111 protein-coding genes (2 of these 111 running past the window's edge) are annotated in these 113,880 nt (G+C 55.9%); 61 read left to right on the forward strand and 50 right to left on the reverse strand.

From position 1 onward, the window contains the following. On the reverse strand, nt 1-1,033 hold the 5' portion of the coding sequence (locus tag ACQYWX_RS28855) for an EAL domain-containing protein (RefSeq protein WP_431687201.1). The gene continues 65 nt to the left of window position 1, outside the view; the window shows 1,033 of its 1,098 coding nt (coding positions 1-1,033); it begins with the start codon at nt 1,031-1,033; its stop codon lies beyond the left edge, outside the window. 186 nt (nt 1,034-1,219) lie between these two features. Further along, complete coding sequence (locus ACQYWX_RS28860; protein ID WP_431687202.1) at nt 1,220-1,798, reverse strand: class I SAM-dependent methyltransferase; 579 nt, start codon at nt 1,796-1,798, stop codon at nt 1,220-1,222. Nucleotides 1,799-1,948: 150 nt separating this feature from the next. On the opposite strand from ACQYWX_RS28860, the gene ACQYWX_RS28865 reads away from it, so the two are divergent. Continuing rightward, nucleotides 1,949-2,782, forward strand: a complete 834-nt coding sequence (locus tag ACQYWX_RS28865) for a helix-turn-helix domain-containing protein (protein ID WP_431687203.1) — start codon at nt 1,949-1,951, stop codon at nt 2,780-2,782. Between the two features lie 20 nt (nt 2,783-2,802). On the opposite strand, the gene ACQYWX_RS28870 is transcribed toward ACQYWX_RS28865, so the two are convergent. Then, nucleotides 2,803-3,093, reverse strand: a complete 291-nt coding sequence (locus ACQYWX_RS28870) for a DUF6471 domain-containing protein (RefSeq protein ID WP_253938221.1) — start codon at nt 3,091-3,093, stop codon at nt 2,803-2,805. Nucleotides 3,094-3,241: 148 nt separating this feature from the next. Here ACQYWX_RS28870 and ACQYWX_RS28875 point away from each other — a divergent pair, with 148 nt between their 5' ends. The 12 genes from ACQYWX_RS28875 to ACQYWX_RS28930 all read left to right on the forward strand — a co-directional run bounded on the left by ACQYWX_RS28875 (nt 3,242) and on the right by ACQYWX_RS28930 (nt 13,480). Continuing rightward, nucleotides 3,242-3,646 carry a YjfI family protein gene (locus ACQYWX_RS28875; RefSeq protein ID WP_127974014.1) on the forward strand — a complete coding sequence of 135 codons (405 nt, stop codon included), beginning with the start codon at nt 3,242-3,244 and terminating at the stop codon, nt 3,644-3,646. Beyond that, nucleotides 3,643-4,326: a PspA/IM30 family protein gene (locus tag ACQYWX_RS28880; RefSeq protein WP_216736123.1), complete on the forward strand. Its 684-nt coding sequence runs from the start codon at nt 3,643-3,645 to the stop codon at nt 4,324-4,326. The genes ACQYWX_RS28875 and ACQYWX_RS28880 overlap by 4 nt, the downstream gene beginning before the upstream one ends. A 17-nt stretch (nt 4,327-4,343) precedes the next feature. After that, nucleotides 4,344-5,390, forward strand: a complete 1,047-nt coding sequence (locus ACQYWX_RS28885; RefSeq protein ID WP_431687204.1) for a potassium channel family protein — start codon at nt 4,344-4,346, stop codon at nt 5,388-5,390. Next, nucleotides 5,383-6,027, forward strand: coding sequence for a YjfK family protein (locus ACQYWX_RS28890; protein ID WP_279501294.1), 645 nt, complete (start codon nt 5,383-5,385; stop codon nt 6,025-6,027). Before ACQYWX_RS28885 ends, ACQYWX_RS28890 begins: the two co-directional genes overlap by 8 nt. Nucleotides 6,028-6,094: 67 nt before the next feature. After that, entirely contained in the window at nt 6,095-6,511 is a 417-nt protein-coding gene (locus tag ACQYWX_RS28895; protein ID WP_216736120.1) for a DUF350 domain-containing protein, read from the forward strand. Nucleotides 6,512-6,522: 11 nt separating this feature from the next. Beyond that, nucleotides 6,523-7,152, forward strand: coding sequence for a DUF1190 family protein (locus ACQYWX_RS28900; protein ID WP_127974019.1), 630 nt, complete (start codon nt 6,523-6,525; stop codon nt 7,150-7,152). A gap of 3 nt (nt 7,153-7,155) precedes the next feature. Further along, a complete protein-coding gene (locus ACQYWX_RS28905) occupies nt 7,156-8,319 on the forward strand; it encodes a glutathionylspermidine synthase family protein (protein WP_431687205.1) in 1,164 nt (387 codons plus the stop codon). A gap of 369 nt (nt 8,320-8,688) precedes the next feature. Beyond that, complete coding sequence (locus ACQYWX_RS28910; RefSeq protein ID WP_431687206.1) at nt 8,689-9,669, forward strand: TRAP transporter substrate-binding protein; 981 nt, start codon at nt 8,689-8,691, stop codon at nt 9,667-9,669. Between the two features lie 103 nt (nt 9,670-9,772). After that, on the forward strand, nt 9,773-10,333 hold the full coding sequence (locus ACQYWX_RS28915; RefSeq protein ID WP_431687207.1) for a TRAP transporter small permease: 561 nt from the start codon (nt 9,773-9,775) through the stop codon (nt 10,331-10,333). After that, on the forward strand, nt 10,330-11,733 hold the full coding sequence (locus ACQYWX_RS28920; protein WP_431687209.1) for a TRAP transporter large permease: 1,404 nt from the start codon (nt 10,330-10,332) through the stop codon (nt 11,731-11,733). Before ACQYWX_RS28915 ends, ACQYWX_RS28920 begins: the two co-directional genes overlap by 4 nt. Before the next feature lie 217 nt (nt 11,734-11,950). Then, the gene (locus ACQYWX_RS28925) at nt 11,951-12,700 is read left to right on the forward strand and encodes a substrate-binding periplasmic protein (RefSeq protein ID WP_216736117.1); all 750 of its coding nucleotides are present in this window, start codon (nt 11,951-11,953) and stop codon (nt 12,698-12,700) included. Between the two features lie 297 nt (nt 12,701-12,997). After that, nucleotides 12,998-13,480 (forward strand): FKBP-type peptidyl-prolyl cis-trans isomerase, encoded by a 483-nt coding sequence (locus ACQYWX_RS28930; protein WP_127974026.1) that lies wholly within the window; start codon nt 12,998-13,000, stop codon nt 13,478-13,480. 59 nt (nt 13,481-13,539) lie between these two features. Here ACQYWX_RS28930 and ACQYWX_RS28935 read toward each other — a convergent pair whose 3' ends face one another. The 3 genes from ACQYWX_RS28935 to bufA2 form a co-directional block, all read right to left on the reverse strand. After that, nucleotides 13,540-14,322: an HvfC/BufC family peptide modification chaperone gene (locus ACQYWX_RS28935; protein WP_431687210.1), complete on the reverse strand. Its 783-nt coding sequence runs from the start codon at nt 14,320-14,322 to the stop codon at nt 13,540-13,542. Continuing rightward, complete coding sequence (gene bufB, locus ACQYWX_RS28940; RefSeq protein ID WP_431687212.1) at nt 14,315-15,178, reverse strand: MNIO family bufferin maturase; 864 nt, start codon at nt 15,176-15,178, stop codon at nt 14,315-14,317. Before bufB ends, ACQYWX_RS28935 begins: the two co-directional genes overlap by 8 nt. Nucleotides 15,179-15,298: 120 nt before the next feature. Beyond that, complete coding sequence (gene bufA2 / locus ACQYWX_RS28945) at nt 15,299-15,559, reverse strand: BufA2 family periplasmic bufferin-type metallophore (RefSeq protein ID WP_279501281.1); 261 nt, start codon at nt 15,557-15,559, stop codon at nt 15,299-15,301. Between the two features lie 190 nt (nt 15,560-15,749). Between bufA2 and ACQYWX_RS28950 the strand changes: the two genes are divergently transcribed. The 11 genes from ACQYWX_RS28950 to ACQYWX_RS29000 all read left to right on the forward strand — a co-directional run bounded on the left by ACQYWX_RS28950 (nt 15,750) and on the right by ACQYWX_RS29000 (nt 25,503). Further along, entirely contained in the window at nt 15,750-16,406 is a 657-nt protein-coding gene (locus tag ACQYWX_RS28950) for a thermostable hemolysin (protein WP_431687214.1), read from the forward strand. A gap of 20 nt (nt 16,407-16,426) precedes the next feature. Next, nucleotides 16,427-17,926, forward strand: a complete 1,500-nt coding sequence (locus tag ACQYWX_RS28955; protein WP_431687215.1) for an AMP-binding protein — start codon at nt 16,427-16,429, stop codon at nt 17,924-17,926. Next, nucleotides 17,923-18,615, forward strand: coding sequence for a TenA family transcriptional regulator (locus ACQYWX_RS28960; protein WP_216736112.1), 693 nt, complete (start codon nt 17,923-17,925; stop codon nt 18,613-18,615). The genes ACQYWX_RS28955 and ACQYWX_RS28960 overlap by 4 nt, the downstream gene beginning before the upstream one ends. Beyond that, the gene (locus ACQYWX_RS28965; protein ID WP_216736111.1) at nt 18,605-19,405 is read left to right on the forward strand and encodes an SDR family oxidoreductase; all 801 of its coding nucleotides are present in this window, start codon (nt 18,605-18,607) and stop codon (nt 19,403-19,405) included. The genes ACQYWX_RS28960 and ACQYWX_RS28965 overlap by 11 nt, the downstream gene beginning before the upstream one ends. Nucleotides 19,406-19,454: 49 nt before the next feature. Then, complete coding sequence (locus tag ACQYWX_RS28970; protein ID WP_431687218.1) at nt 19,455-20,099, forward strand: tetratricopeptide repeat protein; 645 nt, start codon at nt 19,455-19,457, stop codon at nt 20,097-20,099. Nucleotides 20,100-20,121: 22 nt separating this feature from the next. Continuing rightward, a complete protein-coding gene (locus ACQYWX_RS28975) occupies nt 20,122-20,781 on the forward strand; it encodes a response regulator (protein ID WP_127974035.1) in 660 nt (219 codons plus the stop codon). Next, entirely contained in the window at nt 20,781-22,169 is a 1,389-nt protein-coding gene (locus tag ACQYWX_RS28980; protein WP_279501271.1) for an ATP-binding protein, read from the forward strand. Before ACQYWX_RS28975 ends, ACQYWX_RS28980 begins: the two co-directional genes overlap by 1 nt. 118 nt (nt 22,170-22,287) lie before the next feature. Beyond that, nucleotides 22,288-23,220, forward strand: a complete 933-nt coding sequence (locus tag ACQYWX_RS28985; protein ID WP_431687219.1) for an MBL fold metallo-hydrolase — start codon at nt 22,288-22,290, stop codon at nt 23,218-23,220. Between the two features lie 38 nt (nt 23,221-23,258). Next, complete coding sequence (locus tag ACQYWX_RS28990; RefSeq protein WP_431687220.1) at nt 23,259-24,095, forward strand: LysR family transcriptional regulator; 837 nt, start codon at nt 23,259-23,261, stop codon at nt 24,093-24,095. Between the two features lie 92 nt (nt 24,096-24,187). After that, nucleotides 24,188-24,841, forward strand: a complete 654-nt coding sequence (locus tag ACQYWX_RS28995) for a sigma-70 family RNA polymerase sigma factor (RefSeq protein WP_210408475.1) — start codon at nt 24,188-24,190, stop codon at nt 24,839-24,841. After that, nucleotides 24,838-25,503: a ChrR family anti-sigma-E factor gene (locus ACQYWX_RS29000; protein WP_216736105.1), complete on the forward strand. Its 666-nt coding sequence runs from the start codon at nt 24,838-24,840 to the stop codon at nt 25,501-25,503. Before ACQYWX_RS28995 ends, ACQYWX_RS29000 begins: the two co-directional genes overlap by 4 nt. A 25-nt stretch (nt 25,504-25,528) precedes the next feature. Here the strand turns inward: ACQYWX_RS29000 and ACQYWX_RS29005 are convergent, their stop codons facing one another. From ACQYWX_RS29005 to ACQYWX_RS29015, 3 genes are all read right to left on the reverse strand, one after another. Beyond that, the gene (locus ACQYWX_RS29005) at nt 25,529-27,073 is read right to left on the reverse strand and encodes an amidase (RefSeq protein WP_431687221.1); all 1,545 of its coding nucleotides are present in this window, start codon (nt 27,071-27,073) and stop codon (nt 25,529-25,531) included. Continuing rightward, complete coding sequence (locus ACQYWX_RS29010; protein WP_431687222.1) at nt 27,070-28,572, reverse strand: AMP-binding protein; 1,503 nt, start codon at nt 28,570-28,572, stop codon at nt 27,070-27,072. The genes ACQYWX_RS29005 and ACQYWX_RS29010 overlap by 4 nt, the downstream gene beginning before the upstream one ends. A 348-nt stretch (nt 28,573-28,920) precedes the next feature. Next, on the reverse strand, nt 28,921-29,835 hold the full coding sequence (locus ACQYWX_RS29015; RefSeq protein WP_431687223.1) for a LysR family transcriptional regulator: 915 nt from the start codon (nt 29,833-29,835) through the stop codon (nt 28,921-28,923). Between the two features lie 206 nt (nt 29,836-30,041). On the opposite strand from ACQYWX_RS29015, the gene ACQYWX_RS29020 reads away from it, so the two are divergent. Both ACQYWX_RS29020 and ACQYWX_RS29025 read left to right on the forward strand, forming a co-directional pair. Then, the gene (locus tag ACQYWX_RS29020) at nt 30,042-30,404 is read left to right on the forward strand and encodes a helix-turn-helix transcriptional regulator (protein WP_127974043.1); all 363 of its coding nucleotides are present in this window, start codon (nt 30,042-30,044) and stop codon (nt 30,402-30,404) included. Nucleotides 30,405-30,923: 519 nt separating this feature from the next. Next, nucleotides 30,924-32,225: an NAD(P)/FAD-dependent oxidoreductase gene (locus ACQYWX_RS29025; RefSeq protein ID WP_431687224.1), complete on the forward strand. Its 1,302-nt coding sequence runs from the start codon at nt 30,924-30,926 to the stop codon at nt 32,223-32,225. 98 nt (nt 32,226-32,323) lie between these two features. Here the strand turns inward: ACQYWX_RS29025 and ACQYWX_RS29030 are convergent, their stop codons facing one another. Next, nucleotides 32,324-32,818: a TIGR00645 family protein gene (locus ACQYWX_RS29030; RefSeq protein WP_127974045.1), complete on the reverse strand. Its 495-nt coding sequence runs from the start codon at nt 32,816-32,818 to the stop codon at nt 32,324-32,326. A 352-nt stretch (nt 32,819-33,170) separates the two neighbouring features. Here ACQYWX_RS29030 and ACQYWX_RS29035 point away from each other — a divergent pair, with 352 nt between their 5' ends. Further along, nucleotides 33,171-33,881, forward strand: a complete 711-nt coding sequence (locus ACQYWX_RS29035) for a choice-of-anchor N protein (RefSeq protein ID WP_216736100.1) — start codon at nt 33,171-33,173, stop codon at nt 33,879-33,881. A 160-nt stretch (nt 33,882-34,041) separates the two neighbouring features. Beyond that, complete coding sequence (locus ACQYWX_RS29040) at nt 34,042-34,653, forward strand: glutathione S-transferase (RefSeq protein WP_431687226.1); 612 nt, start codon at nt 34,042-34,044, stop codon at nt 34,651-34,653. 48 nt (nt 34,654-34,701) lie between these two features. Here ACQYWX_RS29040 and ACQYWX_RS29045 read toward each other — a convergent pair whose 3' ends face one another. The 5 genes from ACQYWX_RS29045 to ACQYWX_RS29065 are packed head-to-tail and all read right to left on the reverse strand — an operon-like array spanning nt 34,702 to nt 39,416. Beyond that, nucleotides 34,702-35,469, reverse strand: coding sequence for an SDR family oxidoreductase (locus ACQYWX_RS29045; protein ID WP_431687227.1), 768 nt, complete (start codon nt 35,467-35,469; stop codon nt 34,702-34,704). Between the two features lie 27 nt (nt 35,470-35,496). Then, the gene (locus ACQYWX_RS29050) at nt 35,497-36,195 is read right to left on the reverse strand and encodes a histidine phosphatase family protein (RefSeq protein ID WP_431687228.1); all 699 of its coding nucleotides are present in this window, start codon (nt 36,193-36,195) and stop codon (nt 35,497-35,499) included. Between the two features lie 57 nt (nt 36,196-36,252). Beyond that, the gene (locus ACQYWX_RS29055) at nt 36,253-37,329 is read right to left on the reverse strand and encodes a phosphotransferase (RefSeq protein ID WP_431687229.1); all 1,077 of its coding nucleotides are present in this window, start codon (nt 37,327-37,329) and stop codon (nt 36,253-36,255) included. Further along, nucleotides 37,326-38,192, reverse strand: a complete 867-nt coding sequence (locus ACQYWX_RS29060; protein ID WP_431687230.1) for an SDR family oxidoreductase — start codon at nt 38,190-38,192, stop codon at nt 37,326-37,328. The genes ACQYWX_RS29055 and ACQYWX_RS29060 overlap by 4 nt, the downstream gene beginning before the upstream one ends. A gap of 15 nt (nt 38,193-38,207) precedes the next feature. Further along, nucleotides 38,208-39,416 carry an acyl-CoA dehydrogenase family protein gene (locus ACQYWX_RS29065; protein ID WP_431687231.1) on the reverse strand — a complete coding sequence of 403 codons (1,209 nt, stop codon included), beginning with the start codon at nt 39,414-39,416 and terminating at the stop codon, nt 38,208-38,210. 152 nt (nt 39,417-39,568) lie between these two features. On the opposite strand from ACQYWX_RS29065, the gene ACQYWX_RS29070 reads away from it, so the two are divergent. Then, nucleotides 39,569-40,501 carry a LysR family transcriptional regulator gene (locus ACQYWX_RS29070; protein ID WP_431687232.1) on the forward strand — a complete coding sequence of 311 codons (933 nt, stop codon included), beginning with the start codon at nt 39,569-39,571 and terminating at the stop codon, nt 40,499-40,501. A gap of 230 nt (nt 40,502-40,731) precedes the next feature. Here the strand turns inward: ACQYWX_RS29070 and ACQYWX_RS29075 are convergent, their stop codons facing one another. Both ACQYWX_RS29075 and ACQYWX_RS29080 read right to left on the reverse strand, forming a co-directional pair. Continuing rightward, entirely contained in the window at nt 40,732-41,262 is a 531-nt protein-coding gene (locus ACQYWX_RS29075; RefSeq protein ID WP_241566918.1) for a hypothetical protein, read from the reverse strand. 165 nt (nt 41,263-41,427) lie between these two features. Next, nucleotides 41,428-42,132: a hypothetical protein gene (locus ACQYWX_RS29080; RefSeq protein WP_431687233.1), complete on the reverse strand. Its 705-nt coding sequence runs from the start codon at nt 42,130-42,132 to the stop codon at nt 41,428-41,430. A gap of 216 nt (nt 42,133-42,348) precedes the next feature. On the opposite strand from ACQYWX_RS29080, the gene queC reads away from it, so the two are divergent. From queC to ACQYWX_RS29095, 3 genes are all read left to right on the forward strand, one after another. Beyond that, nucleotides 42,349-43,044 (forward strand): 7-cyano-7-deazaguanine synthase QueC, encoded by a 696-nt coding sequence (queC, locus tag ACQYWX_RS29085; RefSeq protein ID WP_216736091.1) that lies wholly within the window; start codon nt 42,349-42,351, stop codon nt 43,042-43,044. Further along, the gene (queE, locus tag ACQYWX_RS29090; RefSeq protein WP_216736090.1) at nt 43,032-43,685 is read left to right on the forward strand and encodes a 7-carboxy-7-deazaguanine synthase; all 654 of its coding nucleotides are present in this window, start codon (nt 43,032-43,034) and stop codon (nt 43,683-43,685) included. The genes queC and queE overlap by 13 nt, the downstream gene beginning before the upstream one ends. A gap of 89 nt (nt 43,686-43,774) precedes the next feature. Beyond that, nucleotides 43,775-44,698 (forward strand): AEC family transporter, encoded by a 924-nt coding sequence (locus ACQYWX_RS29095; RefSeq protein WP_216736089.1) that lies wholly within the window; start codon nt 43,775-43,777, stop codon nt 44,696-44,698. 10 nt (nt 44,699-44,708) lie between these two features. Here ACQYWX_RS29095 and ACQYWX_RS29100 read toward each other — a convergent pair whose 3' ends face one another. Then, on the reverse strand, nt 44,709-47,057 hold the full coding sequence (locus tag ACQYWX_RS29100) for a molybdopterin oxidoreductase family protein (protein WP_431687234.1): 2,349 nt from the start codon (nt 47,055-47,057) through the stop codon (nt 44,709-44,711). 435 nt (nt 47,058-47,492) lie between these two features. On the opposite strand from ACQYWX_RS29100, the gene ACQYWX_RS29105 reads away from it, so the two are divergent. The 4 genes from ACQYWX_RS29105 (at nt 47,493) to ACQYWX_RS29120 (ending at nt 50,702) form a co-directional block, all read left to right on the forward strand. Next, nucleotides 47,493-48,170, forward strand: a complete 678-nt coding sequence (locus ACQYWX_RS29105; RefSeq protein ID WP_164887409.1) for a DUF1722 domain-containing protein — start codon at nt 47,493-47,495, stop codon at nt 48,168-48,170. After that, a complete protein-coding gene (locus ACQYWX_RS29110) occupies nt 48,170-48,970 on the forward strand; it encodes an alpha/beta fold hydrolase (protein WP_431687235.1) in 801 nt (266 codons plus the stop codon). The genes ACQYWX_RS29105 and ACQYWX_RS29110 overlap by 1 nt, the downstream gene beginning before the upstream one ends. Further along, nucleotides 48,967-49,992: an asparaginase gene (gene ansA, locus ACQYWX_RS29115; protein ID WP_431687236.1), complete on the forward strand. Its 1,026-nt coding sequence runs from the start codon at nt 48,967-48,969 to the stop codon at nt 49,990-49,992. Before ACQYWX_RS29110 ends, ansA begins: the two co-directional genes overlap by 4 nt. Nucleotides 49,993-50,156: 164 nt before the next feature. After that, nucleotides 50,157-50,702: a 3'-5' exonuclease gene (locus tag ACQYWX_RS29120; protein WP_216736086.1), complete on the forward strand. Its 546-nt coding sequence runs from the start codon at nt 50,157-50,159 to the stop codon at nt 50,700-50,702. 130 nt (nt 50,703-50,832) lie between these two features. Here the strand turns inward: ACQYWX_RS29120 and ACQYWX_RS29125 are convergent, their stop codons facing one another. From ACQYWX_RS29125 to ACQYWX_RS29140, 4 genes are all read right to left on the reverse strand, one after another. After that, nucleotides 50,833-51,573, reverse strand: a complete 741-nt coding sequence (locus tag ACQYWX_RS29125) for a hypothetical protein (protein WP_431687237.1) — start codon at nt 51,571-51,573, stop codon at nt 50,833-50,835. Next, on the reverse strand, nt 51,573-52,733 hold the full coding sequence (locus ACQYWX_RS29130; protein ID WP_431687238.1) for a hypothetical protein: 1,161 nt from the start codon (nt 52,731-52,733) through the stop codon (nt 51,573-51,575). The genes ACQYWX_RS29125 and ACQYWX_RS29130 overlap by 1 nt, the downstream gene beginning before the upstream one ends. A 142-nt stretch (nt 52,734-52,875) precedes the next feature. Beyond that, nucleotides 52,876-53,268 (reverse strand): very short patch repair endonuclease, encoded by a 393-nt coding sequence (locus tag ACQYWX_RS29135; RefSeq protein WP_431687239.1) that lies wholly within the window; start codon nt 53,266-53,268, stop codon nt 52,876-52,878. A gap of 43 nt (nt 53,269-53,311) precedes the next feature. After that, nucleotides 53,312-54,526, reverse strand: coding sequence for a DNA cytosine methyltransferase (locus ACQYWX_RS29140; RefSeq protein ID WP_279501222.1), 1,215 nt, complete (start codon nt 54,524-54,526; stop codon nt 53,312-53,314). A gap of 292 nt (nt 54,527-54,818) precedes the next feature. Between ACQYWX_RS29140 and ACQYWX_RS29145 the strand changes: the two genes are divergently transcribed. Beyond that, nucleotides 54,819-55,700, forward strand: a complete 882-nt coding sequence (locus ACQYWX_RS29145) for an ATP adenylyltransferase family protein (protein ID WP_431687240.1) — start codon at nt 54,819-54,821, stop codon at nt 55,698-55,700. Nucleotides 55,701-55,723: 23 nt separating this feature from the next. Continuing rightward, nucleotides 55,724-56,470, forward strand: a complete 747-nt coding sequence (locus ACQYWX_RS29150) for a TerC family protein (protein WP_431687241.1) — start codon at nt 55,724-55,726, stop codon at nt 56,468-56,470. Nucleotides 56,471-56,483: 13 nt separating this feature from the next. Here the strand turns inward: ACQYWX_RS29150 and ACQYWX_RS29155 are convergent, their stop codons facing one another. Beyond that, the gene (locus ACQYWX_RS29155) at nt 56,484-56,816 is read right to left on the reverse strand and encodes a hypothetical protein (RefSeq protein ID WP_216736080.1); all 333 of its coding nucleotides are present in this window, start codon (nt 56,814-56,816) and stop codon (nt 56,484-56,486) included. A 369-nt stretch (nt 56,817-57,185) separates the two neighbouring features. Here ACQYWX_RS29155 and ACQYWX_RS29160 point away from each other — a divergent pair, with 369 nt between their 5' ends. From ACQYWX_RS29160 to ACQYWX_RS29175, 4 genes are all read left to right on the forward strand, one after another. Next, complete coding sequence (locus ACQYWX_RS29160) at nt 57,186-57,944, forward strand: TSUP family transporter (RefSeq protein ID WP_431687242.1); 759 nt, start codon at nt 57,186-57,188, stop codon at nt 57,942-57,944. A gap of 115 nt (nt 57,945-58,059) precedes the next feature. Then, entirely contained in the window at nt 58,060-59,499 is a 1,440-nt protein-coding gene (locus tag ACQYWX_RS29165) for an ATP-binding protein (RefSeq protein WP_431687243.1), read from the forward strand. A gap of 15 nt (nt 59,500-59,514) precedes the next feature. Further along, complete coding sequence (locus ACQYWX_RS29170) at nt 59,515-60,132, forward strand: hypothetical protein (RefSeq protein ID WP_431687244.1); 618 nt, start codon at nt 59,515-59,517, stop codon at nt 60,130-60,132. Nucleotides 60,133-60,156: 24 nt separating this feature from the next. Next, complete coding sequence (locus tag ACQYWX_RS29175; RefSeq protein ID WP_127974072.1) at nt 60,157-61,497, forward strand: sigma 54-interacting transcriptional regulator; 1,341 nt, start codon at nt 60,157-60,159, stop codon at nt 61,495-61,497. Between the two features lie 134 nt (nt 61,498-61,631). Here the strand turns inward: ACQYWX_RS29175 and ACQYWX_RS29180 are convergent, their stop codons facing one another. From ACQYWX_RS29180 to ACQYWX_RS29190, 3 genes are all read right to left on the reverse strand, one after another. Further along, on the reverse strand, nt 61,632-61,898 hold the full coding sequence (locus ACQYWX_RS29180) for a hypothetical protein (RefSeq protein ID WP_011400347.1): 267 nt from the start codon (nt 61,896-61,898) through the stop codon (nt 61,632-61,634). Between the two features lie 364 nt (nt 61,899-62,262). Further along, nucleotides 62,263-63,372: a PQQ-dependent sugar dehydrogenase gene (locus ACQYWX_RS29185; RefSeq protein WP_431687245.1), complete on the reverse strand. Its 1,110-nt coding sequence runs from the start codon at nt 63,370-63,372 to the stop codon at nt 62,263-62,265. Between the two features lie 103 nt (nt 63,373-63,475). Beyond that, the gene (locus tag ACQYWX_RS29190) at nt 63,476-64,021 is read right to left on the reverse strand and encodes a hypothetical protein (RefSeq protein ID WP_431687246.1); all 546 of its coding nucleotides are present in this window, start codon (nt 64,019-64,021) and stop codon (nt 63,476-63,478) included. Between the two features lie 150 nt (nt 64,022-64,171). Between ACQYWX_RS29190 and ACQYWX_RS29195 the strand changes: the two genes are divergently transcribed. Next, the gene (locus tag ACQYWX_RS29195; RefSeq protein ID WP_279501209.1) at nt 64,172-64,759 is read left to right on the forward strand and encodes a GNAT family N-acetyltransferase; all 588 of its coding nucleotides are present in this window, start codon (nt 64,172-64,174) and stop codon (nt 64,757-64,759) included. A 7-nt stretch (nt 64,760-64,766) separates the two neighbouring features. Here the strand turns inward: ACQYWX_RS29195 and ACQYWX_RS29200 are convergent, their stop codons facing one another. Then, a complete protein-coding gene (locus tag ACQYWX_RS29200) occupies nt 64,767-65,633 on the reverse strand; it encodes a DMT family transporter (protein WP_216736074.1) in 867 nt (288 codons plus the stop codon). A gap of 98 nt (nt 65,634-65,731) precedes the next feature. On the opposite strand from ACQYWX_RS29200, the gene ACQYWX_RS29205 reads away from it, so the two are divergent. Further along, a complete protein-coding gene (locus tag ACQYWX_RS29205) occupies nt 65,732-66,250 on the forward strand; it encodes a MarR family winged helix-turn-helix transcriptional regulator (protein ID WP_216736073.1) in 519 nt (172 codons plus the stop codon). Nucleotides 66,251-66,460: 210 nt separating this feature from the next. Next, entirely contained in the window at nt 66,461-67,336 is an 876-nt protein-coding gene (locus ACQYWX_RS29210) for a substrate-binding periplasmic protein (RefSeq protein ID WP_431687247.1), read from the forward strand. A 24-nt stretch (nt 67,337-67,360) separates the two neighbouring features. Here the strand turns inward: ACQYWX_RS29210 and ACQYWX_RS29215 are convergent, their stop codons facing one another. The 4 genes from ACQYWX_RS29215 to ACQYWX_RS29230 all read right to left on the reverse strand — a co-directional run bounded on the left by ACQYWX_RS29215 (nt 67,361) and on the right by ACQYWX_RS29230 (nt 71,201). Continuing rightward, on the reverse strand, nt 67,361-68,119 hold the full coding sequence (locus tag ACQYWX_RS29215; RefSeq protein WP_431687248.1) for an AraC family transcriptional regulator: 759 nt from the start codon (nt 68,117-68,119) through the stop codon (nt 67,361-67,363). A gap of 167 nt (nt 68,120-68,286) precedes the next feature. Continuing rightward, entirely contained in the window at nt 68,287-69,144 is an 858-nt protein-coding gene (locus ACQYWX_RS29220; RefSeq protein WP_431687249.1) for a hypothetical protein, read from the reverse strand. A 156-nt stretch (nt 69,145-69,300) separates the two neighbouring features. Further along, a complete protein-coding gene (locus ACQYWX_RS29225; protein WP_431687250.1) occupies nt 69,301-70,386 on the reverse strand; it encodes a hypothetical protein in 1,086 nt (361 codons plus the stop codon). Nucleotides 70,387-70,712: 326 nt separating this feature from the next. Further along, entirely contained in the window at nt 70,713-71,201 is a 489-nt protein-coding gene (locus tag ACQYWX_RS29230; protein ID WP_431687251.1) for a GNAT family N-acetyltransferase, read from the reverse strand. A 225-nt stretch (nt 71,202-71,426) separates the two neighbouring features. Here ACQYWX_RS29230 and ACQYWX_RS29235 point away from each other — a divergent pair, with 225 nt between their 5' ends. The 4 genes from ACQYWX_RS29235 to ACQYWX_RS29250 all read left to right on the forward strand — a co-directional run bounded on the left by ACQYWX_RS29235 (nt 71,427) and on the right by ACQYWX_RS29250 (nt 74,368). Next, complete coding sequence (locus ACQYWX_RS29235) at nt 71,427-72,416, forward strand: hypothetical protein (protein WP_431687252.1); 990 nt, start codon at nt 71,427-71,429, stop codon at nt 72,414-72,416. Between the two features lie 19 nt (nt 72,417-72,435). After that, nucleotides 72,436-73,260, forward strand: coding sequence for a formylglycine-generating enzyme family protein (locus tag ACQYWX_RS29240; protein ID WP_216736066.1), 825 nt, complete (start codon nt 72,436-72,438; stop codon nt 73,258-73,260). Between the two features lie 34 nt (nt 73,261-73,294). Beyond that, nucleotides 73,295-73,606: a hypothetical protein gene (locus ACQYWX_RS29245; RefSeq protein WP_216736065.1), complete on the forward strand. Its 312-nt coding sequence runs from the start codon at nt 73,295-73,297 to the stop codon at nt 73,604-73,606. Between the two features lie 138 nt (nt 73,607-73,744). Further along, entirely contained in the window at nt 73,745-74,368 is a 624-nt protein-coding gene (locus ACQYWX_RS29250; RefSeq protein WP_216736064.1) for a DUF2799 domain-containing protein, read from the forward strand. A 108-nt stretch (nt 74,369-74,476) separates the two neighbouring features. Here ACQYWX_RS29250 and ACQYWX_RS29255 read toward each other — a convergent pair whose 3' ends face one another. From ACQYWX_RS29255 to ACQYWX_RS29270, 4 genes are all read right to left on the reverse strand, one after another. Then, nucleotides 74,477-75,658, reverse strand: a complete 1,182-nt coding sequence (locus ACQYWX_RS29255) for a HupE/UreJ family protein (RefSeq protein WP_431687253.1) — start codon at nt 75,656-75,658, stop codon at nt 74,477-74,479. Between the two features lie 81 nt (nt 75,659-75,739). Beyond that, complete coding sequence (locus ACQYWX_RS29260; RefSeq protein ID WP_279501185.1) at nt 75,740-76,303, reverse strand: cohesin domain-containing protein; 564 nt, start codon at nt 76,301-76,303, stop codon at nt 75,740-75,742. A 56-nt stretch (nt 76,304-76,359) separates the two neighbouring features. Beyond that, nucleotides 76,360-79,017: a fibronectin type III domain-containing protein gene (locus tag ACQYWX_RS29265; protein ID WP_431687254.1), complete on the reverse strand. Its 2,658-nt coding sequence runs from the start codon at nt 79,015-79,017 to the stop codon at nt 76,360-76,362. A gap of 193 nt (nt 79,018-79,210) precedes the next feature. Then, complete coding sequence (locus ACQYWX_RS29270) at nt 79,211-81,445, reverse strand: winged helix-turn-helix domain-containing protein (RefSeq protein ID WP_431687255.1); 2,235 nt, start codon at nt 81,443-81,445, stop codon at nt 79,211-79,213. Between the two features lie 355 nt (nt 81,446-81,800). Between ACQYWX_RS29270 and ACQYWX_RS29275 the strand changes: the two genes are divergently transcribed. Together ACQYWX_RS29275 and ACQYWX_RS29280 are read left to right on the forward strand one after the other, a co-directional pair. After that, a complete protein-coding gene (locus tag ACQYWX_RS29275) occupies nt 81,801-82,607 on the forward strand; it encodes a hypothetical protein (RefSeq protein ID WP_431687256.1) in 807 nt (268 codons plus the stop codon). 92 nt (nt 82,608-82,699) lie between these two features. Beyond that, complete coding sequence (locus tag ACQYWX_RS29280) at nt 82,700-84,325, forward strand: PKD domain-containing protein (protein ID WP_431687257.1); 1,626 nt, start codon at nt 82,700-82,702, stop codon at nt 84,323-84,325. 161 nt (nt 84,326-84,486) lie between these two features. On the opposite strand, the gene ACQYWX_RS29285 is transcribed toward ACQYWX_RS29280, so the two are convergent. From ACQYWX_RS29285 to ACQYWX_RS29295, 3 genes are all read right to left on the reverse strand, one after another. Then, nucleotides 84,487-85,242 carry a tRNA(His) guanylyltransferase Thg1 family protein gene (locus ACQYWX_RS29285; protein ID WP_431687258.1) on the reverse strand — a complete coding sequence of 252 codons (756 nt, stop codon included), beginning with the start codon at nt 85,240-85,242 and terminating at the stop codon, nt 84,487-84,489. Then, nucleotides 85,232-85,678 (reverse strand): AAA family ATPase, encoded by a 447-nt coding sequence (locus ACQYWX_RS29290; RefSeq protein ID WP_216736055.1) that lies wholly within the window; start codon nt 85,676-85,678, stop codon nt 85,232-85,234. Before ACQYWX_RS29290 ends, ACQYWX_RS29285 begins: the two co-directional genes overlap by 11 nt. 65 nt (nt 85,679-85,743) lie before the next feature. Next, a complete protein-coding gene (locus ACQYWX_RS29295) occupies nt 85,744-86,145 on the reverse strand; it encodes an NUDIX hydrolase (protein ID WP_431687259.1) in 402 nt (133 codons plus the stop codon). 188 nt (nt 86,146-86,333) lie between these two features. On the opposite strand from ACQYWX_RS29295, the gene ACQYWX_RS29300 reads away from it, so the two are divergent. The 3 genes from ACQYWX_RS29300 (at nt 86,334) to ACQYWX_RS29310 (ending at nt 90,963) form a co-directional block, all read left to right on the forward strand. Continuing rightward, complete coding sequence (locus ACQYWX_RS29300) at nt 86,334-87,404, forward strand: polyamine ABC transporter substrate-binding protein (protein WP_431687260.1); 1,071 nt, start codon at nt 86,334-86,336, stop codon at nt 87,402-87,404. A 3-nt stretch (nt 87,405-87,407) separates the two neighbouring features. Then, complete coding sequence (locus ACQYWX_RS29305; protein WP_431687261.1) at nt 87,408-89,906, forward strand: bifunctional diguanylate cyclase/phosphodiesterase; 2,499 nt, start codon at nt 87,408-87,410, stop codon at nt 89,904-89,906. A 73-nt stretch (nt 89,907-89,979) separates the two neighbouring features. Next, the gene (locus tag ACQYWX_RS29310; protein WP_216736051.1) at nt 89,980-90,963 is read left to right on the forward strand and encodes a calcium/sodium antiporter; all 984 of its coding nucleotides are present in this window, start codon (nt 89,980-89,982) and stop codon (nt 90,961-90,963) included. Here ACQYWX_RS29310 and ACQYWX_RS29315 read toward each other — a convergent pair. After that, nucleotides 90,912-91,814: a metallophosphoesterase family protein gene (locus ACQYWX_RS29315; protein ID WP_431687262.1), complete on the reverse strand. Its 903-nt coding sequence runs from the start codon at nt 91,812-91,814 to the stop codon at nt 90,912-90,914. The two genes, ACQYWX_RS29310 and ACQYWX_RS29315, sit on opposite strands and share 52 nt — an antisense overlap. Nucleotides 91,815-91,825: 11 nt before the next feature. Beyond that, entirely contained in the window at nt 91,826-93,229 is a 1,404-nt protein-coding gene (locus ACQYWX_RS29320; RefSeq protein WP_431687263.1) for a sodium:solute symporter family transporter, read from the reverse strand. A gap of 494 nt (nt 93,230-93,723) precedes the next feature. Between ACQYWX_RS29320 and ACQYWX_RS29325 the strand changes: the two genes are divergently transcribed. After that, entirely contained in the window at nt 93,724-94,326 is a 603-nt protein-coding gene (locus ACQYWX_RS29325) for a hypothetical protein (RefSeq protein ID WP_011400375.1), read from the forward strand. Between the two features lie 225 nt (nt 94,327-94,551). On the opposite strand, the gene ACQYWX_RS29330 is transcribed toward ACQYWX_RS29325, so the two are convergent. The 3 genes from ACQYWX_RS29330 to ACQYWX_RS29340 are packed head-to-tail and all read right to left on the reverse strand — an operon-like array spanning nt 94,552 to nt 99,076. After that, on the reverse strand, nt 94,552-95,448 hold the full coding sequence (locus ACQYWX_RS29330; protein ID WP_431687264.1) for a mechanosensitive ion channel family protein: 897 nt from the start codon (nt 95,446-95,448) through the stop codon (nt 94,552-94,554). Beyond that, complete coding sequence (locus tag ACQYWX_RS29335) at nt 95,441-98,389, reverse strand: hypothetical protein (RefSeq protein ID WP_431687265.1); 2,949 nt, start codon at nt 98,387-98,389, stop codon at nt 95,441-95,443. The genes ACQYWX_RS29330 and ACQYWX_RS29335 overlap by 8 nt, the downstream gene beginning before the upstream one ends. A 33-nt stretch (nt 98,390-98,422) precedes the next feature. Further along, nucleotides 98,423-99,076, reverse strand: coding sequence for a glutathione S-transferase family protein (locus ACQYWX_RS29340; RefSeq protein ID WP_431687266.1), 654 nt, complete (start codon nt 99,074-99,076; stop codon nt 98,423-98,425). A gap of 368 nt (nt 99,077-99,444) precedes the next feature. Here ACQYWX_RS29340 and ACQYWX_RS29345 point away from each other — a divergent pair, with 368 nt between their 5' ends. The 3 genes from ACQYWX_RS29345 to ACQYWX_RS29355 all read left to right on the forward strand — a co-directional run bounded on the left by ACQYWX_RS29345 (nt 99,445) and on the right by ACQYWX_RS29355 (nt 102,867). Continuing rightward, entirely contained in the window at nt 99,445-99,951 is a 507-nt protein-coding gene (locus ACQYWX_RS29345; protein ID WP_127974103.1) for a hypothetical protein, read from the forward strand. A gap of 34 nt (nt 99,952-99,985) precedes the next feature. Beyond that, on the forward strand, nt 99,986-101,785 hold the full coding sequence (locus ACQYWX_RS29350) for an ATP-binding response regulator (RefSeq protein WP_216736044.1): 1,800 nt from the start codon (nt 99,986-99,988) through the stop codon (nt 101,783-101,785). A 281-nt stretch (nt 101,786-102,066) separates the two neighbouring features. After that, the gene (locus ACQYWX_RS29355) at nt 102,067-102,867 is read left to right on the forward strand and encodes a class I SAM-dependent methyltransferase (RefSeq protein ID WP_253938215.1); all 801 of its coding nucleotides are present in this window, start codon (nt 102,067-102,069) and stop codon (nt 102,865-102,867) included. A 41-nt stretch (nt 102,868-102,908) separates the two neighbouring features. Here the strand turns inward: ACQYWX_RS29355 and ACQYWX_RS29360 are convergent, their stop codons facing one another. After that, nucleotides 102,909-103,961, reverse strand: coding sequence for a PLP-dependent cysteine synthase family protein (locus ACQYWX_RS29360; protein WP_431687267.1), 1,053 nt, complete (start codon nt 103,959-103,961; stop codon nt 102,909-102,911). 188 nt (nt 103,962-104,149) lie between these two features. On the opposite strand from ACQYWX_RS29360, the gene ACQYWX_RS29365 reads away from it, so the two are divergent. Both ACQYWX_RS29365 and ACQYWX_RS29370 read left to right on the forward strand, forming a co-directional pair. After that, nucleotides 104,150-104,464, forward strand: coding sequence for a hypothetical protein (locus tag ACQYWX_RS29365; protein ID WP_216736041.1), 315 nt, complete (start codon nt 104,150-104,152; stop codon nt 104,462-104,464). Nucleotides 104,465-104,483: 19 nt separating this feature from the next. Next, the gene (locus tag ACQYWX_RS29370; RefSeq protein ID WP_431687268.1) at nt 104,484-105,545 is read left to right on the forward strand and encodes a patatin-like phospholipase family protein; all 1,062 of its coding nucleotides are present in this window, start codon (nt 104,484-104,486) and stop codon (nt 105,543-105,545) included. A gap of 109 nt (nt 105,546-105,654) precedes the next feature. Here ACQYWX_RS29370 and oadA read toward each other — a convergent pair whose 3' ends face one another. The 5 genes from oadA to ACQYWX_RS29395 form a co-directional block, all read right to left on the reverse strand. Then, nucleotides 105,655-107,451, reverse strand: a complete 1,797-nt coding sequence (oadA, locus tag ACQYWX_RS29375; RefSeq protein ID WP_431687269.1) for a sodium-extruding oxaloacetate decarboxylase subunit alpha — start codon at nt 107,449-107,451, stop codon at nt 105,655-105,657. Between the two features lie 15 nt (nt 107,452-107,466). Beyond that, nucleotides 107,467-108,939 carry an acetyl-CoA carboxylase biotin carboxylase subunit gene (locus ACQYWX_RS29380; RefSeq protein WP_279501148.1) on the reverse strand — a complete coding sequence of 491 codons (1,473 nt, stop codon included), beginning with the start codon at nt 108,937-108,939 and terminating at the stop codon, nt 107,467-107,469. A 145-nt stretch (nt 108,940-109,084) separates the two neighbouring features. Next, entirely contained in the window at nt 109,085-109,966 is an 882-nt protein-coding gene (locus ACQYWX_RS29385; protein WP_431687270.1) for an ABC transporter ATP-binding protein, read from the reverse strand. 40 nt (nt 109,967-110,006) lie between these two features. Then, nucleotides 110,007-111,023, reverse strand: coding sequence for an ABC transporter permease (locus ACQYWX_RS29390; protein WP_431687271.1), 1,017 nt, complete (start codon nt 111,021-111,023; stop codon nt 110,007-110,009). 48 nt (nt 111,024-111,071) lie between these two features. Next, nucleotides 111,072-112,433: a CmpA/NrtA family ABC transporter substrate-binding protein gene (locus ACQYWX_RS29395; protein ID WP_431687272.1), complete on the reverse strand. Its 1,362-nt coding sequence runs from the start codon at nt 112,431-112,433 to the stop codon at nt 111,072-111,074. A gap of 256 nt (nt 112,434-112,689) precedes the next feature. Between ACQYWX_RS29395 and ACQYWX_RS29400 the strand changes: the two genes are divergently transcribed. Next, nucleotides 112,690-113,871 (forward strand): ABC transporter substrate-binding protein, encoded by a 1,182-nt coding sequence (locus ACQYWX_RS29400; protein WP_431687273.1) that lies wholly within the window; start codon nt 112,690-112,692, stop codon nt 113,869-113,871. Here the strand turns inward: ACQYWX_RS29400 and ACQYWX_RS29405 are convergent. After that, a protein-coding gene (locus ACQYWX_RS29405; RefSeq protein ID WP_431687274.1) for a hypothetical protein crosses the window boundary here: on the reverse strand, nt 113,868-113,880 show its final stretch. 1,166 nt of this gene lie beyond the right edge of the window; 13 of the gene's 1,179 nt are visible here — the last part of the coding sequence; its start codon lies off the right edge, out of view; the stop codon is at nt 113,868-113,870. The two genes, ACQYWX_RS29400 and ACQYWX_RS29405, sit on opposite strands and share 4 nt — an antisense overlap.

The raw sequence follows: 113,880 nt of genomic DNA on the forward strand, positions 1-113,880 counted from the left end.
AATTCATGCGCTGGCATACCACAGCCTCTTCTTTGGAGCCGACGCCTTCCGCCAGCGCCTTCACTCCCATCTTGTGCACCATGGATACCAGTAATTCCAACAACTCCTGACGCTGCGGCGATTTGTGAATATTGCGAATCAGCGCGATATCAAACTTCACGACATCCGGCGGGGCTTCCGCCAATTCCACCAGACGCGCCTGCCCGGCGCCGAAATCATCATAGGCCAAGCCAATTCCCATCGTGCGTATTTCTTTGGCGAGGGCCTGAATCACCATAAAATTAGTCACCGCCTGCTCATGAATCTCTAGCACCAGCTCCACATTGGGATGGGTCTTGCGCACGTGCTCCAACGTGGCCAGCAAACGCGGGCCATCCAACAACTCTTGTGGGTGGGTATTCACAAACAACGGCAACTTCAGTTTATGTTCGGCGGCGTCTTTAATGCCGATCACACGGAACAACTCGCTGAGTTCCACCGCCATATCAACACTCTCCGCAATGTTGAACAACGGCCCCGGACTGGGCAACAGATTCGGATGCGCGCCTCTTCCCAGCAGCTCGTAGGCGACCGCTTTGCCTTTGATGTCGACAATGGGTTGAAAGACCGCGTTCACCAGCGTTTGAGCGATCAGCTCTTTCAGGTCTCTAGCGCCCAAGGGGATGCGCTGCGACAGATCGCCTTGCATCACCATAGTGGAATAGGTGGACTCCGTGGGCGTGGGCGGACGATCTTCTTCATCCACCACACGCGCCTCGATGTGGGCGAAATGGATAACGTCCCCGCTACAAACCGGGGTAACTTGATTGATACGACAGTGATTGACGAAAGTGCCGTTGGTGGAGGACAAATCGCGGACGAAAAGCTGCCCTTCCTCTTGATGGAACTCTGCGTGCTGCCGGGATACGTCGGTGGCGTCTATGGTGAAACTGACGTTGTCACTGCGACCGACAACAAACGGAAACTCCCTAACCGGTAGACGCTTTAATTGATTACCCTGGCCTGAATAACATTCCAGATACCAACGTGTCACCGGTGTTTACCTCACAAACAACAGGCTTCCGAGCGGATTCACGTACACGCCCTCCCCGGGCGAAATGCTTGAACGCGATTATCATAATTGTGGCCCATAATCCCTATTAGTAAAGGAGATAATGGTGAAACAGTGTAAACCGCCCGACAGACGCCATTATCGCCAGAGGCCCAGCCTGAAAGGCGTTCAGCCCTGTTCCCTGCGGCATTGGTAGAGGTAACAAAGCACGTCACCTCGCTGAGTGGGGACAGTTCGAAAGTCTGTAAATCCCGCCTGCTTCAGGGCGCTTTGCAGCGCTTCCTCACTCAATGCGGAGCGGTCCGTCACGTCTGCATCCTCGGCAAGGATCAACTGCCCGCCTGGGCGGATGACACGCGCAGCCTCAGTCAGCCCCGCCGGTATATCGCGCCAATGATGCAATGTATTCACCGCCCAGGCGATATCTATGGAGGCGTTCGCCAACGGAAGGGATTCCGCCGCGCCCGCCAGATACTCAATCGATGCGGCGTTATCCTTATGCTCTTTGGCGAATTGCAGCATAACCGGAGTGGGTTCCACGCCCACCAGACGCCCCTTCGTCACCACCGCGTAGGCCAGCCGCAAAGCCTGTCCGCCGCCGCACCCAATATCCAGCACGCAGCTATCCGGCTTTAAGTCCGCCGCCTCCACCACAAACTCGTTGCTTGGCCACTCACTGTAGTTTTCACAATACCAACGAGTGACCGCCTCATCCCATTCAGGTTGATGATGATTGCTCTCCGACATATTCGCTTATCTCTTGGTTGAACACTCGAATGATGTTAAACCCCGCAAGCGCCTGGACGCAGAGCGGAATATGGGAATAAATCGGCTGATATTTAGATTTGTTGCTGAATGAACTACGCTGGAAAAACATAAATCGGCTATATTCATCCCATGCACGCAACACAACCCATCGCCGTCGAGCACGGCGTCATGAGCTTTAACGAACACAGCGAAGAGGCGTCCCACGCCGAACACGTGTTATCCCTGATTCTGGATGGCAGCGCGCGCATCAGGCACGGCGATGACATCACGCTGGGCGCGGGAGTCGTCACCCTGGTTCCTGCCGGCATGCCTCACCGCTTACTGTCCGCGAACAACCTGGAAGCCTGGTGGCTGGGTTTCTGCGCCGGTTGCCTGGATATCGATGAAACCCATCCTTTAATGTCCTCTTTCAAACGGGTCCGCTCGGGCATGCCTCCGATGATCACCGTAGACCCCGCGCGGCGGGAACGTTTGCTGTCACTGTTTGCAGATCTGCGCGAGGAGTGTCAGCGCAACACGCCTGAAACCAGCATTGTCACGCGTTGCCTGTTGCTGCTGATCTTATCGGAAGTTAACCGCGCCATGCGGACGGATGCGCCAAGCGCGGCGCCACTTACGGACAATCTGACAACGCGGGCGCTGGAGTATATTCAAAGCCACTGTCTGGAGAAGATATCGCTGCAGGATGTCGCCGCGGCAGTGCATCGCACGCCGGCTCATGTCGCCGCGGCGGTTAAGAAGTCTACGGGCTTTTCTGTCGGAGAGTGGATTACCCGCAACAAATTGCAGGCGGCCAGCCTGAAGCTGGCGCACACGGGGGAATCAGTGGAGAAAATCGCCGTCAGCGTGGGTTGGGGCGACGTCACCCACTTCATAAGGCAGTTTAAAAAGCACTATGGCTCCACACCCGCCGCCTGGCGCAAGCAGGTCAGAGCCAATCATCGTACGGAGGCGGCGGTTTAGTGGAGCCAAGGCCGTGGAGTTCATTCCAGATCAGAGTGGTTCACGCCAAGGTCATGCAGGATGTCCATTAATTCTTCTCGCGCAAGTTTCCTCACATTCAGCACCAGAATGATCTGCAGAAATAAATCTGCGCCGAGAATCCCTTTATTTATCTTGTTGCGGAGATTATCCGCACTCTGCTGTGTGCCGATTCGGGCCAGTCTGTCGCTAAGGTCGCTATACTTAACGCCACGTTTGGCCATTTCGAATTTAATGATGCGCGAAGCCAGTTCTCTCCAGGAGTTCATTGACGGTTTGGTTTCGTTTGCCATGGCGTCCATTTCTTCTTTATGTAAAAAATAATTTACGTTTATGAGTTAAAATTTACTATAGAGCAAAAAAAAGTTTGTGCAAATAAAAATCTTCGTGTACATTTTTCTACAAGCCTTCAATCGGGGTAAAAATTAATAGGAGAACAAAATGAGCTGGGATCTCTTAAAGCTGGAAAGCCTTTTGAGTCAACGCGATGACTACGCAGTCACCAGAGAAGCGACCTGCCTGTGCATTACTAATAGTGACGGCATCGACGCCTATCTCGCGATCAGCGGCGAACAAATTATTGTCGAGTCTCTGCTGTTTGCAAAAGGCCAAGTCAAAGATTGCGCCCTTCTTAATGAAGACATTTTGAAGACGCATCAAATATTCCCTCTCACCACCATTGGCATCACCAATGTGGAAGGCGAGGACTACTACATGGCTTTCGGCGCCCTGTCGGCCCAATCCAAAGAAGAAAGCATCCTGATCGAGGTTGATATGTTGTTCCAAAACGTTGAGGCGTTTTTGGACGCGTACCAGAACCATCTTGTTAACGGAGTTGAATTATGAGCGTTTGGAAAAAATTAGTGACCGCCATCAAAGGCGGAGCCAACGAAGCGGCGGAAGCGGTTGTAGACAGTCAGGCGCTGCGCATTCTGGACCAGGAAATCCGTGAAGCCAAAGAAGAGTTGCGTAAGTCCGATCACGCACTGACCCAGATCATGGCGAAAAGAAAGCTGGCCGACCAGAAAGTGGCGAGCCTGAAAGCGTCTATCGCTGAATACGAAAGCCATGCCCGCAAAGCAGCGGACAGCGACCGCAACCTGGCGCTGGAATGCGCGCAGAAAGTGGTTGAGCTACGCGACCAAATGGACGCTGAGCAGAAATACGTAGATCAGTTCAATCAGTCTGAACAGACGCTGCGTCGCAATATTTCGCAAGCCAAGTCCAACCTGCGTCGCATGGAGCAGCAAATCGACATGGTGAAGGCGACTGAGTCCGTACAAAAAGCGCAAGTCGCTGTGTCTTCCCGTCACATGGGCGCCAACAGCAAAATGAAGACGGCTGCGGAATCGCTGCAACGCATTCAAAGCCGCCAGAACCAACGTTCGGCCGAGCTGGATGCAGCGGAAGAGCTGGCTTCAGAAGAAAGCGGCGACTCTCTGGACGCAAAACTGAAGGCGGCTGGCATTAACGGCTCCAACGCTAACGCAGACGACGAACTGGCGCGTATACTCGGAGGAAACTGAGTTTAAGAGTTCGTCCGATGCTAATAATAAATAAGATTAAGAGAATCTTTATCCGACACTTTATGGAGCTGCGATGGCAAGGAGTCGCCATCGCATTGCTTTCCTACGTGGGACTAAGTTATTTCTTTCTTTATTTGTCCGGCGAGACGGATTTACTGTCTCTGCCGGATTTTGCTTATTGGCTCGTCGTCACCGCATCCACTGTCGGATATGGAGACTTCTCTCCACAAACCTCCGGCGGCAAGATCGCCGTCTCCATATTCATCATTCCATTCGGTCTGAGTTTATTTGCGTTATTCGTAGGCAGAGTCGCTGTATTCGCCTCCTACCACTGGAAAAAGGGAGTGAAAGGTTTGAAACAACTTGATTGCGACAATCATATTCTCGTCATCGGCTGGAACGAAAGACGCACGCTTCACTTGATCCGGCTCCTGTTGCGCGAGCAATTGGGCAGTGAGGAGACCCGTCCGGTAGTGCTCTGCGCCAAAGCCGATATCGAAAACCCGATGCCGGAAGAGATCGGCTTCGTCAAAGTTGAAAGCTATAACAACGACGAGCAAATGAGCATGGCCTGCCTGGAGCGCGCGTCCACCATCATCATCGACGCCCCGGAAGACGACGTCACCATGACCGCCGCCCTCTATTGCTCCAGTCGCAACAAAGACGCTCACATGATCGCCTATTTCAACGACGACAATTTGAGCCGCCTGTTGAAAGTTCATTGCCCCAACATAGAATGCACGCCGTCAGTGGACGTTGAGTTGCTGGCGAAGTCCGCCATGCATCCCGGCTCCAGCGCGCTGCATCAGGACCTGCTGAACGTGCAGGATGGCATGACGCAGTACTCCATAAAATATCCGGCTGAAGCCAATAGCGTCCCGCTGCGGGATTTGTTTCTGCCGCTAAAAGAACGTTATGATGCGATCCTGATTGCCGTCGGCGACGGCAAAGGGGCCGTTACTTTGAATCCACCTATGAGCCATACGGTTGCGCCGGGAACCACGATTTACTACATCGCGGACGAACGCATCGATGGACTTGATTGGGAGAAACTCTGTGTTTAGCAAGTTTTTCAAAAAAGATGAACCTAAGTCCCCTTCCGCACCGGAAATCATGGGCTTACGTCTCGGCGGCGCATTTGAACTCGACCAACTCAGACTACGACTGATAGAGCCTTCCGTGATTTTCGAAGGCGCAGCCAAAACCCAGTTAATTCAGGCGGTAGGTCAAGTGCAGTTGGACGCCAGCAGCACCCTGCTGCGCTTCTACACCGACGACGACGGCTTCATTCAGGTGGTGTTGAACGGCGGCATGACGGAAAACCATATTGAAGACGTCAAGCTCTGGTACTACTACGAAACCCGCGCCGTTGGCAGTCAGGCGGACTGGGATATGTTGATCAACTCCCAGATCAGCCAGCCTGAATACAGTATTGAAGGCCATCGTTTTCAACGTGTTTGGGAAAGTGTGGGAGAAGCGTCGCCTCCCGTGGCCATGACGGAAAAAACCACGACCGAAGCTGGCGAAGTCACTGAAACAGATCAGTTCGCCATGCTGTATGAAAGATCCGTGAATGAGGACCTGGACGAGTTTCTTATGGTCTGCGGCGAAGAAAAAATCATCGATAACCGCGCCGACCGCTGTCTGGTGCTGTCTACTGGCATTAATCTGCGGCCAGCGGACATCGTTATCATCGGATAAATGCGGGCTCCCGCATTTATCCTCCTCAACCCACAATACCTCATAATTATTAAAGAAGGAGCTGTCCATGGACGCTATCGCACATTCGCTGTTAGGCCTAACGAATTTTGCGATTTACTTTTCTTCCTCATTAGTCCTGCTGTTGGTGTTCAAATTCCTGTATACCCTGATTACGCCTCACGACGAGTGGAAGCTGGTCAAAGAAGATAAAAGCGTCGCCGCCGCGACAGGCCTTATCGGCGCTGTGATTGGTTTTTCCGTCGCACTCGCCGGAGCCGCCTCCAACTCCGTATCCCTGTTGGATTTCTGGGTCTGGGCGGCCGTGGCGTTGATTGCCCAGGTCGTCGCTTTCGCCATCATCCGCTTTATCTTCATGCCTAAAATCGTGCAGCGCATCACCGACGGCGAAGTGTCCGCAGGCGTCGTACTGGGCGGATTTTCCGTGGCGGTCGGCATCCTGAACGCGGCTTGCATGACCTATTAAGGAGCAGTGGAATGAAGCGTACGAAAGAAATTAATCTGGACAGGATGAAGAAGAACGGCCAGAGCTTTCTGCTGCGGCCCATCACTGTCGCTGTCGCCGGCGTCACGCTCACCGCCTGCTCGGATACTCGCGAAGCTCAGGTTTATAAAGACATGAGCGAGTGCATCAATGAAAACCCAAGCTATGCCTCCGAATGTGAAGCGGCGTACCAGCAAGCGCTGAAACGGGCGAATGAGACCGCGCCCAAATATATGTCCATGCGGGACTGTGAAGCGGAGTTCGGCGCCAACGCCTGCACCAGCTACCAGGGCAGCTCAGGTCAGAGCTGGTTCATGCCCGCCATGGCTGGTTTCATGTTCGCCAAGATTCTGGACTCGAACCGCCGTTATGATTACCAGCCGGTGTTCACCTCCTATTATCGCGGCTCGCCGTTTTACGGCAGTTGGGTGACTTCCGACGGCTATCGCTACGGCAGCACCTACAACCGCAAAGTCACGGTGGACAACAAAGCGTTTCAACCCAAGCCAGCGGTGACGCGGACCATTTCCCGCGGCGGCTTCGGCTCGACAGTGAACGCCAAGTCTTCCTGGAGCAGCTCTTCCAAGTCCAGCTCCAGTTCAAGAAGCAGCTGGGGCGGTTAAGTTATGCTGCGCATTCCGATCCAGGAGCGGGCCCATTGGCGTGATCTCGCCCATGAATACGGCTTCCAGTTTCACACCATGCATGGCGAGGCCTATTGGGACGAGAGCGCTTACTATCAGTTCTCTCTGGAGCAGATAGAAACCGGGCTCGAGGATCCCACGGCGGACATCCACCAGATGTGTCTGGAAGTGGTCGACCGTGTGGTGGAGGACGAGCGCCTGTTGCGGAAGTTCAGTATCCCTGAAGTGTTCTGGGAAGCCGTGCGCGCTTCCTGGCGCGACCAACAGCCCAGTCTGTATTCGCGCCTCGATTTTGCTTACGACGGCCGCACCCCCGCCAAGTTGTATGAAAACAACGCCGATACGCCCACCAGTCTGTATGAGTCCGGCTTCTGGCAATGGTTGTGGCTGGAGGAAAGCGTGCGTAATGGACGCTTACCCCGCGCTTGCGACCAGTTCAATTCCCTACAGGAAAAGCTGGTGCGCAGGCTCGCGGAAATCTATGCGCAAACCGACGGGCCGGATTTCTACTTCAGTTGCTGCAAAGACACTGAAGAAGATCGCGGGACGATTCAGTACCTGCAGGACTGCGCCGCGGAAGCCGGCATTCCCAACCGCTTTATCTATATTGACGATATCGGACAGGGCGAGAACGGAGAATTCACTGACTTGGATGACCGGGTGATTGAGCTGATGTTCAAGCTGTATCCCTGGGAGTTCATGCAGCGGGAAGAGTTCGCGCCGTTGATTCTGCAGAATCCAACGCGCTGGATTGAGCCCTTGTGGAAGTCTGTGCTGTCCAATAAAGCGCTACTGCCAATGTTGTGGAAAATGTTCCCGAATCACCCTAATTTGCTGCCGGCTTATTTCGAAGATGAAGTCGAGCATGCGCCAGGGGTGGATTTGGTGAAAAAACCGATATTCTCCCGCGAAGGCGCCAATGTGGCTCTGTATCGCGACGGCGAAGTGCTCTTCGATACGGACGGCCCTTATGGCGAGGAAGGTTTTATCTTTCAGGCCTACCATCCTCTCCCCAAGTTCGGTGAGAACTACACGCTGATCGGCTCCTGGCTGGTGAACGATCAACCGGCGGGGATCTCAGTCAGAGAGGATAAAGCTCTGGTGACGCAAGACCTTTCCCGCTATCTGCCCCATGTGATTCTGTGAGGCGTTACTCACAGAATCACATGGGGATAGGATGATTATTACCTGACCGTCCATTGATTACGCTGCAGAACTTCAGCCGTTCTCCCTCTTCCATAGTTTGTTGCGCCAGGATTTAAGCATTCAAACTCGCTCTCCGACACTGTCTCCGCAATTCCACCGGAGAAAAATATGCGGATTCCCGCCCACCGCCGACTAGTTAAATGGGTGGATTTCCACCCATTTAAAAATCCCGCTTTTTCGACAAATCCCGGTAACACACTGTTATTACTAAAATTTCACATTAACGTAGAAATTGGCCCGGAGGTTGCTCTTATGTAATCGACTATGGCTTTCGCCTAAACCCAACAAAAACAACATACGAGGTATAACATGCGTTTCAAAAAACTCCTGACCGCCCTTGTTGGCGCTACGCTGTCTTTCTCTGTTTTCGCTGCTCCCATCCAGATCAAGTTTTCCCACGTTGTGGCGGAAAACACGCCAAAAGGACAGATGGCTATTAAGTTCAAGCAATTGGTGGAAGAACGGCTGCCCGGCAAAGTTGAAGTAAAAGTATTCCCCAACTCCCAGTTGTTCGGCGACGACAACGTATTGGAAGCTATGCTGCTGGGCGACGTGCAATTGGCCGCGCCTTCCCTGTCCAAGTTCGACAACTACACCAAGAAACTGCAAGTGTTCGATCTGCCTTTCCTGTTTCAGGATATGGCGGCGGTAGAGCGCTTCCAGAATGGCCCCGCCGGTCAGGAACTGCTGTCCGCGCTGGAGCGTAAAGGTCTGGTTGGTCTGGGCTACCTGCATAACGGTATGAAGCAACTGTCCGCGAACGCCTCTATTCGCGTTCCTGCTGACATCGCTGGTAAGAAATTCCGTATCCAGACTTCCGACGTACTGGCTGCGCAATTCGAGGCCGTTAAAGCGGTTCCGGTGAAAAAGCCGTTCTCTGAAGTGTTCACCTTGCTGCAAACCAACGCTATCGATGGTCAGGAAAACACCTGGTCCAATATCTACTCCAAGAAGTTCTACGAAGTTCAGGACAACATCACTGAATCCAACCATGGTCTGCTGGACTACCTGGTGGTGACCTCTAAAGAGTTCTGGATGGATCTGCCTGACGACATGCGCGACACCATCAAGAAGAGCCTGGATGAGTCCATCGCCTACGGCAACAGCATCGCCGCTGAGAAAGACAACAGCGATAAAGAAGCCATCATTGCTTCCCGTCGCACCAAGGTATCGTCTCTGACTCCTGAAGAACGCAAGCAGTGGGTTGACGCCATGAAACCCGTCTGGAAGAAGTTCGAGAAGGAAATCGGCGCAGACCTGATCAAAGCCGCTGAAGCTTCCAACCAATAACCCTCTCGTAGAAAAGGAGCAACCGCCAGGTTGCTCCTATACTTTTGTTATTCGAGCTGTAGAACCGTTTTAAGCCGTACAATAACCAGAATTAGGTCCCATCATGTTTGGTCGAATCGTCCATCGCTTTGAAGAAAGCGTTCTGTGTCTGTTGTTGGTGTCCATGACCCTGCTGGTGTTCTCGGAAACCATGCTTCGTTTCTTTTTCAATACCGGCCTGTTGTGGGCGGAAGAGGCCACCCTGTATTTGGGCGCCTGGATGGTGTTGTTTGGCGCTTCCTACGGCGTCAGGGTGAATGCGCACATTGGCGTGGACGCTTTCGTAAAACTGCTGCCCAGCGGTCCACGCCGCGCAGTGGCCGCCCTCACGGTGGTGATGTGTCTGGTCTATTGCGGACTGTTCCTGTACGGCGGCTGGATCTATCTCGCCAAGATGTACAAGATCGGCATTGAGCTGAGCGATATTCCTGTGCCTCGCTGGGTCGCACAGAGCATTCTGTTTATTGGATTCATCCTGCTGGCTATTCGTTTTCTGCAGTTGCTGTGGGGAATCATCACTGTCAAATCCAACGGCTTTGAGTTCGTGGACGAAGCCAAAGAAAGCATGCATCTCGCCGATGAGACGGCGGACTCCTCCTCTCCAGCGCAAGGTAACCGCTCATGACCGCCGCCGTATTATTCATCCTGCTGTTCACCTGCATGCTGATGGGCATGCCGATCGCCGTGGCGTTGGGCCTGTCCAGTATTGTCACGATTTTGTTTTTCGCCCCGGACACGTCGCTCGCCTCCATTGCATTGAAGATGTTTGAGGCGACTTCAAGCCACTATACGTTGTTGGCGATTCCATTTTTTATTCTGTCTTCGGCGTTTCTCTCCACCGGCGGCGTGGCGCGTCGTCTGATTGATTTCGCCGTCAGCAGCGTGGGCCACATTCGCGGCGGCCTGGGTATGGCGTCCGTCATGGCCTGTATGCTGTTCGCAGCGGTATCCGGGTCTTCACCCGCCACCGTGGCGGCGATCGGATCTATCGTCATCGCAGGCATGGTGCGTGCGGGCTATCCGCAAAGTTTCGGCGCTGGTCTTATCGCCAACGCCGGCACACTGGGGATTCTGATCCCGCCTTCCATCGTCATGCTGGTATACGCTGCGGCGACGGAAGTCTCCGCCGCGCGCATGTTCATGGCGGGCCTGATTCCCGGTCTGATGATGGGCGGCATTCTGATGATCGCCATCTATATCGCCGCCCGTATCAAGAAGTTGCCCTCGCAGCCGTTCCCAGGCGTTAAAACGCTGGTGAAAACAGGCGTTGTCGCAATGGGCGGACTCATGCTGATCGTGATCGTCCTGGGCTCTATTTATGGCGGCGTCGCCAGCCCGACGGAAGCGGCGGCAGTAGCGGCAGTATACGCGTACCTGATCGCCGTCATCGGCTATCGCGATATCGGCCCTCTGAAAAACGTCGCTTGGCGCAACCAAGGCGAAGCGATTCCCAGCGCAGTGATTCGCAACACCCTGCAGTGCGCATTGGCGCTGCCTAAGTCAGTAGTGAATCAAGAAGTGCGTCACGTGGTGCTGGATGCCGCCAAGGTCAGTCTGATGCTGTTGTTCATCATCGCCAACGCCATGCTGTTCGCCCATGTGCTGACCTCCGAAGGCATTCCACAGGCCATCGCCGCGACCATCGTAGATTGGGGCTTGCCGGCTTGGGGCTTCTTGATTGTGGTGAATATTCTGCTGCTGATGGCGGGCAACTTCATGGAGCCTTCCGCCATTCTGCTGATCATGGCGCCGATTCTGTTCCCCATCGCCACCCAGTTGGGCATCGACCCGATACACCTTGGCATTATTATGGTGGTGAACATGGAAATAGGCATGCTAACGCCGCCAGTAGGACTAAACTTATTTGTGACGGCGGGCATCACCAATCGCTCCATCGGTTGGGTTATTCGCGCCGCCCTGCCCTGGCTGGGCCTCCTCCTGGGCTTCCTGATTTTGATTACGTACGTGCCGCAGATCTCTTTGTTCCTGCCGGAATATATCGACAAGCTGCAGGGATACAACTAAACGGCGCATCAATAACGGAGGCGTTAGAGAGAGCGTAACGAAATTCGCAAACATCCGCAGACTCTCGCGGATATTCAGGGGTAGGTCCCACTACCCCCTTTTTTGCTGACTGACGAGACAGAAAAACATAACAAATAATTATATAAAACAAGGAAATACAACCGTCGGGAATAACATGAAATAATAACAAGCAATATTCACATACCCGGAGGCAATAATGAAAATCCTAACTGCGGCCCTAACCGCTCTGTGCATGGGGGCGGCGACGCTGGCTTCCGCTGAAGACAAGCTGATCTTCAACACGCAGGATTTCAGACCTTTCACCTATCTAGAAAAAGGCGAAGTCGCCGGCCCAGGCACAGAGCTGGTAAAACTCATCTGCAAATCCTCCGAGATCCAATGCGAGTTCAACCTGTTGGACTGGACAATCGCCCAGCAGCAGGCCAAGGAAAAGCAGGTGGACGGCCTCTATGTCATCGGATGGAATGATCAGCGCAGCGAATGGCTGCATTATTCCCTGCCCATCCTGAAAACCAGTTACGGCTTCTTTGTTAACGAAAGCGACACCCGGCAGTACTCGACGCTATATAACTTTTCCGAACATCAGGTTGGCGTCTTCGGCCCGTCCAACACGTCCAAAACGCTGGAGACCATTGGCACCGCCATGCCCACGATGAAAATCGTGCTGGCGAAAGACGATCTGGTGTCTTTCCGTATGCTGAGCGATAAAAAAGTGGATTCGGTTTATTCCAACCGCGATGTCGGCTTTGAAATTCTGCGTCAATTGGGCCTCAAGAATATTCGCTTCGCCTGGAACCATAAGTCGATCAACTACTATGTCGGCTTCGTGAAAGGCCATACGTCGCGCAAAGTGATCAACAAGTTCAACAAGACTCTGCGGCAGCTATATAAAGACGGCGAAGCACAGAAGGTCCTGGATAAATATCAGTTGGAATCATCTATGTAAGCGGCGCTGCTGCAAACGCCTCCGCGCCTGTCGCAATCTATCCTCCGCGGATTGTCCGGCGGCCCTTGAGAACTGGGCATAACCTCACTAGACTGGCGGGTACGGCAGGCGGTCCCCTTTTGACAATGGGACCGCTCCAACTTAACTCTGAATATCGTTCCCTTGTTTTAACGCCAGTTGCCTATCTGCGCTTTTAAACCCGGTCCGATTGAGTTTTACGATAACGAGGCGGAAACACACGAGGGAACGCCCACGGCGGCGTGCTCAACCACCTCACCAAACCTTAAAGGTGCTTTTATGTCTGATATCAAACCCCGGGTTGTGAGCATTCACTACACTTTGACTAACGACGACGGCGAAGTGATCGACAGCTCCGTCGGCGGCGAGCCATTGGCCTATCTGGAAGGCGCGCAGAACATTATCCCGGGACTGGAAAACGCCCTGCGTGAACTGTCCGCTGGCGACAAGAAAAAAGTATCGGTCGACCCTGCCGACGCTTACGGCGAATACTCAGCTGAACTGGTTCAGGTCGTTCCGTTGGAAGCTTTCGAAGGCGTAGAGAAAGTTGAGCCAGGTATGCAGTTCCATGCACAGACTGCAGGCGGCGCGCGCGTCATCGTGGTAATGGAAGTGTCCGACGACACCGCCACTATCGACGCCAACCACCCTCTGGCGGGCCAAACTCTGCATTTTGACGTAGAAGTGATGGAAATGCGTGAACCGACTGAAGAAGAAATGTCTCACGGCCACGTTCACGGCGAAGGCGGACACCACCACTAAGTGGTTGATCCCTCACCCGCAAAGGCGACCTCGGTCGCCTTTTGCATTTCCGGGACCTGTCACGTCTCTTGCGTGAGTCCCTGCAGCAACCCGGCCTGAGTCCAGCTCTGTAGCAACTGCGCCGCTCGTTGCGCCGCCGCGTCGCCATGCCACTCCCATAACAGCTCACACAAATCAGCGAAATTAGCGCCTTCGCTTACCGCTGTGATGGCGGCGGCTTCATCCACCGCCAGGGAACGAAACAAGGTCACCCACTCCGAGCGCCACAATAGCCAGGTTTCCTCTTGCTCCAAAACCTGAGGTTCCGGCGGCGTCAGCTCTTCTTTCAACGCTTTCCAGATCGGCGCGGTATTGAAGCGATGGCGATGCAGCGTCAGCGCAGGGATGAAATCAAAGCGCAAAGTCGGCCAGGCCTCCGGCGCAATCGACTGAAACGCCGTCATGTCTATGGGCTGCGCGTCGCCGGAGTCAAACATAAGGCGCAACAGGCGCTCCCATTCCGCCAGTTCAGCCAGTACGCTGTGACGGCTATAGGGTTCTGTGTGCGCCAGATAATCCGGCAACGCCTCGCCGAACCAGCGCACCGAGGTGTTGGAGGATGGATGCAGAATAATAAAGTCGCGACTCATCTGCTTGAAGGCGTCATCGCCCAGCAGTCCGCGCACGGTAGGATAATCTTCCGACAACACACCAATCAGCCGGGTGAAATAGGCGTTGCGATAAATTTCGATGCGTTGCGCCGCGCTTAATGGCCCCGCGCTCAGCGCAGAATCCACCGAGCAGCCCTCCTGCGCACTGATCGCTGTCAGGAAATCGTGTTGCAGCCGGGATAAATCAGACATAGGCCGCCTCGCTCCGCACCGTTTCCAGTTGCGGGAACTCCGCTTCCGCAATACGGCGTAATGTCGCCAGCTCGCTCATCAGCTCTGAAAACTCGGGCATATTGTCATCCCGCTCGATCATCGCCGAGACTTTGCCGAAACGGCGCACCGCCAATCGATAAAGCTCCCATACCGGGTCCGCCACCGGAGCGTCATGGGTATCGACGATATAGTCGCCATAATCAGAATGGCCGGCGATATGAAACTGAATCACCCGATCCTGGGGAATGCCGTTCATATAAGTCAGTGCGTCAAACTGATGATTGCGCGCGCTCACGTATATGTTATTGATGTCCAGCAACAGCCAGCAGTCCGCTTCCTCGGCGACGGCGGCGACAAACTCCCACTCCGTCATGTCGGACTCACTGAAATTCACATAGCTGGATAAGTTTTCCAGGACGATGCGACGCCCTAAAAACGATTGCACCTGCTTTATTCGCTCCGCCACATGACGCACGCTCTCAGCGTTATAAGGCAGCGGCAAAAGATCATGGGAATTATGGGCGCTAAGACCGGTCCAACAGAGATGGTCGGACACCCACAACGGATTCACCCGCTCGATTAAGGTTTTCAGGCGAGTTAAATAACCCATATCCAACGCGGCGGTTGAGCCGATGGACAGAGACACGCCATGCATCGCCAGGGGATAGTGTTCACGAATACGGTCAAGAAAATACAGCGGTTTGCCGCCCTCAACCATGTAGTTCTCGCTGATGATCTCAAACCAGTCCACCTGCGGTCTGGTTTCCAGAATATGGGTGTAGTAATCGGGCCTGAGCCCTAGACCAAAACCGGAAAATGGGGGACGGGTATTCATAGAGATTCAATGCGTCGTGATGAAATAAGAAGTCGAAAACAATATAGACCGTTTTCCTGAAAAGGCGCGTCCGGCGTCACCGCCGGACCAGCGCATATCAACGGTCAACAGGCCCCGCGATTACTTAACTGTGCCGCCTTTCGCTTTGCACTCGTCCGCAGTCATGCTCAGGAAACCTTGGCCCTGACAGCTGGCCATGCCTTTGCAATCGTTGTTAGCGGTTTTACAGTCATTGTGACCGGCGCAGCTGTTAACGCCCCAGCAATGAACCTGAGCTTCCGCAGCGACTGCAGTAGTGGAAGTCAGCGCAGCAGTACCAAAAAATCCAGCAGCAGCGATAGCCAGAGCAGCGCCAGTCAGTTTCTTTTGTGATTGGTTCATAAGAGTATCCTTAAGCAGAAAATAGTGATTGAGAATTTTTTGTCGTCCCAGTTTTGCGACAACGATTGATTTGACCGGGCTGTTTCTGAAAAGTTCACGGGTTCTCATACTCAAAGAAAAATATTTTTCACTTAAGGGTTCCTTAAGCTTGCCAAATTAACCTGCATAGAGACATCCACGAGGAGGCTTTATGCAGCAACCGGACACACTTCCCGCCCCTGAGGCGACAACGGCTATCGACAATCGTTATATCCATGTCGGACCAGGACATCGTTCGCGCGCTGTCGCCGAATCATTCATCCGTCAACGTTTTGATCAGGAGTACGGCGCTAACATCCGTTACTTCATGGAAAACTTTGTTCTCTGCTACGAGCAGGACAGGCTGATCTCCGTCCTGGGCTATCAAAGCGCTCAGTTCCGGCGGCTGTTTCTGGAGCAATATCTGGATGCGCCTATCGAACAGGTTCTGGCGCGGATTCAGGGCGCGCCCTGTTCACGCAGCGGGATTATTGAAGTCGGCAATCTGGCGTCCACGACCCAGGGAGCGCTGCGCCGCCTGATTCTGGTGCTGGGCCGCTACTTTTCCGAACGCAAATATCAGTGGCTGACCCTGACCGTTATTCCAGAACTGTTGAACAGCTTCCGTCGCTTTGACCTGCCCATGATCGAACTCGCCAAAGCGAAGCCGGAAGCCTTAAGCCAGGACGCCGCCGATTGGGGCAGCTACTACGACAAATCCCCTACGGTTATGGCCATTTCCATTCCACACGGCATCCACCACCTGATCAGCAACCCGGTGATGGCGAAGGTTCTGGAGCGCTGTCCACAACCGGAACATGAAGACTGACTAACGCAGGGAGAGCTTGCATGACTGCAAACGCCTTAATACAACGCCTGCGCGAACACGCGCAGACCACACCCACCCAAGTCGCGCTGGAGAATGAAAAAGGGGCGCTGACTTATGAGACGCTATGGCGCGCGGTAGAAAATCTGTCCCGCAAACTGAATGAGCTGGGCGTTCGCCGCCTGGCGCTGGAGGCGGACAATGGGCCTGCCTGGATCTGCGCCGATCTAGCTTGTTTACACGCTGGCGTCACATTGATACCCGTGCCTCTGTTTTTCTCCGCAACCCAGCGGGAACACTTGCTCAACGACGCCGCCATTGAAACGGTGATCGTGCAGGCCGCGCAGTCGCCAACCGCGGATGCGGTAGTCCTGGATGCGGACCTGGGCCTGTACGCGGTAGCGACCCAGGCTACATCGCCTGCTCAAGAGACCGCCGAAGATATCATCAAAGTCACTTACACCTCCGGCTCCACTGGTCAGCCCAAAGGCGCCCGTTTGAGCGCCGCCGCATTGGAGTCAGTGATGCTGAGTCTGGCGGAAGCCGTTGAAATCGATGAGCCCATCGGCCACTTGTGTACGCTGCCGTTGGCCACCTTGCTGGAAAACATCGCGGGAGTATATGTCGCGCTATATAAAGGCGGCAGGGTTATCGCCCCCGGGCTCGCCAGTCTGGGACTGAGCGGCTCCAGCGGCCTGGATCTGACGCAGTGGGCGCAGACACTGCAACGCTGGAATCCGCAAACGCTGATCCTCACGCCGGAGTTGCTGAAGGCGATGTTGTTTCTCATTGCGGGCGGCCAACTGCGTTTGGAAAAGCTGCGATTCGTCGCTGTCGGCGGCGCCAAAGTATCGCCCGTCCTGCACGCTCAGGCGACGCAACTGGGCGTCCCTGTGTACGAGGGCTACGGTTTGTCCGAATGCGCGTCCGTGGTCAGCCTCAACCGTCCGTCGGCGTCACGTCCCGGCAGCGTAGGCAAACCCTTGTCTCACGTCAGTCTGTCCTTCGCCGATGACGGAGAAATCATTGTCGCCGGCGCCGCCTATTGCGGCTACCTGGGAGAGCCTCTCCAGGCCTCGGAAGCGGTGCACACAGGGGATATCGGCAGACTGGACGAGGAAGGATACCTTTATCTCGAAGGCAGAAAGAAAAACCTGATCGTCACCGCATTTGGCCGCAATCTGTCGCCGGAATGGGTGGAAAGCGAGCTATTGTCCGCACCCTGTATCGCCCAGGCCGCGTTATTCGGCGATGGCGAGCCTTTCAATGTCGCCGTGGTGACGCCCGCCAGACCTGACATCGGCCATGACCTGTTGATGCAGGCGGTGGCGCAGGTTAATCAGCGCCTGCCGGATTACGCCCAGGTGCGCAGCATCATTATCAGCGACGCTCCCTTCAGCGCCGCCAATGGTCAACTTACCGCCAACGGCCGGGTGCGCAGATGCGCCATCGCCGCCAGGCACAAGGACCGTCTCAACGACTTATTTCAATCTTCCCAGCCTTTCACCAGGAGCATGCCATGAGCTTTTACCAACGTCTGCAGGCGGAAACCCAACAGGAACGCAACCGACTGCTGTCCAGCCCAATTATCCAGGATGCGCTGCGCGGCGAAATTACACTGAGTCAGTATGTCGCGTTCCTGACTCAGGCCTACCACCACGTCAAACACACCGTGCCCCTGTTGATGAGTTGCGGCGGGCGTCTGCCGGAGCACTATGAATGGCTGCGGGAAGCGGTGGCGGAATACATTGAGGAAGAATGCGGCCATCAAGAGTGGATTCTGAACGACATCGCCGTTTGCGGCGGCGACAAGGAAGAGGTGCGACGCAGTCGTCCGCATCTGACCACGGAACTGATGGTGGCGTACGCCTATGACACCGTCATGCGGGTCAACCCACTGGGCTTCTTCGGCATGGTGCACGTGCTGGAAGGCACCAGCGTCACAACCGCCACACAGGCTGGCGAAATCATTCAGAAAACGCTGGGACTGCCTAATCAGGCGTTCAGTTACCTGTTCTCCCACGGCAGTCTGGATCAGGACCATATCTGCTTTTTCGAAGACCTGATGAACAAAATCGAACGCCATGAAGACCAGCAGGCCATCATCCACGCCAGCAAGGTCTTCTACGAACTGTACGGCGCCGTCTTCCGCGCCCTGCCTCGCAACCATGAGAGCGAGGCGCTTAATCAGGAGAGTCACCATGCAGCTTAAAGATAAAACCATTCTGCTCACCGGCGCCACCGGCGGCATTGGCGAAGCTCTGGCGTTGCGGCTCGCCAAACAGGGCGCGGCGCTTGTCATCACAGGTAGAAACGCCGACAAACTGCAAAAGCTGCAGGCGCGCATTCTGGCCAACGGCGGACGCTGCCGCAGCATCGTGGCGGATATCAGTCTGGAGGCCGGAATCTCCATAGTCGCTCAAGAGGCGGCGCGGGAGCCCAAGGTGAATATGCTCATCAACAACGCCGGCGTCAGCGATTTCAATGAGTTTGAAGACCAAAGTCCTGAACGCATCCGCACCCTGATGGAAGCCAACGTCACCGGCCCCATGCTGCTGACCCAACGCCTGCTGCCGCTGTTGCGCATTCAGCAGGGAACGATCGTCAATATCGGCTCTACGTTCGGCTCCATCGGCTATCCCGGTTTCGCCGCCTATTGCGCCAGCAAGTTCGCCATGCGCGGTTTCAGCGAAGCCCTGCAGCGAGAGCTGGCGGACTCGCCCATGCAGGTGCTGTACGTCGCGCCCCGCGCCACCCGCACCGCCATCAACAGCTCCGCCGTCGAATCCATGAATGCGGAGCTGGGCAACCACATGGACGAGCCAGACTGGGTGGCGGAGCAAATCTGCGCCGCCATCATTCGACGCTCTCCACGGGTGTACCTGGGCTGGCCGGAAAAACTGTTCGTGCGTCTCAACGCCTTATTTCCGGCCCTTGTGGCGGCTTCCATCAGCAAGCAGCTGCCCATTATTCGCAAATATCTGGCGCGTCAGAACGCCTGAACCATTGGCTCTCAACGTCATAGCGTCCGAACAATAGAGGAGAATTTTTATGTCATACACACTTTTCGCCCGCGCACTGATCGTAGCCGGAGCCATGTCCCTGGGAACCGCCTCCGCGCATGCGGAAGAGGTCGCGGGTTACGTTAAAGACCTTTATCACGGCTGGGCGCACGTTCGTTATGAAGTCGACGCCAAAGAACAGGAAAAAGGTTATCAGAACCTGAAAGGCCAGGCGGATCAGGCGGTGGACGCACATCCTGAAGATCCTAATGTGTGGATCTGGAAAGGCGTCATCACCAGCACCTATGCCGGCGCCAAGGGCGGCCTCAAGGCGCTTTCCCTGGTGAAAGAGGCCCGGGACTGCTTCGAAAAGGCCATGACCCTCAACGCCAACGCCTTTGGCGGCTCCGCTTACACCAGTCTCGGCGCGCTGTATTACCAGGTGCCCGGCTGGCCGCTCAGCTTCGGCGACGACAAGGAAGCCGGCAAACTGTTGCGCAAAGGCCTGGAAATCAACCCGGATGGTATTGACGCCAACTTCTTCTACGGAGACTATCTGCGAGAGCAAGGCGATCTTAAACAAGCTAAGCTATACCTTGAAAAGGCATTGCAGGCGACGCCGCGCCCTGATCGCCAAGTCGCCGACGTCGGACGTCGCGGCGAAATTCAGGCGCTGCTGAAAAAAATGAAATAAACACGGAGCATGATGTAGCGCAATGCGCATTTTATTGGTGGAGGATGACGAGTTACTGGCCGACGGCATCCAAACCAGTTTGACCCAACAGGCCAATACGGTGGACTGGGTGGCCTCTGGCGAGGCCGCTCTTCACGCTCTGAAGCTGGAGCAATTCAATCTCGTCATCCTGGACCTGGGATTGCCTGATATCGACGGACTCACTGTCTTGAAGCGCCTGCGTGATCGCGGCGACGAGATACCGGTTCTGATTCTCAGCGCCCGTGACCAGGTGCAGGATCGCGTCAAAGGTCTCGACGCCGGGGCCGACGATTATCTGCTAAAGCCTTTTGATGTGAGCGAACTCAAAGCCCGGTTGCGCGCGCTGAGCCGACGCGGCTCCGGTAACGCGCATCCGGAAATCCAGATCGCCAATATCCGCATTCTGCCCTCTTCCTATCAAGTGTATAAAAACAACGAGGAAGTGCGCCTGTCGCGCCGGGAATATGCGCTCCTGTACGAGCTAGCCTCCCATCGCGGCAGGGTGCTGTCCAAAGATCAGTTGGAAGAGCTTGTCTACGGCTGGTCCGACGATGTATCCAGCAACACCATGGAAGTCCATATTCACAACCTGCGCAAAAAGCTCAACGCCGACCTGATTAAAACCGTTCGCGGCATGGGTTACATGATCGAGAAGGAATAATGCGCTCCATCAAACGTTTTCTGCTGATCTCACTGATCGCCATTATCTGTCTGGGCGGTCTGTTCACCGCTCTGGCCAATTACCACGACTCCCAGGAGCAGGTGGAAGAGCTGTTCGACGCCGAGCTGGCGCAAATGGCCCGCATGCTGCAAAGCCTGCTGGCCAGCCAGATGAAGCGGACCAACCTGGATCACCTGCAAGACGCCCTGGTGTATGAAGACTACGCCATCGACGAGAGGGAAGAAGCGGGATTGAGCGATGGCGAGGAATACACGCCCCTGGGTCATAAATACGAGAAAAAGCTGGCCTTTCAGGTCTGGAGCGAGAGCGGCAAGCTGTTGATTCAGACCAAATCCGCGTCGCAGGGTTTCACCCGGCATCAGGCGGGTTTCAACTCCGACCAAGTCGATGGCGAGCCCTGGCGCACCTTTACCTTGTTCGATGAGAATCTGCGTATCTGGATTCAGGTAGCGCAGCAGGAAGACGTGCGCAGCGAGCTGACGGAGGAAATCGCCGAGCATGTGATTTGGCCGTCGCTGCTGCTGATTCCCATCATTCTGCTGGGCGTCAGCTGGGCGGTCACGCGGGCTTTGAAGCCTCTCTCCACCATCTCCAAGGAGCTGAAGCAGCGGGACTACGCCAACCTGCAAGTCCTGGATGACGCCAACTATCCCTCGGAACTCGCCATCCTGGTGGACGCCATCAACGACCTGTTCCAGCGTCTGCAGGCCACATCGGACCGCGAACGCCAGTTCACCGCCGACGCCGCCCATGAATTACGCACTCCTCTCGCCGGAGTGAAAGTTCATTTGCAGAACGCCCAGGAAATGGCGCAATCCGAGCCGGTTTCCGACTGCCTCCGCAAAGCCCTGCGCGGACTGGACCGTCTGATTCACATGGTAGAGCAGTTGTTGCAGCTCAGCCGCCTCGATCACGAGCGCGCGCTCAGCGACGCCCAGCCGGTGCAGATAGACATGCTGTGTCAGGATATCCTGCGGGAATCACAGCCCTTGATAGAAGAGAAGAATATCCGCGCGGAGTTCAATGCGGACGCCTGCGCGCCGATTCAGGGCAATCCCGCCGCCCTCAGCATCCTGCTGCGTAATCTGGTGGACAACGCCTTGCGCTATTCGCCAAAAGACTCGCAGATCACACTGCAAGTGAAGGATAAAACCCTGGTCATTGAAGATCAGGGCCCCGGCATTCCCCCAGAGCAGCGTCAGCAGGCGATGGAGCGATTTCACCGCGGCAAGCAGCAGAATGAGATCGGCAGCGGACTGGGCCTCTCCATCTGCCAGCGCATTGCGGATCTGCACCGGGCGCGCATTTCTCTGGACGACCGACAGGACCAGCAGCCCGGGCTGCGCGTACAGGTATCGTTCCCCTGATCTTGATCACTCACGCCTTATCCATATAGTTTTTATTGTTTTTGCATAAAAACACTATATTTTAACTATAAAAACGTCTGTCCTATTCTGCTGGGACACCCACCCACAGGAATAAGACATGACGTTCTGGAGTCATCACTCACGCACAGTTTTCATCAGCCGCCTGCAGGCAGTTGCCGCAGCCATGGTATTGCAACTCCTGGTAGCGCCATCCGGGCGCGCCGAGGAAATCAGTTTTTCTTACATTGAAACCGGGGCCTCCAGCGGAGCCCAGGAAGCCATGGTGGTGGCCAGCGGCAGCTGGTTCACCCGACGCAAGCTATCCCATGGCGCGGTGCTGATTCACCATCCAGACGGCGACTTGCTTTACGACACCGGACTGGGACGCCAGGTGGACGCTCAGTTCGAGGTGAACCCCTGGTGGGCGCGCTCGTTGTTCGCTTATGAGAAAGGCGTCCCTGTCGCCGACCAGTTGGCGGCGAACGCTTATGACGCCCATAACCTGAAGGCGATCATACTGTCCCATCTGCACTGGGATCACGCCAGCGGCGTGGTGGATTTCCCCGGCGTTCCCATCTGGGTGCAGCAAAAGGAGTACGATGCGGCCTTACAAGGCAAGCCGCCGGCCTTTCTGCACTCACAACTGGAGGGGCCGAATACCGACTTGCGTTTCCTGACGCTGGAGGACACTGAGTTCAAAGGTTTCAAGCGCAGTCTGGATGTCTACGGCGACGGGTCTGTCGTCTTGGTGGAGATTCCCGGACACACCCGCGGTCAGTTAGGGCTGTATTTGACTCTGAACGCGCAGACCCGGTATTTCTTTATCGGCGACGCCACCTGGACCCTGAAAGGGGTCCAGGATAACAGCCCACGCCCCGGATTCGTGCGCTGGCTGGCCAGCCTTAATGATGACGACAGCCTGACAGAGCGCATGGTGGCCCAACTACACGCCTTACAGGAGCAGGAACCGGATCTGACCATTGTGCCGGCGCATGATGAGTTGATCGCCGCCAGCCTGCCCCATTACCCTGAGTTCTCTTCGCAACAGTAAAGAGATCAAAGGCTTAACTTTCTAACAACGGAGCCAGTATGGATTTGAGAGCCTTGCGTTATTACGTCGCCGCGGTGGAGACCGGCAGCATCACCGCTGCGGCGGAACAGTGTCATGTGGCGCAACCGTCCATTTCCCTGGCGGTCAGTAAGCTGGAAAGCGAATTGGATACGCTGTTGCTGGAACGGGGCAAAAAAGGCGTGCGCACTACCCGCGCAGGTCGTGAACTGCATCATATGGCCCGCCGCTTATTGGCCCAAAGCGACGCCCTGGTGAAACATTTCCAGCAAAGCGCGCCGTTGCCGCCGCTGCGTATCGGCCTGGACCTGGTGGTCAGCCTGGAGCGCGTCAAAGCGCTGCTGGCGCGTCTGGCGCCGCTGCAATCCCGGATGCAGTTGGAGCTGCTGCGCGGCGAGGAAAACACCGATATTCGCATCGTCAGCCGCGACCGCTGCCCGGAAAACTACCACTTCAATCCCCTCTGGCGGGATGAGTACTGCCTGTTGCTGCCCGCGGATCATCCCTTGTCCCTGCGAGGCCAGCTTGACGTCAGCGACCTGAACGGCATTGGATTGGTGGAACGCTCCTTCTGCGATCTGTCCGGACAATGGCGCGCCTTCGCGGAGCGGTATCAGCTGGATTACACCATCACCGCCCGCACCGACAATGAAGAGTGGGCCCTGGCGCTAGTCGCCGCCGGCGTCGGCGCCTGTCTGGCTCCACAGGGCATCGACGCCAGCGCGCCCGTCGGGATCATCGCCATCCCTCTGTCGCAGATTGAGGGATTCCCGGACATCAAACGGGAGCTGGGACTCGCCTGGTCTCCTCTGCTGCGCACGGAAATAAAGGAAGCGCTGCTTCCTTTGTTCGACTGAATTTAACTATCACTCGACTGACCTGATCCAAAACATCACTGGCAGCGTATTTAGAACATTATTTGCCCGGTTTATTTTGGAGCTGCTACGCTATGCAGGTAAGTAACAACGTCATAGTGCTACCGATTAATCGAAAGATGGACCCTAACCAACAGGACCCTGACGCAGGCGAGGACTCCGCCTCCTCTAGAGATGTCCTGGCGCCCTTAATAGAAGCGGTAGCTGCACAGCGGGACCGGGATGCGTTCCGTCAACTGTTCCAGGCGTTCGCCCCCAAAGTAAAGGCATACGCCATCAAACAGGGCATGCTGGAGCACGCAGAGGAACTGGTGCAGGAAGTCATGGTCAACGTGTGGCGGCGCGCCGCCCAGTTCGACCGCGAAAAGGCCGCAGCTTCAACCTGGCTGTTCGCCATCGCCCGTAATGCGCGCATCGACCTGCTGCGTAAACTGGGACGCTCCAGCCAGGAAACCCAGGTGGAAACAGACTATCTCTGGAGCCTGCCGGGGTCAGATGAACCTACCGGCGCGTTCCAGCAGGCCGTCATCGTACGCAATATTCGCCAATCGCTGGGAGATCTGCCGCAAGAACAACGAGATGTCATCGCCAAAGTCTATCTGGAAGACAAGTCTCATCAGCGGGTGGCGGAAGAACTCAGCCTGCCGCTGGGCACCGTGAAAAGCAGGGTCCGTCTGGCTCTGCAGAAACTGAAGGTGATTTTGCAGGAACGGGAAAAAGCAGTATGAGCCAACATCACCCCAGTGATGACATTCTGATGGAATACGCCGCAGGCTGCGCCTCGACGCATCTGGCCTTGTGCGTCGCCGTTCATTTGCAGTACTGCCCTCGCTGCCGCGCCGACATTCAGCGCTTCAACGCGCTGGGCGGAGAAATGCTGCAACAACTCCCTCAGGAAGACCTAAGCGAAGCGTTATTCGAACGCATCATGCTGCGTATCGATCTAGAGGAAAGCGCGCCGGCGACGCCGCAAAAACCCGTCGAAGACCTGCTGCAGCGCTGGCTGCCTGACGGCTTAAACGCCGTAAGCTGGCGCAAACAGTGGTTCAAAGTGTACGAATACGTGCTGGAAGTCTCACGCAAAGGGCGGCAACGCCTCAGTCTGCAAAAGATCTCCGCCGGCGGCCGCGCGCCTCTGCACGGGCACTATGGCCAAGAGGTGACCGTCGTGCTGCAGGGAGGCTTTTCCGACGAATTGGGCGTGTATGAAGAAGGCGATTTCGTCATTCGCAGCGGGGATCAACGTCACCGCCCTCGCGCCCTGGAAAACGAGGACTGCATCTGCCTCGCTTATCTGGACGCGCCGGTGTGTCTGGCCGGTCCTATCGGTCGCTGGATCGAACGCTTTAGACGGCTGTTCATGCCGGATCTGAACGCGCCCGCCAGCTAACCGACACTGTCACGGCGGCGAGGCATCACCCCTCCGCCGCCATCCGACCTCCCCAGTCATAACCCGGCGTTCTACGCCACGCCAAATGCGCGGCCGAAGTCATATCGGGGGGCTCCGCCAGCGGCGGTCGTCGTTGAAACCAGGGCAAGGCCCGCTCCATCTGCGCCGCCAGACTGAACAGAAGACGCTCCTGACCAATGCCCGCGGCAAACTGCACGCCAATAGGCAGATCATCCTGATTCCACCAGACCGGCAACATCATGGCGGGCTGGCCGCCCATATTGAACAAAGGAGAGAACGGGGTCAGAGAAAAACTCCTGGCGCGAATATTCTGCGCCAACAGATTCAACAGCGGCGTCATCGGAAAACTGCGCGCCAGCTCCAGCAACAGCTTCTCCTGTTGGGTATGGGCCAGCTCGCCAAGGCGCATCGGCGGCCCGGCCATCGCCGGGGTGAGCAATACGTCGAACTGCTGGAACAAGGCTTCCAGCCTGCGTCCCGCCTGATTCATAACCTGGGTCGCCCAGGCGAATTCCGCGGCGGTCTTGCTCAGCCCCAGGTTGAATAGAAGATGCGTCGCCAACTCCAGATCGCCTCGACGCGGTCGACCGCTGGGGCTGACCTGCCGCACCATCTGCGCGGTTTCCCCCGCCACGATCGTCAGGTAGGCCTGCGTCAGCTCTTCTTCATCCAGACTGAGCGTATGCTGGATCACCTCATGGCCCATGTCCTCGCAGACCATGGCGGCGCGATCCAGCGCCAGCAGGCTGTCATTATTCAGCGTGGCGCTGAAGAAAGGCTTTTCGCAAATGGCGATGCGCAAGGGACGACGCGCTCCCGTCAGCGCCCGGCGATAGCATTGCTCGGTATTCTCCAGCCCTGCGCTCACACTTAACAGCATGGCGCTGTCACGCACGCTGCGGGAGATCACATGATCCACCGCCATGCCCTGCAACCGCCGCCCCCAGGTGAGGCCTTCCGGTTCCCGTCCTCTGGAGGGTTTGAAGCCAAACAGACCACAGGACACCGCCGGCGCACGCAGAGAGCCGCCAATATCCACCGCATGCGCAACCGGAGTCATGCCCACCGCCACCGCCGCTGCAGCGCCGCCGCTGGAGCCCCCCGGCGACCGGCTCAAATCCCAGGGATTACGGGAAGCGCCAAAGAGTTGCGGCTCTGTCGTCACCGCCAGTCCCAACTCCGCTGTATTGGTCTTGCCGGCGATCACCAACCCTGCGCGTCGATACCGCTGCACCAGTTCACAGTCATGAAATACCGGGCGCGAACAAAACAGACGTGAGCCGGCGGACGTTGGCGTCTTGCGCACTTCCGCATTCAGGTCCTGCAGCAAAAACGGCGCGCCATACAGAGGCTGTTGCGGGTGCAACTGGTCAAGTTGCGCTCTGGCCTGATCATAGAGTTTGTTGATCACCGCATTCACCAACGGATTGCGGGACTCAATGCGAGCGATCGCCGCCTCCAGAAGCTCGTCGGGACTCATCTCTCCAGAGCGCGCCAGCTCCGCCAGTCCAATGGCGTCATACTTTTCATATTCGGGAAACGGGATCAAGACAGCGCCTCCCCTGCCTTGCTGTCCTCCTTCGGCGAGGCCATGCGTTTGGTGGCTTCGAGCAACTCATACACCGCGTCAATATCTTCTTGATAAGTTTGCTGGATGGCCTCGCGATTTTTACGTCCCGACGAATGCAGCAATCCATTGGCTACGTTGAACGCCTGGGTTGCGCCAACCACCGCCTTGATCTGCGCGAACTCCGGCAAACGACGGTTTACCCTTTCCACAATGGCGGTCAGCTCGTCCGCGTCTTCCGCTACGACCACCGCCACCAGATTGGACTTTCCCGCGCCGAATACCGCCGCCTGCCGGATCTGTGGGTCTCCGGTCAGCTCCGCTTCGATCCAGTCCGGGGAGATTCTGCGTCCCTCAGCGGTCACCAGCACATCTTTTTTGCGCCCGCGTATAAATAAAAATCCTTCGTTGTCCATATATCCCAGGTCTCCGCTGTTCCATTGTGCATTGGGGCGACGCGGCTCGCCGCCCAGGTAACCGAGGCTCAGCGCCCCGCCCACCATGACTTCTCCCTCTTCACTGATACGCACTCGCGCGTGCGGTAAAGGTTTTCCCACAGAGCCTGGCTTATACGCCTTCGGCGTACTCAAGCACACCATTGAGCCAGCTTCGTTCAAGCAGTACCCCGCATATACCGGCGCGCCCTGACGCCGCGCCGCATTGATCAGACGCCTGGAGGCGGGAGCGCCTATCAGGGTCACATGGCGCATGGCCTCCAGAGTCAGAGAGCGGGACTGCATATAACTGAGCAGGGGTTTTAATAGTTCCGGGGTGATCAGCAGGGTGGAGGCGCGATAATCCACCAGACTGCGATAGAGTTCCGCCGGATTGAAGACGGCGGCGCCAAATCCACACTGTTCGGCGGGAAGCATGATCGTCGCCGCGCCCGCCGCCAGGGCGGCGCCGGTTCCGGCCACCTGCTCCGCCAACGAGGTCAGCGGCAACAAGCAAAAATGGCGATCTTGCGCGGTGAGCTTGGCGCTGGCGCACACCGACGCGGTCACGGCGTCCAGCGTCTGGCGGTTCAGGCATGCGCCACGCAGCACGTTCTCGTCATTCACATAAAAAGCGATCCGGTCCACGTCCGCCATGGGATCGCTGTATAAACCGGTCAAAGCCAGCTGATGACCACCGACCTGCAATAGGCGGCTTTCCGGCCATAACTTGCGTAAACGCACACTGGCGGAGTCAAAGCAAATAACCGCTTCGAGGCCCGCCTGGCGGATGGCATGACGTAACTGCTCATCGCTGAGCGTCGGGGGAAGCGGCGCGCACAGAGCGCCCGCGCGGATGGAGGCCAGATCGGCGATAATCCAGGCGACGTCATTGTCGCCCAGGATGCCCACACGACGAATCGAGTAGCTTTTCAGACGGATGACAAGCGCATCCGCCTCCTGACGGAGTTTCGCGAAACTCATACGTTCGCGAGCGGTGATCAGCGCATCGCCCTGGGTGGTTTCCAAATACTGCGGAGTGCTCATAAGAGGCGATCCTCCACAGTTGCGCCATACCCAGCGCTTGCGCGCGCTGAGTCGAATGACGGCGATAACCGTAAGAGAGCGCTGGCGACAGCTCTTTCAGCGTCCATAACATCTTCCTTTACTTACGTTTTCCCTGGAATATGGTCCCGGACGCGGTCATGACCATAGATGCGCGGCAACAATCTGTTGCGCGCCGTCCTGCCGGCTTGAAGAGCGGCCCTGATCATGGACGGCGGGCCGGAGTGCGCAGCAGAACTTAGCAGCCGGCCCAGTAGGTCAGTATCCGCGATTATTACGGTTATCAGGGAAGATGCTTATACTTTCCCCGACATTACCGGCATATTTCCCTCAAATTGCCGCGACCGGCTCGGCCGCGCCAACTTTTTGCGTCGCCCGGGTGAGACTTTCCCATAAGAAGCGCACAGCGGGTCCATGAGGCTTCTCTAATTTGCGCAACACATAAAGATCGACTTTTTCAGTGGCGTCACACGGAATGTGAGGCACCGGCAACAGCTCGCCCTGGGCCAGCTCTTCTTTGATTTCATGCAAAGGCAGACGCCCCCAGCCCAGACCGGCGAGGATCATGCGTTTTTTCAGATTGTGGTCGTTGACCGCCCATTTACCGCCGTTATCCACCAGTAGATAGCGCTCATCAAGGCGCTTGATCGCGCTGTCCTCCACGACTATCTGGGTGCTTCGGCAGAGATCTGGCTCGCCATTGTCGCAGCGCAACAGGTTGGCGAGATAATCCGGCGTGGCCACGACTTTCAAGACAATCTGGCTGAACGGAGCGGCTTCCAGAGAGGCGTGTACGCGCTCCTGATAGGTAATGGCGATGTCCGCGTGGTTCTCCTGCAAACGCTGCATGGCGCCTTCCAGGGTTTCAATGTAGAAATCCACCTGGGTATTGGCGTAGCGCAAGGCGCATTCGCGCAGAGACGGCAAGACTTTCTCCAATGGGCAGATGTGATTAACGGCGACGCGAATGACAGGCTCGTATCCCATGGCCAGTTCGCGAGTATAGGAATCAAGATCGGAGAATTTCGCCAGAAGTTCGTTTACTTTTCCGGAGAAGGCTTCCCCTTTTTCGGTCAGTTTGGGGCGGTATCGGTCGCGCTGGAACAACAGGAAGCCAATTTCCTCCTCCAGCGCGCGTATGGTTTTGCTTATCGCGGATTGGCTGCGGTAGAATTTTTTGGCCGCCGCCCTGAACCCGCCTTCGCTCACCACTGCGGCGAATATGCGTAGCTGTTCCCTAGTCATGTAAAATTTCCCTTTAATACAACATGATTACTTTACGGCAACACAAAATGAAAATTAATCATTATTTTTTAATCAGTTAGCGTCATAAGATAACAATAGAGCACTCGCTGGGCGCAGATAGGGAATGATTCCCGATCAAGGACGGCGCCAAAAAGGGACATGTTAAACAGTAATGGATGTAAGGATAGGACGTAAAAGTGCTTACCATGGTTACAAAAGGAAATGACCTCCCCACTGTGTACCGCAGCGCGCCTGCGGAAGACGATCTGCTGCCGTCGCTAGCGCGGCTGAGCGGCGTTCCAATTTCCATCCGAGAAGCGCAGACCATCGGACTCTGGCTATGCGGTTTATCCGCCAAAGAAAGCAGCCAGGTACTGGGTTTGTCGCCACGAACGGTGGAGACTTACCGGGAAAACATCAAAAACAAGTTTTCCATCACCAACAAAATCAAGTTCTTTGACTTGCTGATACGCAACAAACTGCACATTCCGCTCGTATTGATGGGAGGCAGTTACATCACCGAGTATCAGTCGAACCACCAGGATCAGCCGTTGCAGGCTACCGGATAACCCCACCGGTACGCCCCGCCAAGGGACAAAACAAGAATAAGCTCCCGTCAGGACGCCCTCCCATGTCCGTATCCTATACGGATGCAGGGGGGCGCATTTCTCCCTAGACTGCCGCACTCGAGGGAAAACGCAGCGTTAAGGCGTCCTGATCAAGGCGGCGGACCGATTTCGCCGGCGCATTCAGGGCGACAGGCTCCAAAAGAGCCGCTCTCGGTTGCAACGCTGATTCAACGCAAGCCGGCCGCCAATGGACGTCTCAGCATGATTCCTGAAGGTGATGGACCGACCCTGATTCACCCGACGCCGAGACGTACGTTTTACAGGCCTGCTTATTGGAGGGCGCGCCCGCTTGATCCAGGCGGACAAGAGGCCCTCCCTTTTTTAGCCGCTCAGGGCGAAAGCCCAAAACAGATTTCGTCTTCACTCCCCCATATGCAAGTCAGCGGATTTTCTTTACCGTAGCCGGGATTTCCTGGGTATTTCGTCTTATAATCCCTAGCTATTTCGGGGAGTTGTTTTATGAGCATACCTAAAATAGTCGTCGTCGGCGGCGGCGCAGGGGGGCTGGAGCTGGTCACCCGCCTGGGCAATGCGCTCGGGAAGAAGAAGCGGGCGGAGGTCCACCTTGTGGATTGCAACCCCACCCACTTATGGAAGCCGTTACTACATGAAGTCGCCACGGGCTCCATGGATTCCGGCATCGACGAAATCAGCTACCGTTCCCACGCTTTCTACCACGGCTTCACCTTCCACCTCGGCAAAATGCACAGTCTGGATCGCCAGGCGCGCACGATAAGCCTGGCGCCCATGCATGACGCAAGAGGCGATGAAATCAGTCCGGAACGCACGCTCGCTTATGATTATCTGGTGCTGGCCCTCGGCAGCCAGACCAACGACTTTGGCACCCCAGGCGCCGCCGAGTACTGCGCGTTCCTCGACAGCCGCAAACAAGCCGACCTGTTCCACAAGAACCTCATCAACACTTACCTCCGCCTCAGCAGTCAGGCGTCGGAAGGTAAGCCGGTAGTATTGGAGATAGGCATCGTCGGCGCCGGCGCCACAGGCGTGGAACTGGCCGCGGAGCTGCACAACACCACGGCGCTGCTGGGCGCTTACGGTCTGAAATTAGGTCCCCAGAATCTGAAAGTGACCATCATCGAAGCCGGTCCCAGAGTCTTGCCCGCCCTGCCTACGCGCATCTCCAACGCGGTAGTCGAAGAACTGGGCAAGCTGAACATCGCCATCAAGACCAACACCAAAGTCACCAAGGTTACGGATAAGGGCTTCGAAACTGGCGACGGCGAATTCATCACCGCAGACATGCGCGTTTGGGCCGCGGGCGTCAAAGCCCCGGATTTCCTCCAGGGCATCGACGGACTGGAAACCACCCGCAACAATCAGGTCGAGGTGTTACCCAGCCTGCAGTCAACCAAAGACGACCGCATTTTCGCTATCGGCGACTGCGCCAGCTGTCCCCAGCCTGACGGTTCCAAAGTACCGCCACGGGCGCAGTCCGCTCACCAGATGGCCAGCCATGTTTACGTTAACCTGCGTTACCTGTTGGCCAACAAGCCAGTAAAATCCTATATCTATAAAGATCACGGCTCACTGGTGTCGCTAAGCCGCTACTCCACCGTCGGTAATTTGATGGGGAATCTGACCGGCAAGTCCATGATGATCGAGGGACGCATCGCGCGCTTCGTCTACATCTCCCTGTATCGTCTGCATCAAATCGCTTTACATGGCTACATCAAAACCGCGTTGATCATGTTTTCCGCGCGCATCAATAAGATCATTCGGCCACGTCTCAAGCTGCACTGAGACGCCAACGAAAAACCGGGGCTCAAAGGCCCCGGTTTTATCCAACATAAACGTATTTCGCTTAGCTTGCAGGCATCTGCGCCCAGCCGCGATGAGCGTTAGTGTTCCTTGCGGGTGATCTTGTCCAGATATCCCATACAGAACGCGGACACCACAAAAGTCATGTGGATAATCACGTACCAAAGCAAATAGGTCTCCTCCACATTCTCCGCATTCATGAATATTTTCAGCAGATGAATAGAAGAAATAGCAACAATAGACGCCGCCACTTTGTTTTTCAGCGTGCCGGAATCCACTTTACCCAGCCAACTCAGTTTTTCCTGCCCTTCAGCGATATCCAACTGTGAGACAAAGTTTTCATAGCCGCTGAACATTACCATTACGAGCAAGCCGCCAACCAAAGCCAAATCAATCAGCGACAGCACCACGAGCACCAAGTCCGCTTCTTTCATGGAGAAGATAACCGGCATTACATGGAAGATCTCCTGGAAGAACTTCACGCCCAACGCTAACAGGGCCAAGCTTAAGCCCAAATAAATCGGGGCAAGTATCCAGCGCGCTGAATACATCAAATTTTCAATAAAACGCTCCATGATCTCCGCCTAACTCTTACAAGATTGAGAAAAAGTGTCGTGTTTGGAATAACTTCCCGCTTGATGGGGGCTCAGCATAGCAAAAACAAGCAATTTACAGTGAACCTTGCGATAAGTTCATCCCCCACGCCCTTGTATTCCTGAGCTTTATGGATAAGGCCCTGTCAAATTAACAGCATTCAATTTCCGACATGTGTCACAAAAATTTACATTTACAATTTCTTTGTAACATCACGTAACTCGCCAAGTGCCTGTCCATGTTCATTAACTTTTAGTATGGCGAGGTAATTGCCTGTTTTCTGATGTAGTCCACCCTGTCATTAACCACACTCGCAGTACAGGCTCAAGAGTCATGAAACAAACAACAACCTCACTCAAAGCGTTTGTCTTTTCATCTGCCATGCTCGCCTCTACCGGAGCATTCGCTCTTCCGGCGCTGCAAATTGGAATTGAAGATGGAACCTATGACATGGCCTCCGAGGATTCGGTAACCAGCGCCACCGCCTTTACACTTTATGCCTTAGCCGATACAGGTATCGTTGACGCTGGTTTATTTGATTTCCGCCTTAGCATCGCCGTCACTCCCAAACTGTCGACGCCGACTGACTTAGGCAGCATTGTCGTCAATGGCATCACCATTGATATTACCGATGATATGACTTATGGCACTCCTCCTGTAGAGGTAGCCAGCAGCAGCGCTGACCTGCCAGGTCACGGTATTTACGACACTTATTACTACGAAGTCGACTTCTCCTTCGACACCGGTAATAAAGCCACGCCTTACAATGTGCAGGACGATCCCGATGGATTCGCACTGTACGGCGGATCAGGCGACTACCTGTACTACAACGCCTTTGACTTCGACGTTTCCGGCTTTACAGGAACTGGCCTGCACTTTGACCTGTATGCATTCGACTTCGACCTGAAAAAGCCGATAGTGGCGTTCGCTCCGTTCTCTCATGACGGTAGCTACAATCGCCGGGAAGTGCCAGAGCCAGAAACGCTTGCGCTGTTCGGTGTTGCTTTAGCCGGGTTGTTGGTATTCCGCCGCCGCCAAGCCTAAGCAGAACGTAGATTATTTACACGCAAACGCCGGCATCCGCCGGCGTTTTTCGTTTCAGCGTCAGTATTTTTTACAGTGAACGAAAACAGTTGACGTCTACAGTCTAAGTTATTGACTATAGAAGACCTCAACGATAGGGAGTTGTTAACGGAGAAATCATATGCAGCTCATCGGCTCACTTACCAGTCCTTTTGTCAGGAAGATCCGCATACAGTTATTGGAAAAGGGGCTTCCGTTTTCCCTGCTGGAAGAGATTCCCTGGAATGCGGATACATCCGTACCTAAATTCAATCCATTGGGCAAAGTTCCCGTATTAATCGACGAGCATGGCGAGATCTGGTTTGATTCGCCGGTTATCGCCGAATATATCGAGACGCTGGAAACCCGTCATCGTCTGGTTCCAATCAAGTCGATCGACGCAGTCAGAGTACGCCAGCTGGAAGCGCTGGCGGACGGCGTTTGCGAAGCGGCCATCGCCATCTTTCTGGAGAAAAAACGTCCATCGGAACGCCAAGGCCCGGAATGGATCACCCGTCAGGAGCAGAAAGTAGAGCGCGGCTTGGCCGCCCTGGAAAAGGCCACTGTCGGTAAGCATTGGGTATTTGAAGACCACCTTACGCTGGCGGACATCGCCATTGGCAGCGTAGTGGGCTGGTATGATTTCCGTTTCGGCGATTCAGGTTGGCGCAATAACCATCCGCACCTTGCGGACTATGTGGATCGTTTGTTCAAGCGCGACTCCTTCATTCAGACACAACCGCCTGAATCCTGAGTCGGCAATCCATGGGACGCAGCGACTTGGCGTTGCGTCCCATGCGGTTCACGAAATCAGATAGCCGCCGTCCACCGCCAGCACAGAACCTGTCGTATAAGAAGCGGCGTCACTCACCAGATACAACACGGCGCCCGCCATTTCCGTCGGCTCTGCGATACGATTCATCGGCACATGCTGCAGCAACTGTTTAAGTATTGCTTCATTCTGCGTGAGCGCTGATGCGAATTTGGTGTCTGTGCCCCCCGGCAGCAGCGCATTCACTCGAATCCCCAGGCCCGCGCACTCCTTGGCGAATGTTTTGGTCATACTGATCACCGCGGCTTTGGTGATGGAATAGATGCCCTGAAAGTGTCCGGGAATGACGCCATTGACCGACGCCACATTCACAATCTTGCCGCTCTTCTGCGCGCGCATGAGTTTGCCGGCTTCCACGGACATAAAGAAGTAACCACGGATGTTCACATCAACGGTCTTTTGAAATACGCCCAGATCCGTTTCCAGCACGTGTCCGAAATAAGGATTGGTGGCCGCGTTGTTAATCAGGATATCCAGCTTGCCGTGCTTTTCTTTTATCTGCTCGAACAGTGAGGATATTTGCTCCATCTCACCGATATGACAGGCGATGGCCTCAGCGGAGCCGCCTTCATCGCGAATCGACTGCGCCACGGATTCACAGCCTTCTATTTTGCGACTGGACACAATGACATGCGCTCCATACTGCGCCAATGTCCTGGCGATGGATTCGCCGATCCCGCGGCTGGCGCCAGTGACCAGCGCAATCTGTCCCGTCAGTTGAAATAAGTCTTTTTGCATAATAAGGCCCTTAATATTTGCGTCAGTTCAGCGCCAGGTGACATAACTGCGATCCCTGCCGCACTGCAAGTAACTGTAATTATTGAAATAAGCCAGCGAGCGACGCCCGCCGCCGCTGTACATGATTTTGGTGATGGAGGCGTTCACAATGGACCAGTTCATACTGAACGCCGCGGGTGAAGACAGGCCAAGCACTTTCTGCAGTATCGCGGTAATAACGCCGCCAGAAGTCACGATGGCGATATTGCGGCCGCCGCCGACTTCCTCCAGTGTGGATTCAAATGTCTGAGCGGCCCTGTCGCTGAATGTCGACCAGGAATCCACGCCCTCCCATGAGTCTCTTTCCAGCCAGGCGGCAATCACCTTTTCAAACACTTTCTGAAAACTGCGCCGACGGTCGATATTTCCGCTCACAAAGGCCGCAGCATCCGCATCCCGTTGCGCCAGTTCAGGCAGCACTTTGGCCAATACAGCGACATGATCAAACTCATTGAAGCCATGGCTGCGAGCGACTTCCGCCTCTGCGTCCATCTCGTTGAGCGCAATGGAAGCGGTGTCTATCTGACGCTTCAGCAAACCGCTTCGCCATGCATCCAGATGCAAACCTTTTTCAGCCAGATAAGTCCCCAGCCTCTGCGCCTGAACACGTCCTAGCTCAGACAATTTGTCGTAATCGTTATCGCCGAAACTGGCTTGTCCATGGCGAATTAAATAGACCGCGCCCATCAACCAATCTCGCCCGTTAAGTCGCGTACAAAATCGTGTATGACCATGTAAGCCAAATCAGGACAGAGAAGACGCATGAATCTTGTCTCGCAAATAGCCGTCCAGATATTGCACGGCCTGTATAAAGCTGGCGAAACGTTTGTCCTGCGTCTGTCCGTGGTGGAAGCGGTAATAGATCTGCTGAATGATGACGACCAATCGGAACATGCCGTACACCTCATAAAAATCAAAGCTGGGAATACTTAGACCGGCTCGCTGCAGGTAATAGTCGACAATTTCCGCACGACTCATCATCCCCGGCAAGTGCGTGGGTTGACGCCGCAGCATATGCAAGGGGGCCGGGTCATCCCGTTGCACCCAATACGCCAGACTGTTGCCCAGGTCCATCAGCGGATCGCCAATGGTCGCCATTTCCCAGTCCAGCACGCCGATAATGTTCATCAGGTTGTTGGCGTCCAAAACCAGATTGTCAAAGCGATAGTCGTTATGCACCAGGCATTGTCGTATCTGTTTCGGCTTGTGCTGCTGCAGCCAGGCCATCACTTCTTCAAAGTCCGGCGCGTCATCCGTCCTGGAGCGTCGATAGCGATCACACCAACCATCAATCTGCCTCTCGACGTAATCGCCTTCCTTCAATAACTCTTTCAGGGGCGTGCTCTCCCAGTCCGCCTGATGCAGCTCGACCAGTCGATCCACCATGTTACGACACAGTGCGCGCTGATCCGCTTCACTGAACGGCATTCCCGCTGGCGGATCGCCACGCAGAATGACGCCTTTGAGGCGCTCCATGACGTAGAATTCGCCGCCAATAACGCTCTCGTCCTCACAAAACGCCACCATCGCTGGCACGTAGGGATATATCCCTCGCAAGCCCTGCATCACCCGATATTCCCGGCCCATATCGTGAGCAGACTTGGCCTTGCGCCCGAATGGCGGGCGGCGCAACACAAACTCTTGATCGGGATACTGCAGCAAATAAGTCAGATTAGAGGCGCCGCCCGGGAACTGCTGAATCCGCAGTTCGCCAGACAGCCCCTTCATATGCTGCTTGAGAAAGGCGTCTATCGCCGCTGCGTTAAGTTCTTCACCGGCGCGAACCGCACCCGCGCTATCAGCAAATGTTATTGCACTCATCCTACCGCTCGCCCTTTTTCCGTCGTTTCCACGCTGTCATCGCAGTCCTGCCGCTTCGCCAAAAGACGACGCCCCAAGGTCTTCATGCTTCGCAAATAGACTCCGGGCGCATATCTTTTCAACCACCACAACAGCCGGTAATTGGCGTGAGGCAAAATGTAGAAATGCTGTTTATCCACTCCTTCATATAAGCGTTCCGCCACATCCGCCGCGCTCAGCTTGGACCCTGCGAACAGCTTTTCCATGGTTTCTTTGAGTTTGGGGTTAGGAGAGCGCGCCGTACTCGCCAGCCCAGTCGAAAAGAAGCCGGGACAGACGACATTTACGCCAACGCCAAAGGGAGACAATTCACCCACCAGAGTTTCCGAGAGCGCCACGACGCCGGCTTTGGCGGCGTTATAGGAGCCCATCTCAGGGGCATGCACCAGTCCCGCCATGGAGGCGATATTAACGATCTGGCCGGAGCGCTGCCGTTTGAACAACGGCGCAAATTCTTTACAGCCGCGCACCACGCCCATGAGGTCAATATCGATCACCCATTCCCAGTCTTCCAGCGGCGCTTCGCCAATTCCGCCATGGGCCGCCACGCCGGCGTTATTCACCAGGATATCCAGACCGCCCCACAGCTCTACAATTTTGCGCCGCCAGGCCTGTATATCCCGTACCTTGATGACGTCTACATGCTGATAAAAGGCGCGGTTTTCGGGCAAACCCAGCGACGCAACGATGGCGTTTCCGGTGTCGTCCTGCACATCCGCAAAGGCCACCCGCCACCCACGGCTGAGAAAATGTCGGGCAGTGGCCAGTCCCAATCCACTGGCGGCGCCGGTTATCGCGACGCGCTTTTCTGGAAATCGATGCATATCCCCTCCTCTGGTCTATCGTTGGTATTTCTTAAGTTCATACTTGGCGATCAAAGCCCGATGCACTTCGTCGGGTCCGTCCGCCAAACGCAGCACTCGCGCATAGCCAAACAACGCCGTCAGCGGAAAATCATCGGAGACGCCGGCGCCGCCGTGCATCTGAATCGCCTGATCCACAATACGCTGACACAAACTCGGCGCTACAACCTTAATTTGCGAGATATCGCTCATCGCCGCAAACACACCGTATTTATCAATTTTATACGCCGCCTGCAGCGTCAGCAGGCGCGCCATTTCAATATCCATACGCGCGTTGGCGATAATGTCCGCATTCCCTCCCAGCTTCGCCAATGGCTTACCAAAAGCGACGCGGCTCAATGACCGCTCGCACATGAGCTGTAACGCCCGTTCCGCTGCGCCAATGGCGCGCATGCAGTGGTGAATGCGGCCCGGCCCCAATCGACCCTGAGCGATTTCAAACCCTCGTCCGGGACCGGCGATGATATTGGTTAAGGGGACGCGTACATTTTCGAAATGGACTTCGCCATGACCGTATGGCTCATCCAACTGACCGAACACCGGCAGCATGCGCTTCACATTCACACCCGGGGTGTTGCGCGGCACGATAACCATCGAATGACGTTGGTGACGATCGGCCTCAGGGTCAGTAACGCCCATAAAGATAAAAAATTCACAACGGGGATGGCCGGCGTTGGACGTCCACCATTTGCGGCCATTCACCACCACCTCATCCCCTTCAACGACAATGGTCGCCTGCATATTGGTGGCGTCGGAAGAAGCGATGTCCTTTTCCGTCATGGCGAACGCGGAGCGAATCTCTCCCGCCAGCAGAGGCTTTAGCCAGGCGTCCTGCTGCTCGCGGGAGCCATAGCGCGCCAATACCTCCATGTTGCCGGTGTCAGGCGCATTACAGTTGAAGACCTCAGGCGCTATAAACGACCATCCCATTTCCTCCGCCAGCGGCGCGTATTCCAGCGTGCTGAGTCCGGGGCCGTATTCCTCTTCCGGTAGAAACAGGTTCCACAAGCCTTCCTTCTTCGCTTCCGCTTTTAAGGTTTCCATGATCGGCGGTTGGGTCCAGGTCTGTCCGGGTTCGGCCAGATGGGCGTAATATTCTTGCTCCGCAGGTAAGACCCGGTCGCGGATAAAATCGCGAACTCGCTGAATGTAGCCCGCGGCGCGCGGTGAATGATCGAATTCCATTGCTCACCTCAAAATCAGAGTTTGGCCATTACAGACGAGCGCTTCTTTGCGCATCGCCCGCCGCGCTGGAAGCGCTTGAGTTAATGGCTAAACCATAGTCACCGCCATATAATTAAACAAATGAATAATAGAAATAGATAAATATAAAAATCATGCATATTAGCCGCATCGACCTGAACCTGTTTGTGGTGTTCGACGCTATTTATAGTGAAGGCGGCATCACTCGCGCATCGGAAGTGTTGCATTTGACCCAGCCAGCCGTGAGTCATGCTCTCAATCGTCTGCGGGAAGCGCTTGGCGATGAGCTGTTCATCCGCTCTTCCCGTGGTATGACGCCAACCCCTTACGCCCATCAATTAATCGGTACGGTGAGACAGGCGCTGAATCAGTTACAACGCGGTCTGCAACAGGGTCAGGAGTTCGCCCCTGCACAATTGGAAACCAGTTTCAGACTGTGCGTGCGGGACCTGTTCGATGTGCTGCTGTTACCAGCGCTAATCAAGAATTGCCGGGCGATCGCCCCGAGAGTGGTCTTTAACTGTCTGCGCTCGCCCCGCGAGCAGATCCTGCATGATCTGGCCAGCGGCCGCATTGATCTGGCGGCGGATGTGTTGATCAGCCACGACGACAGCATTTGTCATGAAAAACTGTTTGAAGATCGTTTGGCCTGTCTGTTGCGCAAAGACCATCCTGCCCTGGCCGGGGAATGGAATCTGGCGGAAATGTTGCGTTGGCCTCATGTGCAGGTTTCCTCCCGGGAGCATGGACCTGGATATGAAGACATCCAGTTATCCCGGCACGGCCTGCAGCGTAAACTGGGACTGCGCACCCCTCACTTTTACGGCGCGGCGTTGACGGCGGCCAGCAGCGATTTGGTCCTGTGCGCGCCGGAACAGGTTGCGCGGCGCCTAACGCAAACTATCCCATTGCAGGTCATGCCTTTTCCCCTGACTCTGAACCCATTGGAGACTTATCTCTACTGGCACAGATCCACAGATCGCGAACCCGCCCACATCTGGTTGCGAGAGCAAACACAACGAGCTTTGGCGCAAGGATTACAGGCGATTGAGACAGGCCAAATCTAACGTCAAACCTAGGGAAATAAGGGCTTCGGTATTCACCTACAGTAAAAGCAGGGTGGCTGAACCATACTTTTTAGCGTGTCAATTGTAGGGTTTAGAAGACACGGGAACGTTGGATTCCCAACGCACTCCATACCCTCTTGCATTTCCTTAATGTAGGCACAAAAGTGCTCTCCTGAGCGGGTTACTGCAGGCGCAAGCAGTCTCCCGCTTTTTTTGCGCCTGCAGTCAGATCACAAGCCTTGTTCGATGACCATTTTCCAGGTTGTGTAGAGAATCTGCGCGTCGTTGGCGGCGCGGTGAGTTTCCACGCCTAATGTCTCAATAGCGCGACGACGCGTCTCCGCCCAGTTGTTTACCTGTTGCGGAGCCAGAAGTGCGGCGATGGATTCCAGTTTAAAAGCGGGTTGTAGCTTGGCGGCCCGGAACAGACGATGCAGCCAAAAGCTGTCAAAGGTCCAGGCGTCGCAATAAACATGTTCGGGAAGCAATTCGTTGAGCGCATGCGCAACATCGACGACATTGACGCCTTCCTGCTGCAGTTGCTGGCGAGAGATGCCATGAATGGCGCAGGCGTCTTCAGACCAATCCGTCCACAAGGGGGCGGGACGCAGCAGCCAACTATGAATGGCGCCATCCGGCAGACAAACGCCCACTTCAATCGGATAACTGCAAATCAGATCCAAACTCGATGCTTCAAAATCGATAAAGCAGGGCTGTTGTTGTAATGCTTCTATCTGCGAAGCCATTGTCTCAAAAGACATATTCGGTTCGTTTTTCACATACTCCTCACGGCATCCTCTGTGCGGCGTCGTATCCGCCACGATCCCCTGTCGCAAGACGGGGCGCAAATACCGGCCACTTCAACAACGCGCCTTGTGGCGAACGGACCGATGTGGAGGACGTCGATCTTAAACACGGCGGAGCGCCTATCCCGCTCCGGCGTCGGCAAGTTCCTTTTCCAGCAGAATGACTGCGGCTTTAGCCGACGCTCCCGATATGGGCGTGTATATTATTTGGTCGCCGGCTACTTCAGGCCAGTAGACAAGCATACTCTGATCTTTAGCGCCGGAGGTATAGTAAATGACCGTAAGTATTCCAGGGCGCTCATCCGCGATGTACTTGATGGCGGCCTTGTCTGCGCGACTGGAGAGATCGATCAGCACCGGATCGGGATAACGGTCAAATTGCTCAGACTGCACCAACTCACTGGCGAGATAGTTGCGTAGACTGACGAAATCAGGATTATCCGGGAACAACAGCATCTCCTCCGCCAGACTGGCCACTCGCGCGGTCATCAACGCATTGTCTTCGGTGGAGGGATCGCTGAACTCGGGAGGTATGCCTGCCGCTGCGGCGGGCATCATGTTGAGCAGACTGGGCCAATCCTCCGCTTGCGCCGCCACCTCCCAGTTGCTGCGCTCTGGCGTCTGCAAATACGCCAGTCCGCCCCAGACTAATGCGCCGAGGATAAACATGCCGCCCTGACGGCGACGCCGCTTTTCTTCCGTTTTGATTTTGATCGGTTGACGGCGCATCTTTTCCGCGCCCAATCCAAGCATCGCCAGAGCGGCGATCAGGCAGAGTATGACTGCAAAAATCTGACCCAACAGGGCTAGCTGAACCGGACTCATATGCGTTCCCCCTTGGTACTTCTCTCGCCTGGGAGCGGAGATCGCGATGAAACGACGCCAAGGCGCGGCGCATCACGGGACGCCGCCCCTTCTTTTCTGTATAGCAGATTTTCCCCAAATTGCCGCTTTTCCAACGTCCGGATCAGGGCATGAACGGACGACAGCCACTATAGCCCGCGGTATAATGCGCTTTTGTTCTCTCACAAGCGGTAGGCAATGAATCAGTCTGATACGTCCCTTATTCCAAATCGCGCCGTCGCCATCTTCTCCGGCGGTATGGACTCATTCACTCTTCTCAACGAGTTAGTGGCGGAAGGCAAAGAAGTTTTCGCCCTCTCCTTCAATTATGGACAGCGACACAGCAAAGAGCTGGAATGCGCCAGGCAGGTATGCGAAAGCCTGAACGTCGCCCATAAGATCATCGACATCACCGCCATCAATTCGTTGCTGGCCGGCTCTTCTCTGACTGACGATATTCAAGTGCCGGAAGGGCACTATGAAGAAGAGAACATGAAGTCCACCGTAGTGCCTAATCGCAATATGATTCTGTTGTCTCTGGCGATTGGCTATGCCGTCTCACTCAAAGCCGAAGCCGTCTATTACGGCGCCCATGGCGGCGACCACGCCATCTACCCGGACTGCCGTCCGGCGTTCGTGGAAATCATGAGTGAAGCGTCCAAACTGGCCAACTACGAGCCGGTTGAAGTCCGCGCCCCGTATTTATACGAAACGAAAATTGAAATTTTGCGCAGAGGTCTGGCGTTGGGCCTGGATTACGGACAAACCTGGACGTGTTACAACGGCCGTGAAAAAGCCTGCGGTAAGTGCGGCTCCTGCGTCGAACGTCTGGAAGCCTTTGAAAAGAATGACGCGGTTGATCCCGTAGCGTATGAGTCTGTATGTACCGGGTAAAAGAAATTTTCTACACCCTGCAAGGGGAAGGGGCGCACCAAGGGCGCCCCGCCGTGTTCTGCCGCTTCAGCAAATGTAACCTGTGGACAGGACGTGAAAAGGACCGCGCCAGCGCTGTCTGCAACTTCTGTGATACGGATTTTGTCGGCGTGGACGGTCAGAATGGCGGCAAGTTCGCGACAGCGGAGGAACTGGCGGAACGCATTCTGTCATTCTGGCCGCAGGAAGAAGGCGAGCGCTTTGTCGTCTGCACTGGCGGCGAACCTCTGTTGCAACTGGATGAGCCGCTGATTGAGGCATTCCACGCCAAGGGCTTCGAAGTCGCAGTGGAAACCAACGGCACCCTGCCCGCTCCCGCCGGCATCGACTGGCTATGCTTGAGTCCCAAAGGCCGTGCGGAAGTAGTAATAAAAGAGTGCGACGAGCTCAAGCTGGTCTACCCGCAACCGGAAGCGCCGCCGGAACGCTTCGATGATATTTGCGCCGGCCGCTATTATCTGTCTCCCATGGCCAACCCGTTGGCGTTAGAGGGCGAAGATGAGCGCAAGATTCACAATACCAAGCTGGCGATGGATTTCTGTATGCGTTATCCAAAATGGCGCTTGAGCGTGCAGCTCCACAAAATATTAGGTATCGACTGATTCCGCCGATTAGCCATTACTGCGTATAGATCAACAGGGCGGACAGCTCCGACAATATTCATTTTCGACACGCTAACGGACGCCTAACTATGCAGGTCAGCGCCGCCCTCATTCCCGTCTTTATACTTATCCTCATCGGGTACGGCATGCGCCGCCTTAACTTTCCCGGCGACAGCTTCTGGCCGCCGGCGGAAAAGTTTCTTTACTACTTCCTGTTTCCCATGATGCTGGTGGATAAGCTCACCTACGCCAAACGGGACGGGCTGATGCTGGATCGTTTATTCCTGGCGATTCTATTGGCGTTTGTCATCGCATCTGCCTTGATGCTGGCGATACAACACTGGCGGCGTTGGTCAGGCTCTCGTTTCACGTCCGTTTATCAAGGCGCCGTACGCTTCAATTCCTATGTGGGATTGGCCGCCGTGCAGGCGTTGCAGGGCGATCAGGGGCTGGCGCTGGCGGCGTTATCCATGTCCATTATGATCCCACTGATCAATGTGCTGTGCATTGGAGCCTTCGCGCTTTATGTGGAGCAGTCAGCGCCCGGCTGGCGCGGCGTGGGCAAAGCAATCGTCACCAATCCACTGATACTGGGAAGTCTGGCGGGACTGACCTTCAACAGCCTGGGGATTGGTTTTCCTGACGCCGTCAACCAAGTATTAAAGCTGGTGGGTAATATGGCGCTACCATTGGGCTTGCTGTGCGTTGGCGCGGCTCTGGACTTGCGTAACCTGAAAGGCGCCGGCAGCTCGCTCATGATCAGCAGCGCTTTCAAACTGGGTTTGTTCCCGCTCATATTCGTCGGCAGCGCGTTGGCGTTGCAGCTACCGCCGCTCAATGTCGCAGTGTTCGCCATACTTGGCTGCCTGCCGACTGCGACAGCCTCCTATATCCTGGCGCGCCAGCTTGGCGGCGATGCGCCACTAATGGCGGGCATCATCAGCGCGCAAACGCTGATGGCCATGCTCACCATGCCGCTGGCGCTTTCCCTGCTGACGGCGGCGCTGCAGTGATGGGATTGAGCTAAACCGCTACAGAGCCGCCCTGCTTTTGCGCGCCAGCGCTTCGGCTTTTACCTTTGCGACCGGTTGCGGACTTCACTGTCACGGGAACGCCATTCAACGCCGCATTGCCGGACAGTGGATCAACCCATAGTTCGTCCGTCAGGTCGTTTACACTGACGCCCCCATGAGCACTGGCCGTGCGCCAGTTGACGCCGCTGCGCTTGTGTCCCCACCCATGGGGAATACTGACGACGCCGGGCATGATGTCGTCCGTCACCTCCACAGGCAGAACCACAACGCCCACCCGAGAGCGCACTTCCGCGTCTTCGCCGTCACGCACACCATAGCGGCTGGCGTCGCGGGGATGCATCAGCAACGTACACCGGTTTTTGCCCTTCACCAGACGATGACTATTGTGCAGCCAGGAATTATTGGAGCGAACATGGCGACGCCCGATCAACAGCAACGCGTCGTCCCCGCTTTCATTCAGTAGCGCTTTCACCCGGGACAGGTCGTTGAGATAAATCTTTGGCGCCAGGTTAATGCGCTTGTCCTTGGTGAACAGTCGCTGCGGCAGGCAGGGACGCAGAGGCCCAAGGTCCACGCCGTGCGGATGCTGTAGCAATGTCTTGATCGAGAGCCCTTTCGGCAGATCGCGATTTTCATCGCTCAAGGGGCCCTGTTTCCAGAGCTGTCGCAGCGGATGTCCGGGATGCAGCGCCTGCAACGCTCTCTCCAGGTAACCGGACCAGCGCTCCGACGCCGGCAGGTCGCGGCCATAGGGACCCAGCTGCAGATAGATATCCGCCAGACCATCTGGCCCCAGGCGTTTAAGCAGCTTGTACTTGATTTCCGCTTCAATAGACGAGCGCAAATCGCGACTGCTCAAACGCCGCGACAACTCCAGAAATATCTCCCAGTCGTGCAGCTCGTTGTCCTCTTTGGGAAACAGCGGCGGGGAGTATTTCACGGTGTTGCGCACCGCCAGCGCGGCGAACACAATATCGATATGGCTACGTTGCAAGGGACCAGCGGGTGGGAGAATGATATCCGCATGACGGGAGGTTTCGGTGACGTACATATCAATACTCACCATAAACTCCAGGGAATCGAACGCCGCGTCCAGCCGTCCGCCATTGGGTGAAGACAGCACAGGATTGCCCGCCACCACCACCATGGCTTTAATCTGCTCAGGCCCTTCGGTCAGGATCTCTTCCGCCAGTGTCGCCGCCGGTAGTTCGCCGCCAAATTCAGGCAAACCGCGCACGCTGCTGCGATAGCGATCAAAATGCCCTTTATGTCCGGACATCGCGCCGATGGCGGGAAGGTCAATGGCGGGCTGGGTAAACATCAGACCGCCGCGACGATCCAGATGGCCAGTCAATATATTGATGCAGTAAATCAACCAGACGCACAAGCCGCCATAGCGTTGCACGCTGACGCCCATCCGCCCGTATAAAACTGCCTGACGGGTCTGCGCAAGCTCTCTGGCCAGCTTCCGAATGTCGTCCGCCGCAACGCCTGTCGCTTCCGCGACGCGTTCGGCGGGATAAGCTTCTCCCGCCAATCTGAGTAGCTCCACATCCTCCGTGATATCGGCGAGATGGCCCAGATTGACCAGGTCTTCATCAAACAGGACGTTGATAATAGCCAGCAACAGCAACACATCCGTCCCAGGTCTGATAAAGATATGCTCGTCCGCTACTTTCGCTGTTTCCGCCTTACGCGGATCAATAGTGACGACTTTGCCCCCACGCTCACGAATGGCCTTGAGTCTGCGCTCAACGCCGCCTGCGCTCATCAGGCTGCCATTGGACGCCAGAGGATTGCCGCCAATGCAAACGAAAAGGTCGCAACGATCTATGTCAGGAACTGGAAACAGGCCCTGATTTCCAAACATGGTGAGATTGGCCAGCATATGCGGAAGCTGGTCGAGGGACGTGGCGGAAAAACGTTTTCTGGTGGCCAATGCGCGCAGAAAAGGCAGAATAAAAAGAGTATTGCCATGGTCATGCACGTTGGGGTTGCCCAGGTAGACTCCCAACGCATTGCGCCCATGCTCCTCACGCACTTGAATAAGGCGCTGCGCGGTATAATCCAGGGCTTCGCTCCAGGAAATTTCCTCCCAGCCATCTGTGGTGCGACGTAATGGTTGGCGCAAGCGGTCTGGATCATTCTGCAGATCTTGCAGCGCCACCGCTTTCGGACAGATAAACCCCTCGCTGAAGGGGTCCTCGGCGTCGCCTTTGATGCTGACTACTTCGTCGCCATGGGTTTCGATGCGCAGGCCGCACATGGCTTCGCACAGCGTGCAATTTCTAAAATGGAGTCGCCGGGATTCTTGTTCGGCGCCAGTATTCACAGTCATGCGCAGACCTCGCTCTTCTTGGTATTGTTATATCCAGTTCGGGAACCAAAGCTTTTTGGCTGACGCCAGCAGCGTCAAGCTGTTACTTTTTGTCTAACCTTTTTTTCATATTTACCGCTCAGGTCCCGATGCTTCAGAGTATGCGCCGCAACGCGGCGTAAGAACCATCATAAAAGTCCGCCACGCAACAGACCAATGGCCGAATAAGACATTTTTTAGGCCGAACCGCGGGACCACGGCGCTTTCACATCGCAACAGCAATACTTTTTTCACATAGTGCGGAAATTAATGTCGTTCTTTGCTGCACATGCGTCTACATTTTGCCTTTGCAAAACGTTATTTTGGGCGTCTGGCACTGTAAATGACGGACTCATAAGAAAAACGACTATTGAGAACGAGACAACCAACCGAACAAGAGGCCATCTGGCGAACCCTATGCCACAATTTCTTTTTGACATCGATCCAGGCTACCTCAGCCTACCTCAGCTGCAGCACCAGCTAAATATGCTGCAGGGAGCCATCAGGAAACCGGAAAAAATCCAGCAGGATCCCCATCTGAAGTCGTGGCGGGGACACGTTGACGCATTGATGACCATGTATAACCTGGTGGTCAGTGAGATTAATCTGCGGCAGAACAGCACCCTTCCTTATATTCACGCCTCAGGCGAATCCTTGATCTGGCCCGCTCGCCCCGGCATGCCAGTGGAAGAGCAATGGCCGCAAGCGGAAGCCGGCGCGCGTCTTCCCAGTCCTCGCAACGACCAGGCCCTGTGGGCGCAGCATAAATACTCGGTCATGGCGCGTAATCAAGGCATGTATCAATCCCTTGGCCGCGCCGTCGCCGCCCGAGAAATCGCCTTGGGCGATCTGGCGGAAGAACTGGTCGCCGCCCTGCGCGTGCCGCCTCCTCTGGGAGGTTTACGCAACGCGGTCTGGCATATGTGGGGCTATATTTCCCAGTTTTCCCAGCTCAAACCGGACAATACGCCTCTTCCAACCGTGTTCCGGGAGATTCAGCTGCTGGCGGGCAAACATCAGTCCGCCTATCTGCTAAACTCCACGGCTTTGGGCGAACTAGCCTATTGGTGTTGGTTATTCGAAGGTAAACATTAATGCTGCAGTTGCATCATCGCGTTCAGGGAAACACTCAGGAATCTGCTGGAGACAAAACGCCCCTCGTTTTAATCCACGGCCTGTTCGGCTCTATGGAAAATCTGGGCGGCATCGCCCGATTGCTTGCCGATAATTTTGTCATTCACTCCCTGGACATGCGCAATCACGGCCGCTCGCCTCATGCGCAGATGATGGACTACTCCCTCATGGCGGCGGACGTCATCCGCTACATGGACAATGCAGGCATCGCCAAAGCCCACCTGCTGGGACACTCCATGGGCGGCAAGACCGCCATGCAGATTGCGCTGGAATACCCTCAGCGCGTTGAAAAACTGATCGTGGCGGACATTGCGCCAGTCGCCTATCCACCCCATCACAAAGACATTCTCGCCGGGCTTACGGCACTGGACCCTGCGTCGCTATCCTCCCGACAGGAGGCCGACGAGCTGGTCAAACCCTACGTGCCGGAGCTGCCGGTGCGTCAGTTTCTGCTGAAGAATCTGCAGAAAGGCGTAGACGGACGCTTTTCTTGGCGCATGAATTTACCGGCGATTCAGCAGAACTACATGAATATCATGGCGGGCCAGGATGCACAGCAGCCTTTCCCGGGACCCGTCTTGTTTGTCAAGGGTGGAAACTCCGACTACATCCAGCCCAAGCATCGTGAGCATATAGCGCGTTTGTTTCCCGCGGCGGGCTTGCGGGTCATTCCGCATACGGGACACTGGCTGCACGCGGAGAAGCCGGAACTCTTCGCTCGCGTGGCTGAACGTTTCCTGATGAACGAGGATTCCGAATGAGCAAACGCATATTCATCATCTACACCGGCGGCACCATTGGCATGGTGCGCTCCCCACAAGGCTATGTGGCCGTCAGCGGCCTGCAGAAGCTGATCGATGAAAAGATTCCTCCGCGCCTGTCGATGGACATGCCGGATTACGACCTCTTCGAATATCCAGACCCCATCGACAGCAGCAATATCAGACCGCCGGAATGGGCCCGTATCGCCAAAGACATCCGCGACCGCTATGACGATTACGACGGCTTCGTCGTTTTGCACGGCACCGATACCATGGCTTACACCGCCTCGGCGTTGTCCTTCCTGTTACGGGATCTGACCAAACCCGTCATCGTCACCGGCTCTCAAATTCCCCTTAGCGAACTGCGCAATGACGCCCAGACCAACTTGGTGACCGCGATTGAACTCGCCAGTTCCTACACTATTCCTGAGGTTTGCCTGTACTTTAATGGCGTATTGCTGCGAGGGAACCGTAGCAGCAAATTGCTCGCCACGGGTTTTGAAGCTTTCGCCAGCCCAAATTATCCCCATCTCGCCGATGTCGGTATCTATATTGAGCTGAATCAACACGCGCTACTGCCTGTTCCCGATAAGATCTGCTTCGAGCTGCCGGATTATAACTTCGCCCAGGTGCGCGTATTGTCGTTGTATCCTGGGATTGAAGCGGAAGTCATCGAGGCGATGACGCAGACGCCCTGTCGCGCGCTGATATTGCGCACCTATGGCGTCGGCAACGGACCCAGTCTCGATAAGCCTTTCCTGCAAGCGCTGGAGCAAGCCCATAAACGCGGCGTAGTTCTAACGAGCCTGACCCAGTGCACTTCCGGCAGCGTCAATCTGGGTAGTTACGCCGCCGGCTCGGAGCTGGCGAAGACCGGCCTGTTGGGAGGCGGAGATATGACCGTGGAAGCGGCCTTCGCCAAACTGCATCATTTGTGCGCCCTGGGCCTAAGCAGTGACGATATTCGGACGGCAATGAGCAAGCCTCGCGCCGGAGAAATTACGGCGAAGAAAAATCAATAAAATCAAATAGATAAAGAATAGCTTGCGTAAAGTCCGGTTTTGACACATGCTTGCACACTCAACAGCGGGTACGTAGATCCACGTATCAAACGTTGGACCTAAGGGCCCGAGCAAAATAAGAAGAAGTACATCAAGCCTCACCATTAACTCAACGCGAGGTTGACATGGCTCAAAACCAACCAAAAGCTAGCTTGCCTGCTATCATCGATGTGGAAGCCTCTGGTTTCGGCCGGGGCAGCTACCCCATCGAAGTAGGTTTTATTCGCGCGGATGGATTTTCTTATTGCAGTTTGATCAAACCACAACCTACCTGGACGGATTGGGATGAAAACGCCCAACAGGCTCACGGCGTCAGCCGACAGACCCTGGCCGCCCGGGGTAAAGATGTACGGGACGTGGCCCGGGATCTTAACGCCCAATTAGCTGGGCAAACCATCTATAGCGACGCCTGGGGACAGGATTTCGCCTGGTTGTCTCTGCTGTTCGCAGAAGCTGGCGTACCGATGGAGTTTAAAGTAGAGCCGCTCAGTATGCTGATGTCGGAAACGCAGAAATCAGTTTGGGGCGCAACCCGCGCCAGAGTCGAACAAATGCTGGGACTACCTCGTCACCGCGCCAGCGGCGACGCCCGTATTCTGCAGATGACCTACCACTGGTCCAGTGGCTCAGAGCAATGCCGATCTCAACACGCCGCGCTAGGCGCAGCCTGAGGTTAACGATCTCTATAAACCGGCGTAGACCCGGTATGACGACATAAAATCAGAAACGTAAGTGCAGCGGATAGCCTGAATGACCTGAACTCTCAGGTCATTCAGGATTTAACTGAAGCAACGAAAGACCTCACTCCTTGCGCAGTTCAACCATCGACATGATTTTTTTGGCGTCTGTTAGCATGCGCTCCAGTCTTATGCTCGCATCGCCTGGTTCAAAGTTGATTTGAAAACGCACAGTGAGATAAAAGTTTTCATTTAAGGGGTAAGCCCAATAATAACTACGCTTGGCGCCTGTCGTTCCCTCCCCCACTAAGTAGTATGCAAGCCAACTGACATTGTTTATATCAACAACCTCATAGTTATCAGGTAGCTGTACTAGATATTGCTGGGGAACAGCGCCATTTGTAAAAGGGTCGTTCTTAAACCTTTCTCGCGCCCGCCAGTTAATACCGCCATCGCCTTCTGTCTCATAATAGTCCCAGAAGTCTTGCCTCAAATAAGACTCTAAATTTAAGAGGTCATTAGGAACTAAGCGCTTGGCATGAGCAGTTTGATTGACGTCTATATTTAAGCTTAAGTCGCCAAGCTGTCCCATCGTCCCTTGGAGGAAGAGCCCTCTGTATGACCACCACTCAAAACCAATAGAAATACAGCGCCGGTTAAACACTTGCCCGAACATACTTTCAAGCATGTCTTGTCGAAGGTTAACCACATCTGGCTTTTTCTCCCTCTCTTTAGTGGGCAGGTGGACATTGCCGGGGAGCTGGCAATGCAGCATGTAATCGCCAGTTCTGCAGTTTAGTGGCGTTAATTGTCCAAAGTCTGGCCCTTTCCCTGTTATAAAAGGCATCAGTAGCTTTTTAATCATCACCCTAGACTCAACCTTTTTTGTTCTTGAATGACACGATTGGCTTCATCCTCGTATCCATTCATTTGCAGATGACGAATGCTACATTCCAAACTAAGAAAAGGTAACGTGTGGGGACTCGTCTGCATTGGGTTTTTATCACTAACCACCAACTTCGCAAACTGGTAGCAGCGACGTATTGAAGACCAGGACCAATTATTTCCACCAGCTAGATTAGGCACAAAATCAAACGGGCTGTCTCTGTCCATATCGACAACTTCAAGTTTGGCTGAGTCAAATGCTTTAGCAGCACGCCTTTTCTTGTTCCCTCCAGCATGAATAGCTACTTTTTGACCTTCCAGAGTAACCCCCATTCGATTTACCAACTCCACCGCACGACTGAAAATGATACCGCCTTGGCTATGACATACCCATTTAACGGTGCGTCCCTTTCTTTGACAGTCCACCATAATTGCTGCGAGTTGTTTGGCGGCTTTCGAGCTTCCGATCTTGTCCTGGATACACTCGAAAACATCTTGGACAAACCCTTGAGTCGGGTTATGGAAGAGCGTATACCGACTAATCTGATCATCCCAGTATGCAGTATCCAGATGCACTCCCATTAACCATCGAGCCTTATCTAACGGATTTTGCATACCATTTACCGCGGCGTGATCCGTTTTAATTTCAATGACTCCTATGGGCTCTCCCCATGCTCCGGTTAAATCCTGAATATCTTGCGCTGAAGAGTACTCGTCGTATCTGACTGATGATTTACGTGAGATTTCATATAAACATGTCTGTTCTTGGGACACTGGATTTTTATAGCCAATGGCTTCGTTATTCAACCCAATCGCATTAACCACAATCTTCTCCGAGTTCACGGAGTAGACCAGATTAAGAATCCCCGCCGCTGCGATGGCGTCGGTCTTTGAGCGCATGGCCATAGGCCGGGTTTTCAGGCCGCCGGAGGTGAGTCCATAACCGCCTTCGGAGACGATTTTGGATAGGGCGCGATAGACTTCGTTTTTCTGATAATCGTTCAAATTGAGTAGAAACTGGTTTGCTTCACGGGTGATGAACACCTGCTTGCCATGACGCTTTCTGCGCAGGCTCCAGCTAGTCTGAGGGTATTCCAACGGGATAAGTTGGTGAGAGGGAGGCAGAGTCCGTTCCTGCATGATACTGTCCTTGTAATAACCAGAAAGGCAATAATTCTAGTTAGTGGACAGTAAATAACCATCGTCTAAGCGCCCGAGGTCTTTGGGCTGATGGGGTATACCCTAGGGAAATTGTAAATTAGAGACTTATTTACAAATACTGTTAATCTTCTTTCAGAAACGCCTGTAAAGTGGCTTGCAACGCTTCCTCGTCCTTCAATTCACACTCCCACAATACCAGGCAACGCCACCCCAGATTATGCAGCGCTTCGTAGCCGCGTCGATCGCGCTCAATGTTGCGACCGATTTTCTTGATCCAGTACTCCGCGTTGGTCTTTGGCATACGAGCGCCGCGTTTGCAGGGGTGTCCATGCCAGAAGCAGCCATGGATGAAGATCACTTTTTTGCGGGATCGAAAGACAATATCAGGCTTGCAGGGCAGATCGCCCGCATGCAGTCGGTAACGATAACCGAGGGAGTGGAGCAGTTTGCGAACTTTCAGCTCGGGGGTAGTGTCTTTCGACTTCACCGCCGCCATGATTTCGCTTCGCTTCATATCGCTAGCCACCCCGCCCCCTCTGCTGAATCCAGCTCCTGCGTCAGGCAGTACTGGAGGCGAACAAGTCCGCCTGAATACTCTCCTTACGGCTCTCCCGCAACGCCAGCGTGTGATATATCGGCTCCAGGCAATGACGGGCGATCCACTCAATAGCCGGCACGCATACCGCATCGCCAAAGCCGAACAATGCCTGGTTGACGCCAACGCTGATGGGAAAGTCCGACGCGCCTTGAAGTCGCGCATATTCAACTGGAGACATCCAACGCATCTTCAGTTTTCCCTTGCCCGCGACAAACACCATCTGCCGGCTGCTGCCCCCTCTTGGCGTACGCAAACAGCCTGCAATGCCGTCCGTACGTATTTCCGTTCTTGATTCGCCATTACGCACCCGGCGATACATACCGCCGACGCTGAATTCGTCCTGACGCTTCAATTCACTGAGCACATTCTGGTGCCCGGCGCTCATCTCATTCCAGTGTTTCTTGACCTGCTCCGGCTCCCACCACTCACCCGCGTCAACATCGATCAGGTCTCTCAGATTGGTCTTGACCGGCGGCAGGTCTTTAACGTCCTGGCAGAACAGACCGGTGGCCAAGTTCATGCCCAACAAAGCCGCTCTGACACTCTTGGGGCGTATCCCTTCCTGGGCGTCGATACGGCGGCGCCATTCCGAATCGGCGACGCCAACCACATCGTCGGGTTTCAGGCTGTGGCCATCCGGCAGCGCTTCCTGCAGGCAGCCAAGAATGAATATCCGCGGGCGGCTTTGCGGTACAAAATGCTTGGCGTCCACAGAGAAGGCGTCGATCCAGTAGCCTAGATCCGCCAGTTCCTGACAGGCCGCCTGAAAATCCCGCCCCTTGTTGGCGGTCAGGAACCCCATGACATTCTCGATCAGCACCATTTTGGGCTGACGGCCTTTTTCCTTCAGCCCCCTTAACGCCGCAGCAAAACCATAAAACGTGCCGGATTCGTCCCCGGACAAACCACTGCGCTTGCCTGCTAATGACAGGTCTACGCAGGGAAAAGAGGCCGTCGCCAACAAGGGAGTCTGCTCAATCCGCTCTACAACCTCGTCGGTCTCCCAGACATCGCCGATGTGATAGTAGCGGGCGTCGCCAAAGCGATCGCGATACATATGGTATTTCTTGGGATCGATATCGTTGGCGTACTCGCACCGCCAACCAGTTCCCACTAATCCGGCGTGCATCAAACCAATGCCGGCGAAAAATTCTATAAACGTCTTATCGCTCATTATTCTGGACTGCTTTGAGGGAAAACCCGGAAAGATTAGGGGAAACACATCGGATAGCCAAGGTCTATCGCTCTGGACAAGCCTTTTTGTTGGATGACCATCTTGTTAATCAGCGCCTTAGCGGTTGCTATTTGCCATGGGCTGCCTTTCAATAATTGCTGAATTCCCGAACGCCACTGTGCGGCGACACGCCGCTGAAGACAGTGCCGACATACGCGAGCCGCTTCATTACAGACTAATAGAAGGGCTCTCGTTGTCCATCAGATTAACAGCAACGGAGTCATCGCCGACCATGTCGAGCAAGATTACGCTAACGCCCGGAACGCTGCCCGAACGGCTGCGGCAGGTTTCAGAAAGCGCCCAGGCCAGCGGCGCACTGGTTTCCCTTCCCACGCAAGAGGAAATCTATCCAGACGAAGGCGTCCCTTTCGTTCTGCGATTGCTGACAAACCTTGAACGTAAGAACGCCAACGCCACCTTGCAGGAAGACGGCTCCGCGCCCAAAACCACCGTCAATCCGTTTCTGCCTTATGACGAGGCGCTATACGTAGGACACATTAACGATGACTACGTCTGTCTCCTCAACAAGTTCAACGTATTGCCGAATCACTTTTTGATGGTGACGGCCCAATTCGAAGAACAAAGCGAAGCGCTCAGCCTGTCTGACATGCAAGCGCTGCATTGGTCGTTGCAGGAGGTGGATGGTCTGGTGTTCTTCAACGGCGGCAAACTGGCGGGGGCAAGCCAAAGACACAAACACTTGCAGACGATTCCGTTGCCACTGTCCTCCCACTTAAGGGATAACAAAACGCCGCTGGATGCTTTTCTGGCGTCGTCGCCCAAGGCCGAAGAGTCGCTGCCATTTCGCCACAGGTTCGTACACTTCTCTGATCCGCTTCCTGAACCGGCCGCATTGTACGCAACTTACCGCCAATGGCTTCTGGAATTGGGCCTAGTTACTACGCCCAATTCGCCGCCCGCTCCCTACAATCTACTGGCTACTCGCCGCTGGATGATGTTAACGCCTCGCCGTAACGAGCGCTTTCAGGGAATCTCCATAAACGCCCTCGGGTTTGTCGGCGCCTTGTTGTGCGGAAAGGAAGAGCAACTCGCCACCATTAAGGCGGCAGGCCCCATGAACGTGCTGCGGGAAGCCGCTTTTCCGCCTGACTAACCTTACCGACAAGGAGCAGACTGGTGTTTGAATGGATGTTGGACCCGCAAGCCTGGATCGCCCTGGCGACGCTTACCGCCCTGGAAATTGTGCTGGGCGTCGACAACATCGTGTTTATTTCCATATTGGTCGGGCGTTTGCCAGCGCACCAGCGAGACAAAGCCCGCATTGCAGGGCTGGGTCTGGCGATGATCACCCGCCTGCTTTTGCTGCTGTCACTCACCTGGATCATGACGCTGACCGCTCCGCTTTTCACCTTGTTGGGCCAGGAAATATCAGGCCGCGACCTCATCCTTATCGGCGGTGGGCTATTTCTGCTGACAAAGAGCACCCATGAGATTCACCATGATCTGGAGAGCGACCCCGATGAATCGGACAAGCCAGCCAAGTCAGCAGGTTTTGTCGCCACCCTCGCGCAAATAGCCATTCTCGATATGGTGTTCAGTCTGGATTCCGTGATCACCGCCGTCGGCATGGTGGATCACATTCCCGTAATGGTCGCGGCGATTATTTTGTCCGTGTTGATCATGATGGTGGCGGCCAAGCCAGTGGGAGAGTTTGTCGACAAACACCCTACCCTCAAGATGCTCGCGCTAAGTTTTCTGATTCTGGTTGGCGTCGCCTTGCTCGGCGAAGGGCTGGATTTTCACATCCCCAGGGGCTACGTCTATTTCGCCATGGCGTTCTCAGTGGCGGTGGAAATGTTGAATCTGAAACGCAGGAAAAATCTGCGGCGTCGCCAAGCTATCGCCACTGACAACGCCGATTAAGCCGTGATCGGGATCAGGCGACCACCTGCCCCCGATACATACGCACCGGGCGCTCATTCCCGTCTTCCTTGGATTTGGGCTCCACCAGAATTTCCTGGCCCCGGTACAAGCGCCGGCTCATTTCGCCCGGCGACCGTTCGAGATCACGACGGCTGAGCGGCATATTGGCGATCTGCGCCAGCTTGAAAGCCAGGTCTTTGGTTTCTCCACTGGTTGATCGCTGCGCCCAGACAATCACATGCTCCAATGCTTCTGGATCATTCAGATGCAAAAGACCGATGTCCTCGTCACGAAACCGGCGTCTTAGTAGTTGAAGTAAGTCGATCGCTTCCTTTGTATAGACCATGCTTCCTCCTGATAGCGTTGGTACTTCCTACATCTTTCGACGGCAATATTAAGCAAGCGACAAGCCAATCCTGGCCCGAGGATGCTGAAGACAGGCTTCACCCAGCCCGACGGACCATAACAAGACAGACTGTCGCCTTACTGCCGGAAAGCATTATAGGTATTAATACCTAACATGTGCACCCCGATTGCGCATTTACTTAGACCCCTCGTCAAATTTTGCGCTATTCTGCGGCATTCTCGCGGGCTCCCCGCAAAGGTCCTCACCGGCCCAGTCGCATGTATTCGTCGCAAGCGAAGCGTGGCTTCCAAGCACTTGTTTCAGGCCTGGCCGGTCATATCCCTCGTCTTCACACAGGTTGTTGAGGTTATGGCTTTCGTTGACTGGTCGTTAATATTTGTGATTCTCGCTGCCGCCGCCGCCATTCAGACCTGGGTAGGTTTCGGGTTCGGCCTGGTATTTCTTGGCGGGTGCACTTTATTAGGGTTGTCCGACCTGAAAACACTCACGCTGGCGATCAGTTTGCTCAGTCTGACCAACACCACCACCGCTCTGAAGGGCATGACTCATCATGTACAATGGCGCTCGTTATTCTGGTGTCTGAGCGCCGCGGTCCCCGGTATCGCCGCCGGCGTCTGGCTGCTGGAGCATGCGCAGGCCTATAGCGCCTATATTCAATTGACGCTCGGCGTTGCGCTGGCGGTCAGCAGCCTGATCATCGCCTTCAAGCCTCATGCGTCGCCTCAGCCCAGTCATGACGCAACCTTCGCCGCCACTGGCGCGCTTGCTGGCGTGATGGGCGGACTCTTCTCCACTTTCGGCCCGCCTGCGGCCTTTCTGATGTATCGCCAGCCTCTGTCCCTGGACGCTATCCGCAGCACGTTACAGGCGATGTTCTTTACCTCTTCTATTCTTCGGGTGACCCTGGCTCTGGCGCTGCAAAGTATATCGCCGGAGTCCTGGTGGCTGTGGCTGGCGGGATTGCCGGTAGTATGGCTGAGTACGCTGGCGGCGAAACGTTATCGCCTGCCTCTGGCGGATGCGCAGTTGCGCCGCATGGTGTTTGTCGGGCTTTTGCTCATCGGCGTCAGCATTACCCTGTCCAGCCTGAAAACGATTGCGTTCTGATTCTAAACGCAAGATTAAACCGCGGTAGCAACGCTAGACAGTACAGCGGCTTAACGGTAGGCTGCCCTTTGCACGTCTACATCTGTCGGCCCCGCCGCGCGTTTTCCGGAAAATCATGTTCAAGCGACTTCAACCCCAAGCAGTCTGGCAATTGGTGCTTATTTCCCTGATGACAGTAGTCGCGCCATTGGGGCTGTTGCTATACCACACCACCGTCTCGTTACAGACCTTGGCCCTTGATAGTCGCGCAGTGACCGAAGATTCCGTCGCCATGGCGCAGAATGGCCGCAACGCCAAAGCCTCTTTGATCGATATGGAGCGAGTTGCGCGTCAGTACATGGTCATTGGCGATAAAGCGCTGGTGGACCTGTTCAAGTCCGCCTCCGAACAATTCCTGGCGCCGCTGACTGAAATAGCGCAATTGCTGGGCACTCCCGAAGCGCAAGCCTTGCTGGCGGAAGTCAAAGAGCAGCAACGGGACCTGCAAACCAAACTGGAGAAAGAGAAGCCCAACAGTCCAGCTTTAACCAAGGAAATGGCGGAGTTCTCTTCTTTGCAACGCTCCGCCGACCGCTTGATCCTGCAGGCCCGCACCTTTTCCGAGGATAAACTGCATGAACTGGGTCGAGCCGCCGCCCAGGCGCGAGAAAACGTGATTCAATCCTCGCTGGTGCTGGCGCCGGTGACTCTCGCCCTGATTGTCTTGTTCACCTATCTCATCGTGCGCCCCGTCAGACAACTCAAAACAGCGATTCGCACACTCAGCATCGGACGCCAAAAACCCATCGAGTTATTTGGTCCACAAGAGCTGGTGCAACTGGCGGAAGAACTGAATTCATTGCAGGAACGCTTATCGCAAGTCGAAGATCAGAAGCAGCAGTTCCTGCGACATGTATCTCATGAATTAAAGACTCCTCTGGCGAGTATTCGTGAGGGTGTGGCTTTGTTACAGGAAGAGGTGGTGGGACAGATCTCCCACGGTCAGCGTGAAGTGCTCCATCTTGTGAATGAAAACGGCCGCGCGCTGCAGCAGTTAATTGAGAATCTGTTAAGTTTCAATCGCTTGAATTTTTCCGGCCAAGCGCAAAAAATGACCTTTGATATGTCCGCCCTGGTCGAAGAGCTTCTGCATCTGCATTGGCTGTCGCTGACGCACAAGCGCCAGATTATCTGCGTCGGCGGTCCGCCACTGACGCTGACCGCGGAGCGTCCGCGGTTGCACTCCGCTCTGGACAACCTGATTTCCAACGCCATCGCCTACGGCGCCAGCGAGGGTCGCATCTGGCTGGAGTGGAATATAGAAGACGATCACCTTATATTGCGCGTCACCAACACGGGCGCACCGATCCCGGAAGCAGAACGCAGCCGCATTTTCGAACCTTTTTATCAGGGTTCGGTCAAACGCAGCGGCGCAGTGAAAGGGTCGGGCATCGGTTTGTCTGTGGCGCGTGATTGCATACAGACCCAGGGAGGCGAGCTCAAGCTGCTGACCACGACTGGACAGTTGGTCAGTTTCGCCATTTATCTGCCGCGGACAGTCGTCAGCGCAATATAGGAACATTCACTACTTATGAAACGCTACTTCTACCTCATACCATTGAGCTTATCGCTGTCGGCCTGTGTCCAGTGGCCGATGGACTGGGAGCGTGGGGGCAAAGTTGATAATCGCCCCGCCAGCCAACCCGGAATCCAGCAGTTAGAGATTGTCGATGCGTCGGTTCAAGAGGCGGATGCGGTAGTGGCGGAGTCGCAGGAAGCAAGTCCCGAGTATAACTGGCTGGATTACTATCTCACCGGAGAGCATTTAAGCCAGGAAGAGCGTTCAGCCAGACTACTGGCCCTGGAAAGCCTGCTGGTGATTCCTCAGGACAGCATTCCCGTCTGGAAAGTACACCTGCAACGCGCCACCTTACTCGCCGCCTTGCCTGGCGGTCCCGATAATTGGCGTAAAGCCATGCTGCTTATCGACACCATGCCGGAGTCGGAAGACGCTGTTCCCAACGATTATGTGCGTTGGCTGAAGTCCGAGTTGAAGTTCCGTCTCGACGGCATTTCATCCACCAGTCAGTTAAGAAGGGAAAACGCACGTCTCGAACGTCAGGTCGATCAATTGCGCAAGAAGATTGAGGCGCTGACCAACATCGAGCAGAATCTCACGGAAAAGAAAGAGACGCAGGACCAGTATTAATTCAGACAAGAATCAGTCGAGCCTATGAAAAATCCCGCCAAACCGAGAATCCTGTTAGTTGACGACGATAGCAGCCTGCTGCGTTTGCTATCGATCCGACTAGAGTCTGCGGGCTATGACGTGTATGCGGTTGAGTCCGCCACGGAAGCGCTGAAGCAACTGCAGCAAAATAAATTCAATCTGCTGATCACTGATCTGCGCATGGACGAGATCGACGGCATCGGCCTGTTCGAACGCGTGCAGACGATCAACGCCAGTCTGCCGGTGATTATCATCACTGCGCACGGCACCATTCCGGAGGCGGTAGCCGCCACGCAAAAAGGGGTGTTCGGCTTCCTGCCCAAGCCAATTGAAAAGGAACAGCTGCTCAACACCATTGAAGCGGCGCTGTCGCAGACTCAGCATCACATGTCCGAATCCTGGTGCGAGGAAATCATCAGCACCAGCAGTCGCATGCAGCAGTTGCTTGACCAGGCCAAAATGGCGGCGCAAACCAACGTCAACATCCTCATTACCGGTCCCAGCGGCACCGGTAAAGAGTTGCTGGCCAGAGCGGTTCACAAGGCCAGCCCCCGCGCCAACAAACCCTTTGTCACCATCAACTGCGGCGCGTTGCCGGAACAGTTGCTGGAATCAGAGTTATTCGGCCACACCAAAGGGGCGTTTACCGGCGCCGTCAAAGATTATCCCGGACTGTTCCGGTCCGCCTCCGGCGGCACACTGTTTCTGGATGAGATCGGCGACATGCCGCTGTCTCTTCAGGTGAAGCTGTTACGCGCCATTCAGGAAAAACAGATTCGCTCTCTGGGTTCCGTGGAAAACGAAGCGGTGGATGTGCGCATCTTATCGGCGACGCACCGCGATCTGGAAAAGGCCATGGAGGAGAACGAGTTCCGCGAGGACTTGTACTATCGCCTGAATGTGGTCAATTTCGCACTGCCTCCTCTGGAAGAACGTGCAGAAGACATTCCCGCCCTGGTGAAACATATCCTGTCCACACGCAAAGATCAGCGTAACGGATTCGTGAAAGGCATTGCTCCGGAAGCCATGGCGTTACTATGCGAAGCCAAATGGCCTGGAAATATCCGCCAGTTGGTGAATGTTGTGGAGCAGACGATTGCGCTGACCACTAATCCCATCATCAGCGCGGCGCTGGTTAAACAGGCATTGGCTAATCGTGCGCCGGAACTGCCTTCTTTCAACGAAGCGCGAGCGACCTTTGAGCGCGGTTATCTCACCAAAGTGCTGTCAATTACGGAAGGAAGCGTTAGTCAGGCGGCCAGACTGGCCCAGAGGAACAGAACGGATTTCTACAAACTATTGGCTAAGTATGAAATAGATCCGGCCGCCTTCAAGAACAGCTAATTCCGCCGAACTGGAACGCTGCGAAGGGGCCGGCAACTCATCTAGAGTTCAAAACGACATCAACAGGGCTAGGAAGACAGTTCTTTAGGTAGTAAAGAACGTGTCACCGGCGCGTAAAGCGCCGGTTGGGTCAATTACTGACCAGCTGCAGTAGCTTCGCCAGTGTACAGGACGAACTCGTCCTTGCTTACAGCGCCGTCTTGGTCAGCGTCTGCTTTAGCGAAGCTTTGCGCCAGACCAGCGTCTGCGGCAGCTTCTTCTTGGGAGATTGAACCATTTTTGTCAGCATCTAATGCGACAAACTCGGCTTCAGATTCCATCATGTCTGTAGTCTGGGTATCTTCAGCCAGAACAGGGCCAGCCAGAACAGATGCTAATGCAAAGGCAACAATCTTCTTCATGGTAAACTTTCCTCTTTCACTTTATGTGGTATATCGCGCGCTCTCTCCGGAGTGCGCTTTTCATTGGCGGTGAATTGAAGCCTTCGGCCTGTTTGCCGCGATCTTTCGCGTCCAGCGATCCGGCGTCGGCCACTTCAGCTTCCCCTCGAAGAGATAAGTAACAATATCGGCGCCAACTTAGAAAAGTCTTTTATTTTCAAAAAGATACGAATAAATGCTGGCCTAAGGCTGGATTTTGGGTGCGCAAGATAAGGGATTTCTGTCTCCGATCGGCGACAGGATGATTTGCAGGTAAAAATAAATATATAAATATCAAACAGTTACATGTCTGCTATCAGCGACAAAGCCTGCTTGCAGAAGCGGTCTAATCAGCGGGTGACAGCCTTAGCAACTCCGCGTTGCTCCCGTCAGTCAACACATATACGGCGCCATCAGGCCCGACTCTGACGTCCCGGATACGCGACTTACGCTCCTGCAAGGAGCGTTCTTCCTTTTGCGCCCGCGCCTCATTCATTTCCACCCGCGCCAACAATTGAAACTTGAGCGCGCCGACCAGCAAATCCCCACGCCACTGAGGAAACATATCTCCTCTGTAAACCGCCATGCCAGACGGCGCGATAGATGGGTCCCAATACCAGACAGGCTTTTCCACACCGGGCGCTTCCGTCTGCTCAGAAATGGTTCCTCCCCAGTATTCCTTCCCGTAGGTGACCAAAGGCCAGCCGTAATTTTTTCCGGCTTGAATCAGATTGACTTCATCTCCGCCTTTGGGACCATGTTCATGCAGCCATAATCGCTGACTGACCGAGTCGTATGTCAGACCCTGAGGATTACGATGGCCATAGGAGAATATTTCCGGCAATGCGCCAGCACGATTCAAAAAGGGATTTCCCGGAGCCGCGGCCCCGTCTTCCGTCAAACGCAGAACTTTACCAGCATGAGACTGCAGGTTTTGCGCATTACGACGATCACCCCGGTCGCCGATGGTCATGTATAAAAGACCCTGGTCATCAAACGCCAACCGCGATCCAAAATGTCTGCCCTCAGCGCTCACTGCGCGAGCGCTGAGCAGGACTTTCGTTCCCGTCAGCTTATCGCCCTGCAACTGGCCTCGCGCCAGCGCAGTGGTGTATCCGTTCGGCTTTTTCTGCGTGAACGTCAGGTAGACCCAATGGTTCGTATCAAAGTCAGGATGCAGTATGACATCCAGCAAACCGCCCTGCCCATGAACCACGGACTCAGGGGTTCCCTTCACCACGGTGAAGCTTTGCTGCTTGAGGTTTATATGTAACAGGTCGCCGGTTTTCTGGGTGACAAGCAGGCTGCCATCGGGAAGGAACGCCATGCTCCACGGCTGATCCAGGTACTGTAACACCGTCTCGACCTTGAACTTATCTGCGCCTGCAGCGCTTTGCGTCGTCAATAAGGCGATTAACATCAGTCCGCGAAGGGCGCTGGAAGTAATTCCTTTCATTCCTTCCTCAATGTCTAAACCAGGCTCAACGAGACGAAGGCGGGCAAACCAGCTTCCCGCCTGTGTAAGATGGCGGCGCTGTTTTCGCCGCCAATGAAAGGCGTCAAACGATATGAACTTTGCCGTCTTCCGACGTAAAAGGATTGATGATCGTTGAATCTTCACCTTGTTCGACAGCGTCAGGATGTTGCTGAGCCAATAGCGTTTTTACGACAGTCTCGTCTTCTTTCGGCACGTCAATCATCAACAGGTACATGCCTTTATCAATGGCGTCATGGAAACGACGAATTTTGTAATTCTCCATGTTGACGCCCGCCATACCGCCAATCCAGGTGCCTGCCAACACGCAAAACACTAACAACGCGATCCATACTGCGGGCGGAGCCAAATCTCCCAGCTCACTGAAGATCATTGCGGTTATTACAAAACTTCCGCCCAACAGACCGCCACAAAGCAGACCTCTCTCCATAGAGTGAATCAGATCAAGCTTGTGCAGCACGTTTGCGGAATGCAGACGTCTACGAGTCAAACCCGCCTCGTCCTTGCTGAGGATATGAAAATGCCAGTCAGTAACGCCATGCTCATGCAGACTTTCAGACACTCTTTCTGCGCTTTGCAATGTGGGCGTCAGATAATAAAGCCTTTTCATCGAAGACCTCCTTCGCTGAAAAAAATTTACACTCAACATTAGTGTACGCCGTTTAACCAGCCTAGGATTAGATTAACTGGCAATATACTTGCGGCGCTTGCAACCAATTGGAATAAAAGCCGGCGTCCAACCACCATAAGAGGCATAGCTATGGCAAAAATTACCCGTGTCGCCGGAGCCGCCATTCATCCCTGGCTGGACGAGCTCGCCAAACTGCGCATCAGGATATTTCGTGAATTTCCTTATCTTTACGATGGAGATATGGAGTACGAGAGAAGTTATCTGGCCAACTACGCCGACTCCGCCAACAGCCTGTTTGTGCTGGCGCAGGAGGGAAATAAAGTTATTGGCGTATCGACCGGATTGCCGCTAAGCGATGCGGATGAAGAGTTCCAGCAGCCTTTCCGAGACCGCCGTATCTCCGCCGGAAACGTGTTTTATTTTGGAGAGTCCGTGCTTGAGCCAGAATTTCGCGGACAGGGACTGGGGCACTGCTTTTTCGATGAGCGGGAGTCTTTCGCCAGAGAACTGGGCTACAGCGTCACCGCGTTTTGCACCGTGGATCGTCCTCTCGACCACCCTATGCGTCCACCGGGCTATCGCCCGATGGATCTGTTCTGGGTGAAGCGGGGCTACATCAAGTATCCCAATATGGTCACTCAGTATTCCTGGAAAGATATTGGGGACAGCGCAGCCAGCTCTAAACCGATGATTTTCTGGCTGCGCCCGGGGGCCTGATACGGTTTCAGGAAGCCTGTTGCGCCATCTTCGGTTGAGGTTTGGCCTTGGCGAACTGCGCCAGCGTCACGCTGAGCAGCACCATCGCGATCCCCGCATACTGTGCAGGCGTAAACCATTCTTCCAGCACCAGACGACCGCTGATGACCGCACTGACCGGACTCAGCAGCGCCAGGAAACTCAAGGCGCTGACAGGCAAACGACGCATGGCGATAAACCAGGCGAGATAGCCCAGCGCGGTATTCACCAGATCCACCCACAGCAGTCCCAGCATCGCTTCACGATTTAGCGTCGGCATGGGTCCCTCCAGTAAAAAGGCCAAAGGCAATAACACCATACCGCCGAGAAACAACTGTAATCCGGTAAACGCCAGAATGCCTTTGGGCGGAGACCATTTCTTGGCCAGGAAGGTGCCCACGGTCAGGCTGACAACCGCCCCGAAAGAAGCGGCGACGCCAACGGGATCAACTTGGGAAGAAGGCTGGAATATCACCACTCCCACGCCGATCAAACCGCCGAAAGCGCATAACAGCTGAATGGGATTCGGCGCCTGTCGCTGCCACCACCATAGAAACAGCAGCGTGGTCAGCGGCGTCAGCGCCATCAACGTGCCCGCCACGCCGCTGGGCAACCGAAGCGCCGCGGTGAACAGGAAAAAGAAAAATACGCTGATGTTCAACGCGCCTAAAATGGCGCTGCGACGCAAGTCCATATGACGCAGGGATTTCAGATCCAGACACATCAACAATAACCCGGCGGGCAATGCTCTCAATACGGAGACCCACAAGGGGCCGAGATCCTGCAGCCAAGCCTGAGTGACGACATAAGTGGTGCCCCATACGGCCGGGGCGAGTACGCCAAGCAACCAATACACAACAATTCCTTCAAGTTTTCTGTTTACGCTCGTTTTTAACGTGATATCTTTATGTAGAGATATTCCTCTTTAACTAGCTTAACGTCAAGTATCTTTATATGAAGAAAAATAATCAGAACGATCAAAAAGACCATGTTGACGCTATCCTGCGGCAGTGGAAAACCGAAAAACCCGACCTGCAGGCCCAGCCTATGGGCATTTTCGGGCGCTTACACCGGATACACGCATTCACCCACCAAACGATCAAGGAAACGCTGGCTGGCTACGGACTCTCGATAGATGAGTTCGATGTGCTCGCCACATTACGCCGCTCAGGCGCGCCTTATCGCCTCACGCCCACACAGCTCTATACAGCGGCGATGCTCTCCTCCGGCGCCATGACCAACCGTCTGGACAAGCTGGAACGCAAACAACTGATACAGCGCCAGCCCGATGAAAATGACCGTCGCAGCGTCATTGTCGCGCTCACTGACGCGGGCATGGAGCTGATCGACAAGGCGGTGGAAAGTCATGTGGAAACTGAATGGGAGCTTCTCAAGCAGCTGGAAGGGGAAGATCAAGAGCAGCTAGCCGGTCTGCTGCGCAAATGGCTGGTCACCATCGAAAACAAGCAATAACGCTGTCCCGCGAGACGCAGCTCATCCCGGCTGCGTCGTTATCTATTCTCACCGCTCCTTATCTCAACATCGCCCAAAATAAAACAAATTTTCTTTTTATTGACCAATAGAAATATTTATTCTAATTTTATGGTCAAATAATAATCTGACCCGCAAGATACTATCCACTTCCTTGCCCAAGAAAATAAAAAGTCCATTGGGAGCGCTGTTATGCACAAGCTCGCTTATGTCCTGTCTATGGCGATATTCACCGTCGCCACCGCCTTATCGTCTTCACACGCCGTCGCCACGGATGTGTATGTTCACCCTAAAATCGACTTACGGTTTCACGATGTGCTGGAGCTGCTGAAGTCCGCGCTGGAAGCCACTACGGAGGAATACGGCCTTTATGAACTGCGCGCCACCAAAGCGGACCTGATCGAGTCCAGAACGCTGTCTGAGACGGAAAAAAACCGTCTGGTCAACATCGCCTGGAGCTCCACCAGCATCGAAAAGGAAGCTCGTCTGCGCGCCATACGTATTCCGTTACGTAAAGGCATTCTCGGTTATCGCATCAGCCTGGTAACGGACAAAGGGCAGAAGAAACTGCGCGATGTCGAGTCACTGGATGCGCTACGGGCGCTAAAAGTCGGCCAAGGAGAGGATTGGGGAGATGTCGCCGTTTACAAACACAACAATGTAAAAGTGCTGGGCGTGTTTCAATACAATGATTTATTTACCAAACTGGCGCGCAACCGTTACGACTTATTTCCCAGAGGCATCAACGAAGCCTTTGACGAACTGGCGGCTCATCAAAAAGATTACCCTAATCTCAAAATAGAAGAAGACATCCTGCTGTATTATCCCTGGCCCTATTACTTCTTTATGTCAAAGGATAACGAGCGCCTGGCGCAACGAGTGGAAGACGGCCTCAATAAATTGATCGCTGACGGCCGTTTCGACAAAATTTTCCAGCGTCGCTTTGGCGACGACATCGCCCGCGCCCATATCAAACAACGCCGTATCATCTATCTCGACAACCCCATGTTGCCGACGGACACGCCGCTGCAAAGGAAAGAACTCTGGTTCAGGCCGGAAGACGCCTGAGCAAAGGTGACAAGGATGTCCTGATTATTTCTCGCGGCTCAGAAAGCGCCGTTTGTAATCCCCTGGCGACATGCCGAACACCTGCTTAAACACGGCGCAGAAGGTGCTGACGCTTTGATACCCCACCGCAAACGCCGCACTGCTGACAGACTCATTCGCCGCCAGCAATTCCAGGGCGCGCAGGAGTTTGGCGTGTTGCGTCCATTGACTGAGTGACATGCCGGTTTCCTGCATGAATTTACGGGTCAAGGTACGCCGGCTGAAACCAAATTCCAGCGCCAATGCGTCCAGGCCAGGATTGCTTTCGGGCGCCCGCCACAACGTATTCGCCATGCGCAGCAGTCTGGCGTCATGAGGAATTGGCAGTCGTTGCCGTAAAGGCGTCGCCTCTCTCGCCTCAGACAGAAACACCTGTAGCAAGTGCTCATGCCGCTCCAGCCAGTCTGATTCAGGACACAACTCAATCAGTCTCAGCAGCGTCGCCTCCAACAACCGATGCGGCTCCAGGGTCACCGGCTCTTGCGGCATGGCGGACGCCAGATCCTCCCGCAGGTGCAGCAGCGTCCCTCTGACCATTGATAGAGGCCGGGCGCCATGCTGACAACCTGGGGGAATCCAGCTCAGTTGTCGAGGTGCGGTCAGCCAGTGATAGCGATCGCTACGACAGAAAATCGCGCCCTGCTCCAACCAATACAACTGCCCATCGAAATGGGTATGCAGATCGCGGGACTGATCCGCCTCGACAGCCAGACGCGACACTTTCAACGGCGCAGATACAGTCATAATGATTGAGCCGCGACCTGCTCTGATTCAAACATAAAAACACCTACTTCTTTAACAAGCCAGCGACGTACTCCGACAGCTTCACCCGGCAACGCATCGACAGGCGGCCGGCTCTTTCCACATAGGCCCTAAGCCAAGGCGTAGAACGGAGCCGGCCTTGAACGATGTCATCCCGCTGCGGTCCCCTCGTTGAAGAGAGACTCGCCGCCCAACTCCTGATTGCGATCCTGCAGCTGCTTCTCGTAAAGCTTGGCCATCAGATCCGCCTGCGCTTTTTGCTCATCCGACAAGGTCTGGTATTTGTCTGTACTGCGAAACCAGTCGACACTGAGCTGATCTCCCAGCTTTTCCGCCACGATGTTCCATGCATAGGCTTCAACCATCCGGTCTTCAGAAAAATAAGCCTCGGATAGAATCGCCGCAGCGTGTTTATGTCCTCTTTTCAGCGCTTCGCCAAAATAGCTTTTCGCCAGCGCGGGATAATTCACATCTTTACGAAAGTCAGGGTGTCTGGGATTGTCTTTGATGAAATACAGATAGCGCTCTCCCAAATGCACCATGGCGTTGGTGTCGCCCTGCGTCGCCAGGGATTCCAGCGTAGTGAGATCGTAGCTGTGCAGTTCTGGGGGAATGAGATATCCCATGTCTTCAAGCCACTGTTTGGGATAGCGCTCCGCCAGACTCATTTCCGCCGCAGGGTCTTCCGCATCGGCTTTATCATCCGCTTTGTCAGCTTTTTCCGCGTCTTTATCCGCCCCGGACTGGACCGTCGACGCGCCATTTGCGACGGTTGGGCTGAACGCCGTTGCGTCCATCGCCGCATCCGCCAGTGAATTCTGGTCCGTCATCGTGGCTGAATCAGCCTTTGCAGACTTTCCCGCCGCCTTCTGTTCAACTTCAGACCGGGCGACGGCGCCAGTCTCCGCCGCCAGCCATCCCTGAGTAAAACTGTTATCGGTGGCGAGCACCGCTGCGCCAACGACCAACATGCCGCTCAGGGCGAATAAGGTTTTCTTCCCTATCATTGCTCCTCTCCATCACCTGTTGTCAGGTTGCGATTGGTTAGGTTTACGCATGGTCCCGGGCCTTCAGCCCGGCGCCCCCAAGCCCGGGGCCGCCGGACTGGGGTCCGGGTAAACGTTGCGTCTCAGCATGCCCGGCTCAAGGCCGGGCTGACTGTCTCAGTGGTCGAAGCGTCCGCAGATCCAGGGCGGGCAGCCGGGAACGCTCCCGCTGTTTCCACCACCGCACAACCAGGGCGGACAAGGAATCGTGCCGCCGTCTCCGCCACACAGCCATTCAGGACAGGGGATACCGTGATCGTCGCCGCCATCGCCGCACAACCAGGGCGGGCAATGGCCGTCGTCGCCACCGTCGTCACCGCCATCATCACCACCGTCGTCTCCGCCATCGCAGATCCAGGGTGGGCAGTCTCCGTCATCGCCGCCGTCGTCACCGCCATCATCGCCACCGTCATCTCCGCCATCGCAGATCCAGGGTGGGCAGTCTCCGTCATCGCCGCCGTCGTCACCGCCATCATCGCCACCGTCATCTCCGCCATCGCAGATCCAGGGTGGGCAGTCTCCGTCGTCACCGCCGTCGTCACCGCCATCATCGCCACCGTCATCTCCGCCGTCGCAGATCCAGGGTGGACAATCGCCGTCATCGCCGCCGTCGTCTCCACCATCATCACCGCCGTCGTCCCCGCCAGGGTCGCCGCTAATAGCGAAACAACCTTCCTCGCGCTTCTGATAGCCTTCACGGGTGTAGCTTTCGCGCTGTTGCGGCGTGCCGTGTTCGGAGTAATCAGCAGCATCGCGCGCCGAACGAACGGCGTTTTCAATGAAAGAGGCGTAGCCTAGGTCCGATTCTGCATACTTATCGAAATTTCCAGCGAAGCAATCCGCCTGCAATTCCATATAAGGCGCTTGTAAACGGATGTTCTTGGTGAACTGGATAGTGTGTCCCCACTCGTGCGCCAGGATAGACTTGGCCACATACTGTCCGTACTGACTCTCCTGACCGCTCATGAAGCGAGTGCCGACGCTGATGCGGTTGGGAGAGCAGGCTACCGCGCTGGGACTGGGCTCCCCGCACGCCTGCTGATCGACGTAGATCTGAGACTGGACATGGCGACCATATAAGCCTCTGATTTCTTCACCGCTGTCCCGCAGATACTGTTCATCCACATCCGCCATGACGCCGGCTGCCGAAGACAGCAGCAACAAGGCGGCGCAATACTTAAGGAAACGATTTCTCCTTATCATTTAAAACCTCGACGTTAATTTAACCTGAAATACCGAGCGTTCCACTTCCCATGGCGGCGCATCAGGCTTGGCCAATCCCACTCACATCCTGGGGACGGCGATGCAGCTCACAGAGGACAACCAAAACGCGGATCAAACCGCGCCTACACACATTCAACTGTTGGATTCGGGAAGATGTTTACAGCTTGATTTAAGACTGCCTTTAAGCTGCAAGGTAATCGTAGGAAGGCCACAACCCCATGTAAATCATGACATTTTCATAATCCAGGGATAGACCGGGGAGTAAAACTGGTGGAAAATTGGCCTACGTCCGCAGGCTTCGCCGGTTAGATTTGTCGTTTATAAAACTTTTTGTCCACCGCCATAACGGGAAAGCTTTGCGGAAGATCTGCAGGGGAAACTTCAGTAAATCTGTTTTTTTCGTAGAAGCGGTGAGCAGCGAGAAATTGCGGTGTCGTCCCCAGGAAAATTTCATGCACTTTTTTCTCTTCACACCATTGCACCAGGGTTTGCAGTAACTTCGCCGCCACTCCCATTTGGCCGCCACGATAGTCCTTATGTACGAACATCTTGCGCAATGCGCCCTGTCCTGCGCCAATGTCGAGCAGCGACACCGTGCCGACCACAAGGCCCTGCTCCACGTCCATGGCCACCCAGAAATTGCCGGCGCCGGACTGGTAATACTCCTCAATGTTCGCCAGGTCAGGTTGTTCTTCCGCTGTAATCGGCACGCCGAACTCGTTGCGCTGAATATTGACGATTAAGGACAGGACGCCATTTTGATGGCGTGACTCATAGGGAAGTACTTTCAACATCGCCGGACCTCATTATTTTTATCTCTTAACGTAATCGGGGCCCCGCCGGGGATTTCAAGCGACAGCCGCCATGACGTCCCGAAATCTTAATAAAAACAGCTCAATATTGACGGGTTTTCACGCAGATTAACGCTTTCAGTTCGTTTGTCATCAAATTCGAAGTCCTTCGCAGGCTATCCCTAAAGCCTGCGATTTTAGTTCATGCAAGAACGCAAGGAGTTTTATATGGGCGCTGCAAATCTGACGAATTCTCTCTTCGTTGATTCCACCGAAAGTAAGGTCAGACGCTATTTTCCAGACTCTAAACTCGCTCAACTTTACCTGGCGCTTGACGCTACGGATGAATTTTATGGCGCAGGCGTCACCTTCATCGCACTGCGTCCCGTTACCTTTGTCGTCGGCGGCGATCCATTAAATCCACCTCCCCTGTTTGACGTCAGAGTGCTGCGCCAAAGCTGCCGCGCTGATGGCAAAACGGTCTACATTCGGGAAGTTCAGCTTCCGCCCAAAGCCAGTAAGGAAGAGGTCGTAGCGACAGCCAAGTCCAGTCTTGGCAAAGAGCTCACCAACGCAGGTCTGAGCTGCGCCGGCGCAGCCATCGGCTGGATACTGGTGATCGGAGAAGCCGGCGGCGGCACAGTGTCCGCAGGCGCAGCCTGGGCCGCCATGCCGCTGACTATGGCCGCCACCAGCGCCGCCACTTTCCAGTGCGGGGTCGCCATCGGACGCACAACCAACGTGGTGCGCGGCAACGCTCACTACAATGAGTGGCTGGACGAATCCCCAGAGTTCGGCGCGCTTATGATCGCCCTGGACGTCATACAGATCGCCGACGTCGTCAAAACCCTGGGGAATCAGGCCGTCCTCTATCGCTTCCTGTCCAACAAAGGCATTGGTAGCGGCAACCTCTTGAAGATGTACCAACAACTATCTCGCGCCAGCAGAAAACGCCTGGCGGAAGAGCTGCTGAAGTTTGACCATCCCGAGTTGTTGAAAAGCCGCAAGCTGCTCAAGGAAATTCTCAGCGGAGCCAGAATGCTCGACGACGGCAGCAAGGCGGTGAAAGTGTACACCCAGACCCAAGTGCAGATTCTGATGCGCACCAAGTTCCTGGAGCTGCTGGGCTCCGCCATCACGATCAATGGGAGCAGCGCCGGCGCAATGACCGCAGCGCAAGGCGGCATCGGCTTCATCATTGGTTTCGGGCAAAAATAATCTGACAGGAAGGCGAACGATGCGCGCAATCACTTGGACCGGTTGCGCCCTGCTTGCGTTAGCGACGGGGTGCTCCCAGATGAACGCAAAGAACGCACCGCCCTGGCTGCAGGACTCACTCAGGGACGGCGGCGAAGGCCCTCGCATGGTCATCGCGCCGGCGGGCGTCGGGGTGGTCGGAGACCAGGCCAGTGGCGTCTCCACCGACGAAGGGCCTCGTCATAAAGTCGTGGCGCAACATTCTTATGCAATCAGCGCCACCGAAGTGACATTCGCGGACTACGACCGCTTCGCCCAGGCCACGCACCGCCCCTTACCTTCGGATGAAGGCTGGGGGCGCGGCGAGCAACCGGTCATCAACGTCAGTTGGGATGACGCCGTCGCCTACACGCGCTGGCTGAGCGAGCAAAGCGGGCGCCGCTACCGCCTGCCCAGTGAAGCGGAGTGGGAATACGCCGCTCGGGGTGGAACCCAAACCCACTACTGGTGGGGCGACGATTACGTTCAAGGCGTCGACCATTGCGACAAAGACCTCGACGGCTGTCCTCCTGAAACCGCGTTATTCCATCCGGGGCCAGTGGGGCGCTTTAGCGCTAACCCTTACGGTCTGTACGATGTCTCCAGCAATGTGGCGGAATGGACGCAGGACTGCTATCACGACAGTCATGAGGGCGCGGGGGAAAGCATGGCGCCCAGAATGGACGGCGACTGTAACGCCAGGGTGGTGAAAGGCGGGACCTGGATGAACACCAGTCCTTATGTGCAACCGTCCATCAGAGCCGGCGTCGAGCCGGAAGAGCGAGTCAGAACCATCGGTTTCAGGGTTTTACGAGAAGTCCCCTGACCGGTGCGACAAGTCTCTCAACAGGAGCGCAAAAATGAAAACCACCTGCCCCCGCTGTAAAAGAGCGTTTTCAGCCAGACAGTTTATCCAGACGCATCGCAGCGGAGTGAATGTAGAGCGCAAATGCCCGAGTTGCGGCTGCTGGTTCCGCCTTACATCACAAATGGCCTGGCTGCATATCGCCGGTTTGCTGGGCCTGTTGATTCCCAGTCTGGCGAATCTTGCGCTCGGTTCCGGCCCTCACCAGATTCCTCTGGCGTTGGCCTCCTTTCTCGGCGGATGCGTAGCCCTCGGCGCGATGCTGTACGGAAAAATGGTGGTGGTCAGGCGTCGCGACCACCACTGATGTCGCCGACTGCTCACAGTTCGTTACAGTCATTGACAGCAACACCGCCGATTATCAACTAAAATTATCTCTATCCTCAGGGTTGCATGACTTGCTGTCTGCAACCGCCTTGTTTTTCAGAAGTTTGGGATTTAACAAATGGTCAGACGCATTTTTGTCGTAGCTGCGCTGCTGAATCTTTCCGCATGCGCCACCATGAACGAAAACGAATGCCGCAACGCAGACTGGCGCGTTATCGGTTATGAAGACGGCGTAGCCGGCCGTTCAGCCACTTACCTCTCGCAACACAGAGAGGCCTGCTCGGATTACAATGTTTCGCCTGACCTGGACGCTTATCGCGCCGGTTTTGACGACGGCGCCCGCAACTACTGCAAGCCGCAGAATGGTTTTGACCTGGGTCGCGGCGGCAATGCCTACAAAGGCCAATGCCCGCCTGATCTGGAGCCGGTGTTTATGCGCGCCGTGGAAAGCGGGCAATTTGTCCGTTATATGGAGAAGGAAATCAAGGACTCGGAGGGCATGCGCACATCCGCCGAGAAAGATCTGGATAAGAACCGCGATAAAATTGACGCCATCGAGAACGAATTGGTTAACGGCTCCGGCGACGCGCAGAAGCGCCGCGACTTGCTGAAGCAGATGCGCGAGCTGGAAAACCATCGTGACGACCTGAATTACGAGCTGCGTCACCTGGATGCGAAGATACGGGAATACCGAAGCGTGATCGACAGTATTATTGTCGAACAACCCTGGATGAAACCCTAAGCCGTTCGCGGCGAATCATCCATTGATTTGCTTCAACTGAACAAGGGCGTCACTGCGACGCCCTTTTTTATTGCCTTGATCCGTCTAATACAGAAGGAGTCAGCCGATCTAAATCCGCTGCGCCAGCCAGATCAGTCCCACCAGACTGGTCAATAGCGAGGAAACGCCGCCGAGCTTCAGACCATGGCGCCACTTAAACATGGCGTAAGCCGGTATCAGCAGCAGCGCGATGATCGCTACCTGCCCTATCTCCACGCCCAGGTTGAACATGAGCAACCGCCCCCAGACGCCTTCCCCGGAACTCAGCTCCCGCAGCAGATAACTGAAGCCCACGCCGTGAATCAAACCAAAGCAGAAGATCACCCACCAGCGATTGCGATATACCTTGTCCCAGTCCACGTCTGCACGATTTTGACGCGCCAGGTAATACAGATTCTCCAACCCCAGGAAAACGATGGTGAGGGCGATCAGAGGCTCTGTAACAGAGGGTGGGATGGAGATGACGTCAAACGCGGAAAGCGCCAGGGTAATCGAGTGCGCCAGGGTGAACGAGGTCGCCCATAACAGAATTCGTCCCAACGAGGCTGGCACTAATAGCAGACATAACAGAAACAGAATATGATCCGCTCCCTGCCAGATGTGCTCCATGCCCACCCACAGGAACGCAGGATCAATAACTCCGCTTTGCGCCGCGCTGGACTCATCTTGCCCGTCCTGATCATTCGCCAGCGGATTCTCCCAGCCCTCCACATCCAAGCGTCGATGCGGGTCCATAGCCAGGAAATCCGGCGTCAGACGCGCGCCCCATTCCCGCAGCAGTTGCGCCACGGGCAGATCGAGTTTCTGTCGATCAAAGGTGAAACGCATGCGCATGCGGTTGTCGGCCATAAACACCCGCACATAATTCTGATGTCCGCGCCACTGCTCATTGAACAGCTCGTAGCGGATGCTAACCGCCTCCATGCCCTGCGGGCACTGGTAGGTCAGAGTGTATTGGTAGGAGGCGATTTCCGGCAACGCCTTCGCCTTGCGATCCTCCAGAAAACAGGCGCGCTTGCCCGCCGCCACGAACCAGCCGGCGGCGACCTGCGTGATGTAATCCTCCGGCGGCGCCACGCGCATCTCTACGTTGGGCTCCAGTTCCAGCAGGTTGTCGCTGGGCAGCGTGTAGATGACCTTCACGCCCGGCTCGGCGATCTGAATAGAAGTATCGGTGAATCCGCTTAAATGCGCGGACGCTGTCATGGACAGCATCCACAAACTGACTGAGGTTATTATTTTCCTTAGCATAATAAACGCCTACGGCTGGTTTCCTTCAGTATTCAGGCTCCGCCGCCGCATTTACCGACGGCAGACGCCATGATTTCCCTGTTAGCGGACGCCGGCGGCTTTCCTTCTCACCAGCAGTCCCAAGCCTCCCAACGCCAACATCCACATTGAAGCAGGCTGCGGTACGGAATAGATGCGCATATCCTTGCGCGCATCGATCACATCGCTTCCCGACAAATACAACAACCCCAGATCTGGATTCGCAGCGCTGTCGCCAGACAGACCCAGCTGGGACAGTCCTGCCGCGACGGCGCTGAAGCTCAGGCGCGCCAGTAGCAGGCCTGCGCCGCTGTCGCCCGTCACGCCGGGAAATGCGGACCCCGCCACATCGATCCCGGGAAATAGCGCGGAATCATCGTCCCAAGGGACTCCTACCGTGCTGTCGATGAGCTGGAGCACACCGGCGTCATAGCCAAGATTAAAACCAAACGCCAATAGCTCATCGCCATCGAACAGGCCGTCAAACGGCTTCTCCAGGATCACGTCCACATAGAACGCATCGCCCACCACAATATGGTCCGTCGACGCCTGAAACGAAATGTATGAGGCCCGCGCGGAAGCCGACAGGGCAAGCAGAATCACAGCGAAAAAATGCAACAACTTCATGGAGTACTCCTGACTACTGAATAGTAAAAGCTATCGAAACCGGAGGAGCCGGGGCCTCAGCCCCCGCTCTTGAACATCGCATACCACAGCCGGTAATCCTGACGACCAATGCAGCCGTCTCCGTCGTAGTCCGCGTCCGTCTGATACCCAGCGTCGCCATTGCATTTTCCGAACATGCTCCGCAGCAGATCCCGGTCGGCGCTGTCCGCTACGCCATCGCCGTTAAGATCTCCCGCCACCGCCGCTTCGCCAACACTGAAAGTCACCCGATTGGAGACTTCGGTGTAGGAGTCGTTGGTGTACATGGCCATAAAATACTCGCCGTCAGGTAAATCATCGGTAAAGGTGACGCTGCCGCTGGCGGCGCCGTCGAAATACAGATACGCCACCAACTCACTGCCAGTCTGGCCCGGCACGGCGCCCTTCTCGAAAATGCCGAGGTAATCCTTGGCGACGCCAGGGCCGCCGCTGAAATTGGCGACGATGTCCTCACCAGACTCAAAGTGGGTTTTCAACAGACTCAGTTCCGCAATACGGTCACCCACCGAGAAATAAACCCGGTTGGAGGCTTCGGTATAACCGTTGTTGATAAAGAAAGCGGCGAAGTAATAGCCTTTGGCCAGACCGGAAAAGTCCACGGTTCCTGCGGTTTCCGGCGCATATTTCCATACGCTGGAAGACTGTTGGCCGGGAACTTCGCCCACGCGATACACGCCGATCCAATCCTTGGCGCCGCCGCTGGAGCCGCTCCAACTGACTGTCGCGACCTCTCCTTCATCGTATTCCGTGTCCGTCATGGTCAATTCCGCCACCGGACCAATATAGAAGTAGGCGCGCTCCGCCATTTCCGAATAACCGTCGTTTTCGAAGAAGCCCACAAAGTACTCGCCATCGGCGAGGCCACTGAAGGTCAGACTCCCCGTCGGGCCGTCCACGTAGGACCATTTGGTGGCGCGCACGGCGCCGGGAATCTGGCCTTTCTTGTACACGCCTACCCAGTCTTTAGCGTTACCGTAGCCGTTCTGATGATGCGCCACCACGTCTTCGCCGCTGCGGTATTTGTCTTTGCTGACGCTGAGTCCCGGCTCTCCATCCGTGCTGCCGCCGACGGTGAAGGCTTTGGCTTCAGACCAGTCGGACCAGAGGATGTTTTTATCGCGATGACGCACGCGGATGTAGTAGTCGCCATTGGGCAAGCCATTGGCGGGAATTTCCCAGGCCAGGATATCCACGCCGGCGTGGATATCCACCGGCTCATATTCCGGCGCGCCGGTGTCCCCAAAGATATTTTCAAAGTCGCGGATTTTGTCGATTTTCAGATCGCTGAACTCTGCGTCAGCGGCGATCTGAAACTGGGTGCTGTTCATCTCTTCCGGCTCGCCGCTGCTGAAAGGCGAGCTGTTAAATACGAAAGGCAGGCTGACAGGCCCTTTCACTTCCGTGGTGATGCTCGGCTGATAGGGCTTCTGCAAATCCAGTTTGCGATGGAAGGAATCGATAAGCCGGCTGTTGTAGTGAAAACCTTTGGTTTTGTATAGCAGCGGGTGCGCTTCCGCATAGGTTTCCACCGTCATTTCCCGCGCAGGCAGATCAAGGTCGATGACTTGCCATGCCCAGTTGGCGATGGTCTTCTGCACGTCGTCGAAGTCTTTCTCCGTGGACTGTCCCCAGTATTGATCCCAGGCGGTGCCGCCGGAAATCATGTGATAGGACGGCCACTCCCGGGTTTGACCGCGGGCGTACAGGTGATGGTGTCCGCCAATATTAAGCACATGTTTTTGCGAGCTGGACAGAATCGCCATCCAGGCGTCGCGCAGCGGATGGGAGATGTCGCCAATGTACTGCTCAGCCTGATAGGGGTGGTGAATAATGCTGATAATCCAGTCCACGCTGGCGTCCGCATCCGCAGCGGCGACCACCTGGGTCAACCAGTTCTGCTGCACGGCGTCCGCCTTCATGCTGTTCATGTGGATGATCACCAGCCGCCCCACCTGATAGGCGTAGTAGCTTTCGTTGGGCGCGCCGGAGATGCCCTGATAACTCAGACCGTCGTAAAAGAAGTGGGCGCGATAGTTGTTGAGGTCGCCGTCATAGTAGTATTCATGGTTGCCCACGGTGGTCATGATGGGCACATTCGGAGAAATCGCCGCCGATTGCGCGAAGTGCAGGTTGGCGTAGTGATCCAGCGTGCCGACGTCCACTTGGTCGCCGTCATTGAGAATCAGATTAACGGCTTCTTCAATCGGCTCAGCGTATTTGTTTTCCAGTTTGGCTTTCGCTGCTTTCACCAGCTGCTCATAGCGGTTCTCATTGCGAATCTGGTGGTCGCCCATAACCAGAATGCGGTAGTGGCCGGAGCCATCGCCCCGCGCCGGCTGGGTTTTAAAGCGATAGACAGCGGAGACGTCAGCGCCGGTTTTCACCCGATAGTAATACAGCGTATCCGCCTGCAGCCCTTGTAATTGCACGCCGTGATACTGGTAGTCCGAGCTTAACGACTGCACGCCGCCGTTGGCGCTTTGGTCCAGACGATCCGCCGCGACGCCGTATTCGACCTTCGATTCAGAGCCGGTTGCGGTCTTCCATGAGATCCAGATTGATGTGTCTGTCGGACTTTGCAGATAAGGTTTGATTTCCGCCGACGCCGCTCCAGCGAGCAGCGCCAATAAAAACGCCAGGCATGCCGCAGCAAACCTGTGATGACTGGGTTGCATGTTTCCCTCCCCCTCGTTGCCGGATTATTCAGGCGACTTCCGCTTCACCTCCGGGACAGTTTAGTCGCTGGAAGGGAATCAGCCTGTTTTTTCGGAATTTGATGTTTTGAAATGAAAAATCCCGGCTATTAGAGAGGGAGCGCGTTTCAACTTAAGGTCAGTTAAGTGACGCTTGTGCGACAGTTTTATGAATTCAAAAAGATTCGACTACGCTAGTTCTCACCAGCTCCGCCGAGTCAGAATGGGCGACGATTCGCTCCGGCGCCTCCAGGTTGCGGCGTTGCAGCGCGTCTCTCACGCTGCCGCACAGCGCCTCGCTTTTGCGTCGGCACAAGCGCATGCTGCGGTCGGCGACAAATTGCAGATCCGGCCTCACGAAATAACGGTTCAAACGCAGGTAGTCGTCCAAAAACAGATTGAAGGTGTCCATATAGCGCGTTTCGTCCAGCCAACCAGGCTCCTTGCGTAACAACAGGGTCTGGTACTCATGCTCCACTACCGCCGTGGCGAAGGTGTTTTTCGCCTTCAGTCCCAGCATACGATTGAGTTTAATGTCCTCCATCAGTTCATCCAGGCTGCTTTCCTGCGCCAGCGTTTCCGATTTTACCCGCATCTCTACCGCTTTCATTTCCTGCAGCAGATAATAAGGCGGTGTGATCTGATGGGTGGCGATAATATCCATCGCCTGCGCAATAGCGCGCTCCGCCAGAGGTAGCTTTTCCCTGTACAGATAGGCTTTCGCCAGCCACATCAGCGCTTCCAGGTTTTCCGGGTCGCCGGCGCCTTTCACTGCGCCGATCACCGTGGAGGCTTTGGCGAAGTATCCGGCGGCAAGCTCCGGCTGGTTCATGAACATGTATTGTTCGCCCAGATAGCGATAGGTTTTACCCACTTGGTAATGATTTTCGGGATATAACTTCTGCCGGATCGCGAGGGCTTTCAGCATGTAGCGCTCCCCGGACTCCAGATCGCCGCCCCAGGTGGCGAGTGTGCGACTGAGTTCCGCATAAGCCGCAGCGGTTTTCTCGTCCAGTTCCCCCAGATTATTCAAATAGATATCCAGGGCGCGGCGACTGATTTCCACCTTGCGCGCACTGTCCCTGACGAACCAGTTCAGCAGCCAAAGCGCGTCGCCGGTCTCCGTGGCGTCTGCGCCCAGGCTCTCGGAAAATAAAGCGATGGCGTTCTCCGCATTCTGTTTCCCCGACGCCAGCGCTTTCGGGCGGTCGCAGTAGGGATAGATGCATTCCAGTTGCGCCATGGCCATCCAATAATGCCCTCGCCCCAGCAGCTCATTATTCGACTCATGCGCCGTACGGATGAGGTCCAGGGTATAACGCGCCGTGTCGTACGCCGCCTGTCTTTCGTTCATCGCCACCAGGGTTTCCACCAATGCGAACTTTATGCGAATCACTTCTTCGGCGTCCTTGCCATGAATCTCCTCCCCCATCCTGACGCTTTGGTCCAGCACCATACGCGCGTCGGCGTAATGCCCACCGGCCAGATAACAGGCGGCGAGAAAACGTAACTGACGCAGCCGTTCCGCCGGAGACAGTTTACGTTGGTCAATGCGTGGACGTTCTTCGTCGAGCATCGCTTTCAGCGCGCTTTCATGGCGACTGCCGGTGGTCTTATAACGCGCCAGCATATCCAGCATGAAACGGTTCATTTGCGCTGAGCCGTTCTGGAGCTGGAGATTCTCATCCTGCGCCTGTCGCAACGCCTGCTTTTGCGCCATTCCCCAGATCAGCAAAAATAAAAAGAAACCGCCAACGGCCAGACGCTTGAAATCAAAACGGGAACGACGTGGACTGGGAGGCTCTATCTCGACTGGCGCAGGCGAAACCGTAGCGTCAGACGACGCTTGTTCCGCCTCTGCGCTGATGGGTGCGCGCGGAGCCGTCGTCTCCGGTTCAGAAGGTAGTTGTGGCTGAATTGGTGGTTGTTGGTGAGCTGGTAGTTGTGGGTGAGTTGATAGCTGTGGGTGAGTTGATAGCTGTGGCTGGATTTGCAGTTCCGGCTCTGGCTGATCTGGGCGCACCCGCGCCACCGCCGCTTTCAGCCGGTAACCGCGTTTGGGCGCAGTGGCGATGTAGTCGCGGGATTTATCCTCGAAGATATGGCGCAGTTCGAAAATACTGCGCTTCAGGACGTTCTCACCTACGAAACGCCCTTCCCAGACCTGGTCGAAAAACTCTTCCGTCGTCACCACCCGGTCGTGATGGCGAATTAATAAGACAAGCACGTCGCAGGTTTTGGCGCGCACCTGATGAACCAGGCCATCGGCCCGGGCGATAGTTTGATTGCGAGGGTTGAATAACCAGACGCCGGCGATGTTGTATTCTTCCACCGCGTCGTCAAAGGCGTCTTTACCGCGCGTATTCAGAATAGGAGAAGCGACTTCCAAGTCCGTCCCTTTGCCGTCCATTATCCATTTCCTTGTTATTCCTTTTCTATGCTGAGACCACTGGTTGATTATGGGCGGACAGCCGCCGTCATGACTTGCCGCCAGTCATGGTTTGATGTAACGGGCCTCTTTCCAACGTCGTGGTTGGAACGCGCCATTCTATCAGTATTTTTTGCGCTACCGCTTACTTCTTTTGGCTATCGCCAACGCTTCGCTCCCCCGCGTTAACAGCAAATTCAACAAAAATTTCAGGTTTTTTCCTTGCTTTTACAAAACTTTTTCAGGTTTTCACAACGACGAATCATTAGTTTGTGCTGGCGTCTCAAGGGCGCAGATACAACAACAATTTTTACGGCATATAGGAAAAGGAAACTTCATGAAAAAGTTAACTTTGGGCGTTCTTTGCGGCGCCGCGCTACTAGGCTCCATGGCGGGAACCGCAGCGGCGGATACCCGCGGCGTGCTCTTATTCGATAAAACCGGTTCGATGGCTTCTCCACGTTGGGACGGAGCCAGTCGTTGTGAATTCGGCAAGACGTTGATGGTCTCCAAGGCCGCTTCCTTCGTCAGCAGATTCAACGGCGATTATCTGGACATCCGCGTGTTCGACGGCCGCGGTTCACTGCGTTCCATCAGCGGCGGTTATCAGCATGTGGCGTCTGTGCTTCCGGTTGGCAGCACCCAGTGGAACACATTCCTCAATAAGCTTCGCTCCGACCTGAGCGGCGTCTCCTGCTCCGGCAACACCGCCCTGGGGGATGCGCTGTGTGAAAGCGCCGACTCTCTGCGCAGCCTCTACGCTGACGGCGACAAACTGATGATGACCATCGTCACTGATGCGGGCGAGAACGCGTCCGGCACATGCGGCGGCGCCAACTATGTGGACAACAAGGTGAAGCCGAAGATCCTGGCTAACCCTGTCATCCAGTTCGACGTGGATATTCTTGTCAGCGGCAACGTGGGCCTGCGTGCGGCCAGAGCAAACAAAGATCTGGTTGAACTGGGCAATCTGGAAGAAATGCTGGCGGTGTCGGATATGGAGCGCAGCTCATTGGCGCGCACCATGCCCACGGATGAAATCAGTCAGTTGAAGGCGCTGGCGGTACAAAGCGGCGGTACGGCGAAAACCATCGCCGACAAGGACACCTGCAACGGCGAGTGCGATCCAGACGGTCCCTGGTGAGCAACGGCGCTAGCGCCAGTCACGTAGACATTTAGTCATCACCTCGCACGGGCGCGGCCTTGTCGCGCCCGAACTTTCCAAAGGAATTCATTATGTCCGCACACCGTTCCCTGGCCGGCTTTTGCAAAAAGCTTGCGGTCGCCGGTTTTGCATTGTCTTTCCTGATCTCCGGCGCGGCGAGCGCGGAGACGAGCGTCAACGAAACCGTTTTGATATCCGGCGACGGATTCGAACTTAAACAGATCACCACTACCGACGATCAGGGCCTGTCCCGCAACGTCGAACTTTACTATATCCACAGCAGCGAAGGCGTTGAAAACGCCTATTTGTACGGCGGATTGCCGCAGGCGGAAAAGGAGGAGCTGGAGCAGGAAATCCGCGAGGATAACGGCAACTGGCTCACCGCCAACCGCACGGGCGAAGACCGTCCCTTCGCCGACACCTTCGACGCCTGGATCATCGACCGCCGCGGAGCCAACCTGACCTCTCAGGCGCAAGCGCAGCTCTATATGGATGAATTCGGCCTGCAGCCGGACACAGACGAGAGTCCTTTAGGCGCGCGCTCCGCACGTCTGTTCGGATGCGGCGGCTGGAAGGATAAGAGTAAGTCCTTCGATAAGAGCATCGACAAGACGTTCAGCCACAACAAACGTTTTGGGCAGGACAACGCCTACATTGATTTCGCCGGCAATATGAACGTGGACGCCGACGTGCGCCTGGAGTTGCATTACAAGTACAAGCGCAAGTTCTGCATCCCCTATAAGTTCAAAGTGCGCCATGTGGTGGCCAAGTCCAACTACGACGTCTCCGGCGAGTTCAGCCTGACCGGCGTAGCCAAGCATGACTTCGGCAACCTCAACTGGGAGATCGCCGAACCCAAGCTGATGGAAACTGTGTTCTTTGTCGGCCCGGTTCCGGTTCTGGTGAAACTGAAGCTGCCTATCGAAGTGGGCACCGGCAATATTCAGGTGCAAGCCACCGGTAAGATCGCCGCCGTGAAACCCCTTCGCTACAAGGGAGATTTTGACTACACCTGCACCACCCATTCCTGCACCAAGAACAGCGCCCATCATCAGAATCTGAGCGGCGATCTGCGCAACAGTCTGGGTGCGGAAATCAGCGCCAAGATCAACCTGGAACCCTATCTGCAAGTGGCGGCGAAAGGCATCGTTTACGGCGAATGGTTCCTGTACGCGCAAGTCGGCGCCAAACCCTCCTTCCCCATTGAGCTGTTCGGCTACTACGGCAACCTCTGTGGCGATGGCGACAACAACGGCGTTCGCGAGACAGTCAACGCCGCACTGGGTACAGTTGATTTTCGCTTCGGTCTGACCGCAGAAGCCAAGGTATTCGGCGCCTATATCCTGCGCCCGCAATACTGGCAGATCTGGCGCACCGGACTGGTTTTCTTCGACTTCCTGAAACCCTATAGCACCGCCCTGTCCCCGGAACTGCGCCCCGCCTACGACACCGCCGTTCCGACCAAGGTGAATATGCCGGTCTCCATCCGCAGCTGCGTGGGCGACATCGTCTCCAGATATCCCCGCGACTACACCGTAGACTGGGGCGACGGAACCCGCACCGCGCTCAACAACCTGGGCTCACAACAAACCGTCTCCCACAACTACACCGTCAACGGCTACTACCTCGTACGCGTCACCCAAAAAGGCGGCGCCTATACGGAAGTACCGGTGATTATTGACGATGATGAATGGTGAGATAGGCGCTGAATAGCTCGTCCCTCTCGTAAAAACACCGCCAGCCTGTTTGATGCAGGGCTGGCGGTGTTCGTTTATGGGACGCTCTGGGAAGTCCTTCGACAGGCTCAGGACGAACGGGCTCCAGTGTACAGATACATAATGCCCGAGGTTTTCTATTATTACTGGATCACTGTTTCGATAAACGCGCTGTACTTATCTTTCATGGGTAGTTCGTAGTCGACTTTGAGTCGCTTACGCATCGCCGTTACGGTCTCGCCGGTCTTTGGGTTAAGCGCTTCCTTCTCGTACTGTTCCCAGTACAGGCCCACGCCTCGCTTTTGCCAGTTGGGTAGTTCATTGAAGTTAACGCCTTTTTGAAACAGGAGTTCGTTTTTATTGGCGATGGATACTTTGCTCAATCTCGCCGCGGCGGTTTCCGGATCTACGCCCTCTTTGCGCATGGCCCAGTAACAGTGGGCGTTCAAAGCATTGCGGTGGGCGTCTTCGTTGCGCCAGCGAAAGTAGTCCACCACCAGACGTGGATTCGGCAGTTGGCAGATACGGCAGTCAAAGGCGCCGATGTCTCCCAGCATCAGACTGAATTTAGCGCTGGCTTCTCCGGCCAGCAGGGAGTTGAGTTTGCGCTCCTTGCGGTTGAAGCTGTTGTCGTCAGGGTGAAACAACAGCGAAATTTCATCGCTTTGCGTGTAGCCATAAACAATGTTGAACCCGCTGTTCATCAGATGATCCACCGTCGCCACCATCATGTCCCGAAAGCGCACATCAAAGGGCGCTTCAAAGTCATGCGCTTCCTTGGTCAGTTTAGTGAAGCCCCTGCCGTCAATGCGCGCCACTATGTACATGCCCGGCAATACGCAAAAATCATGAGCGGTCTCATACACCCGCATCTTTTTATCGAGATCGTTAAATTTCACTGCGCCACTCTTCCACTATAAATTCGCCACCGTTGAGCCGGACGTAATACAGCGCGTCAAACCCTTCCGCATATTCCGGCAGTTCCATCTTTGCGTAAACGCTGCGCAGTCCGGCGTCGGGAATTCGCTCCTTGCCTTCTCTGCCGCTATTGCGGGCCATACAGTCCGCCAATGAGGAGCTGAAGTAATAACCCGCCACACTGAAACGTCCACGCCGAAACAGGTCGATATATTTGCCGCGCCCTTCCCGGGTCGGGTTGGTATTGTCGATGACCACCGACTGCTTGGCTTCAATGCATGCGCTGAGCAGGATGTCCTCCCGTCGCCGGGTTTTCAGCATATCCATATTCAGACGCAGATGAGTTCGGTAAAACTGCTGCAGATAAAACGAGGACTTTCCACTCGCCTGCAACCCAATAAAAATCACACCCTGCACGGTTCCTCCCGTTTTTCGTCCGCATCAGACGAACCTACCGTTATCGCATCGACTCTCTGGGCGACTTAAGATTCTTCATCCGCCGCGCCAAGATTCACGTCGTAACCCAGACTACGCACCAGAGGTCCCACAATTCTGAAGTTCATGATAGTTCCCAGCCCGAACAACCGCTGCGGCGCCGCCCAGGCATAGTCTACGCATTCGTTCTGTTTCAGTTGAACGACCGGCGGAAGCGCCTCTAGAGCACAAACGAAGTAGCACTCCCCGCCGACTTCCGCGACCAGACGCTGAACCTTCACCTGCAGGCCGGTTTCCTCTTGCACTTCACGCACGCAGGCTGCTTCCGGCGTTTCCCCACGCTTAACGCCTCCGCCGGGAAAACACCACTGTCCCGCCCTGGTCTTCCGGGCGCTACGCTGCACGAAAAGGAGCTCAGCCTGATATTCAATAATCGCCCAAACCGCCATAACAAAGCGCCTATCTTACTGATTTGGTGAGGCATGTCAGCCAGAACGCCTTCACCCTTGCATGAAAAAAGAGCGCCCGCCAACGCCATCTTCACGGACTCATCTATACTCACTATAACCAAGAAAAACACCAGCGCCCGCCATTCCCGGGTTTACGGCGGAGCTGACGGGGACTTTCAGGAATCAGCATGCGTCTTTTCACGCCCTTGTTAAGAGGCGGCCTCGCGCTCACTTTATGCCTCGTGTTATCAGGCATTGCGGCCAGTGCGACGGCTGTTGCGGAGGATACTTTGGTGATTCTCACCTGGGAAGATTACATGGCTCCCGAGGTGATTGAGGCCTTTGAAGCCAAATACAACGTCAAAGTACGTCAGGTCTATTATGAGGACGATGACGAGCGCGACCTGATCATGGCCAACACCGGCGGAGCCGGGTTCGATCTGCTGGTCTTTGATGAGTTGATGCGCGAGCCCTACCACGCCAAAGGCTGGCTGGAAACTTTCCGCAAATCCGACCTGCCCAACCTGAGATACGTGCGCTATCCCCTGAAAAAGCAGGATCTCCCGCAGGAGCTGCAGACCGTTCCCTACGCCTGGGGCAGCATCGGCATTATTTATCGCAAGGATCTGGCGCCGCGACCGCCGACCTCATGGATGGACCTGTTTCGCCCGGTGGCGGCGCTGAAGGGCAAAATCCTGGTCATCAACACCGCCACGACGGCCTTCAGTATGGCATTGAAGTCATTGGGGTATTCCGTCAACTCCGTCGATGAAACTGAACTGAACGCCGCTGCGGACCTGCTGCGTAAACAGCGTCCTTACGTTCGCGCCTACCGCAACCCTCTGGCGGGCGAAGGAGCAGACTTGTTCAGCGGCGAAGTATGGATGGCGATGGCGTACAACGGCGACGCGTTGAACCTGATGCAGCGCAACGCCAATATCGACTTTGTTTACCCCATGGAGGGCAGCGGACTGTGGCTGGACTCCATCGCCGTCCTGACCAAGTCGGACAGCAAGGACCTCGCGTTGCAGTTCATCAACTTTATTCACGACCCGGAGATCAACGCCCGCAACACCAAAAGCATCTTTTTCGCCACCGCCAATATCGGGGCGGAGCAGCGACTGCCCAAAAGCTTTCTGAATAACCCCGTGATTTACCCCTCCGCCAAGAGTCTGGCGCGCTTTGAGCAATTAGAGCGCCTTCCCGCCTCGACGATGCGGAGGGTGATCGCAGACTTTGTCACCATCACGTCTCAGTAACGCATGTTCAGACTCAAAACCCGAATTACATTGATGCTGCTGCCATTGATCATGTTGCCATTGATCGTCGCCGGGCTGCTGCTGTATCACCGCCAGTCGGAAAATTTTCTGGAGCAGGTGAATGATCAACTGGTGGATCAATTGATAGTGGCCCAGACGAACCTGCAACGCCGGGTGGATGTCGCACAGGGCAATCTGCGCCTGATCTCCAAATCAAACCTGATCCGTCAGTACTTCATGACCGATGACGAGGAGCAGCGCTTCTTCCTGTTTTACCGCCCGGTGCTGGAGCTGTTCCGCTCTTACCAGGAGATATTCCCTGAATACATCGACATGCGGATACTGGACACGGACGGCAAGCCACAGACCAGCCTTCCCCAGGCGGCGTACAAAGACAACGCCGACGCCATAACGCAGGCCTGGATCAACGCGGACAAGGGACAGCCAGAAAAAGAGAAGACCTGCGTCATCCGCGCCGTATCAGGAGCGCCGCTGCTGTTGGTGGGCGCGTCCATTTCGCTATCCACTTTCACGGACTGGAGAACCATCGACGAAAGCGACCGCGCCGGCAGTCTGGTGATCGCCAGCCGCCTGGACGATATCGCCAGAAACATTCAGTCCACCCATATCGGCAAGCACGGCCACGTGATGCTGGTCGACGCCTCAGGAACCCCCTATTTGCCGGAAGATGGAGAGCATCACTCTGGCTATCGCGAAATATTCAAGCATCTCCCCTCTCCTTCTGAAAACGGTGAAGCGGTCGTCATTGGCGAACCGGGAAATTACTATTTGACCTTGCAAAAGGAAGTGCTGCCCGATCTGCGTATTGTCGGCGTCTGGCCGATGAGCGAGCTGAAGGAAAACGCCTTCTATCTGGCCAATCAAGTCGCCTGGCTGACCCTGGTGCTGATCGTGATCACCAGCGCACTGATATTCAGCGTGGTGCACGGTCAGTTGATCAAGCCGATTTCGCGGGTCACTCAGTTAGCCCAGCTGCTGGGAGAAAGCCACGCTGACACGCCGCCGGAAGCCGCCCGGGATTTCCAATCCACCTTGCGACGACGGGATGAAATCGGCGAGCTGGCTAGAGCCTTCAAGAATATGGACGGCAACCTGCGCGCCACGGCGTCCAAGCTGACCTTCATCGCTTATCACGACAGTCTGACCGGGCTGGCCAACCGACATACTTTCGGCGCATTTCTGCATCGCGCCATCACCGAAGCGGCGCGGCATAACTTCCGCCTCGGCCTGCTGTACATCGACATCGACGGCTTCAAAGACGTTAATGATTCTCTTGGCCATGAAGCTGGGGATCTGGTGCTGAAGGAAATTTCCCAGCGTCTGCACAACGTCTTGCGCGCAGAGGATCTGGTGGCGGATATGTCCGCGCAGCATGAGGCCATGGAAGCGACAAAAATGTCGCGCATCGGCGGCGACGAATTCGCTATCGTGGTCAACCATTTGCACTCGCCCATGGACATTTCCCACATAGTGAAACGACTGCTGGACGCCATGCAGGCGCCGTTCCTCATTGAGTCCCACAGCTTTCTGCTCGGCGCTTCCGTAGGCATCGCCGTCTATCCAGAAGACGGCAAGGACGCCCATGAGCTGCTGAAGTGCGCGGATATCGCCATGTATCACTCCAAGCGCCAGGGCCGTAATGGCTTTGAGTATTTCGACAAGAAAATGAATCAGATGGCGGTGGAGCGGCATCAAATTATCAGCGACATCCGCAGCGCTTTGCAGAAAGGACAGTTCGAGCTTTACTACCAACCCCAGGTGTCCGCGCTGGCGGGAAATGTAATGGGTTGCGAAGCGCTGCTGCGCTGGCGTCATCCCGAGCGCGGCTTCGTCTCCCCGGTGGAGTTTATTCCCATTGCGGAGGAAACCGGCCAGATCATCGAAATCGGCAGTTGGGTGCTGAGAGAGGCCTGCCGCCAGTGCCGGCAATGGCAAGCTGAAGGCCTGGACGAAATCCGCATGTCGGTAAATATTTCCGCGCTGCAGTTCGGCAGCGCCACCGATATCGTCGCCGTTACACGGGAAGCGCTGGCCCAGAGCGGCCTGAACCCGGACTGCCTGGACATGGAAATCACCGAGACCGCCATGATGCAGTCCGGCAAGGTGGGCGTGGACAAACTGAACGCGCTGAAGAACCTGGGGGTAAGCATCTCCATGGATGACTTCGGCACCGGTTATTCTTCCCTCGCATCGCTGCGCGACCTGCCGATCGACCAGCTCAAAATCGACAAATCCTTCGTCGACAAAATCAATCACGACAGCCAGGGTCGGGCGATCATCAAGGCGATTCTGGCGCTGGCCAAAGAGCTCAGTATCGAGGTGGTGGCGGAAGGCGTGGAAGAGCGCACGCAACTGGATTTCCTCAGTCTGCATCGCTGCGATCTGATCCAGGGCTACTACGTCGCCAAGCCGCTTCCGGCGGACGGCATGCGCGATTTTCTGCGGCAACATACCCAAGTGGAGTCGAGCTGGCGCCCCTGATCCCTCCCCTTGGGCTGGCGCTAAGTATCTGATAGATTACGGCCCTCAACGTTAACGCCGCATAGAGGAGCCTATGCTGATCGCCGCAGCCGCTATTTTCGTCGGGTTAATCGTCCTGCTATGGAGCGCGGACCGTTTTGTGGACGGCGCCGCCGCCACCGCCAAACACGCCGGCATGCCCGCGCTGTTGATCGGCATGGTCGTCGTCGGCTTCGGCACCTCTGCGCCGGAAATGGTGGTGTCCGCCCTGGCGGCGCTGGAGGGCAGTCCCGGTCTGGCGCTGGGTAACGCCGTCGGCTCCAACATTACCAATATCGCTCTGATCCTCGGCGTCACCGCCCTGTTAAGCCCTATCGCCGTTAAGTCCGGCATCGTGCGGCGGGAACTTCCCATCTTGATCGGCGTCAGCGCCGTCGCCATCTTACTGTTGCTGGATAAACACCTGAGCAGAACCGACGCCTTCATCCTGCTCTGCATTTTTGTGGTGGTGATGGGCTGGTCGATCATGACCGGGCTAAAGGGAGATGGCGACGCCCTGGTGGGCGAGCTGGAATCGGAATACGAGCAGGACCATATGAGTCTGAAGATGGCGCTGTTCTGGCTCGTCATCGGCTTGCTGCTGCTCACCGCCAGCTCCCGCATGTTGGTGTGGGGCGCAGTGGAGACAGCCTCGTTTTTTGGCGTCAGCGATCTGATTATCGGCCTGACCATCGTCGCCATCGGCACCTCGCTGCCGGAGCTGGCCTCCGCCATCGCCGCCACCCGCAAGGGAGAACACGATATCGCCCTGGGCAACGTCATCGGCTCCAACCTGTTCAACACCCTGACGGTGATCGGCATCGCCGGCGCCATCCACCCATTGACCACGGAATCGGATATTCTCTATCGGGATTTCCCGGTCATGGGTTTCCTCACTATCACCCTGTTCGCATTCTGTTATAGCCGCGCCAACCAGGGCCTGATCAACCGCACCAAAGGCGGGTTGCTGATCGCCTGTTACGCCGCCTACACAATCTGGTTAGTGCAGTCAGCGCTGTCGCAGGCGTCTCTCGCCTGAAACACCAGTTCCTCTGGAAAAGAGAGAGACTCGCCTTGCTGCGTGCGTTCCGCGGCGGGCAACACGTCCATACTGGGCCATAATCCACTGGACAGCGCGCTGGCATAGCCATTATCGAGACCACTGTGGCGCATCCTCTCCTGAGCGACGCGATAATCGTAACTCAGCCGCTGGTGGCGAATGCGCAACTGTCCTTCGCTATCCACCCGCAGCAACGCCCACCACACATCCGGGGAGCCACCATTGGCGGGCATGCCGATGACGCCCGGGTTATGCCAGACCGCACCATTCACCGCTTGAGTGAACGGAATGCCGCAATGGCCGGCGATCATCAGATCCGCATCGCAGTGCGCTATTTCTTCTTGTTTGATCTCCAGCGGCGTGGACGCGAAGATAAATCGATTCAGCCTCTCAGCGCCGCCATGTATCACCGCTGCGCGCCAGGGACCCAGCCGAAACTGGATACGACGAGGCAACGCCCCCATCCAGGCCCTGGCCTCCGCGGTCAAAGCCTGACGACAGTAGCTGTACCAGTCTTCCGACAACACCGCGCACTGGCTGCCAGCAGTGAATCCGCACCCGCAGTCGGCGGCGTCTGCAGCCAGGGACTCCTCGCAGTTTCCCATCAACACCTGTACGCCCCAATCGCGCAAGGCCTCCACCACCTCCTGCGGTTCCGCGCAGTAGGCGGCGACATCCCCGGTGCAAATGACGCGATCCGGGGTGACGCCCAATGCCTCCGCCTGCTTTCGCAACGCCAGGGTCGCCTGAAGATTGCCGTAGGGACCGCCAAACACCAAGACAGTGTCATCGAAGGTTCCGAGATCAAGGGTCTTTTGCATCAAAGTCATGTGAGCCGCCTTCACTCCAGCGCCGGTTGCGGCGTCCGGGACGAACGAAACGGAAAGCGCGCCCCCACCCAAAAAGCGGCGCATCCCACCGCCATCACGACCAGGGAAATCAGCAACAGTTTGCTGTATTTATGACTAACGCCGAAAAGCGGCTCAATCAGGTTGCTGTAACTGGACGACTCCGTGAAATACAGCGCCGCGCCCCCCACCGCCACGCAGAAGCTGGTTAAATAGCTCCATAGCGGCACATCACGCCAATCCCGCCACAAAGAGAAAAACACCACAGGCGTCAGATACATGGATGCGGTTCCGCTCACCGCCACGGCGGCGAACAGATCCTTGCTACCAAAGAAAACGCACAGCAAACCGGCCGCCATAAACAACGCCATCGCGACACGGCCGTTAGCCAGCGTTGGGCGCAACAGCCCCATGTCCACCGCCGCCAGCTTCGCCGAGCTGGCCAGTGTGGAATCCAACGTAGACATCGCCGACACCACCAGAGCGGCGCTGAATATCAGCATCGGCGTTTCTCCCAGCAACCGGGTCAGCGCCGCATTCATGTCTTCGCCCTGCAGCGCCTGCGCGCCGGCGAACACGCCCAGACATCCAAACAGCGTAATGCACAGACTGCTGATCCAGGCGGCGTGAGCAAAGCTCTTCCGCGTAGTTTGCCTGTCCGCCAGGAAGCCGCGGTCCATCATGACCGGGTCATGCATGGGATAACTCCATACCTGCAACAGCGCCACCGCCAGCAGGATAGGTCCGGGATCGTCAATGACGAAGGGTTTGAACAACAGCGTCGCGAAACTGAAGTCGTCCGCAGTGAGCGCCACCGCTACCAGTGCGGCGAGGACAACCAGAAAAACGCCCATTTGAAAGACATCTGTGCGCAAAGAGGCATGCAGGCCGCCCAACGCGGAATACAGAAGCGTGATGGCGGAAAATCCGAGAATGGCGATCACATAGGCATGACTACCATCGGAGCCGAAGAGAATGCCGATCACCAATAAATTGGCGAATACTTCGCTAACTAAACGAATTGCAATCACCAGGTTATAACAAGAGGCGCCTGCGCCACCGAAGCGCAACCGTAAAAATTCCTGAACGCTCTCGCAACCGTGACGAAATCGCAGACTGTCGATAATGGCCGCGCCAGTCAGAAAAGAAAGGTAATAGGCCGCGTAGGCCAGCGCGCCCCACAGGCCATAGTAATATCCCAGGATAGCCGCATTCATCAGGGATCTGGCGAAAATCCAGGTGGTGACCTGTGAAAATATCAGCGTTATTAAGCTGGGTTGGCGGCCATCCGGTGAGAGGCCTTTGAAGAAAGCGCCGTCACTTTTGGCGCGCGGCGAGAGAAAAATACTGAAAATGGCGATGATCGCCACGAAAGCCGGCAAAAACGTCGCTGCCATGAAGCACCCCTACAGGCCTGTAATTACATGCGAATATAGGACCAATTATTTGCATTAAAGTTTCCTTAACTTTCTAAAATTAGCTTGATTTCGAACGAATAGACATTATTTACATATGTACTCATGAAGCCTATTTGAAAAATCACGGAGTGTGGTTATATTGATAGGTGTGACGTTATTGTAGTCGTCTCTTATAGTGGGTCAGGCGCATTCCGCGCCGCCGATCACCAGCAGTAATCGTGCGTTATGAATGAAGATCCGAACAAGGACTTATCGGAGCGGTATCATTTGTGGCGCCCCTCGGTTTGGTATCAACATCTTTAGGGAGATTGTATGGACTGGGAAGCGTTATCTGATAGATAGTTGCCAAGGTTGATCCAATACCACCGCTTTAGCGTATTGATATTCAATTCTTCGAAAACTATCCAATTCTGAATTCGTTATACGAAATCAGCTTGATAAAGCTCCTCATTCCTCAAGCAAAGTGAATTGATATGGGCATTACCGTTTTCAAAGACAGCAGCGACAGCACTCGTACCTACCTGCGAATTACCCGCGCCATCAACGGGCGCGAGCAACAACGCTACGTGCGGGTTGAAGGGGCCTCGAAATCAGCCATGAAAAGGGCGATGAAAGAGGCGAAGGAAATCGATCAGCGGTTGGAACAATGGCAGTCCGCCGTTCGTCAGCTCATGATGTTGAAAGGCGATACATTGATCCACGAGGATGGCACCATCCTCGGTTTGCAATTGCAAACCCGGCATCGGGAGGGCCGCAAGCCCGCCACGGAATTTAAACTACGGGTGAAGCTTCCAGGGCGGAAGCCGTTGTTTAAATCGGTATCGGTGGACAAGCATGGCTTTGAGAAAGCGTTCGAGCTATCCGTGAAACGCATCTGCGAATTACGGGGCATAACCGAGGATTCGGAGGCTTATGGCAAGATGCTGATGTGCATCGACGCCTACAAGGAGAAATATGACCTTCCCCCGGGTCTGTCGGAAGCGACCGCCATGCATTTGGACCGAGAGGATTCGCCTGAGAAAGCCGCCAACGAAAAAGGTTGGCTGGACCAGATCTCAGGTTGGTTCAAACGCTGATCCCAGTTTTCCGTAACTGATGTGGCGCGCCGCAACTGCATTGCGGCGTTTCCCGCACACACCGCCAGGCACAGGCGGGGCAGCCGTCCAGGAGGACCTTTGCGCCCGACACGCAGCCAAGCCTGACCGGCGGTTGGAAACACGCCGGGCTATGCTCCGCACCAACCTCTTTATCACCGCCAGTGACAAAGCTTAACGCTGGTCGCCTCGTTGCGGCCATTGCGCTCAGTCTGCGACGGGCGCCTCAGGCGGTTGATAAGACGTGCTCTGTATTGCGGATGCGACGGCGTTACGCCCGGCTTCGCTTTCACGCACGCCGTCCCGCTGCGGACGGGCGATATGGTGCGCGCGAAACTGACGCTCCACCCTCATCACCACATCACTTTGGAACGCCTTCTCAAAGCGGACGTCCAACACATAAGCCTTGGCCGTCAGGCGCACCGCCAGACGATCCGCCAGCGCCACTTCCGTCATGACGCAACTGATCGGCTTCTTCAGAAAAATGAAGCGGCTGGTGGCCAACACTTCATAAACAAGGTTTTGCGCCAGTTCCAGATCCGCATCAAGAGACAGATAAAACTCCGTCACCACCATCATGTCCAACGCGCCGGTATTGCCGCTGGAAACGGTCTCCGTGATAAAACGGGAGTTGGGAATCGTCACCATGTTGTCGTCCAGCGTGCGCAGACGCACTGAGCGCAGGCCAATGCTGACAATCTCACCGTAGTCATCGCCGAACGCCACCCGATCCCCTACCTGAAAAGGCCGGTCAAACAGCAACATAATGCCGGCGATCATGGACGCGGCGATGTCCTTCAGCGCGAAGCCAATGGCCACTACGGCGCTGCCGCCTATAGCCAGCAGGAACTCTTTTGGCGGTTCGATCACCGTGACCAGCAGCCAGTAGGTTCCACCGATGTACCAGATGAAGCTGAATAAGGTGATCACCTGCAAGGTCAGGAAACGCTGGCTGGGCAGCTTGTCCATCAGGCTGTCGGACAAATGCCGGGCCGCCCGGTTAACCCCCCAAAGGATAAAAATACCCAGGGCCAGCAGCGCAATTTTGCCGGGCTCGAACAGCCCGCCCAGTTGCAACAAGTTTTCGACTGATTGGTTATCCATGCAGAATATTCTTCCTGCCCAGGTAAGTGGTTAAAGCCGGATACCAAAGCGCATGCACGCGATATCTGTCCTTTTCATCTCCCCACAAAATACCCGCCGCGCAGCCGGATTTCAGCGTCTGCCGCACCATCGCCAGCGGCAGAGTCGTGGCTGCGGCGATCTCCTGCGCGGTGAGATTCTCATGCTGAATCACCGCCGCCAGCATAAAGCACTCATCGTCCTGCAGAGCGTTCAGCACGGAGGTCGCCACACGCTGGGGAATGCCGATCTCCACCGTGCGGTGATCGAAACGGGCGGATTCCAGCCACAGATGCAACGCGGTCAATGGATTGCCCGCGCTCAGCTCCCACATCAGGTTGAAGACGCGGGTGTCAGCGGCTTTGAAGGACGCAGACTCCGTGCCCGCCAGCGCCGACAGCAACAATTCATCGTAACGCAAGCGTCTGTGTGAGGCATGATGACGGGACAACAGCAGCTTGCGAATATCTGTAGGACTCCACTTGGGCATGGCGATGATCGTGGAGAACTGATGATGACGCTGGAAGACCCGACTGAGATAACGCCAGGTCGGCGCATGCATGACGACAATCCAGAAGGTGTCTGGAGAAGCGTCATTGAGATGCTGCAGGAAGACTTTGACGCCCTCCAACGTCCCTACTTGCGCCAGTAAAAAGTTTTCCGCCTGATCGACAATCACGACTTTTTTCTGCGCAGCCGGCGCGTCCCCTTCCTTTCGGTCTGCGCCCGCGGCCGCAGAGTCAGCGAGAAAGGCCGTCACCGCTTCCACGGAAGTCAGCTTCGGCGGCGCGCTGAGAAAACGCACCGGCGTCTTGTCCCAATGTTTCTCAAACTGGCTGACCAGAGACGTCTTGCCGCTGCCGTGCTCACCCACCAGCAACAGCATATTGTCCTCGCCCGGCTTTTCCGCCCAGTCGGCGGCCGGTTTGGTCAAGGTCGCCAGCAGTGCGTCCTGAGCAATAACCGCCTGCTCCTCGCGAGGACGATCCAACATCCAATAACGATAAGAGCGGGCCTGATATTCATCCGCTTCCGCGTCGTCGCCCTCTGTCTCCGCGCTGGTGGCGGTTTCCAGATGCAGGCGCAGAATGCGCACGCTGAGAGAGCGGTAGGCGTCGAACTGTCCCAGCAGTTGATGCAAACGCAGCAACAGATCCCAACCCTGCGCGACAATGAACAGCAGCGGCCACCAGGGGATGATCCAGGGACGGTCCAGCAGAAGCGAACAGGACTCCCGCGAGTTCACCTTACTCAACCGGCAAATGAACTTGCGGCAGACATCGCCATGACGACGCAACGACAGCACCGCCAGACACCACAGATACAGAATCACAGCGCTCTGTACGATGAAATAGACGTATCCGCCTCCCGTGGCTAACGCCATTTCCCGCAACGCCCAACACACCACGGCGCTGACCGCCAGACGTCCCGCCTCAGCCCGCAACAGTTCGCCGGTCTGCTGAGTAACGAACACGCCGCTTTGTCCATACATGCGGGAAAACAGCCACTCGCTCATGACCCGGATGCCGCGGAACAACGCGTAAGCCACGCCCAAGGGGCGCAGCAGATGAAACAGATACCAATGAGAGGGAGACAAATTGCTGAGGGTGACGGACAGCCACCAGATCATCAGCCAGGGCGCATTGGGTTTCAGCACCCAGAACAGACCGTTGACCAGCCGCATGGCGGCGGTCTGTCCCAGCAGCCGCAACAGTCGTCGCTGCAACTGCGACAGCGCCTGGGTCGACCAGGCTGCGGCCCGCGCCATCAACCAGGCGGCCAGGGCCAGCAAAATCACCTGCAACGACCACAGCGACAACAGCGTTATTTGCTCGTGGCGCTCTTGAGCCAGTCTGTATTCTTCCACGACCGGGCCGACCAATGCATTCAGGGTCATTTCCGGCAGCATGATCAACTCCTGCCGCAACCCGGTCCACTCCCGCTGCGGCTCACGCCAGGTGCGCAACGCAGCTCTCACGCCATCGTCCGCAATGCGGTGATTGCGCAGATAAGTCGCCTGCACCCGCAGAGACTCTATAGCTTCAGCCAGCGCCTGGGGCCGCGCTTGCAAATCCGGCAGCCGCGTCGCCAGTTCCCGCACGGGATTGCCGCTCTGCGCCAGGATCTGCGGCCACAAGTCGTCCAGGCTCCCGGACGCTGCGTCTACATATAAATGCGCAGCCAATTCCGCCAGCAACGTCTGCGTGCGTTGACTCATCGCCGCCAGACGCTCTACGGCGGCGGCGCGGCGCACCGCTTCGGCCTGGGCTTCAGGGTCGGTTGCGGATTTACCTGCCTCCGGCGAAGACGGGGTTGGGCTCGCTACCGCTGCGTCAGGCCCAACGTTTTGCGACGCCGCCTGACGTTGCGCCAGTTCCGCCGTCAATGGTTGCAGGCGCTCCAGCTTCAACAGCAGACGCTGCAACGCCCATCGGATATCCGCGGGTTGAGTAAGCAACGCCAGCCGCGCGTCCCGCAGTTGGGTTAATTGAGCAGTCAGCTCCCCCTGCAGCGCCTGCATCGGTTTGAGCAGGCGCGCGCACTGATCCAGCCCCGACGGTGAGATAGGCAGATAGCCGTCAGAGCGCAGCACTTGCAGGTAATCCGCTACGGCGGAATCATCATCCAGCGCCACCGGCGTTAAATGCGATAGTTGAAATCCAGGCTCCACCTCACCCCGTCGCAACGCGGCGAAAGACGCCAGATCACGTTGCGACTCCGCCAGACGCACGCGCCATTGTTGCTCCAACAGAGAAATGGCGTCGCAAGGATCACGGGCGAGAGCAGGTTGATGCATCGCCAACAACGCAAAAAGCCCCATCAGGGCCCAGCGCCATCGCGACAATAAGACGGCAGGAACAGGAATGCCGCAGCGGCGGCTGGCGCCGCACGCTACGGAAAGAAAGGTGCGCATCGAAGACATCAAATTTCGATTACGTCCGCAGACAGGAGGGGGTTATCCCACTTCCCCTTTTTCGATGACTTGCGTTTCCTGCTGGGCATGGGTCAGCCACTCCTGCATTAACGGATCGCTCCAGGTCGTTTCAATATAGCCTGCGCAAACCGCGTTGACTTCAACGCCATAGGTACGGAAACGGGACGTCACCGGCGCGTAGAAGGCGTCAGCGATACTCCATTCTCCAAACAACCAGGGGCCGCGGTCCGCGAAGGCTTCCCGACACTGGGTCCAGATTTCGCAAATACGCGCGACTTCTTCCCGGGTCTCCTCATCCAATTCCACCCGGCGGCCGCTTGCACGACAGTTCATCGGCATGGAGCCGCGCACGCCAAAGAAACCAGAGTGCATTTCCGCAGTCACAGCGCGGGCCCAAGCCCGATCCAGAGAGTCCCGGGGCCAGAATTCAGGCTTCTGTTCCGCCACCCATTCGGCGATGGCCAACGAATCCCATACCGGACGGCTGTCAATCAACAGCGCCGGCACTTTCCCAGCCGGGGAGTATTCCAACAGTTTTTCTTTGTAACCCGGCGTCATCAGGGGGACAAACACCTCTGAAAACGCCAGCCCGCTGCGCTTCAATGGCAGCCACGCGCGTAAAGACCACGACGAGTAATTCTTATTGCCAATAACGAGAGTAAGTTCAGTTTGCATAAGTCCTCCTTTGACTGGACAACTTTAGATCAAATTATCCGGCAATCCTAGATGGCGAGTGAAAGAAGTATTAATTTCATAGAGTTGCGTGTGTTTGGCCGGAAAAATCTTTTTACGCAGGCGAACTATGAAAACGGCCGCTTTTCTGTCAATTTATGGGGCCGGATAAGAAACTGACTCAGCATTTAATGCGAATCCGTCTATTATTATTTAATTACAACTGTTCCTTGAACGGCTGCAGCATGCTTCCGAGGCGTTTCCGCAGGGAGAATTCGAGGTCCAAAGCCCGAAAAAAATTTGCCTGTCCGTCATTCAAAGCTCATGCTTGTCGGTTATTTTTATGAAGGAAATGGTCATTTGAGGGCGTCATGAAAGCACTGCGTCTTATATTGGTAGTATTCGGGCTGGGATTGATTTGCGCCCCCGCCCTCGCAGAGGGACTCAATGCGCCACAGGGAAGGGCCGTGCTTACCGTCAGCGGTAAAATCGCCAACACTAACGGTAGGAACGTAGCGAAATTCGATCTGGCTATGCTCGATCAACTGCCCCAGCACAGCATCAAGACCAGTACGCCCTGGTTTGATGCGCCGAAGACATTTTCCGGCCCGCTGGCGCGTGATCTGATGAAACTGGTGGGAGCGCAGGGCGGCAAAGTCAAAGCCATCGCTCTGAACGACTACGCCACCAACATCCCGATTCAGGATTTTCAAACCTATGATGTCGTGCTGGCCACGCGTATAGATGGAGAAACGTTAAACATCAGGGAAAAAGGTCCGGTTTTCGTCATCTACCCCTTCGACCTTGTCCCCGAAACCAAAAATGAAATTTTCTTTCAACGTTGCATATGGCAACTTGTTCAGATAAAAGTCGAGTAACCCGCGTAACGCGTCATTTTCAGAGTAGATATTTTTGGTAAAGCGAATTCGGTCGATTCTCGGTGTTGTATTAGCCGCCGCAACAGTCATACTCGCCATCGCCGTTACCGCCACCATAGTCACGTTACGCGAAGGTGCGTTGGAGGTGCGAGTCGCGAAGGACGATTTGTATTGGTCTATTCATCAGATCGAAGTGGAAGTGATGAATATGCTGATCATCGCCCATGCGCTGCAGCATGGCGACCACCTGCCGGAAGATCTGGATATCCGTTACTCGGTGCTGCTTAGCCGCACCGATCTGTTCAAGAAAGGCGAGTTTCGCGAGGCCATCAGCCTGCTGCCCAAAACCCAGGCCCTGATGACCTCCGTCACCTATCAGATCGAAGCCCTGTCGCCTTTATTCGACAACGCCGTCAACGACCCGGACCCGATACTCCCCGAACTGATCGACAAGCTCGACGAAACCCGCCGCATCGCCCATGAACTGACGCTGATCGCCCACCAGGAGCAGGTGACGCTGCGAGTGGCGAAGCGGGACGAGCTGGCCAATATCTTCTTCTATGCGGAAGTGCTGCTGTCCGTGCTGGCGGTAACCGTATTGATCGGTTTCATTTCCCTGTACTGGCTGATGTATCTGGCGAAACAGGCCAAGGTCGAAGCCGATTTCCACCGCCGTCGGGCGGAGGCCAACAGCGACGCCAAGAGCCGTTTTCTCTCCAACATGAGCCACGAACTGCGCACGCCGCTGAATGCGGTCATGGGCTTCGCCCAGCTCATGCAGATGGAAAGCCGCAATCTGTCCCGTGAGCAGATGCAGAACATCGACGAAATCTACAAGGCCAGCGAGCACCTGCTCTCTCTTATCAACGACATCATGGATCTGTCCAAGATCGAGAGCGGCCAGCTCAGCATCAGTATCGAGCCCTGCTCCGTGCAGTCTCTGGTTAATGAGTCCGTGTCCATGATTCGCTCCATGGCGATGATGAACAACATCAGCGTCTATGAGCCGGAAGTGCGCCTGGATTATCTGATCAAGGTGGATCGCACCCGCATGGTTCAGGTGCTGACCAATTTCCTCACCAACGCCATCAAGTACAATCGCAAAGGCGGCTGGGTGAAGGTCGAGCTGGAGCACGAAAGCCGCAGCGGCATGCTATGCCTGAGCGTGGCGGACAATGGCATCGGCATTCACAAGAAAGATCACCACAAGGTATTCAAACCCTTCGAGCGCCTGGCTCAGGATATGGCGATCGAAGGCACCGGCATCGGACTCGCCCTCAGCCAACAGTTGGTGCTGTTGATGAACGGGCAAATCGGCTTCAAATCCAAGGAAGGCCAAGGCAGTCTGTTCTGGGTGAAATTCCCGATTCTCGATGTGGTCAAAGCCCAGGACCGCAGCGCCGTCAAAGCCGTGTCGCCGCGCCCGCCGGATTTGGAGATTCTGGCTGCGCCCAAAGCCACGGTGCTCTATATCGAAGACAACTACTCCAACATTCGCTTGATGGAGAGCCTGTTCGCCAGTCTGCGCAACGTCCAGTTGCTGACCACCAACAATGGCGAGCAAGGTATCGCCATGGCGCGCACTTATCGTCCGCAACTGGTGCTGCTGGATCTCAACCTGCCCACTACTTCCGGGCTGGATGTCTGCTCCCGCTTTCAGGAAGACCCGGAACTCGCCGACATCCCCATCGTCGCTGTCACCGCCAATGTGAACGGCAGCCAGGAAGCCAGTCGGCTAGGCCTCAAGTTTCAGGAGTTCATCCTCAAGCCCATCGACGTGGAGCTGATGAAGTCCACTATCTTCAAATACCTCGGTCGCCCACAGGCGCACTAGACGCGCCTGGCCCTCCAGCCACATTCATACCTGCTTTACGTTATCGCGCCGCGCTGTTTCCAACGAAACTTGGATATTTTACGGCTTTTCGTTTTATATTAACGGCATAGGTCTATTCACGCTGGCGCAGCCCCTCGGGCCTGAGGCGCAGCTGGCGCGCGCGCGGCGGCGCTTGCTGTGCGGGTAGGCCATCAAAAAAAGAAAAAGGGTTCAGGACGGCGTCGGTCGGATGCGCTCCGGCAGCGCCGACGATACTAATAAGCATAGAAATGGATGCGATTATGGACAAAGCAGTACACGCCTGCAGGATCTGCATGGGCGGTGTGAATTATGTGGGAGCCACGGACTTCAACAAATCCGGCAGTGATCATTTTGAAGGCCGCCGGGTCTTTCCCCCGTCCCTCATTCAAGTCGATTACTACCGTTGCCGCGAGTGCGGCTTCATGTTCACGCCCTATTTTGACGATTGGAGCGATGCGGACTTCGAGCGGCAGGTGTACAACAGCGACTACCTGAAAGCCGATCCGCCCTTCGCCGGTGAGCGCGCCGCTCGCCTGTCGCAATTCCTGACCCGCGCCCTGGGCGATGATCTAAGGAATGAGTCCCTGCTCGACTTCGGCGGCGGCGAAGGGCATCTGGAACGTCTGTTGCGTCGTCAGGGCTTCAGCGATTGCGCTACTTACGACCCTCACCATCACGCCAACTGTAAAAAGCCTTCCCGGATTTACAACCTGGTCACCACCTTCGAAGTGGTGGAGCATGTCAGCGATCAGCACAACCTGTTCAAAGAGCTATGTTCGTTGGTGGCGCCGAACGGCGCGCTGCTGCTGAGCACGCTGTTGCAGCCCAGAGATATTGAAATGCAGGGAGTGGATTGGTGGTACGCCTGTCCGCGCAATGCGCACATGGCGTTTCATACCCGCCGCAGTCTGCAGCGCGTGTTACAAACTCACGGCTTTTATCTGGAATCGCTCAGCGACGAATTGCACATCGCATTCCGCCGCCCGAACGTGATCAGCGACAAATTCCTCAGTCTGGGAGCCGCATCCGTGCAGGTCAACGATAGCGTCTGTGCGGGCTAGTCGATGATGAGAACCGCCGCATCCACTGCGGCGGAAGCCGCTCAGTTCAACTCGCCACTGCATTCAAAACGCTTGAGTTGTTCCTCATAGGGAACCGTGTTGAAGCCTTTGTCCTGCAGCCATTGAGGGTTGTAGTAAGTATCCAGGTAACGCTCGCCGCCGTCGCAGATCATACTGACGACTGAACCAGATTCGCCCCGGGCGCGCATCTCCGCCAGCAATTGTACGGTGGCGTACAGGTTGGTGCCGGTGGAGCCGCCGCAACGACGATTCAATAAATGCTGCAGCCAGCTTAGCGACGCCATGGAAGCCGCATCCGGCACCTTGATCATGCGGTCCACAATACCAGCGATAAAAGACGGCTCCACGCGCGGACGACCAATGCCTTCAATGCAGGAGGGTTGCGTCAGAGTCAGCGACGCATCGCGGGTCTGGTAGTAATCGTAGAACACCGAATTTTCCGGGTCCGCCACGCACAGCCGGGTGGCGTGCTGCTGATAACGCAGATAGCGCCCGATCGTGGCGGAGGTGCCGCCAGTGCCCGCGCTCATCACAATCCAGGTGGGAATAGGAAAAGGCTCCGCCCGCATCTGCTGGAAAATGGATTCGGCGATATTATTGTTGCCGCGCCAGTCCGTCGCCCGCTCCGCGTAAGTGAACTGGTCCATATAATGGCCGTCGACTTCCCGCGCCAGTCGCTCCGCCTCATCATAAATGCTGCCCGTGCTGACCTTATGGCATTTACCGCCGTAGAACGTAATCTGATCCAGCTTCTGCTGCGACGTGGACGCCGGCACCACCGCGATGAAAGGCAGTCCCAGCAAGCGGGCGAAATAGGCTTCGGACACCGCCGTGCTGCCGGAGGACGCTTCAATGATCGTCGTCCCCTCACGAATCCAGCCGTTGCACAGCCCATATAAAAACAGGGAGCGCGCCAGGCGGTGTTTCAGGCTGCCGGTGGGGTGGGTGGATTCGTCTTTCAAATAGAGATGAATATCTGGAATGCAGGGCAGATCGACCTTGATCAAATGCGTGTCCGCCGAACGTTGGAAATCCGCTTCAATCTTCTGAATCGCCTCACTGACCCAACTCATGCCCGATTACCTCTTAGTTCTGTGGTTAGTTTTCAGAGTTATAAGTATATAGCCTTCAGCTATTAAACCCACTACTCAATTTGTCGAGTCTTTTTGTCCAAACCTTATTAAACATACACCAGAGCAAGTGAGTCGTTCCGTTATCTTACATTCAGTTACAAACGCTGACATTTTAACCGCTGCGGCGGATGGGATTTCCTTGTAAATGCCAGGGGCTTTCTGTAGCATTCGCGCCCTCCCAAATCCTGCAGCAATTTTCCGGCCAGTTCCCGTTGTGCGCCTACGTGCGTGGCGATTGGCAGCGCGCGCGTTATCCCCAGATGTCGCCGGGAACCGGAAAGTCGTATGCTCAGGCGCTGTGGAGCGAAAAGTATTTCGTCGCCAGGGACGGCATAGGCTTAACCGCCACCCCGGGAGCCGGTCGCAACGCCGGCCTCCCACCCTTTTTCCTGGCGTCTGCACGCTTGTCGCTCTTCCTCTGCTTTGGCATGATGCCCCACTGATATTTCACGGGAGCCCGCCATGTCATCCGCCCTAACCCTGATCGCCGGCCCAAAGGCCTTGCAACACATCCGCAATCGCGGTCTGAAAGCGAATGACTTCAATCTGCTGGCGGGAGCGTCCGGGGGCCCCAAATGGTTCATCCTGTTCGGGCTGGATAAGTATCTGTCTGGTGAGTTTTTCAAAGATCGCGGTACGCCGCTGCACACCATCGGCTCCTCCGCCGGCGCCTGGCGCATGGCCTGCTTCGCCCAGAACGATCCAGTAGCGGCGATTACCCGGCTGGCGGAGCATTATTCCCAGGAGCGCTATTCCGATAAGCCCGACGTCGCGGAGATCACCGCCAAAGCCAGACTGATGGTGCAAACCACGCTGGGCGCCAATGGCGCAGCGGAAGTCGCCGCCCACCCCACTATTCGCACGCATATCCTGGCGGACCGCTGCCGCGGCCCCGCCGCTTCGGAAAAAGTCTGGCTGCAGTTATTCGGTCTGGCGCTGGCCGCCGGGGCCAATGCGCTAAGCCGGCGAGCGCTGGGATTGTTCTTCGAGCGCGTGCTGTTCCACACTGGCGCAGAACCGGCGTTGCAGTTAAAGGATCTGCCTACCCGCACCGCTCCTCTCCATGCGCAGAATCTGGAGCAGGCCCTCATGGCGTCAGGCGCAATTCCGCTGGTGCTGTCCGGGGTTTCCGACATTACGGACGCTCCTAAAGGCGTCTACCGGGACGGCGGTATTCTGGATTACCACTTTGATCTGCCTTTTAATCAAAGCCAGGGGCTGGTCCTCTACCCGCACTTCAGTCAGCAGGTGACGCCAGGCTGGCTGGATAAAAAACTGCCTTATCGACGCGTCGACCCCCGCCATTATGACAACGTGTTGATGCTGACGCCGTCCAGGGAACTGGTGGCGAAACTCCCCTACGGCAAAATCTCCGATCGTAATGATTTCAAGCATCTGGACGCGGACAGCCGCCTCAAATACTGGCGTACGGTGTTGCAGGAAAGCGAGCGTATGGCGGACGCCCTGCACGAAATGGTCGCCACTGGCAAAGGTCTGGACGACATTCAGCCCTTCAAACCCTGACGAGCGAGGCTTATTGGCGAGGAAACGGGCAAGGTCAGGATAAGCTAGGCGGGGAGAAACCACCGCCGCCCCCTCAGGGACAGCGGCGGCGAATGACTGACAGGCGGGATCAGGCGGTCTCGATATCCACCAGGATTTCTCCCGGCGTAACGCGGTCGCCCTTCTTGGCGAAAACGCCTTTCACCACGCCTGCGACGCCGACTTTGATCTCGGTTTCCATTTTCATGGCTTCGATAATCAACACCGCGTCGCCAACGGCCACGGTCTGACCTTCCTTGACCAGCACATCGACAATGTTGCCGGGCATGGCGGTAGTGATATGTCCAGGTGCGGAAGCACGCTGACGCTTGCCGCCGCCTTCAGCCGGCGTATAAGCGCCGGTGGATTCGATCATGATCTCTTCCGGCTCGCCGTCTACCGTCATATAGAAACGACGCTCGCTCTCGCTGCCGGGGCTGACGCCAGTGACATGAATGTCGTAGGTTTCGCCGTGAACGGTGATCTTAAACTCGGTCGCCACGCCCGCCGCTTTGGCGTCCGCCTTCGGCTGCAACGGCTCCGGCTTGAGGGTGCCCGCTTTGCGCCCTTGCAGGAACGGCTTGGCCACTTCCGGGAACATGGCGTAAGTCAGCATATCTTCATCCGACTCCGCCAGATCGCCCACTTCTTCTTTCAGTTTGTGCAACTCGGGCTGCAACAGGTCGGCGGGACGACAGTCGATCACGTCTTCTTTGCCGATCGCCTGCTTCTGCAACTCCAAATTCACCGCCGCCGGAGCCTGACCGTACCAGCCCTGCAGATAGCGCTTCACTTCGTTGGTGATGGTCTCGTAGCGTTTGCCGGTGATCACGTTCAGCACCGCCTGCGTTCCCACGATCTGTGAGGTCGGCGTCACCAGCGGCGGATAACCAAGGTCTTCGCGCACCCGTGGAATTTCGGCGAATACGTCGCGAATGCGATCCAGCGCGCCCTGCTCTTTCAACTGGTTGGCCAGGTTGGACATCATACCGCCGGGCACCTGATTGATCAGCACACTGGTGTCGACGCCGTTGTACTCGCTTTCAAACTGGTGGTACTTCTTGCGCACTTCACGGAAATGCGCCGCCACTTCACCCAGAATTTTCATATCCAGACCGGTTTCGTAGCCCGCCGCTTTCAGGGTCGCCGCAATGGTTTCCGTGGGCGGATGGCTGGTGCCGCCGGCGAAGGAGGAAATACAGGTGTCGAGGTGATCCACGCCGGCTTCCACCGCCTTCAACTGGCACATGGACGCCATGCCGGAGGTGTAGTGGGAATGCAGGAAAATCGGCAGCTTCAGGGATTGCTTGAGCGCGCTGACCAGGTCGAAAGTCACTTGCGGAGTCAGCAGACCCGCCATGTCTTTGATGGCGATACTGTCCGCGCCCATATCCGCCATACGCTTGGCCTGATCCACAAACGCCTCGACGGTATGCACCGGGCTGGTGGTGTAGCAGATCGTGCCTTGAGCGTGCTTGCCGGTTTTCTTCACCGCCGCAATCGCGGTTTCCAGATTACGCACGTCATTGAGGGCGTCGAAGATGCGGAATACATCGATGCCGTTGCTGGCGGCCTTTTCCACAAACGCCGTCACCACGTCATCGGAGTAGTGTCTGTAGCCCAGCAGGTTCTGGCCGCGCAGCAGCATCTGCAGACGCGTGTTGGGAATGGCTTTACGCAGTTGACGCAGTCTCTCCCAGGGGTCTTCCTTCAGGAAGCGCACGCAGGCGTCGAACGTGGCGCCGCCCCATACTTCCAGAGACCAGTAACCGGCTTTGTCGAGTTTTTCCGCCACCGGCAGCATATCTTCCGTGCGCATGCGGGTGGCGATCAGCGACTGGTGGCCGTCGCGCAGGATGACGTCAGTGATGTTTATTTTCTTACTCATACTTAATTCGCTCCCTTACATGCCCGCCTGCGCGGCGACCGCCGCTGCGAGCGCGGCGGCCAGCGATTCCGGCCGACGTTTGATGGAATAGTTGATCAGTTCAGGATGGGCTTCGACGAAACCGGTATTAAAGTCTCCCGCGCGGAACTCAGGATGCCGGAGAATCTCGCGATAGTAGGGAATCGTCGTGCGAATCCCGTAAATCTGCATGTCCTCCAGCGCCCGCTCGGCGCGCTCCAGCATATCCTCCCAGGTCAGATTCCAGACGATGAGCTTGGCGCACATGGAATCGTAATAAGGAGGAATGGTGTAACCGGTATAAATCGCCGCATCGGTCCGTACGCCCGGGCCGCCGGGAGAGTAGTAGCGGCTGATGCGTCCGAAGCTGGGCAGAAAACCGTTTTTCGGGTCTTCCGCGTTGATGCGGAACTGGGCGGCGAAACCGCGATAGCTGATGTCCGCCTGCAGGAACGGCAGGGGCTCTCCAGCGGCGATGCGGATCTGGGTTTTGACGATGTCGATGCCGGTGATCTGCTCGGTGATAGTGTGCTCCACCTGCACCCGGGTGTTCATCTCCATGAAGTAGAAGCTGCCGTCATGATCGAGCAGGAACTCCACCGTCCCCGCATTTTCGTAACCCACTTCCCTGGCGACTTTCACCGCCAGTTCGCCCACATAGTGGCGCTGTTCGTTGGAGAGCTGCGGCGAGGGCGCCAGTTCGATCAGTTTCTGATTACGGCGCTGGATGGAGCAATCCCGCTCGTACAGATGCACGACGCCGCCATGGGCGTCCGCCAACACCTGCACCTCAATATGGCGCGGGTCGACGATGCACTTTTCCAGGAACACTTCCGCACGGCCAAACGCCTTAGTGGCTTCTGAAATAACCCGTTGGTAGTTGCTGCGCAGGTCTTTCTCGTCGTTACAGCGGCGAATGCCGCGTCCGCCGCCGCCGGAGGTGGCTTTCAGCATGACCGGGTAGCCTAAGCCCGCGGCGACTTCCACCGCGTGCTCCAGATCTCTCAGATTGCCTTCGCTGCCGGGAGTCACAGGCACGCTGGCGCGCTTGGCGCTGTTGCGAGCCTCGGTTTTATCGCCCATTTGTCGAATGACGTCGGCGCTCGGACCGATAAATTTCACCCCCCGCTGGGCGCAGATTTCCGCCAGCTCAGCGTTTTCGGAGAGAAATCCATAGCCCGGATGCAGCGCGTCACAGCCTGTCTCCACCGCCAGATTCACGATCTGATGCGGGTTGAGATAGCCCTGCAACGGATCGGACCCCAAGCAATGAGACTCGTCCGCTTTCTTCACGTGCAAGGCGTAGCGGTCGGCTTCCGAATAAATCGCAACAGACCGAATGCCCAGTTCGCGACAGGCGCGGGCGACCCGCACCGCGATCTCGCCGCGGTTGGCTATCAATACTTTTTTGATCGACAGCTTGGGTCTCGATGATGATTGTGGTTGTGATGATGTAGAAGTTACAGGCACTGGAATTATCCCTCTTCTTTTCTTTAGTGACTAAATGAGAGTCATTTAGCCGCCGATAAGTCTAGCGGGAAATACGTATGTCTGTGAAGAAAAGTAACGCCATAGTGTCGATAAAGTTTATTAATCGCCTCTCTGAGCGGCCTGATCAGGCCGCTTCCTGCGCCTTTCGCGGCGACTTAGAGGGCATTTTTACGCCGTTTTCAATCACTGTACTGGAGTCCTCTTCCACAGCGGGCGCTGTTTTATTCCCGCGCCGCTCATGCAGGAAACGCAGCACTTCGGCCCTTAAGTGGTTATAGCGGCTGTCATCCGCCAGCGCCAGTCGATCACGCGGACGCGGCAGGTCCACGGACAGCACTTCGCCAATGGTCGCCGCCGGCCCGTTGGTCATCATGACGATGCGGTCCGACAGCAGCACCGCTTCATCCACGTCGTGCGTGATCATGACGACCGTGTTGTTAAGCGCATTCTGGATTTCCATCAAGGAGTCCTGCAAATGCGCCCGGGTTAACGCATCCAGGGCGCCGAAAGGCTCATCCATCAGCAGCACCGAGGGCTCCATCGCCAGAGCGCGGGCGATACCGACCCGCTGCTTCATGCCGCCGGAAATTTCCGACGGCTTCCTGTGCATGGCGTGATCCATATGCGCCAGACGCAGGTTGTGCTCAATCCATTCTTTCATTTCCCGCTTATTCTTCTTGCCGCGGAACACCTGACGCACCGCCAGCTCTACATTTTCATAGGCGGTCAGCCAGGGCAGCAGGGAATGGTTCTGAAACACCACCGCCCGCTCCGGCCCCGGCTCGTTTACTTCCTTGCCGTCCAGCACGATGCCGCCTTCCGTGGCCTGCAACAGCCCTGCGATGATATTGAGCACCGTGGACTTACCGCACCCAGAGTGCCCGATCAGGGAGACAAACTCCCCTTTCGCAATGCGCAGATTGACCCGATCCAGGGCTTTGAATTTCCCTTTTGGCGTATCGAATTCTATGCTGACATGGTCGATCAACAAATGTTCAGCGGACATAGGCGACTCCTCTTGGTTAAAGCTCACAGGTTCAATTTGTTCAGCGTATGTCCGCTGTTTTATCCCAGGCGATGCGCCGCTGGATGGCCAACATGCCGCGATCCAGCGCAAAGCCGATGATCCCGATGGTGAATACCGCCACCATGATGCGCCCCAGGGAATTGGAGCTGCCGTTCTGAAACTCGTCCCACACGAATTTGCCGAGCCCCGGATTCTGCGCCAGCATTTCGGCGGCGATCAGCACCATCCAGCCCACCCCCAGTGACAAGCGCATGCCGGTGAAGATCATCGGCACGGCGAACGGAAGCACCACTTTGCGCACCTTGGTCATCCAGGACAGGCGCAGCACCAGACTGACGTTGTTCAGGTCCTTATCCAGTCCGGACACGCCCACGATAGTGTTGACCAGGGTCGGCCACATGCAGCACAAGGTGACAGTAATGGCGGAGTTGACGAAGGATTTCTCCAGCAGTGGATCGTCGGTGACATAGACTGCGCTCACCACCATGGTCACCAACGGCAGCCAGGCCAGCGGCGACACGGGTTTGAAGATCTGAATCAGGGGGTTGACCGCCGCGTACATGGTTTTGCTAAGCCCGCATACGACGCCCACTGGCACGGCGATCAGCACCGCCAGACTGAAGCCGACGAAGACGGTATAGAGGCTGGTGACGATCTGGTCCAAGTAGGTCGGACGTCCGTTATAGGAGCGCCACTTCACGTCCGCCGCGGGGTCTTGCGCCAGCTTTTTCGCGTTGCGTTCTTCCTGTCGTTGATAGAACGCCTCCGCCTTTTTCCGCTCTTGTCGGTGCTCCAGCCAGAGCCCTTGCGCCTGCTCCCAGACTTGCGCCGGCCCCGGCACCGCGCCCAGAGAGGTCTGAATGCGCGACGCCGCCGCATCCCAGACGCCGAGAAACAGCAGAAAAGCCAGTAACGGCACGCCAACGCCCCGCACAATGGCGGAGACCTGCTCACGGGGATTTTCCCCTTTCAGCAGACGCACCCAGGGCGCCAGCCAGGCGGCGCTTTCCAGTCGTTGAGAAATTTGAGCCATCATTTTCCGTCCTCACGCCAAGAAGCGTCGGGCGCGCCCGACGCAGGGCCGTTATTCCACCGTCTCGTCGCCTTTCAAGCCAATGCTGAAACTGGCGAGATAGGCGTTGGGCTGGCGTCCGTCATAGGCGACGCCGTCAATGAATTCCGCTTGCGGCGGCCGGAAGCCGTCTTCACTGGCGAAATCAGGGAAGTCGGATTTCGCCATCTTGCCTTCCGCGATCAATGCTTCCGCGGCTTTGCGGTATATATCCGGGCGATAGACCTGCTTCGCGGTTTCCATATACCAGCTGTCAGGCTTGGCGTCGGGAATCTGCCCCCAACGGCGCATCTGGGTGAGATACCATATGGCGTCGGAGTAGTAGGGATAGGTCGCGTTGTAGCGGAAGAACACGTTGAAGTCCGGCAGAGCGCGCTTATCGCCCTTCTCGTACTCAAACGCGCCGGTCATGGAGTTGGCGATCACCTCGTAATCCGCACCAACATAATTGGATTGGGACAGGATTTTCACCGCCTCGGGGCGATTGGCGTTGTTGTTTTCATCCAGCCATTTGGCGGCGCGGATCATCGCTTTCACCACGGCGATATGCGTGTTGGGATATTTATCCGCCCAGGCTTTGGAAACGCCAAACACTTTCTCAGGATTATTTTTCCACAGCTCGTAATCGGTGATGACCGGCACGCCGATGCCTTTGAAGACCGCCTGCTGGTTCCAGGGTTCGCCCACGCAATAGCCAAAGATCGTGCCCGCCTCCAACGTGGACGGCATCTGCGGCGGCGGCGTCACCGACAACAGGGCGTCGGCTTTGATCTGTCCGGTGATGTCTCCTCTGTGGGGCGCGTAATACCCCGGATGAATCCCGCCCGCCGCCAGCCAGTAGCGCAGTTCATAGTTATGCGTGGAGACGGGAAACACCATGCCCATCTTGAAAGGCTTGCCCTCGTTCCGATACTTCTCCAGAACCGGCTTGAGGTAATCCGCCTTGATAGGATGCACGGGTTTGCCGTTCTCCATCGGGATATGCTTTTTCATCTCCCGCCAGACGTCGTTGGACACGGTGATGCCGTTGCCGTTCAAGTCCATGCTGAAGGCGGTGATAATATGCGCCTGAGTGCCGAAGCCGATGGTGGCGCCCAGCGGTTGCCCCGCCAGCATGTGCGCGCCGTCCAACTCACCAGTGATCACCCGGTCCAGCAACACTTTCCAGTTGGCTTGCGCCTCCAGTTCGACATACAAACCTTCGTCTTCAAAAAATCCCTTTTCCCGCGCAATCGCCAATGGCGCCATATCCGTCAACTTGATGAAACCGAACTTCAGATCTTCCTTCTCCGGTTCCGCTGCAAACGCGCCGCTTACACAGCAGGACAGGACAATACCCTTCACCAGATTCTTTAGCGTTATCGTGACTTTCATGGTCCGCTCCGAGGTTAAGAACTGACCACATCAATCCAACATTCATACCATTGGCGGATTTTTATCTTTTAAATCATTTAGTTGATATTCAATCACTTTAACGGCGCACTTTTTTGGCGCTGGCGAAAATCGTATAACGCACCAAGTTATCCCAACACCATGCACTATGCCCGCGGTATATCGCACCATTTGAGTGAGCAATGACCACTCCGCTCGCCTCCACTGCTTTGGCTTTTCCTCAGAGGTAGGCGATACTTTGTCATATTCCTGTCTTGAATTGCTGAACGGCAAAAACTGCATGTATTGCAAGTATCGAGTGGCATCTGTGGTCAGAGGCGCGTCGTTATGGGTCGCTCTGCTGTTTTATTGCTGCGCAGCAAACGCTGCGCAATATCGCTTCGCCCTGTTGATTCCCAATGACACCCCGTTTTGGAGCCGGGTGGCGCTGTTCGCGCAAAGCGCCGCGGAAGATCTGAATGTGGAACTGCACGTGCTGGACGGCGACGCCGACCGCCATCTGATGCTGCGGCAGTTCGAGCGTCTGCTGAAAGAGCGGCGTAAGTTCGACGCCATCATTTTTCCGAACTTTCTGCAGACGGCGGAAACCTTCATCCCCCTCTGTGAAAGCTCGCCGGTGATTTGTGTGCTCTATAACAGCGGCCTAGAAGGAGAAGCCGCAGAAAGGTTGGGGAGTCCCAAGCAGCGCTTCGAACACTGGATCGCCCAGCTGCTGCCGGACGATATCGGCTCCGCCACCGCCGTCACTGTCGCATTGATTCGCGATGTCAGAGCCAGCGCTCCCGGACGCCGGGTCAATATGATCGCCGTCAACGGATTCGCCGCCGATGGCCCGGCCATCGCCCGGGAGAAAGGATTGCGCACGGCGGTAGGCTTATTCGACGACGTCACGCTTAATCAGGTGGTGTATACCGACTGGAGCGCCGAGGACGCAGAAAGCCGCACCATGGGCCTGTTGGAGCGCTTTCCTGACACCAACGCTATTTGGTCCGCCAACTATCGCACAACCGTAGGCGTCCTGGCCGCATTGGAGAAATACCAGCGCACGCCAGGGCGGGATGTCTGGGTCAATTCCTATGACATCAACCCCACCTCTCTGCGCCAGGTAAGCGAAGGCGCGCTTACGATCACCGCCGGCGGCCATTATGTCGAAGGCGCCTGGGCGGTCATTCTGGCCTTCGACCACTTACAGGGTAAGCGTCGCCCGGTGGCCACCAGCGTATTTCACACCCCACTGCTGCTGGCCAATCACCGTAATGCCGGCAAGATCATCGCCGTGCTGAAGCGTCTGGAGGACTATCCACAGACGTTACGCAAAGTCGACTTCTCCCGCTATTCCCTGACCTTGAATCCAGCTATCTCCGCCTACAACTTTTCCCTTGAATCCGTCATTGAACAAATGGCGCTGACAAGCAATTAGTCATCCTGT

The sequence above is a fragment of the Hahella sp. NBU794 genome (assembly GCF_050749805.1).
Classification (GTDB): Bacteria; Pseudomonadota; Gammaproteobacteria; order Pseudomonadales; family Oleiphilaceae; genus Hahella.

Coding starts and splice junctions, on each gene's coding strand:
- ACQYWX_RS28860 (WP_431687202.1), bottom strand. CDS start 1,798: ATGTCGGAGAGCAATCATCATCAACCTGAATGGGATGAGGCGGTCACT.
- ACQYWX_RS28865 (WP_431687203.1), top strand. CDS start 1,949: ATGCACGCAACACAACCCATCGCCGTCGAGCACGGCGTCATGAGCTTT.
- ACQYWX_RS28870 (WP_253938221.1), bottom strand. CDS start 3,093: ATGGCAAACGAAACCAAACCGTCAATGAACTCCTGGAGAGAACTGGCT.
- ACQYWX_RS28875 (WP_127974014.1), top strand. CDS start 3,242: ATGAGCTGGGATCTCTTAAAGCTGGAAAGCCTTTTGAGTCAACGCGAT.
- ACQYWX_RS28880 (WP_216736123.1), top strand. CDS start 3,643: ATGAGCGTTTGGAAAAAATTAGTGACCGCCATCAAAGGCGGAGCCAAC.
- ACQYWX_RS28885 (WP_431687204.1), top strand. CDS start 4,344: ATGCTAATAATAAATAAGATTAAGAGAATCTTTATCCGACACTTTATG.
- ACQYWX_RS28895 (WP_216736120.1), top strand. CDS start 6,095: ATGGACGCTATCGCACATTCGCTGTTAGGCCTAACGAATTTTGCGATT.
- ACQYWX_RS28900 (WP_127974019.1), top strand. CDS start 6,523: ATGAAGCGTACGAAAGAAATTAATCTGGACAGGATGAAGAAGAACGGC.
- ACQYWX_RS28905 (WP_431687205.1), top strand. CDS start 7,156: ATGCTGCGCATTCCGATCCAGGAGCGGGCCCATTGGCGTGATCTCGCC.
- ACQYWX_RS28910 (WP_431687206.1), top strand. CDS start 8,689: ATGCGTTTCAAAAAACTCCTGACCGCCCTTGTTGGCGCTACGCTGTCT.
- ACQYWX_RS28915 (WP_431687207.1), top strand. CDS start 9,773: ATGTTTGGTCGAATCGTCCATCGCTTTGAAGAAAGCGTTCTGTGTCTG.
- ACQYWX_RS28920 (WP_431687209.1), top strand. CDS start 10,330: ATGACCGCCGCCGTATTATTCATCCTGCTGTTCACCTGCATGCTGATG.
- ACQYWX_RS28925 (WP_216736117.1), top strand. CDS start 11,951: ATGAAAATCCTAACTGCGGCCCTAACCGCTCTGTGCATGGGGGCGGCG.
- ACQYWX_RS28930 (WP_127974026.1), top strand. CDS start 12,998: ATGTCTGATATCAAACCCCGGGTTGTGAGCATTCACTACACTTTGACT.
- ACQYWX_RS28935 (WP_431687210.1), bottom strand. CDS start 14,322: ATGTCTGATTTATCCCGGCTGCAACACGATTTCCTGACAGCGATCAGT.
- bufB (WP_431687212.1), bottom strand. CDS start 15,178: ATGAATACCCGTCCCCCATTTTCCGGTTTTGGTCTAGGGCTCAGGCCC.
- bufA2 (WP_279501281.1), bottom strand. CDS start 15,559: ATGAACCAATCACAAAAGAAACTGACTGGCGCTGCTCTGGCTATCGCT.
- ACQYWX_RS28950 (WP_431687214.1), top strand. CDS start 15,750: ATGCAGCAACCGGACACACTTCCCGCCCCTGAGGCGACAACGGCTATC.
- ACQYWX_RS28955 (WP_431687215.1), top strand. CDS start 16,427: ATGACTGCAAACGCCTTAATACAACGCCTGCGCGAACACGCGCAGACC.
- ACQYWX_RS28960 (WP_216736112.1), top strand. CDS start 17,923: ATGAGCTTTTACCAACGTCTGCAGGCGGAAACCCAACAGGAACGCAAC.
- ACQYWX_RS28965 (WP_216736111.1), top strand. CDS start 18,605: ATGCAGCTTAAAGATAAAACCATTCTGCTCACCGGCGCCACCGGCGGC.
- ACQYWX_RS28970 (WP_431687218.1), top strand. CDS start 19,455: ATGTCATACACACTTTTCGCCCGCGCACTGATCGTAGCCGGAGCCATG.
- ACQYWX_RS28975 (WP_127974035.1), top strand. CDS start 20,122: ATGCGCATTTTATTGGTGGAGGATGACGAGTTACTGGCCGACGGCATC.
- ACQYWX_RS28980 (WP_279501271.1), top strand. CDS start 20,781: ATGCGCTCCATCAAACGTTTTCTGCTGATCTCACTGATCGCCATTATC.
- ACQYWX_RS28985 (WP_431687219.1), top strand. CDS start 22,288: ATGACGTTCTGGAGTCATCACTCACGCACAGTTTTCATCAGCCGCCTG.
- ACQYWX_RS28990 (WP_431687220.1), top strand. CDS start 23,259: ATGGATTTGAGAGCCTTGCGTTATTACGTCGCCGCGGTGGAGACCGGC.
- ACQYWX_RS28995 (WP_210408475.1), top strand. CDS start 24,188: ATGCAGGTAAGTAACAACGTCATAGTGCTACCGATTAATCGAAAGATG.
- ACQYWX_RS29000 (WP_216736105.1), top strand. CDS start 24,838: ATGAGCCAACATCACCCCAGTGATGACATTCTGATGGAATACGCCGCA.
- ACQYWX_RS29010 (WP_431687222.1), bottom strand. CDS start 28,572: ATGAGCACTCCGCAGTATTTGGAAACCACCCAGGGCGATGCGCTGATC.
- ACQYWX_RS29015 (WP_431687223.1), bottom strand. CDS start 29,835: ATGACTAGGGAACAGCTACGCATATTCGCCGCAGTGGTGAGCGAAGGC.
- ACQYWX_RS29020 (WP_127974043.1), top strand. CDS start 30,042: ATGGTTACAAAAGGAAATGACCTCCCCACTGTGTACCGCAGCGCGCCT.
- ACQYWX_RS29025 (WP_431687224.1), top strand. CDS start 30,924: ATGAGCATACCTAAAATAGTCGTCGTCGGCGGCGGCGCAGGGGGGCTG.
- ACQYWX_RS29030 (WP_127974045.1), bottom strand. CDS start 32,818: ATGGAGCGTTTTATTGAAAATTTGATGTATTCAGCGCGCTGGATACTT.
- ACQYWX_RS29035 (WP_216736100.1), top strand. CDS start 33,171: ATGAAACAAACAACAACCTCACTCAAAGCGTTTGTCTTTTCATCTGCC.
- ACQYWX_RS29040 (WP_431687226.1), top strand. CDS start 34,042: ATGCAGCTCATCGGCTCACTTACCAGTCCTTTTGTCAGGAAGATCCGC.
- ACQYWX_RS29045 (WP_431687227.1), bottom strand. CDS start 35,469: ATGCAAAAAGACTTATTTCAACTGACGGGACAGATTGCGCTGGTCACT.
- ACQYWX_RS29050 (WP_431687228.1), bottom strand. CDS start 36,195: ATGGGCGCGGTCTATTTAATTCGCCATGGACAAGCCAGTTTCGGCGAT.
- ACQYWX_RS29055 (WP_431687229.1), bottom strand. CDS start 37,329: ATGAGTGCAATAACATTTGCTGATAGCGCGGGTGCGGTTCGCGCCGGT.
- ACQYWX_RS29060 (WP_431687230.1), bottom strand. CDS start 38,192: ATGCATCGATTTCCAGAAAAGCGCGTCGCGATAACCGGCGCCGCCAGT.
- ACQYWX_RS29065 (WP_431687231.1), bottom strand. CDS start 39,416: ATGGAATTCGATCATTCACCGCGCGCCGCGGGCTACATTCAGCGAGTT.
- ACQYWX_RS29070 (WP_431687232.1), top strand. CDS start 39,569: ATGCATATTAGCCGCATCGACCTGAACCTGTTTGTGGTGTTCGACGCT.
- ACQYWX_RS29075 (WP_241566918.1), bottom strand. CDS start 41,262: ATGTCTTTTGAGACAATGGCTTCGCAGATAGAAGCATTACAACAACAG.
- ACQYWX_RS29080 (WP_431687233.1), bottom strand. CDS start 42,132: ATGAGTCCGGTTCAGCTAGCCCTGTTGGGTCAGATTTTTGCAGTCATA.
- queC (WP_216736091.1), top strand. CDS start 42,349: ATGAATCAGTCTGATACGTCCCTTATTCCAAATCGCGCCGTCGCCATC.
- queE (WP_216736090.1), top strand. CDS start 43,032: ATGTACCGGGTAAAAGAAATTTTCTACACCCTGCAAGGGGAAGGGGCG.
- ACQYWX_RS29095 (WP_216736089.1), top strand. CDS start 43,775: ATGCAGGTCAGCGCCGCCCTCATTCCCGTCTTTATACTTATCCTCATC.
- ACQYWX_RS29100 (WP_431687234.1), bottom strand. CDS start 47,057: ATGACTGTGAATACTGGCGCCGAACAAGAATCCCGGCGACTCCATTTT.
- ACQYWX_RS29105 (WP_164887409.1), top strand. CDS start 47,493: ATGCCACAATTTCTTTTTGACATCGATCCAGGCTACCTCAGCCTACCT.
- ACQYWX_RS29110 (WP_431687235.1), top strand. CDS start 48,170: ATGCTGCAGTTGCATCATCGCGTTCAGGGAAACACTCAGGAATCTGCT.
- ansA (WP_431687236.1), top strand. CDS start 48,967: ATGAGCAAACGCATATTCATCATCTACACCGGCGGCACCATTGGCATG.
- ACQYWX_RS29120 (WP_216736086.1), top strand. CDS start 50,157: ATGGCTCAAAACCAACCAAAAGCTAGCTTGCCTGCTATCATCGATGTG.
- ACQYWX_RS29125 (WP_431687237.1), bottom strand. CDS start 51,573: ATGATTAAAAAGCTACTGATGCCTTTTATAACAGGGAAAGGGCCAGAC.
- ACQYWX_RS29130 (WP_431687238.1), bottom strand. CDS start 52,733: ATGCAGGAACGGACTCTGCCTCCCTCTCACCAACTTATCCCGTTGGAA.
- ACQYWX_RS29135 (WP_431687239.1), bottom strand. CDS start 53,268: ATGAAGCGAAGCGAAATCATGGCGGCGGTGAAGTCGAAAGACACTACC.
- ACQYWX_RS29140 (WP_279501222.1), bottom strand. CDS start 54,526: ATGAGCGATAAGACGTTTATAGAATTTTTCGCCGGCATTGGTTTGATG.
- ACQYWX_RS29145 (WP_431687240.1), top strand. CDS start 54,819: ATGTCGAGCAAGATTACGCTAACGCCCGGAACGCTGCCCGAACGGCTG.
- ACQYWX_RS29155 (WP_216736080.1), bottom strand. CDS start 56,816: ATGGTCTATACAAAGGAAGCGATCGACTTACTTCAACTACTAAGACGC.
- ACQYWX_RS29160 (WP_431687242.1), top strand. CDS start 57,186: ATGGCTTTCGTTGACTGGTCGTTAATATTTGTGATTCTCGCTGCCGCC.
- ACQYWX_RS29165 (WP_431687243.1), top strand. CDS start 58,060: ATGTTCAAGCGACTTCAACCCCAAGCAGTCTGGCAATTGGTGCTTATT.
- ACQYWX_RS29170 (WP_431687244.1), top strand. CDS start 59,515: ATGAAACGCTACTTCTACCTCATACCATTGAGCTTATCGCTGTCGGCC.
- ACQYWX_RS29175 (WP_127974072.1), top strand. CDS start 60,157: ATGAAAAATCCCGCCAAACCGAGAATCCTGTTAGTTGACGACGATAGC.
- ACQYWX_RS29180 (WP_011400347.1), bottom strand. CDS start 61,898: ATGAAGAAGATTGTTGCCTTTGCATTAGCATCTGTTCTGGCTGGCCCT.
- ACQYWX_RS29185 (WP_431687245.1), bottom strand. CDS start 63,372: ATGAAAGGAATTACTTCCAGCGCCCTTCGCGGACTGATGTTAATCGCC.
- ACQYWX_RS29190 (WP_431687246.1), bottom strand. CDS start 64,021: ATGAAAAGGCTTTATTATCTGACGCCCACATTGCAAAGCGCAGAAAGA.
- ACQYWX_RS29195 (WP_279501209.1), top strand. CDS start 64,172: ATGGCAAAAATTACCCGTGTCGCCGGAGCCGCCATTCATCCCTGGCTG.
- ACQYWX_RS29205 (WP_216736073.1), top strand. CDS start 65,732: ATGAAGAAAAATAATCAGAACGATCAAAAAGACCATGTTGACGCTATC.
- ACQYWX_RS29210 (WP_431687247.1), top strand. CDS start 66,461: ATGCACAAGCTCGCTTATGTCCTGTCTATGGCGATATTCACCGTCGCC.
- ACQYWX_RS29215 (WP_431687248.1), bottom strand. CDS start 68,119: ATGACTGTATCTGCGCCGTTGAAAGTGTCGCGTCTGGCTGTCGAGGCG.
- ACQYWX_RS29220 (WP_431687249.1), bottom strand. CDS start 69,144: ATGATAGGGAAGAAAACCTTATTCGCCCTGAGCGGCATGTTGGTCGTT.
- ACQYWX_RS29225 (WP_431687250.1), bottom strand. CDS start 70,386: ATGATAAGGAGAAATCGTTTCCTTAAGTATTGCGCCGCCTTGTTGCTG.
- ACQYWX_RS29230 (WP_431687251.1), bottom strand. CDS start 71,201: ATGTTGAAAGTACTTCCCTATGAGTCACGCCATCAAAATGGCGTCCTG.
- ACQYWX_RS29235 (WP_431687252.1), top strand. CDS start 71,427: ATGGGCGCTGCAAATCTGACGAATTCTCTCTTCGTTGATTCCACCGAA.
- ACQYWX_RS29240 (WP_216736066.1), top strand. CDS start 72,436: ATGCGCGCAATCACTTGGACCGGTTGCGCCCTGCTTGCGTTAGCGACG.
- ACQYWX_RS29245 (WP_216736065.1), top strand. CDS start 73,295: ATGAAAACCACCTGCCCCCGCTGTAAAAGAGCGTTTTCAGCCAGACAG.
- ACQYWX_RS29250 (WP_216736064.1), top strand. CDS start 73,745: ATGGTCAGACGCATTTTTGTCGTAGCTGCGCTGCTGAATCTTTCCGCA.
- ACQYWX_RS29255 (WP_431687253.1), bottom strand. CDS start 75,658: ATGCTAAGGAAAATAATAACCTCAGTCAGTTTGTGGATGCTGTCCATG.
- ACQYWX_RS29260 (WP_279501185.1), bottom strand. CDS start 76,303: ATGAAGTTGTTGCATTTTTTCGCTGTGATTCTGCTTGCCCTGTCGGCT.
- ACQYWX_RS29265 (WP_431687254.1), bottom strand. CDS start 79,017: ATGCAACCCAGTCATCACAGGTTTGCTGCGGCATGCCTGGCGTTTTTA.
- ACQYWX_RS29270 (WP_431687255.1), bottom strand. CDS start 81,445: ATGGACGGCAAAGGGACGGACTTGGAAGTCGCTTCTCCTATTCTGAAT.
- ACQYWX_RS29275 (WP_431687256.1), top strand. CDS start 81,801: ATGAAAAAGTTAACTTTGGGCGTTCTTTGCGGCGCCGCGCTACTAGGC.
- ACQYWX_RS29280 (WP_431687257.1), top strand. CDS start 82,700: ATGTCCGCACACCGTTCCCTGGCCGGCTTTTGCAAAAAGCTTGCGGTC.
- ACQYWX_RS29295 (WP_431687259.1), bottom strand. CDS start 86,145: ATGGCGGTTTGGGCGATTATTGAATATCAGGCTGAGCTCCTTTTCGTG.
- ACQYWX_RS29300 (WP_431687260.1), top strand. CDS start 86,334: ATGCGTCTTTTCACGCCCTTGTTAAGAGGCGGCCTCGCGCTCACTTTA.
- ACQYWX_RS29305 (WP_431687261.1), top strand. CDS start 87,408: ATGTTCAGACTCAAAACCCGAATTACATTGATGCTGCTGCCATTGATC.
- ACQYWX_RS29310 (WP_216736051.1), top strand. CDS start 89,980: ATGCTGATCGCCGCAGCCGCTATTTTCGTCGGGTTAATCGTCCTGCTA.
- ACQYWX_RS29315 (WP_431687262.1), bottom strand. CDS start 91,814: ATGACTTTGATGCAAAAGACCCTTGATCTCGGAACCTTCGATGACACT.
- ACQYWX_RS29320 (WP_431687263.1), bottom strand. CDS start 93,229: ATGGCAGCGACGTTTTTGCCGGCTTTCGTGGCGATCATCGCCATTTTC.
- ACQYWX_RS29325 (WP_011400375.1), top strand. CDS start 93,724: ATGGGCATTACCGTTTTCAAAGACAGCAGCGACAGCACTCGTACCTAC.
- ACQYWX_RS29330 (WP_431687264.1), bottom strand. CDS start 95,448: ATGGATAACCAATCAGTCGAAAACTTGTTGCAACTGGGCGGGCTGTTC.
- ACQYWX_RS29335 (WP_431687265.1), bottom strand. CDS start 98,389: ATGTCTTCGATGCGCACCTTTCTTTCCGTAGCGTGCGGCGCCAGCCGC.
- ACQYWX_RS29340 (WP_431687266.1), bottom strand. CDS start 99,076: ATGCAAACTGAACTTACTCTCGTTATTGGCAATAAGAATTACTCGTCG.
- ACQYWX_RS29345 (WP_127974103.1), top strand. CDS start 99,445: ATGAAAGCACTGCGTCTTATATTGGTAGTATTCGGGCTGGGATTGATT.
- ACQYWX_RS29355 (WP_253938215.1), top strand. CDS start 102,067: ATGGACAAAGCAGTACACGCCTGCAGGATCTGCATGGGCGGTGTGAAT.
- ACQYWX_RS29360 (WP_431687267.1), bottom strand. CDS start 103,961: ATGAGTTGGGTCAGTGAGGCGATTCAGAAGATTGAAGCGGATTTCCAA.
- ACQYWX_RS29365 (WP_216736041.1), top strand. CDS start 104,150: ATGGGATTTCCTTGTAAATGCCAGGGGCTTTCTGTAGCATTCGCGCCC.
- ACQYWX_RS29370 (WP_431687268.1), top strand. CDS start 104,484: ATGTCATCCGCCCTAACCCTGATCGCCGGCCCAAAGGCCTTGCAACAC.
- oadA (WP_431687269.1), bottom strand. CDS start 107,451: ATGAGTAAGAAAATAAACATCACTGACGTCATCCTGCGCGACGGCCAC.
- ACQYWX_RS29385 (WP_431687270.1), bottom strand. CDS start 109,966: ATGTCCGCTGAACATTTGTTGATCGACCATGTCAGCATAGAATTCGAT.
- ACQYWX_RS29390 (WP_431687271.1), bottom strand. CDS start 111,023: ATGATGGCTCAAATTTCTCAACGACTGGAAAGCGCCGCCTGGCTGGCG.
- ACQYWX_RS29395 (WP_431687272.1), bottom strand. CDS start 112,433: ATGAAAGTCACGATAACGCTAAAGAATCTGGTGAAGGGTATTGTCCTG.